At 38.8% G+C, this 115,343-nt stretch carries 116 protein-coding genes, 2 pseudogenes, 1 riboswitch and 1 other annotated feature (1 of these 120 only partly in view); of the genes and pseudogenes, 81 read left to right on the top strand and 37 right to left on the bottom strand.

Annotated features, from left to right (window positions below; translation table 11 throughout):
* Positions 1 to 210 precede the first annotated feature (210 nt).
* The 12 genes from E2K98_RS07645 to E2K98_RS07590 all read left to right on the top strand — a co-directional run bounded on the left by E2K98_RS07645 (position 211) and on the right by E2K98_RS07590 (position 12,875).
* Positions 211 to 1,488, top strand: a complete 1,278-nt coding sequence (locus tag E2K98_RS07645; protein ID WP_133333647.1) for an MFS transporter — start codon at positions 211 to 213, stop codon at positions 1,486 to 1,488.
* A 161-nt stretch (positions 1,489 to 1,649) separates the two neighbouring features.
* Entirely contained in the window at positions 1,650 to 2,186 is a 537-nt protein-coding gene (locus E2K98_RS07640; protein WP_133333646.1) for a cupin domain-containing protein, read from the top strand.
* 160 nt (positions 2,187 to 2,346) lie between these two features.
* On the top strand, positions 2,347 to 3,261 hold the full coding sequence (locus E2K98_RS07635; RefSeq protein WP_133333645.1) for a VOC family protein: 915 nt from the start codon (positions 2,347 to 2,349) through the stop codon (positions 3,259 to 3,261).
* A gap of 25 nt (positions 3,262 to 3,286) precedes the next feature.
* Positions 3,287 to 4,078 carry an SDR family oxidoreductase gene (locus E2K98_RS07630; protein WP_133333644.1) on the top strand — a complete coding sequence of 264 codons (792 nt, stop codon included), beginning with the start codon at positions 3,287 to 3,289 and terminating at the stop codon, positions 4,076 to 4,078.
* 24 nt (positions 4,079 to 4,102) lie between these two features.
* Positions 4,103 to 5,791 (top strand): thiamine pyrophosphate-binding protein, encoded by a 1,689-nt coding sequence (locus tag E2K98_RS07625; protein ID WP_133333643.1) that lies wholly within the window; start codon positions 4,103 to 4,105, stop codon positions 5,789 to 5,791.
* Positions 5,792 to 5,803: 12 nt separating this feature from the next.
* Positions 5,804 to 7,249 carry an aldehyde dehydrogenase family protein gene (locus tag E2K98_RS07620; protein WP_133333642.1) on the top strand — a complete coding sequence of 482 codons (1,446 nt, stop codon included), beginning with the start codon at positions 5,804 to 5,806 and terminating at the stop codon, positions 7,247 to 7,249.
* A gap of 15 nt (positions 7,250 to 7,264) precedes the next feature.
* Positions 7,265 to 8,047, top strand: coding sequence for an aspartate dehydrogenase (gene nadX / locus E2K98_RS07615; protein ID WP_133333641.1), 783 nt, complete (start codon positions 7,265 to 7,267; stop codon positions 8,045 to 8,047).
* Positions 8,048 to 8,145: 98 nt separating this feature from the next.
* Positions 8,146 to 9,450, top strand: coding sequence for an aromatic ring-hydroxylating dioxygenase subunit alpha (locus tag E2K98_RS07610; RefSeq protein WP_133333640.1), 1,305 nt, complete (start codon positions 8,146 to 8,148; stop codon positions 9,448 to 9,450).
* A 67-nt stretch (positions 9,451 to 9,517) separates the two neighbouring features.
* Positions 9,518 to 10,027 carry an aromatic-ring-hydroxylating dioxygenase subunit beta gene (locus E2K98_RS07605; protein ID WP_133333639.1) on the top strand — a complete coding sequence of 170 codons (510 nt, stop codon included), beginning with the start codon at positions 9,518 to 9,520 and terminating at the stop codon, positions 10,025 to 10,027.
* 42 nt (positions 10,028 to 10,069) lie between these two features.
* Positions 10,070 to 10,858, top strand: coding sequence for an SDR family NAD(P)-dependent oxidoreductase (locus E2K98_RS07600; RefSeq protein ID WP_133333638.1), 789 nt, complete (start codon positions 10,070 to 10,072; stop codon positions 10,856 to 10,858).
* Between the two features lie 23 nt (positions 10,859 to 10,881).
* On the top strand, positions 10,882 to 11,847 hold the full coding sequence (locus tag E2K98_RS07595; RefSeq protein WP_133333637.1) for a VOC family protein: 966 nt from the start codon (positions 10,882 to 10,884) through the stop codon (positions 11,845 to 11,847).
* Between the two features lie 149 nt (positions 11,848 to 11,996).
* Positions 11,997 to 12,875 (top strand): YitT family protein, encoded by an 879-nt coding sequence (locus tag E2K98_RS07590; protein WP_133333636.1) that lies wholly within the window; start codon positions 11,997 to 11,999, stop codon positions 12,873 to 12,875.
* 39 nt (positions 12,876 to 12,914) lie between these two features.
* Here the strand turns inward: E2K98_RS07590 and E2K98_RS07585 are convergent, their stop codons facing one another.
* Both E2K98_RS07585 and E2K98_RS07580 read right to left on the bottom strand, forming a co-directional pair.
* Positions 12,915 to 14,159: an MFS transporter gene (locus tag E2K98_RS07585; RefSeq protein ID WP_133333635.1), complete on the bottom strand. Its 1,245-nt coding sequence runs from the start codon at positions 14,157 to 14,159 to the stop codon at positions 12,915 to 12,917.
* Between the two features lie 38 nt (positions 14,160 to 14,197).
* Positions 14,198 to 14,653, bottom strand: coding sequence for a CBS domain-containing protein (locus E2K98_RS07580; protein ID WP_133333634.1), 456 nt, complete (start codon positions 14,651 to 14,653; stop codon positions 14,198 to 14,200).
* 214 nt (positions 14,654 to 14,867) lie between these two features.
* On the opposite strand from E2K98_RS07580, the gene E2K98_RS07575 reads away from it, so the two are divergent.
* Complete coding sequence (locus E2K98_RS07575) at positions 14,868 to 15,287, top strand: MarR family winged helix-turn-helix transcriptional regulator (protein ID WP_133333633.1); 420 nt, start codon at positions 14,868 to 14,870, stop codon at positions 15,285 to 15,287.
* A gap of 153 nt (positions 15,288 to 15,440) precedes the next feature.
* Here E2K98_RS07575 and E2K98_RS07570 read toward each other — a convergent pair whose 3' ends face one another.
* A complete protein-coding gene (locus tag E2K98_RS07570) occupies positions 15,441 to 16,577 on the bottom strand; it encodes a polysaccharide deacetylase family protein (protein ID WP_407921207.1) in 1,137 nt (378 codons plus the stop codon).
* A 132-nt stretch (positions 16,578 to 16,709) separates the two neighbouring features.
* Positions 16,710 to 17,030 (bottom strand): hypothetical protein, encoded by a 321-nt coding sequence (locus E2K98_RS07565; RefSeq protein WP_133333631.1) that lies wholly within the window; start codon positions 17,028 to 17,030, stop codon positions 16,710 to 16,712.
* Between the two features lie 204 nt (positions 17,031 to 17,234).
* On the opposite strand from E2K98_RS07565, the gene E2K98_RS07560 reads away from it, so the two are divergent.
* Positions 17,235 to 18,560, top strand: a complete 1,326-nt coding sequence (locus tag E2K98_RS07560; protein WP_133333630.1) for a GntP family permease — start codon at positions 17,235 to 17,237, stop codon at positions 18,558 to 18,560.
* A gap of 79 nt (positions 18,561 to 18,639) precedes the next feature.
* On the opposite strand, the gene E2K98_RS07555 is transcribed toward E2K98_RS07560, so the two are convergent.
* Positions 18,640 to 18,846 carry a DnaJ-like cysteine-rich domain-containing protein gene (locus E2K98_RS07555; protein WP_026575151.1) on the bottom strand — a complete coding sequence of 69 codons (207 nt, stop codon included), beginning with the start codon at positions 18,844 to 18,846 and terminating at the stop codon, positions 18,640 to 18,642.
* A gap of 230 nt (positions 18,847 to 19,076) precedes the next feature.
* Between E2K98_RS07555 and E2K98_RS31615 the strand changes: the two genes are divergently transcribed.
* Complete coding sequence (locus E2K98_RS31615) at positions 19,077 to 20,252, top strand: class I SAM-dependent methyltransferase (protein WP_235824743.1); 1,176 nt, start codon at positions 19,077 to 19,079, stop codon at positions 20,250 to 20,252.
* Between the two features lie 45 nt (positions 20,253 to 20,297).
* Here the strand turns inward: E2K98_RS31615 and E2K98_RS07545 are convergent, their stop codons facing one another.
* Positions 20,298 to 21,707 (bottom strand): sigma-54 interaction domain-containing protein, encoded by a 1,410-nt coding sequence (locus tag E2K98_RS07545; RefSeq protein ID WP_133333629.1) that lies wholly within the window; start codon positions 21,705 to 21,707, stop codon positions 20,298 to 20,300.
* Positions 21,708 to 21,920: 213 nt separating this feature from the next.
* Here E2K98_RS07545 and E2K98_RS07540 point away from each other — a divergent pair, with 213 nt between their 5' ends.
* From E2K98_RS07540 to E2K98_RS07525, 4 genes are all read left to right on the top strand, one after another.
* Positions 21,921 to 23,129 (top strand): ornithine--oxo-acid transaminase, encoded by a 1,209-nt coding sequence (locus E2K98_RS07540; RefSeq protein ID WP_133333628.1) that lies wholly within the window; start codon positions 21,921 to 21,923, stop codon positions 23,127 to 23,129.
* A 73-nt stretch (positions 23,130 to 23,202) separates the two neighbouring features.
* On the top strand, positions 23,203 to 24,468 hold the full coding sequence (locus tag E2K98_RS07535; RefSeq protein ID WP_235824759.1) for a Glu/Leu/Phe/Val family dehydrogenase: 1,266 nt from the start codon (positions 23,203 to 23,205) through the stop codon (positions 24,466 to 24,468).
* A gap of 357 nt (positions 24,469 to 24,825) precedes the next feature.
* The gene (locus E2K98_RS07530) at positions 24,826 to 26,265 is read left to right on the top strand and encodes an amino acid permease (RefSeq protein ID WP_133333626.1); all 1,440 of its coding nucleotides are present in this window, start codon (positions 24,826 to 24,828) and stop codon (positions 26,263 to 26,265) included.
* Between the two features lie 87 nt (positions 26,266 to 26,352).
* Complete coding sequence (locus E2K98_RS07525; RefSeq protein WP_133333625.1) at positions 26,353 to 26,535, top strand: hypothetical protein; 183 nt, start codon at positions 26,353 to 26,355, stop codon at positions 26,533 to 26,535.
* Positions 26,536 to 26,625: 90 nt separating this feature from the next.
* On the opposite strand, the gene E2K98_RS07520 is transcribed toward E2K98_RS07525, so the two are convergent.
* Entirely contained in the window at positions 26,626 to 27,414 is a 789-nt protein-coding gene (locus E2K98_RS07520) for a TIGR00266 family protein (protein ID WP_133333624.1), read from the bottom strand.
* Between the two features lie 336 nt (positions 27,415 to 27,750).
* Here E2K98_RS07520 and E2K98_RS07515 point away from each other — a divergent pair, with 336 nt between their 5' ends.
* The 6 genes from E2K98_RS07515 (at position 27,751) to E2K98_RS07490 (ending at position 35,585) form a co-directional block, all read left to right on the top strand.
* On the top strand, positions 27,751 to 29,496 hold the full coding sequence (locus tag E2K98_RS07515) for a SulP family inorganic anion transporter (RefSeq protein WP_133333623.1): 1,746 nt from the start codon (positions 27,751 to 27,753) through the stop codon (positions 29,494 to 29,496).
* A 15-nt stretch (positions 29,497 to 29,511) separates the two neighbouring features.
* Positions 29,512 to 29,868, top strand: a complete 357-nt coding sequence (locus tag E2K98_RS07510) for an ArsR/SmtB family transcription factor (protein WP_026575161.1) — start codon at positions 29,512 to 29,514, stop codon at positions 29,866 to 29,868.
* Between the two features lie 355 nt (positions 29,869 to 30,223).
* Positions 30,224 to 30,424 carry a cold-shock protein gene (locus E2K98_RS07505; protein ID WP_026575162.1) on the top strand — a complete coding sequence of 67 codons (201 nt, stop codon included), beginning with the start codon at positions 30,224 to 30,226 and terminating at the stop codon, positions 30,422 to 30,424.
* 295 nt (positions 30,425 to 30,719) lie between these two features.
* Positions 30,720 to 31,865 carry an exonuclease SbcCD subunit D gene (locus tag E2K98_RS07500; protein WP_133333622.1) on the top strand — a complete coding sequence of 382 codons (1,146 nt, stop codon included), beginning with the start codon at positions 30,720 to 30,722 and terminating at the stop codon, positions 31,863 to 31,865.
* Positions 31,862 to 34,999 carry an AAA family ATPase gene (locus E2K98_RS07495; protein WP_133333621.1) on the top strand — a complete coding sequence of 1,046 codons (3,138 nt, stop codon included), beginning with the start codon at positions 31,862 to 31,864 and terminating at the stop codon, positions 34,997 to 34,999. Before E2K98_RS07500 ends, E2K98_RS07495 begins: the two co-directional genes overlap by 4 nt.
* A 214-nt stretch (positions 35,000 to 35,213) precedes the next feature.
* Positions 35,214 to 35,585, top strand: coding sequence for a hypothetical protein (locus E2K98_RS07490; protein ID WP_133333620.1), 372 nt, complete (start codon positions 35,214 to 35,216; stop codon positions 35,583 to 35,585).
* A gap of 45 nt (positions 35,586 to 35,630) precedes the next feature.
* Here E2K98_RS07490 and E2K98_RS07485 read toward each other — a convergent pair whose 3' ends face one another.
* Positions 35,631 to 37,286 (bottom strand): FAD-binding dehydrogenase, encoded by a 1,656-nt coding sequence (locus E2K98_RS07485; RefSeq protein WP_133333619.1) that lies wholly within the window; start codon positions 37,284 to 37,286, stop codon positions 35,631 to 35,633.
* A gap of 103 nt (positions 37,287 to 37,389) precedes the next feature.
* Between E2K98_RS07485 and E2K98_RS07480 the strand changes: the two genes are divergently transcribed.
* On the top strand, positions 37,390 to 37,869 hold the full coding sequence (locus E2K98_RS07480) for a GyrI-like domain-containing protein (RefSeq protein ID WP_133333618.1): 480 nt from the start codon (positions 37,390 to 37,392) through the stop codon (positions 37,867 to 37,869).
* A gap of 233 nt (positions 37,870 to 38,102) precedes the next feature.
* Here the strand turns inward: E2K98_RS07480 and E2K98_RS07475 are convergent.
* Together E2K98_RS07475 and E2K98_RS07470 are read right to left on the bottom strand one after the other, a co-directional pair.
* A pseudogene (locus E2K98_RS07475) lies at positions 38,103 to 38,618 on the bottom strand (GrpB family protein).
* Between the two features lie 28 nt (positions 38,619 to 38,646).
* Positions 38,647 to 39,561 (bottom strand): DNA-3-methyladenine glycosylase family protein, encoded by a 915-nt coding sequence (locus E2K98_RS07470; RefSeq protein ID WP_235824758.1) that lies wholly within the window; start codon positions 39,559 to 39,561, stop codon positions 38,647 to 38,649.
* A gap of 136 nt (positions 39,562 to 39,697) precedes the next feature.
* Here E2K98_RS07470 and E2K98_RS07465 point away from each other — a divergent pair, with 136 nt between their 5' ends.
* The 8 genes and pseudogenes from E2K98_RS07465 (at position 39,698) to clpP (ending at position 44,999) form a co-directional block, all read left to right on the top strand.
* A complete protein-coding gene (locus E2K98_RS07465) occupies positions 39,698 to 40,285 on the top strand; it encodes a bifunctional transcriptional activator/DNA repair enzyme AdaA (protein WP_133333617.1) in 588 nt (195 codons plus the stop codon).
* Positions 40,269 to 40,796, top strand: a complete 528-nt coding sequence (locus E2K98_RS07460; RefSeq protein WP_268884040.1) for a methylated-DNA--[protein]-cysteine S-methyltransferase — start codon at positions 40,269 to 40,271, stop codon at positions 40,794 to 40,796. Before E2K98_RS07465 ends, E2K98_RS07460 begins: the two co-directional genes overlap by 17 nt.
* Position 40,797: 1 nt before the next feature.
* Positions 40,798 to 41,505 carry a 2OG-Fe(II) oxygenase gene (locus E2K98_RS07455; RefSeq protein ID WP_133333616.1) on the top strand — a complete coding sequence of 236 codons (708 nt, stop codon included), beginning with the start codon at positions 40,798 to 40,800 and terminating at the stop codon, positions 41,503 to 41,505.
* Positions 41,492 to 42,317 (top strand): annotated as a pseudogene (locus tag E2K98_RS07450) (radical SAM protein). Before E2K98_RS07455 ends, E2K98_RS07450 begins: the two are co-directional and overlap by 14 nt.
* 43 nt (positions 42,318 to 42,360) lie before the next feature.
* Positions 42,361 to 42,939: a uracil-DNA glycosylase gene (locus tag E2K98_RS07445; RefSeq protein ID WP_133333615.1), complete on the top strand. Its 579-nt coding sequence runs from the start codon at positions 42,361 to 42,363 to the stop codon at positions 42,937 to 42,939.
* Positions 42,940 to 43,030: 91 nt separating this feature from the next.
* Entirely contained in the window at positions 43,031 to 43,591 is a 561-nt protein-coding gene (locus E2K98_RS07440) for a maltose acetyltransferase domain-containing protein (RefSeq protein WP_133333614.1), read from the top strand.
* A gap of 108 nt (positions 43,592 to 43,699) precedes the next feature.
* Positions 43,700 to 44,389 carry a sigma-70 family RNA polymerase sigma factor gene (locus tag E2K98_RS07435; protein ID WP_133333613.1) on the top strand — a complete coding sequence of 230 codons (690 nt, stop codon included), beginning with the start codon at positions 43,700 to 43,702 and terminating at the stop codon, positions 44,387 to 44,389.
* Positions 44,390 to 44,417: 28 nt separating this feature from the next.
* A complete protein-coding gene (clpP, locus tag E2K98_RS07430; protein ID WP_026575174.1) occupies positions 44,418 to 44,999 on the top strand; it encodes an ATP-dependent Clp endopeptidase proteolytic subunit ClpP in 582 nt (193 codons plus the stop codon).
* 60 nt (positions 45,000 to 45,059) lie between these two features.
* Here clpP and E2K98_RS07425 read toward each other — a convergent pair whose 3' ends face one another.
* On the bottom strand, positions 45,060 to 45,842 hold the full coding sequence (locus E2K98_RS07425; protein ID WP_133333612.1) for a GNAT family N-acetyltransferase: 783 nt from the start codon (positions 45,840 to 45,842) through the stop codon (positions 45,060 to 45,062).
* Between the two features lie 171 nt (positions 45,843 to 46,013).
* Positions 46,014 to 46,295, bottom strand: a complete 282-nt coding sequence (locus tag E2K98_RS07420; RefSeq protein WP_133333611.1) for a hypothetical protein — start codon at positions 46,293 to 46,295, stop codon at positions 46,014 to 46,016.
* Positions 46,296 to 46,409: 114 nt separating this feature from the next.
* Here E2K98_RS07420 and E2K98_RS07415 point away from each other — a divergent pair, with 114 nt between their 5' ends.
* Positions 46,410 to 46,874: a GNAT family N-acetyltransferase gene (locus tag E2K98_RS07415; RefSeq protein WP_133333610.1), complete on the top strand. Its 465-nt coding sequence runs from the start codon at positions 46,410 to 46,412 to the stop codon at positions 46,872 to 46,874.
* Between the two features lie 33 nt (positions 46,875 to 46,907).
* Here the strand turns inward: E2K98_RS07415 and E2K98_RS30835 are convergent, their stop codons facing one another.
* The gene (locus E2K98_RS30835; protein ID WP_165976201.1) at positions 46,908 to 47,084 is read right to left on the bottom strand and encodes a hypothetical protein; all 177 of its coding nucleotides are present in this window, start codon (positions 47,082 to 47,084) and stop codon (positions 46,908 to 46,910) included.
* A gap of 289 nt (positions 47,085 to 47,373) precedes the next feature.
* Between E2K98_RS30835 and cysK the strand changes: the two genes are divergently transcribed.
* Both cysK and E2K98_RS07405 read left to right on the top strand, forming a co-directional pair.
* Complete coding sequence (gene cysK / locus E2K98_RS07410; RefSeq protein WP_133333609.1) at positions 47,374 to 48,297, top strand: cysteine synthase A; 924 nt, start codon at positions 47,374 to 47,376, stop codon at positions 48,295 to 48,297.
* Positions 48,298 to 48,497: 200 nt separating this feature from the next.
* Entirely contained in the window at positions 48,498 to 49,481 is a 984-nt protein-coding gene (locus E2K98_RS07405) for a hypothetical protein (RefSeq protein ID WP_133333608.1), read from the top strand.
* A 248-nt stretch (positions 49,482 to 49,729) separates the two neighbouring features.
* Here E2K98_RS07405 and E2K98_RS07395 read toward each other — a convergent pair whose 3' ends face one another.
* Positions 49,730 to 50,404: a potassium channel family protein gene (locus tag E2K98_RS07395; RefSeq protein ID WP_133333606.1), complete on the bottom strand. Its 675-nt coding sequence runs from the start codon at positions 50,402 to 50,404 to the stop codon at positions 49,730 to 49,732.
* Positions 50,405 to 50,560: 156 nt separating this feature from the next.
* Positions 50,561 to 50,741: riboswitch (cyclic di-AMP (ydaO/yuaA leader) on the bottom strand.
* Positions 50,742 to 50,879: 138 nt separating this feature from the next.
* On the opposite strand from E2K98_RS07395, the gene E2K98_RS07390 reads away from it, so the two are divergent.
* Positions 50,880 to 51,947: a sulfite oxidase gene (locus E2K98_RS07390; RefSeq protein ID WP_133333605.1), complete on the top strand. Its 1,068-nt coding sequence runs from the start codon at positions 50,880 to 50,882 to the stop codon at positions 51,945 to 51,947.
* A gap of 467 nt (positions 51,948 to 52,414) precedes the next feature.
* Here the strand turns inward: E2K98_RS07390 and E2K98_RS07385 are convergent, their stop codons facing one another.
* A complete protein-coding gene (locus E2K98_RS07385; RefSeq protein ID WP_133333604.1) occupies positions 52,415 to 53,719 on the bottom strand; it encodes an Nramp family divalent metal transporter in 1,305 nt (434 codons plus the stop codon).
* Between the two features lie 295 nt (positions 53,720 to 54,014).
* On the opposite strand from E2K98_RS07385, the gene coaW reads away from it, so the two are divergent.
* Both coaW and selB read left to right on the top strand, forming a co-directional pair.
* Positions 54,015 to 54,806, top strand: coding sequence for a type II pantothenate kinase (gene coaW, locus E2K98_RS07380; RefSeq protein ID WP_235824757.1), 792 nt, complete (start codon positions 54,015 to 54,017; stop codon positions 54,804 to 54,806).
* A 70-nt stretch (positions 54,807 to 54,876) separates the two neighbouring features.
* On the top strand, positions 54,877 to 56,760 hold the full coding sequence (gene selB / locus E2K98_RS07375) for a selenocysteine-specific translation elongation factor (protein ID WP_133333603.1): 1,884 nt from the start codon (positions 54,877 to 54,879) through the stop codon (positions 56,758 to 56,760).
* Positions 56,761 to 56,799: 39 nt separating this feature from the next.
* Here selB and E2K98_RS07370 read toward each other — a convergent pair whose 3' ends face one another.
* Positions 56,800 to 58,206: a TerD family protein gene (locus tag E2K98_RS07370; protein ID WP_133333602.1), complete on the bottom strand. Its 1,407-nt coding sequence runs from the start codon at positions 58,204 to 58,206 to the stop codon at positions 56,800 to 56,802.
* 371 nt (positions 58,207 to 58,577) lie between these two features.
* Here E2K98_RS07370 and E2K98_RS07365 point away from each other — a divergent pair, with 371 nt between their 5' ends.
* From E2K98_RS07365 to E2K98_RS07330, 8 genes are all read left to right on the top strand, one after another.
* Positions 58,578 to 60,044, top strand: a complete 1,467-nt coding sequence (locus E2K98_RS07365) for an alanine/glycine:cation symporter family protein (protein WP_133333601.1) — start codon at positions 58,578 to 58,580, stop codon at positions 60,042 to 60,044.
* Positions 60,045 to 60,203: 159 nt separating this feature from the next.
* A complete protein-coding gene (hprK, locus tag E2K98_RS07360; protein WP_133333600.1) occupies positions 60,204 to 61,127 on the top strand; it encodes an HPr(Ser) kinase/phosphatase in 924 nt (307 codons plus the stop codon).
* Between the two features lie 189 nt (positions 61,128 to 61,316).
* Positions 61,317 to 62,288, top strand: coding sequence for an efflux RND transporter periplasmic adaptor subunit (locus E2K98_RS07355; protein WP_133333599.1), 972 nt, complete (start codon positions 61,317 to 61,319; stop codon positions 62,286 to 62,288).
* The gene (locus E2K98_RS07350) at positions 62,288 to 62,980 is read left to right on the top strand and encodes an ABC transporter ATP-binding protein (RefSeq protein ID WP_133333598.1); all 693 of its coding nucleotides are present in this window, start codon (positions 62,288 to 62,290) and stop codon (positions 62,978 to 62,980) included. The genes E2K98_RS07355 and E2K98_RS07350 overlap by 1 nt, the downstream gene beginning before the upstream one ends.
* Complete coding sequence (locus E2K98_RS07345; RefSeq protein ID WP_133333597.1) at positions 62,977 to 64,143, top strand: ABC transporter permease; 1,167 nt, start codon at positions 62,977 to 62,979, stop codon at positions 64,141 to 64,143. The genes E2K98_RS07350 and E2K98_RS07345 overlap by 4 nt, the downstream gene beginning before the upstream one ends.
* A gap of 89 nt (positions 64,144 to 64,232) precedes the next feature.
* Positions 64,233 to 64,904, top strand: coding sequence for a response regulator transcription factor (locus E2K98_RS07340; protein WP_133333596.1), 672 nt, complete (start codon positions 64,233 to 64,235; stop codon positions 64,902 to 64,904).
* Positions 64,905 to 64,916: 12 nt separating this feature from the next.
* Complete coding sequence (locus tag E2K98_RS07335; protein WP_133333595.1) at positions 64,917 to 66,173, top strand: sensor histidine kinase; 1,257 nt, start codon at positions 64,917 to 64,919, stop codon at positions 66,171 to 66,173.
* 171 nt (positions 66,174 to 66,344) lie between these two features.
* Positions 66,345 to 66,839 (top strand): PepSY-associated TM helix domain-containing protein, encoded by a 495-nt coding sequence (locus E2K98_RS07330; RefSeq protein ID WP_133333594.1) that lies wholly within the window; start codon positions 66,345 to 66,347, stop codon positions 66,837 to 66,839.
* Positions 66,840 to 66,860: 21 nt separating this feature from the next.
* Here E2K98_RS07330 and E2K98_RS07325 read toward each other — a convergent pair whose 3' ends face one another.
* The 3 genes from E2K98_RS07325 to E2K98_RS32000 form a co-directional block, all read right to left on the bottom strand.
* Positions 66,861 to 67,058, bottom strand: a complete 198-nt coding sequence (locus E2K98_RS07325; protein WP_133333593.1) for a hypothetical protein — start codon at positions 67,056 to 67,058, stop codon at positions 66,861 to 66,863.
* A 77-nt stretch (positions 67,059 to 67,135) separates the two neighbouring features.
* Positions 67,136 to 68,005, bottom strand: coding sequence for a cupredoxin domain-containing protein (locus tag E2K98_RS07320; protein ID WP_133333592.1), 870 nt, complete (start codon positions 68,003 to 68,005; stop codon positions 67,136 to 67,138).
* Between the two features lie 162 nt (positions 68,006 to 68,167).
* Positions 68,168 to 68,299 carry a hypothetical protein gene (locus E2K98_RS32000; RefSeq protein ID WP_268884039.1) on the bottom strand — a complete coding sequence of 44 codons (132 nt, stop codon included), beginning with the start codon at positions 68,297 to 68,299 and terminating at the stop codon, positions 68,168 to 68,170.
* Between the two features lie 127 nt (positions 68,300 to 68,426).
* Positions 68,427 to 68,645: a binding site (T-box leader), on the top strand.
* Positions 68,646 to 68,694: 49 nt separating this feature from the next.
* Between E2K98_RS32000 and proS the strand changes: the two genes are divergently transcribed.
* Together proS and E2K98_RS07310 are read left to right on the top strand one after the other, a co-directional pair.
* A complete protein-coding gene (gene proS / locus E2K98_RS07315) occupies positions 68,695 to 70,125 on the top strand; it encodes a proline--tRNA ligase (protein WP_133333591.1) in 1,431 nt (476 codons plus the stop codon).
* A gap of 580 nt (positions 70,126 to 70,705) precedes the next feature.
* Positions 70,706 to 71,266, top strand: a complete 561-nt coding sequence (locus E2K98_RS07310; protein WP_133333590.1) for a GNAT family N-acetyltransferase — start codon at positions 70,706 to 70,708, stop codon at positions 71,264 to 71,266.
* A gap of 40 nt (positions 71,267 to 71,306) precedes the next feature.
* Here E2K98_RS07310 and E2K98_RS07305 read toward each other — a convergent pair whose 3' ends face one another.
* Complete coding sequence (locus E2K98_RS07305; RefSeq protein ID WP_133333589.1) at positions 71,307 to 71,885, bottom strand: YdcF family protein; 579 nt, start codon at positions 71,883 to 71,885, stop codon at positions 71,307 to 71,309.
* A 224-nt stretch (positions 71,886 to 72,109) separates the two neighbouring features.
* On the opposite strand from E2K98_RS07305, the gene hmpA (E2K98_RS07300) reads away from it, so the two are divergent.
* From hmpA (E2K98_RS07300) to E2K98_RS07265, 8 genes are all read left to right on the top strand, one after another.
* Positions 72,110 to 73,321, top strand: a complete 1,212-nt coding sequence (gene hmpA / locus E2K98_RS07300; protein ID WP_133333588.1) for an NO-inducible flavohemoprotein — start codon at positions 72,110 to 72,112, stop codon at positions 73,319 to 73,321.
* A gap of 125 nt (positions 73,322 to 73,446) precedes the next feature.
* Positions 73,447 to 74,766 carry a VTT domain-containing protein gene (locus tag E2K98_RS07295; RefSeq protein WP_133333587.1) on the top strand — a complete coding sequence of 440 codons (1,320 nt, stop codon included), beginning with the start codon at positions 73,447 to 73,449 and terminating at the stop codon, positions 74,764 to 74,766.
* A gap of 112 nt (positions 74,767 to 74,878) precedes the next feature.
* The gene (locus E2K98_RS07290) at positions 74,879 to 75,652 is read left to right on the top strand and encodes an SGNH/GDSL hydrolase family protein (protein WP_235824742.1); all 774 of its coding nucleotides are present in this window, start codon (positions 74,879 to 74,881) and stop codon (positions 75,650 to 75,652) included.
* An 8-nt stretch (positions 75,653 to 75,660) separates the two neighbouring features.
* Positions 75,661 to 76,575 carry an ABC transporter ATP-binding protein gene (locus E2K98_RS07285; RefSeq protein WP_208025329.1) on the top strand — a complete coding sequence of 305 codons (915 nt, stop codon included), beginning with the start codon at positions 75,661 to 75,663 and terminating at the stop codon, positions 76,573 to 76,575.
* A complete protein-coding gene (locus E2K98_RS07280; RefSeq protein WP_133333585.1) occupies positions 76,568 to 77,548 on the top strand; it encodes an ABC transporter permease in 981 nt (326 codons plus the stop codon). Before E2K98_RS07285 ends, E2K98_RS07280 begins: the two co-directional genes overlap by 8 nt.
* 82 nt (positions 77,549 to 77,630) lie before the next feature.
* Positions 77,631 to 78,665: a CAP domain-containing protein gene (locus E2K98_RS07275; RefSeq protein WP_235824741.1), complete on the top strand. Its 1,035-nt coding sequence runs from the start codon at positions 77,631 to 77,633 to the stop codon at positions 78,663 to 78,665.
* Between the two features lie 123 nt (positions 78,666 to 78,788).
* Positions 78,789 to 79,157 (top strand): VOC family protein, encoded by a 369-nt coding sequence (locus tag E2K98_RS07270; RefSeq protein ID WP_133333584.1) that lies wholly within the window; start codon positions 78,789 to 78,791, stop codon positions 79,155 to 79,157.
* Between the two features lie 154 nt (positions 79,158 to 79,311).
* Positions 79,312 to 79,875, top strand: a complete 564-nt coding sequence (locus tag E2K98_RS07265; protein ID WP_133333583.1) for a type 2 periplasmic-binding domain-containing protein — start codon at positions 79,312 to 79,314, stop codon at positions 79,873 to 79,875.
* Between the two features lie 65 nt (positions 79,876 to 79,940).
* On the opposite strand, the gene E2K98_RS07260 is transcribed toward E2K98_RS07265, so the two are convergent.
* Positions 79,941 to 80,354 carry a hypothetical protein gene (locus E2K98_RS07260; protein WP_133333582.1) on the bottom strand — a complete coding sequence of 138 codons (414 nt, stop codon included), beginning with the start codon at positions 80,352 to 80,354 and terminating at the stop codon, positions 79,941 to 79,943.
* 179 nt (positions 80,355 to 80,533) lie between these two features.
* Here E2K98_RS07260 and E2K98_RS31995 point away from each other — a divergent pair, with 179 nt between their 5' ends.
* Together E2K98_RS31995 and hmpA (E2K98_RS07255) are read left to right on the top strand one after the other, a co-directional pair.
* Positions 80,534 to 80,659: a hypothetical protein gene (locus E2K98_RS31995; protein ID WP_268884038.1), complete on the top strand. Its 126-nt coding sequence runs from the start codon at positions 80,534 to 80,536 to the stop codon at positions 80,657 to 80,659.
* A 247-nt stretch (positions 80,660 to 80,906) separates the two neighbouring features.
* On the top strand, positions 80,907 to 82,151 hold the full coding sequence (hmpA, locus tag E2K98_RS07255; RefSeq protein WP_235824755.1) for an NO-inducible flavohemoprotein: 1,245 nt from the start codon (positions 80,907 to 80,909) through the stop codon (positions 82,149 to 82,151).
* 47 nt (positions 82,152 to 82,198) lie between these two features.
* Here the strand turns inward: hmpA (E2K98_RS07255) and E2K98_RS07250 are convergent, their stop codons facing one another.
* Positions 82,199 to 82,408, bottom strand: coding sequence for a twin-arginine translocase TatA/TatE family subunit (locus tag E2K98_RS07250; protein ID WP_133333580.1), 210 nt, complete (start codon positions 82,406 to 82,408; stop codon positions 82,199 to 82,201).
* Between the two features lie 74 nt (positions 82,409 to 82,482).
* Positions 82,483 to 83,064 (bottom strand): hypothetical protein, encoded by a 582-nt coding sequence (locus tag E2K98_RS07245; RefSeq protein WP_133333579.1) that lies wholly within the window; start codon positions 83,062 to 83,064, stop codon positions 82,483 to 82,485.
* Between the two features lie 175 nt (positions 83,065 to 83,239).
* Here E2K98_RS07245 and E2K98_RS07240 point away from each other — a divergent pair, with 175 nt between their 5' ends.
* From E2K98_RS07240 to E2K98_RS07230, 4 genes are all read left to right on the top strand, one after another.
* Positions 83,240 to 84,160, top strand: a complete 921-nt coding sequence (locus E2K98_RS07240) for an ABC transporter ATP-binding protein (RefSeq protein WP_133333578.1) — start codon at positions 83,240 to 83,242, stop codon at positions 84,158 to 84,160.
* A 22-nt stretch (positions 84,161 to 84,182) separates the two neighbouring features.
* Positions 84,183 to 85,328: an ABC transporter permease gene (locus E2K98_RS07235; protein ID WP_133333577.1), complete on the top strand. Its 1,146-nt coding sequence runs from the start codon at positions 84,183 to 84,185 to the stop codon at positions 85,326 to 85,328.
* A gap of 333 nt (positions 85,329 to 85,661) precedes the next feature.
* Complete coding sequence (locus tag E2K98_RS30830; RefSeq protein WP_165976200.1) at positions 85,662 to 85,811, top strand: hypothetical protein; 150 nt, start codon at positions 85,662 to 85,664, stop codon at positions 85,809 to 85,811.
* Between the two features lie 321 nt (positions 85,812 to 86,132).
* Positions 86,133 to 86,687 (top strand): CBO0543 family protein, encoded by a 555-nt coding sequence (locus E2K98_RS07230; protein ID WP_133333576.1) that lies wholly within the window; start codon positions 86,133 to 86,135, stop codon positions 86,685 to 86,687.
* A gap of 41 nt (positions 86,688 to 86,728) precedes the next feature.
* On the opposite strand, the gene dltD is transcribed toward E2K98_RS07230, so the two are convergent.
* The 6 genes from dltD to E2K98_RS07200 form a co-directional block, all read right to left on the bottom strand.
* Positions 86,729 to 87,925, bottom strand: a complete 1,197-nt coding sequence (gene dltD, locus E2K98_RS07225) for a D-alanyl-lipoteichoic acid biosynthesis protein DltD (RefSeq protein ID WP_133333575.1) — start codon at positions 87,923 to 87,925, stop codon at positions 86,729 to 86,731.
* On the bottom strand, positions 87,922 to 88,158 hold the full coding sequence (gene dltC, locus E2K98_RS07220; RefSeq protein ID WP_133333574.1) for a D-alanine--poly(phosphoribitol) ligase subunit 2: 237 nt from the start codon (positions 88,156 to 88,158) through the stop codon (positions 87,922 to 87,924). Before dltC ends, dltD begins: the two co-directional genes overlap by 4 nt.
* Before the next feature lie 14 nt (positions 88,159 to 88,172).
* Positions 88,173 to 89,330: a D-alanyl-lipoteichoic acid biosynthesis protein DltB gene (dltB, locus tag E2K98_RS07215; protein WP_133333573.1), complete on the bottom strand. Its 1,158-nt coding sequence runs from the start codon at positions 89,328 to 89,330 to the stop codon at positions 88,173 to 88,175.
* Positions 89,327 to 90,835, bottom strand: coding sequence for a D-alanine--poly(phosphoribitol) ligase subunit DltA (dltA, locus tag E2K98_RS07210; protein WP_133333572.1), 1,509 nt, complete (start codon positions 90,833 to 90,835; stop codon positions 89,327 to 89,329). Before dltA ends, dltB begins: the two co-directional genes overlap by 4 nt.
* 14 nt (positions 90,836 to 90,849) lie before the next feature.
* A complete protein-coding gene (gene dltX, locus E2K98_RS07205; RefSeq protein ID WP_081810780.1) occupies positions 90,850 to 90,999 on the bottom strand; it encodes a teichoic acid D-Ala incorporation-associated protein DltX in 150 nt (49 codons plus the stop codon).
* Between the two features lie 419 nt (positions 91,000 to 91,418).
* Complete coding sequence (locus E2K98_RS07200; protein ID WP_165976210.1) at positions 91,419 to 92,438, bottom strand: M42 family metallopeptidase; 1,020 nt, start codon at positions 92,436 to 92,438, stop codon at positions 91,419 to 91,421.
* A gap of 249 nt (positions 92,439 to 92,687) precedes the next feature.
* Between E2K98_RS07200 and E2K98_RS07195 the strand changes: the two genes are divergently transcribed.
* The 5 genes from E2K98_RS07195 to E2K98_RS07175 all read left to right on the top strand — a co-directional run bounded on the left by E2K98_RS07195 (position 92,688) and on the right by E2K98_RS07175 (position 96,296).
* Positions 92,688 to 92,999, top strand: coding sequence for a hypothetical protein (locus E2K98_RS07195; protein ID WP_208025328.1), 312 nt, complete (start codon positions 92,688 to 92,690; stop codon positions 92,997 to 92,999).
* A 150-nt stretch (positions 93,000 to 93,149) separates the two neighbouring features.
* Positions 93,150 to 93,857, top strand: a complete 708-nt coding sequence (locus E2K98_RS07190) for a DUF421 domain-containing protein (protein ID WP_133333570.1) — start codon at positions 93,150 to 93,152, stop codon at positions 93,855 to 93,857.
* 24 nt (positions 93,858 to 93,881) lie between these two features.
* On the top strand, positions 93,882 to 94,637 hold the full coding sequence (locus E2K98_RS07185) for a GTP cyclohydrolase II (RefSeq protein ID WP_133333569.1): 756 nt from the start codon (positions 93,882 to 93,884) through the stop codon (positions 94,635 to 94,637).
* Entirely contained in the window at positions 94,630 to 95,715 is a 1,086-nt protein-coding gene (gene ribD / locus E2K98_RS07180; protein ID WP_133333568.1) for a bifunctional diaminohydroxyphosphoribosylaminopyrimidine deaminase/5-amino-6-(5-phosphoribosylamino)uracil reductase RibD, read from the top strand. The genes E2K98_RS07185 and ribD overlap by 8 nt, the downstream gene beginning before the upstream one ends.
* A gap of 11 nt (positions 95,716 to 95,726) precedes the next feature.
* The gene (locus tag E2K98_RS07175) at positions 95,727 to 96,296 is read left to right on the top strand and encodes a 5' nucleotidase, NT5C type (protein ID WP_133333567.1); all 570 of its coding nucleotides are present in this window, start codon (positions 95,727 to 95,729) and stop codon (positions 96,294 to 96,296) included.
* A 42-nt stretch (positions 96,297 to 96,338) separates the two neighbouring features.
* On the opposite strand, the gene corA is transcribed toward E2K98_RS07175, so the two are convergent.
* Positions 96,339 to 97,289 (bottom strand): magnesium/cobalt transporter CorA, encoded by a 951-nt coding sequence (gene corA, locus E2K98_RS07170; RefSeq protein WP_133333566.1) that lies wholly within the window; start codon positions 97,287 to 97,289, stop codon positions 96,339 to 96,341.
* Between the two features lie 232 nt (positions 97,290 to 97,521).
* Between corA and E2K98_RS07165 the strand changes: the two genes are divergently transcribed.
* From E2K98_RS07165 to E2K98_RS07150, 4 genes are read left to right on the top strand one after another with little or no spacing between them, the layout of a single operon-like run.
* A complete protein-coding gene (locus tag E2K98_RS07165; RefSeq protein ID WP_133333565.1) occupies positions 97,522 to 98,193 on the top strand; it encodes a spore germination protein in 672 nt (223 codons plus the stop codon).
* A 26-nt stretch (positions 98,194 to 98,219) separates the two neighbouring features.
* Positions 98,220 to 98,795 (top strand): hypothetical protein, encoded by a 576-nt coding sequence (locus E2K98_RS07160; RefSeq protein ID WP_208025327.1) that lies wholly within the window; start codon positions 98,220 to 98,222, stop codon positions 98,793 to 98,795.
* Positions 98,792 to 99,484: a Ger(x)C family spore germination protein gene (locus E2K98_RS07155; RefSeq protein WP_208025326.1), complete on the top strand. Its 693-nt coding sequence runs from the start codon at positions 98,792 to 98,794 to the stop codon at positions 99,482 to 99,484. Before E2K98_RS07160 ends, E2K98_RS07155 begins: the two co-directional genes overlap by 4 nt.
* Before the next feature lie 16 nt (positions 99,485 to 99,500).
* Positions 99,501 to 100,106 (top strand): DUF421 domain-containing protein, encoded by a 606-nt coding sequence (locus E2K98_RS07150; protein WP_165976199.1) that lies wholly within the window; start codon positions 99,501 to 99,503, stop codon positions 100,104 to 100,106.
* A gap of 38 nt (positions 100,107 to 100,144) precedes the next feature.
* Here E2K98_RS07150 and E2K98_RS07145 read toward each other — a convergent pair whose 3' ends face one another.
* Positions 100,145 to 101,323: a TIGR04053 family radical SAM/SPASM domain-containing protein gene (locus tag E2K98_RS07145; RefSeq protein WP_133333563.1), complete on the bottom strand. Its 1,179-nt coding sequence runs from the start codon at positions 101,321 to 101,323 to the stop codon at positions 100,145 to 100,147.
* Between the two features lie 370 nt (positions 101,324 to 101,693).
* Between E2K98_RS07145 and E2K98_RS07140 the strand changes: the two genes are divergently transcribed.
* The gene (locus E2K98_RS07140) at positions 101,694 to 102,464 is read left to right on the top strand and encodes a C40 family peptidase (protein ID WP_133333562.1); all 771 of its coding nucleotides are present in this window, start codon (positions 101,694 to 101,696) and stop codon (positions 102,462 to 102,464) included.
* Positions 102,465 to 102,609: 145 nt separating this feature from the next.
* On the top strand, positions 102,610 to 103,236 hold the full coding sequence (locus E2K98_RS07135; protein ID WP_133333561.1) for a TVP38/TMEM64 family protein: 627 nt from the start codon (positions 102,610 to 102,612) through the stop codon (positions 103,234 to 103,236).
* Here the strand turns inward: E2K98_RS07135 and E2K98_RS07130 are convergent.
* Positions 103,229 to 103,582 (bottom strand): hypothetical protein, encoded by a 354-nt coding sequence (locus E2K98_RS07130; RefSeq protein ID WP_133333560.1) that lies wholly within the window; start codon positions 103,580 to 103,582, stop codon positions 103,229 to 103,231. The two genes, E2K98_RS07135 and E2K98_RS07130, sit on opposite strands and share 8 nt — an antisense overlap.
* A gap of 100 nt (positions 103,583 to 103,682) precedes the next feature.
* Between E2K98_RS07130 and E2K98_RS07125 the strand changes: the two genes are divergently transcribed.
* Together E2K98_RS07125 and E2K98_RS30825 are read left to right on the top strand one after the other, a co-directional pair.
* Positions 103,683 to 104,126 carry a GNAT family N-acetyltransferase gene (locus tag E2K98_RS07125; protein WP_133333559.1) on the top strand — a complete coding sequence of 148 codons (444 nt, stop codon included), beginning with the start codon at positions 103,683 to 103,685 and terminating at the stop codon, positions 104,124 to 104,126.
* Positions 104,127 to 104,554: 428 nt separating this feature from the next.
* On the top strand, positions 104,555 to 104,704 hold the full coding sequence (locus E2K98_RS30825; RefSeq protein ID WP_165976198.1) for a hypothetical protein: 150 nt from the start codon (positions 104,555 to 104,557) through the stop codon (positions 104,702 to 104,704).
* Between the two features lie 29 nt (positions 104,705 to 104,733).
* Here E2K98_RS30825 and E2K98_RS07120 read toward each other — a convergent pair whose 3' ends face one another.
* Complete coding sequence (locus E2K98_RS07120; protein WP_133333558.1) at positions 104,734 to 106,107, bottom strand: MFS transporter; 1,374 nt, start codon at positions 106,105 to 106,107, stop codon at positions 104,734 to 104,736.
* A gap of 51 nt (positions 106,108 to 106,158) precedes the next feature.
* Entirely contained in the window at positions 106,159 to 106,662 is a 504-nt protein-coding gene (locus E2K98_RS07115) for a hypothetical protein (RefSeq protein ID WP_133333557.1), read from the bottom strand.
* A gap of 613 nt (positions 106,663 to 107,275) precedes the next feature.
* Here E2K98_RS07115 and E2K98_RS07110 point away from each other — a divergent pair.
* Positions 107,276 to 108,256: an FUSC family protein gene (locus tag E2K98_RS07110; protein ID WP_133333556.1), complete on the top strand. Its 981-nt coding sequence runs from the start codon at positions 107,276 to 107,278 to the stop codon at positions 108,254 to 108,256.
* On the opposite strand, the gene E2K98_RS07105 is transcribed toward E2K98_RS07110, so the two are convergent.
* Positions 108,253 to 109,794, bottom strand: a complete 1,542-nt coding sequence (locus E2K98_RS07105; protein WP_133333555.1) for a multicopper oxidase family protein — start codon at positions 109,792 to 109,794, stop codon at positions 108,253 to 108,255. The two genes, E2K98_RS07110 and E2K98_RS07105, sit on opposite strands and share 4 nt — an antisense overlap.
* Before the next feature lie 133 nt (positions 109,795 to 109,927).
* On the opposite strand from E2K98_RS07105, the gene E2K98_RS07100 reads away from it, so the two are divergent.
* The 3 genes from E2K98_RS07100 to E2K98_RS07090 are packed head-to-tail and all read left to right on the top strand — an operon-like array spanning position 109,928 to position 113,573.
* Positions 109,928 to 112,261 (top strand): xanthine dehydrogenase family protein molybdopterin-binding subunit, encoded by a 2,334-nt coding sequence (locus E2K98_RS07100; protein ID WP_133333554.1) that lies wholly within the window; start codon positions 109,928 to 109,930, stop codon positions 112,259 to 112,261.
* A complete protein-coding gene (locus E2K98_RS07095) occupies positions 112,248 to 113,087 on the top strand; it encodes an FAD binding domain-containing protein (RefSeq protein ID WP_133333553.1) in 840 nt (279 codons plus the stop codon). The genes E2K98_RS07100 and E2K98_RS07095 overlap by 14 nt, the downstream gene beginning before the upstream one ends.
* A gap of 30 nt (positions 113,088 to 113,117) precedes the next feature.
* Positions 113,118 to 113,573 (top strand): (2Fe-2S)-binding protein, encoded by a 456-nt coding sequence (locus E2K98_RS07090; RefSeq protein WP_133333552.1) that lies wholly within the window; start codon positions 113,118 to 113,120, stop codon positions 113,571 to 113,573.
* Positions 113,574 to 113,625: 52 nt separating this feature from the next.
* Here E2K98_RS07090 and E2K98_RS07085 read toward each other — a convergent pair whose 3' ends face one another.
* Together E2K98_RS07085 and E2K98_RS07080 are read right to left on the bottom strand one after the other, a co-directional pair.
* Positions 113,626 to 114,690, bottom strand: coding sequence for a Ger(x)C family spore germination protein (locus E2K98_RS07085; RefSeq protein ID WP_133333551.1), 1,065 nt, complete (start codon positions 114,688 to 114,690; stop codon positions 113,626 to 113,628).
* Positions 114,687 to 115,343, bottom strand: partial view of a GerAB/ArcD/ProY family transporter gene (locus E2K98_RS07080; RefSeq protein ID WP_133333550.1) — the 3' portion only. It continues 432 nt past the right edge of the window; only the last 657 of its 1,089 coding nucleotides appear in the window; its start codon lies beyond the right edge, outside the window; the stop codon is at positions 114,687 to 114,689. The genes E2K98_RS07085 and E2K98_RS07080 overlap by 4 nt, the downstream gene beginning before the upstream one ends.

Genomic DNA, 115,343 nt, shown 5'->3' with positions numbered 1-115,343 from the left:
CACAAATATAGTGTTTTGTGTTGACATAATTTTCGTAAAATTTTAAAATAAGAATATAAGCAAAACAATGTTTTGTATGCGAAACATTAAGTTGCGATATTTAAAAAAAGGAGGAATACTAGTTCATTTTTATACAAATTATTGTAAAATAATAAAATGAGTTTTGGAAGCGTGTACATTCTTCTAAGTAAAACAAAAGGGGTGTTTTTCATGTTAAATGGTAACAAAAGATGGGTTTATATAGCTGTGCCGATATTCTTCTTTTGGTTTTTTGGGCAAATTGATAAATTAGGTATTTCTATCATCCAAACGGATCAGACTTTCCTGAATGATCTAGGCTTAACGGGTGCAGATAAAATGGCAAAAGTCGGGATGATTACTTTTGTTTTTACGATTTCCTATGCTTTATCAAATGTTATTTGGGGGTTTATTATTGACAAACTCGGAGCGAGAAAAACCGGAATCCTTGGTCTAATTCTTTGGGCAATTACCATGGTTGTTGGGGGATTATCGACGTCATATGAAATGTTTATAGTAAGCCGGATCATATTGGGAATTGGCGAGGGGATGATGATCCCAATATGCGGAAAATTTATTTCTAATTGGTTTAATCAGCGTGAATTTGGGAAAGCACAATCTTCCTGGCTTGCCGGAAACTATCTAGGCCCAGCTTGTGGTGCTATCATCATCACAACTGTCATTGCAACTTTCCATTGGCAGGCAGCGTTTTTCTTGCTTGCCGGTTTTAACTTATTAATTGTACTGCCAATGTTTATTTTCCTGACTCGAGATACTCCGGAAGAACATCCAAGACTTGATAAAAGTGAATTAGCCTATATTCGCCAGTCAGATTCATCCGTAAACACGAAAAAACAAAACTTTGCTCAAGACTTCCGTTATTGGATTGTGTGGTTCGGAATGTTAGTAGCATCCTTCTTATTCTTCGGTATTAGTGTTTGGCTTCCAACCTATTTAGTTGGGGCGAAAGGATTTTCGAAAGAAGCCATGACCGGAATTACCTCTTTATCTTGGCTCTTTGCTTTGGGATTTGTCATCCTTTGTGGAATTCTATCTGATAAAACAAAGCGTCCAAGCTTACTTGCAACCATTTTATTTGTTTTAACAGCATTATTTTTAACTATTGCCATTTTGACTCCACAACCTGTTGTAGCCGGTGTCTGTATGGGCTTAGCAATGGGAGCTCAAGGCGGTGTCTTCCATTTAAGTAATTTATTTATTGTTAAATTTTCAACACCTGAGACTGCAGGGCGTGCAGCTGGGCTAATGGGCTTCACAAATATTCTCGGCGGTTTCTCAAGCTATATCATGGGTTGGATGGTGGATCTTTCTCATGGAGATTTTGGACCATCGATTTTGATGTTAATCATAACCGCCTCACTTGGAATCATTGCATACCTATTTACTTTGAAAAAAGAAGCTGAGGAAATTAAAATTGAAAAAATGTCTCAAAATCGAGTTTCGGCATAAATTTTCGAATTTTATGCTATATGTTACCTATATAAAACATATTTTTATATTTAAAAATTTCTCAATATTTATAATTGACAATTATAGTGTTGGGATTTAATATTAGATTACAAAGAAAACAATGTTTCAAATATAAAACATAAATGAGGAGTGTTGTAAAAATGTCTACTGAAAAATTTGATTTAGCTGGGTTCGAAAAAAAATATGTTGCGAGATTAAAAGATCGTACGCTAGATTGGAACGTTTTAAAATTCCAAGAAGAAGTTGACCCATCTTACAAGAGAGCGCAAATGAGATACATCGGCCGTGGTGCTACAGCTAACAATGATGCAAATGTAATCCAGGCTGAACACTTTACTTTGAGCACAATGGTTTTACCTGCAGGGTGCCAAGGCCCGCTTCACTTACATGACGATGTTGAAGAAGTTTTCTTTGTAATTAAAGGAAGCATCACTGCTCTAATTCAAGAAGAAGGCAGCGATGAAGTTCATGAAATCGTTTTAAATGAAAGGGATTGCATCAGCTCACCTCCTGGGGTATACCGCGGACTTCGAAACGACAGCGATGAAGAAGCATTGATGCTTGTTATGCTGGGTGCTGTTAAGCCAAATCTTCCTACGTATCCAAAAGGTAGTGCGTTAGAGGAACTTCGAATTAAGCGTGCAAAGGAAAGAGAAGCAATCATTAACGCAAAATAATGAAAAATGGGCAGTTGTTTCAAAGCTTAAACATACTCCCTGATTGGTAGAAATTTTCGTTCGACAGGGATGGTCCTCTTTATTAACATGCGGGATCATCCTTGTCTACTTTATAAACATATAGAATAGGGAAAAGCAGAGGAATAGTGGAGGTGGCATCATGTTAGGAATCACACATTTAAGGCATATAGGATTAATTACACCGGTACTTCAGGAACAGGCCGATTTTTATGAAAAAATCTGGGGTCTCGATAAAGTAGCACAGGATGAGAATACGGTTTATTTTCGCGGGGCCGGCCCTGAAAATCATATATTAAGTCTTCACGCAGGTGAAAAAAGAGGACTCCATCATATTGCTTTTGGGATGGTTGATAAGAACGCGGTGGACCAAGCGGCAGAGACGCTAGCTTCAAAAGGTGTTAGGATTGTTGCGAAACCGGGATATTTGGATGAAGAAGGTAAAGGTTATGGGCTGCGTTTTCTTGACCCGGAGAATCGTTGTATTGAATTATCCGCGTGGGTAGAAATTCATACCTCGATTTGGAATAAGAAAAATGTTGACCCGGTAAAACTGAACCATGTCGTTATGAACACGAAAGATCTTGATATGATTACAGCATTTTATACAGATGTTTTAGGATTTAAGGTTACGGACTGGAGCGAGCATCAAATGTCCTTCCTTCGCTGTAACAGAAAACATCATTCGATTGCCTTTAACCAAGATCAACATGCCTCTGTAAATCATATCGCCTATGAAGTCGATACTGTGGATGAGGTTATGAGAGGAATTTCAAACGTTAGAAAAGCGGGTTACCAAGAACTTTGGGGTCCTGGCCGTCATGGTCCTGGAGATAATGTTTTTTGCTACTTCCAAGACCCAGGAAAGTTTGTAATGGAATATACCTGTTATTTAGAAACAATTGAAGATGAATCAGAATGGAGAGCGCGTGTCTGGAAACGTGTTCCGCACCTGATGGATCAATGGGGTATTGCCGGCCCTCCAAAACCGGAAGCTCGCAAAGCTATGGCAGGCATTCCTGATCCTGGCTGGGCAGTTGTAGATACGCAAGTTTAAAGGCTTTAGTAAAAGGGGTGTCATGATGGATTTAGGATTAAAGGGCAAGGTAGCGGTGATAATGGGGGGAACATCTGGTGTTGGGTTAAAAACAGCAGAAATGTTTTTACAAGAAGGTGCCAAAGTTGCGGTTTGCGGCAGAAATGCAGAGCGTAAAGAAAAAGCATACGATCACCTGTTAAAGTTTGGGTCGGCAGAATCCATTTATTCCGCTACCTGTGACGTAACAAATAAAGAAGAAGTTAAGCATTTTATCGAAGGTACAGCAACATTTTTTGGCGGTATTGATATACTTGTAAATGCAGCAGGCCAAAGCGTCATGGGACATTTCTTCGATGTCACTGATGAGCAATGGGAGCAGCAAATTCAATTAAAATATTTTGCCATCATTTATGCAGTAAAAGCAGTTCATCCATATTTGGTAAAGCAAGGTGGAGGCAGAATCATTAATATCAATGCCACATTAGCGAAAGAACCGGAAAGACATATGGTTGCGACTGCGGCAACAAGAGCTGGTCTCTTAAACTTAAGTAAAACCTTATCTCAAGAACTGGCTGCAGATAATATCTTAGTCAACTCAGTGAGTCTTGGTTTAATTCGTACGGATCAATGGGAGCGAAGAAGAATGAAAAATGCTCCCGACATGAAAGCAGAAGATTATTATGCGGACTTAGCGAAAAAGAGAAATATCCCGTTAGGAAGAGTAGGGGAAGCTGAAGAAGTTGCAAGTGTAATTTTATTCCTTGCTTCAAACAAGGCAAGTTATGTAGCGGGTTCAACAATTGAAACAGCTGGAGCGTTGGGGAAAGCGCTTTAATATTAGATAAAGGCGGAATAAATGATGAGTGAGCAAAAGCAAATGGAATTTACTACAGCAGATGCGGTCGTAAAAGAACTTGTACGTGCTGGTGTGGAGGTAGCGTTTGGAATTGTCAGCATTCACAATATGCCAATCTACGATGCGATTCTTCGCGAGGGTAGTATTCACTTAGTATGTTCCCGTGGTGAAAGCGGTGCAGCCAATATGGCAGATGGATATGCTAGAGCCACAGGAAAATTGGGAGTGGTAATTACAAGTACCGGAACAGGAGCAGGAAATGCTGCGGGTTCTTTAATTGAAGCATGGGCAGCTGGAGTTCCCGTTCTTCATTTGACAGGTGAGGTAGCATCTTCTTATCTAGGAACAGGAAGAGGCTACATCCATGAATGTAAAGATCAATTGTCAATGATGGAAGGAGCTTCTAAGAAGGCGCTTCGTTTGAGAAGACCTGAGCAGGCAGCAGCGGTTGTTAGACAAGCAATTCAGGAAGCATTCGCTTATCCATCCGGCCCGGTAACACTTGAAATTCCGATTGATTTTCAATCTGCCATTATACCGAATCATTCAATGGAAGAAATTAAAACAATTGCTTCTGCTAATCAAACGATTCCATCCGTTCCCGAAGAGGTCGTAACGAAAATTAAGAATGCTCGACGACCGGTTATTTGGGCAGGCGGAGGTGTAATTACATCAGGTGCATCTAGAGAAGTTCAAGAGTTAGCTGAAAAAATTGGTGCAGCAGTGGTTACAAGTCAATCTGGGAAAGGAAGTATCCCGGAAGATCATCCTCAATGTATCGGCCATTTTGCAGCATATGAGTTGACTAAAAATTTAATAAAAGACGCTGATTTATTAATTAGTGTTGGTGTTCGGTTTAGAGGAAACGAAACCTCGAACTGGAAGGTCGCCGTTCCAGCAGAACATATTTCCATAGATGCGGACTTTCATGCAGTTAATCGAAACTATGAAGCTACTTATAGTTTAGTAGGGGATGCCAAGCATATTCTCCAGGCATTAAATCAGGGAGTAGATAAAACTGCAGTTAATCCAGATCCTTCATATTTAGACGAAGTGCAGTCTGTACGGGAGGAATTACGTTCCCAGTTAAGAGCAACACTTGGTCCGTACGAACAAATTCTTGACGGAATGCGCAAAATAATGCCTCAAAACACTATTTTAGTCCGGGATGTTACCGTTCAGGCAAATGTTTGGGGAAGCCGATTATTTGAAATTTATGAACCAAGAACATCGATTCACGCATCAGGCGGTGGAATAGGGCAGGGGCTGCCTACTGCCATCGGTGCTCAAATGGCCGATAAAAATCGCCCTGTTGTCCTCATGGCTGGAGATGGCGGTTTTATGGTCAATGTTGGGGAAATGGCAACTGCCGCTCAGGAAAAACTGCCAATGATCGTTGTTCTATTTGATGATGCCGGATATGGTGTGCTTAGAAATATTCAAAGTAATGCCTATGGACGTCAGGTTGCGGTGGATCTAATGAGCCCTGACTTTGTGTTATTAGCTCAATCAATGGGATTTGATGCTGCTCGAATCGGTTCCCCGGCAGAATTTGTAACCGAGCTCGAAAAGGCGGTAAACACAAAAAATCCTACGATGATCGTTGTCGATATGGAAGCGGTTGGCCCAATGGCAAAACCATTTGGAGGACCTCCAGGCGCAGCAGAAGCGTTTAAACCGAAAAAGTTATAAGGAGGAATTGACGTGATATCAACACACCCATATGTATCAGGCAAATATCTTATTGGCGGAAAATGGTTTCAAGCTGAAAAAACGGCTAATGTCATCAATCCCGCCGATCATAATGAAGTAGTCGGTGAGGTGGCCATTTGTTCGAAAAATGAAGTCGATTTGGCGGTAGAAACTGCTGCTAAGGCATATGAAAGCTGGTCTCAAAGTGAACTGGAGGATCGGGCACACCGCATGAAAATGGCGGCAGAAGAAATCAAAACAATCGTAGAAGAGAATGTTTCACTACTTGTTCGGGAGAATGGAAAAGCATTAGTGGAAGCGAAAAAAGATTTGCTCCGCTGTTCAGATATTATGATTCAAGGTGCTGAAGAATTAATAGAATGGTGGAAACCTGAAAGCTTACCGGGGAATCAGAAGGTACAGGTTCGCAAGCGTCCACGCGGAGTGGCAGCCATCATTTCGCCTTGGAATTCGCCAATGATTCTTACGTTCAAACGCGTGATTCCAGCTGTTTTAACAGGAAACACAGTGGTTGTGAAGCCAGCGACGAGCTGTCCTTTGACGATCATGACTTTCTTAAAAGTAGTCGCATCCTATTTTCCTGAGGGTGTCATCAATGTCGTAACGGGCTCAGGCGCTGTGATTGGAGATGCGCTTTGCACCGACCCTAGGGTTCGTACCATCGCTTTTGTCGGAAGTACTGAGACGGGTAAAGAAATTATCCGTGCTGCTTCAGGAACGGTTAAGAAACTTTATATGGAACTTGGCGGCAATGATGCGGCGATTGTTCTATCAGATGCTAATTTGGATGAAGCTGCCATTAAGCGCCTTCGTTTTGGAGTTTTACGTGCTGCAGGGCAAGTATGTTCAGCGATTAAAAGAATCTATGTGCATGAATCCAGATATGAGGAAGTTGTTGAAAAATTAAAGAAGGAATTCAGCCATATTCGAGTTGGAAATGGAATTCAACCAGATGTTGAAATGGGTCCATTAAATAATAAATCGCAATATGACTATGTAAAAGGTCTCATTAAACGCGCTGAGGAATCGGGTGCAAATGTAATTACCGGAGGGATTCAATTAGATCCGGAATCCTGGGAGCAAGGCTATTATATTTTACCTACTATTATTACCGGTGTAGACCAGCAAAGTGAAATTGTTCGTGCCGAACAATTTGGCCCAGTGATTCCAATACTATCTTTCTCTAATGCAGATGAAGCAGTCCGGCTAGCGAACGATAGTGAGTTTGGTTTAAGAGCATCTGTTTGGACAGAGGACGAGGCGTTGGCAGCGACATTGGCAGACCGGTTAGAGGCAGGAGCAGTTTTCCATAATAACCATACTATCTTCCAAGATCTTCATTTAGATTTCCCTGGCCTTAAAGAAAGCGGATTATCCCGTGAAGTAAGACATTGCGGCTTGGAATATTTCGCAGACTCATACGGATTTGCGAACTAATAGGGGGAATATTAAATGAGAATTGGGTTAATTGGAGGAGGAAACATTGGAAAGTTCCTCCTCCAGAGCATCAATATTGAAGGGCTTTTGCCAAACTCTAAAATTGTTGGACTTTATACAAGAAATGAAATATCTGCAAAGCAATTGGCTGAACAATACAGTACAGAACGTTTTTCATCGATGCAATCACTTATACAATCAAATGTAGATGTTATCATTGAAGCAGCAACCGTCCAAGTGGCAAAAGACGTTGCTGCATCTGCTCTTGAAAGTGGAAAAGACTTAGTATTAAGTAGTGTGGGAGCCCTAGCTGATGTTGATTTTTATCAGAGCCTTGAAAAAATATGTCATGAAAAAGGAACAAAAATTTACTTACCATCCGGTGCGATAGGAGGGTTGGATGTTCTTAAAGCGGCAAAATCAATCGGGGAACTTGAATCTGTTTCCATTATTACGAGAAAACCTCCACGAGCATTGCCAGGGGCACCAACTGATCGTGAACATGTAATGTTCGAAGGTTCAGCTGCCGACGCAATTGAATTATTCCCGAAAAATATTAATGTTTCTATCATTTTATCTTTAGCAGGTCTGGGACCGAAGCAAACGAGTGTAAAAATTATCTCCGATCCTGGAGTAGAAAAAAATAATCATATAATAGAAGCAACTGGCTCTTTTGGGAAGTTATCCTTACAGGTGGAAAACAATCCGATGCCGAATAATCCAAAAACAAGCTACTTAGCTGCATTAAGTGTCCTATCATCATTGAAAAATAAAGATGCCTCCATATTAGTTGGATAAATGCTAAACTTTTGCAGGAGATGTTCTTTTAATATAATATAGCAAGCCGGGTAACTTGCATTATGAAAGAAAATCTAATACTTAGGGGGAATAAGCAGATGTTAAAAACCAACGTGAATCTAGAAGAAATGTCGCAAAAAGAAGCAATCGACTACTTAAAAGAATCTGTACAACCCGAAATAGGCGCAATTCCAGCTTATCTTTTAGGGGATCCCACTGTTTATGATATTGAACATAAAAAAGTCTTTTTAAAAACTTGGTTGTTCGTTGGTCATGAATCAGAAATTCCGAAAAAGAATGATTTCATCACAAGAGATGTTGCCGGTTATTCCGTTATTATTTCAAGAGGTGCTGACGGAGAAATCCGCGGCCTCTATAATATGTGTACACACCGCGGAATGAAGCTCTGCCGTGCCGATGCCGGAAATAAGACAATGTTTACCTGCCCGTATCATGGTTTTAATTTTAAAAATAACGGTGATTGTGTCGGCGTGCCGCTGCAAAAAGATATTTACGGTGAGGATTTAGATAAATCACGTCTTGGACTTTATAAAATCAGAATTGAATCCTATAAAGGTTTACTTTTTGGAACATGGAATGATGAGGCAGAACCATTAGAGGAGTTTTTAGGCGAGTTTAAATGGTATGTGGATATTTTGGCGGGTCGGGCAGAAATGGAAGTATTGGGGCCGCCGCAAAGATTCATCATTCATTCAAACTGGAAAATTGGAGCAGATAACTTTGTTGGTGATTCCTACCACACAATGGTTACACATGGATCCATTGCAAAACTAGGAATGGTTCCAAGCGCGACTTATTCTAAAAAGGGATACCAAATTTATACTGATCATGGACATGGTTTAAACCTTGGTACTCCGAATCCTGATTTTGCTTTTCCTGAGGAATTGAGAGAAGAGTATAAGTCTAATTTGACGGAAGAGCAGTATGAAGTATTATCTAATCTAAAAAATATGATTGGAAATATTTTTCCAAACCTTTCATTCTTAATTTCGCATACCAAGGTAAAAGGACAGTTAATTTCAAATACATCTGTTCGACTTTGGAGACCAGTTGGTGTTGATAAGATGGAGGTTATTACCTGGTTCTTGGTAGAGAAGAACGCTTCAGAGGATTGGAAAAGACGTTCCCGCGAGTCATTTGTTTTAACCTTCAGTCCATCTGGAATTTTTGAACAGGATGATACAGAGGTATTCACGGATATCACAGCAGCAGCATCAGGAACTATGCCACTCGTAAAACAACTTACTTTTAACTATACCATGGGCTTGCACAGAAAGCCTGTTGAAGATTTTACTGGTCCAGGTGTTGCTTTTGATGATAAGTTTACTGAGGCGAATCAAAGGAACTTCTATCGTTATTGGTTGGATTTGATGACGAAGTAATCCGCCATGTTTAAATTATTTGGCAGGTTTTTAATGTAAGGGATTTCGTTGATTGGGGGAATCGAGAATGAGTATGGAAAAAATGCTGGCGACATATGAATTTGAACAATGGTTATACCGTGAAGCAAAGTTTCTTGATGATATTGATTTTGATGGATGGTTTAATTTACTGCACCCGAATATTGCTTATCAAATGCCGGTGAGGGTCAATAAAGAAGGAGTAGAACGTCCTGATTATTCGTTAAATATGTTTGCTTTTGATGATGACTATGAATTATTGAAAATTCGAGTAGACCGTTTAAAAACCGATTATGCTTGGGCTGAAATCCCGCCATCGCGTACAAGGAGATCTGTTAATAATGTACAGTTACTGGAATTCACTCCAAATGAAAAAGCGGTAGTGAACAGCTATTTAACTATCTACCGAAGCCGAAGTACGGATATTCATCATGATCTGATTTCAGGGGAACGGCACGATGAATTCACCTACGTTGATGGGGAGTGGAAGCTTTCCAAAAGAGAATTCATTATTGATCAAACAACTATAAACACAAGAAATCTTGCAATCTTCGTATAGCAGCTTATTCAAGTACGGTAGATAACCAGGGAGGTATGTTCAATGGCGATGGATTTAAAAGATAAAGTAGTTTTGATTACAGGCGGCGCTTCAGGTATTGGAGAAGCCGTCACAAGGCGGTTTATACAAGAAGGAGCAAAAGTGGGCATAATCGGCCGCTCTAAAGAAAAGTTAGTGAAAATGAAAGAAGAATTTGGTGAAAATATTGTTACTTGTCAGGGCGATGTAAGCAAATACGAAGACAATGAGCAAGCTGTTCAAGCGACTGTTGGAAAATTTGGAAAGTTAGATGTTTTTATTGCTAATGCTGGTGTTTTCGATGGTTTTGCTAAATTTGCTGATGTGACTCCTGAGGCCCTTTCCGATGCATATGATTTTCTGCTCAATATTAACCTAAAAGGCTCATTTTTCGGGGTGAAAGCAGCTCTTGAAGAATTACAAAAAACAAATGGAAATATTATATTTTCTGTTTCAGGTGCAAGTTTCTATCCTGATGGCGGCGGCGTTTGGTACACAGCAAGCAAGCACGCTCAAGTCGGACTAATGCGCCAGCTTGCGTTCGAACTCGCGCCAAATATTCGGGTAAATGCGGTTGCACCAGGAGGCACACTCACAGAACTCACGGTTATTCCACCACTTCATCCATTCGTTAAAATTGTGGATAATGAGACGAAAGCAAAAAGCATTAAAAAGCGAAACCCGCTTCAACTCGCCCAGATGCCTGAAGATCATGTTGGAGCCTATGTATTGCTTGCTTCCGATCAGGCTAAAGCCATTACTGGTGAAGTGATTTCAAGCGACGGGGGTCTTTCTGTACGCGGTCTTGGTTGATTTGTTAATGGGGAGGGGTTTAAATGAATGAGCCGTTGACAGCAAAACAGCCATTGGCTGGAAATAATGTTATCAATCAACTTGCCTTTGTTGTACACGATATTGAACAGGCTTCAGAGGCATTTTCAAAACTTTTGGGGATACCAAAGCAAAAATGGTTTTTAACAGGAGACCGAGAAGTTTCTAAGGTTGTTTTTCGCGGGGAGCCTACCGATTCACGTAGTAAGCTGGTTTTTATGAATACCCCGACTGTCCAATTTGAATTAATCGAACCAAATGAAGAACCAGGGACTATGCGTGAATTTCTGGATACCTTTGGCGAAGGAATTCATCATCTTGCCTTTGATGTAGATTCCATTAAAGATACGCTCTCTATTTTTGAGGAAAATGGTTATCCTCTACTGCAGAGCGGTGAATTTACCTCTAGTGATGGACGATACGTTTATGTGGATACATTGAAGGATCATAAGATTTTAGTTGAATTGCTTGAAAGTGCGGAACCAAGGGATACAACTCCAAGTACGGAGGTATATACTCCTCCGCTCCTTGGCACGAATAAAGTAGAGCAGCTAGCGATTGTTGTGAAGGATTTAGATGCTGCTGCTAAAGCGTATTGTAAGTTGTTAGGTGTGGAAAAACCAGCTGTGATAAAATCTGGTCCATGCGATCTTACCCAGGTTGTTTTTGAAGGGGAGCCAACAGAAGGCAAATCCAAGTATATGTTTATTAATACTCCACTCATTCAACTCGAAATAATTGAACCAGGAGATTCCCCAAGCACGTGGAAAAAACATCTTGATACATATGGGGAAAGTGTCCACCATATTTCATTTGTGGTAGAGGATATGGATGAAAAAATAAAAATGCTTGAGGAAATGGGTTATCCTGTCATCCAAAGGGGAAACTTCTGGAATGGCAAAGGGCGATATGCCTATATGGATACTACTTCGACATTTAAAGTAATCATAGAATTACTTGAAAGATATTGAATATATAAGATAACCAGCCGCGTGCTGGTTTTTTAGTGCTCTAAAAATGAACTGAAGTTCATATTTTTGTAAAAAATATGATATAATAAAGATAGATATATTTATTAATGAATTGGTAACTTAAAAACATAAATAGTAAGGGTGATGATATGACCGAAGGGATCAATACGATTCAACAACGTAAGTATCCATTAAATAAAATCATTCGCAGAGCGATAGCCATTACCATTGGAGCTATAATAATGGCGACCGGACTAGAAATATTTTTAGTACCGAACAATGTTATTGATGGGGGTATTACCGGAATTTCGATTATGCTGTCACATATAACAGGATGGCAGCTTGGAATTTTTCTTTTCCTTTTTAATTTGCCCTTCGTTTATTTAGGATTTAAGCATCTAGGTAAATCATTCGCGATTTCAACGATATATGGAATTTTCGTTTTATCTATTTTTACCTCTCTTTTTCACCCCGTTCCTGCCTTTACAAATGATATTCTTCTTGCAACTGTTTTTGGCGGTATTATCGCTGGTATAGGCGTTGGAATTGTAATTCGAAATGGCGGTGCTTTAGATGGCACTGAAATTCTTGCAATCGTCATCAATAAAAAGGTTCCCTTTTCCGTCGGGGAAATCATCATGTTTTTTAATGTATTTATTTTAGGTGCTTCCGGATTTTTATTTGGTTGGGACCGAGCTATGTACTCCTTATTGGCATATGTTCTCGCCACGAAAGCGATTGATACAGTGGTAGCCGGAATGGAGGGATCGAAATCTGTTTGGATCATAAGCGAAGAAGCACATGTCATTGGACAGGCAGTTACTGAACGTTTAGGTCGAGGAGTTACCTATTTTGAAGGGAAAGGTGCTTTTTCTGGTGACAATAAAAAGGTTATTTTTAGTATTATTACAAGACTTGAGGAATCAAAGTTAAAAAATTTGGTGGAGGATATTGATCCTTCCGCATTTTTGGCGATTGCGGATGTATCAGATGTTCGGGGCCGCTTTAAGAAAAACAAGATCCATTAAAAAGGATCTACCCAAAACGGGGCAGACCCTCTAATCAAATCAATGACCGACTTCAGCGTTATCGACATGTTTGATATGATTATGATTTAATGCAATAAAGATAACTGATAATAAAACAAACGCTGCACCAACATAGAACGGTGTACTAGGGTTATACCATTCAGCCAATTTTCCTGCGAAATAGGGAGCAATTGCTCCACCAATAAAACGTAAGAAACTGTATGCAGCAGATGCAGTAGAGCGCTCAACAGGAGCAGAATTCATCACGGCAGTTGTAATTAAAGTGTTGTTATTTCCCAATAATGCTCCAGCAAAAATAACCGCTGCAATTATCACCCATTGTGTAGAGGTCCAGATTCCCATGATTGCTAACACAATTGCGAATATGGTTAACATGAAACACATGGATTTAACGGTTCCAAATCTTCTTTGAAGAATTGGTGCCATAAAGACGGAAGTAACGGCAAGCAAAATTCCCCAGCCAAGGAAAACAAAACCGATTCCATGTTCATCCAATCCCATAACAAATGGAGCAAAAGCAAGCAGTGTAAAGAAGCCAAAGTTGTATAAAGCAGCTGCAATACCAAAAACCAATAAAGAACGATGCTTTAATGCTTTAAATGGATCCTTTAAAGATGTTTTAGTTTGAGAAACATTTTTCGGTTTAGCATTTGGCATTAAGGCAATAAGACCGATAAAAGCAATAACCATTAAAGAAGCTACACCTAAAAATGGACCTCTCCAAGACATGCCGCCGAGCCAGCCGCCAAGAAGCGGACCAACGGAAATTCCAAGCCCAATAGCTGCTTCGTATAAAATAATCGCCTTTGCAGTACCGCTGTTTGATAGTGAAACAATCGCTGCCAAGGCAGTAGCAACGAATAAGGCATTTCCAAGACCCCAGCCGCCGCGTAATCCAACAAGTGCCCAAATATTATTTGATAACCCGCCAAGAGCTGAAAAAATGGCAATAATAACGATACCGGAGAGGAGTGTCCATTTGATGCCGAGTCGGGAAGAAATCATTCCAGTGACCAACATGGCCACAGCCATAACAGCATTGTAGCTTGTGAATAGAAGAGTGGTTTGACTTGGTGTTGCATGGAGTTTTTCACTTATGGTAACAAGAATTGGGTCAACAAGGCCTAACCCCATGAAGGCAATAATACAGGCAAAAAAAACAGCCCATACTGCTCTTGGTTGACTTAGTAAACCTGCCTTAGCTTCTACATTTGAGGCCGATTTTGTCGGCGAAGAAGCAACAGATTCTGGTGATGATGACATATACATTTCCCCTTTGTTTATATTTAATTTTATGAAGATTAAAGAAGGCCTTTAAATGAATTTCGAATAACATCCCCGCGGCTAATAATCCCAACTAAAACTCCATTTCGTTCAACTGGAACTTTTTTAATTTGTTTTTTTCCTAAAACAGCCGCAATATTCTCCATTTCCTCATCCCAAGAAACCTTATAAACCTTCTTTTGGGCAATTTCCATTACGTTTAACGCCAAGATTCTTCGTTCTCTTTCCTCGAATTCCTCATTATCCCCTTTGATGACGAATGCATAATAGAAAGAGTCAACGATTCGGTCTTCATGTTTTCCAATAAATCTTAGAATATCCCCGTCACTGATATAACCAACAATTTCATTCCTGTCATTTACAATTGGAAGACCGCTGATTCCAAATTCAATAAATTTCTCAATCACAGACCGGACTGTGTCTGTATCCTTTACTTTGTGTACTTGACTAATCATGATATCGTGAGCTTGCATCTAACCCCTCCTTGTACATAGATTCCCATGTTAAACAAGTTGTATAATAAAAGTATATGTTTGTATTATACAACCATTTTTATTCCTGTCAATAGTGTATTCTAATTGATGGAGAATATTTACAGTTTCAGTTCGACTATAGATAATTGATTCCAAAATAATATTCCGTGTGGTACGATGTTGATAAAGAATTGATAAAGCGGGGTGGATATATATGGGAGATCATTCAGTGGTAACCATAGATCTTGAGCTGGCAATCCTAATCCGCCGAGTGACTTCGGCAAATAGAAATATTGGGCATCTTGATCGTTCCGCCTATCTTTTATTACATAGGATTATTTCAAAAGGACCCGCAGGAGCAAAGGTCCTTGCGGATGAATTCCAGTTGGATATTTCTACGGTAAGCAGGCAGACGGCTGCCCTTGAACAAAAAGGATATGTATACCGAATACCGGACCCATTGGATGGCAGGGCTTACACCCTTCAGATAACGGAATTAGGGAAAAAGGAATTTTTTGAGCATCAGGAAGCACGAATTGAAAGAATCAGTGAAGTTTTAGAGGAATGGTCGGCAGAAGAACGAGAATTATTCGGACAGCTTTTAAGAAAATACAATCGTTCCTCAAGAAAATAAACCAAACAGTGCATGGCATTGTTTGGTTTTTTTATTTTCTTTCCTCGTATTTTAATAGCGATTTTTTTAAAAGAGGTTTTATAGACAAAATTTCCAAGACTAAGTGTAAAGTGTCCATTTAACAAATAAAAAAGGAAGCACATCAATAGCTTACTACCATGATTGTACTAACGCAGCAAATTGATTAATGGTCGTTGAGTTAGAAATCCGTACCCGCCTCATGAGCAGCATTTCGTCTGGCTCACCTGTTTCAATAAATTCTCCCGGTTTAGTAGTTGTTGCATATTGATAGTATTTCTTTGCCTCTTCGACAACAGCGCGATCAACATGACCGAAGGGATAGGCAATGGCTATTACAGGTTTCCCGGTAACCTGTTCGATTTTTTCCTTTGAGCTTTTAAGCTCTTCTTCCAAATTTGTCACCATGGGCAGATCAGCATGTGACATCGTGTGAGACTGAATGGAGAAAATACCGGAATCCACCATTTCTCTTATATCAGCAGAAGATAGCCGCGTAGGAGTTTTATCAATCGACCCAGCAATAACATAATCGGTCGCAACCGGATGAAAGGTGTCATCCTGTAATTTTTGCAGGACCCATAAAGCATTTAGATTATTTTTCATTCCGTCATCAAAGGTAACTAGAACTGGCTTATTTACTTTATTGACCTCGCCCCAGCGTTCAAAAGTCAGGAAGGAATAGCCGTGATCCTTTAAATAGCGCATCTGATCTTCAAAATTAGCGGGAGAAACAAATAATTCCCGCAGTCCAATACCATTATAATTATCAATGGCATGATACATCAAAATCGGGACATGCTGTTGGAAGGTTAAAGTAGATTTTGCAATAAGCTTATCTAAACCATCCCCCTGAACGGCATAGACCGCCACTTGGTACTCACCGCGTTTTCCTGAAAATTCATTTGTATTAAACTCGAATGAAAAATCACTGGCGGCGTCAGCAGAAGAAAAGGTTTTCCTGTCTTGCGGGCCGTCAGCTGTACGCCAAATATGGTAACGAATTTCTTGAACATTTTCCTTAAGATCTTCTGTAGTAATGATTGCATTTGTAGATTCAAAAGTAATAGGACTTATAGAAATAGTGGCTCTCGGTTGAAAAATAGGCCGATTGTCCACTTCCGGAAAAGAATCATTTTGGATCCTTAACCGCGCTTTCGAAGAATGGCCTATCTGTTTATTTTCTTTGCCCATTTTAGCGTTGGCCTCTTTTAAGCTGCAGCCGGCAAGAATTATAGTGGAAATCAGTGCGAAGACAACTAATTTGTTCATGTAATTCATCCTTGTAATATAGTAATCTCGGTGATAATCATATCATTTTCGTAGGAGGAGGGATATTTTGAATTCCAGTTTTTAATAGGCAAGGGGATCCAGTTCCATCGTAGAGGGAGCTGGACCCATTTTTTACCCTTTCCCTTCATTAATGGTCCGAAAGATTTGTGTATACATACTTCCTTGAACAACATTTTCTAAAAAGAACTCACTGATTAATTTTAAGTATTCCTCATCGTCAAACATTTTTTTGTTCTGTAATTCCATTTCTGCCAGCCCCTCATAAGTGGAAAAAAAGGAATACGTATGATCTTTTCCCGAAATCGGTGTTAAGATTTCTACTTGATGATTATAATTTTCGTTCCTAAATTTTTTAATTTCTTTTAAATTTTCAATGGCTTCTTTAAATTTGTCTTGTTTTATTTCAAACGTTTGGTAAACAAACACAGACATTGTTTAACCCCCTAGAAAATGTTGAACAGACATAAGCTTAACGTTTCCAAAAACCTTTTTAATATGCGGGAGAAAAAATTTGTATTTTCATTTGTGACATGGTAAACAATACACCTAATCTAATAGAAATTCATAGGAGGATTAATTGTTCACTATCTTCCTGGAGAAATTCAGGAAAACATATTAGTAGGACGGTGAATATATTTGGATACATACTTATTGTTGATGACAGTCATCTCGATTCTCATTGTCGTGGTCGGAGTATCGGTTTTTAAGTGGCATGCATTTATTAGTTTACTTGTAGCCAGTATGTTTTTAGCGCTAGTAGCGGGAGTGCCGCTTGATAAAATTGTTGCAGCCTATGAGACAGGAGTTGGCGGTGTTTTAGGACACTTAATTGGGATCCTTGCCTTAGGAACCATATTGGGTAAAATGATGGCCGACACAGGTGCAGGGACACAAATAGCAGAATTTTTTATTCGAGCATTTGGAGTTAAGAACCTGCCATGGGCGATGTTACTATCTGGTTTTATTATCGGTATTCCCGTATTTTTTGAAGTAGGAATTTTAATTTTATTACCATTGGTCATTTCCATTTGGAAAACATCAAAGCAAAATATTTTACTAATCGCACTGCCGTGTATTACAGGTTTATCTATTGTTCACGGCCTTGTCCCGCCGCACCCAGGGGCATTAGCAGCCATTAGTATTTATAAAGCCAATCTTGGAAAAGTCTTAATCTATTCTCTCGTTGTGGCAATTATACCGGCAATCCTCGCAGGCCCGATATTTGCAAAATGGGTTCATAAACGGGTGATTCCAGAAGGAGAGCCTGAATTAATTAAAATTGAAACCAGGTCCACCTCCTTACCTGGAACGGGGATATCCTTTTTTATTATCCTTCTTCCGGTTATTTTGATGGTTTTATCGGCTGTAGCACCATATTTGGGATTGACTCCAGGGTTAATGAAATTTTTTACTTTTATCGGCAGTCCGATTATTGCGCTTCTCATTTCCGTTTTTGTGGCTTATTATTTTCTCGGGATGCGCAAGGGAATGGACCGAGGCCTGATTAAAAAATTAACCGAAGAATGCCTGCTCCCAATTGGATCGATTGCGCTCATTATTGGTGCAGGTGGGGGATTTAAAGGGATTTTAATTGAGAGTGGGGTAGGGGATACCATTGCTAAAATGGCAAATAATTTATCCTTGTCACCATTGGTGCTTGCTTTCATCATTGCGGGTTTAATCCGAATTGCTACGGGTTCTGCAACCGTCGCACTCACCACTGCAGCCGGAATTGTCTCACCGGTCATTCAGCATATGTCGGGGGTTAACCTTGAATTGCTGGTTATTGTGACAGGTGCAGGTTCCTTAATGTTTTCGCATGTGAACGATGCCGGCTTTTGGATGGTAAAAGAGTATTTAGGATTAAGTGTGGTAGAAACCTTTAAAACGTGGACCGTGTTAGAAACGATTCTTTCATTTGTAGCGTTTGCTGTAGCAATGATACTAGATACATTCCTTTAGGTAGTTTTTTACAAGAAATAGAAAATGATTTCAGCAAAAAACCCTTCGATTTTCCATCGAAGGGTTTGATTTTTAATGATTATCTCGTTTCCTCCCAATCTGTATACGTACCGCTGCCCTGACAGCCTGGGCATTCAAAGGAATTGAAATAAGCAAATTCATTATAGGGATAAACGGTGTAGCCTCTGCCTTGGCAATCAGGACATTTGCCTTGGTCTTTCATGTTGGAGACAAAATTTTGGTATTTATTTTCTCTCCATTGATTATAGGAGTTGAGTAATCCCATTTCCATCACCTCAGTTTTTCATTAGTATGAGTAAAAAATGGAATATTTATGCTTGTATTTTTCCTTTAAAAACAGAATCCGTTATAATAATTAGATTCCATTGCAGAGAATTTTACTTAATTGTTATAATGATTCATATCTTAAAAAGCAATCCTCTTATTAATAGTTTATGTATTAATACTTAAGTTTGTGAAATAAAATTCGACAAAATTCGGGTGGTGCCAGGCACTATGAAAACTATTCTTAGTCTCGCTAAATTATTTGAAGAAAAAAATATCTCTTATCAATTTGTTGGTCCAACTTCCTTGGCTATACAGGGAATTCAGATGGAAAGTTCGAAATCTATTTTTATTGATGTCCAATGGGATGCGCTTGAACAGGTTTATGCTTTGTTTCTAGATGATTTGCCTTCTGAGATTAAAAAAGATGTCAAAAGTGCTTCGTTCACTTTTGGTTACAATGAAAATAGGGTACATATTCATTGCGAATATAATACAACTATCCGAACCAACCCTTACCGAATTGCGGTAGAAATAGAGGAAGTAATGGTTTGGTGCTTATCATTTTATACATACTTGAATAACCCCAAAGTTAATCCGGTGCTAGCTGAAAAAGTTCATTCTTATCTCTTAAATAATCAAAAACAAATGACAAAAGCCAATCAGAGGGCATGGAATCAAAATAATTACGAAGCATTAATCAATCGATATGGAGAGCCTGCCAATGCTGCGATAAAAATAATAGAGAATCCGGAATGGCGTCTGCATCCATTTTTAAAATATATGGGGGATCTAAAAGATAAAAAAATCCTTCATTTAATGGGATCGAACGGGGTTAAGGGGGTAGCCCTTTCCTTATTGGGGGCAAATGTAACGATTGTTGATTTTTCTGTGGAAAATGAACGTTTTGCTAAAGAAGTAGCCCGAGAAGCAGGAGTTACACTAGAGTATGTAGTCTCAGATGTCTTAAACCTTTCAGATCTCATTCAAAACGAAGATTATGACATGGTCTTACTGGAATTAGGGGTATTACATTATTTTATTGACTTACATCCGTTATTTTCAACCATTTATTCCAAGCTTTCTAAAGGTGGAATCTTTATTCTTCATGAATTTCATCCCATCTCAACAAAGCTCATTACTTCAAGCGGGAAGAAACATAAAGTGACGGGGAATTATTTTGATCCGTCATTAGAAGAAGTCAATGTCGCTTTTTCGAAGCATATGGGTTCCGAACACCAGACGGAGCTTTCGAAGTCATTACAGCGGAAATGGATGTTAGGGGAAGTAGTAACTGCTGTAGGGCAAAACGGCCTTCGAATAACGGTATTAGAAGAAGAACCTAATCACAAAATCCATGATATTGGCTTACCGAAAACGTACACCTTAGTAGCGGGCAAATCTTAAAACCAAAAGGTGGTGTGCAATAAAATTTTGCACACCGCCTAATTTTTATTCGATATTCAGTTTCTTCATTCGATACTGCAGACTTTGTCGGCTTAGCCCAAGTAATTTTGCTGTTCTAGAGATATTATCATCATTCTTTTTCAAAACATGTTCGATGTAAGACTTTTCAAATAACTCCATCTGTTCCTTCAATGGAACAGCAACTTCCTCATTGCGGTTAATAAAGGTTTCAACGGAGGAAATTGGAATCATCCGTTCTTTTAACTGCATTTTATTCCGATATTGATAAGGAAGATGAATATAGCGGATTAATTCCTCATCCATCATATTGTTCATTGCCGCTTCAATAACATGTTCAAGCTCACGAACGTTACCAAACCAGTCATATTCAAGAAAGGATTCCTGTACCTCTTCGTGCAATCCTTTTACATTCATATGGAATCGTTTATTATATTTTTGAATAAAATGCTCGACGAGTAATGGAATATCATCTTTCCGTTCCTTTAATGGAGGGATAAAAACAGTTACGACCCCAAGCCTGTAATAAAGGTCCTTACGCATATGATTATTGGCAACCGCATCAATCGGATCTTCGTTAATATTAGCGATGACACGGACATCCACTGGAGTATCCTTTGTATCCCCAATCCTTCTTATTGTTTTTTCCTGAAGAACGCGCAATAATTTTGCTTGCAGATTCATATTTAAGGAATTAATTTCATCCAGCAGCAGAGTTCCGCCATTTGCTTGTTCAAATAGTCCTGGGGTATCCATTGCACCTGTAAACGCCCCGCGTTTTGTCCCAAAAAGCAAACTTTCGATTAAATTATCAGGCAGAGCCGCACAGTTCTGGGAAATGAATGGACCTGATAAGCGGTTACTGCCGTTATGGATGCTTTGCGCAAAAAGCTCTTTCCCAGTTCCGGTTTCACCGACAATTAACACATAGGAAGAGGTACGCGTTGCCCGCTTTGCACTTTCAATGACTTCTCTGATTGCCGGACTTTCCCCAATAATACTATCAAAGGTAAAACTTGGTGCACCCTTACCATTCATATTTCCCTTCATAAGGCGCTCAAGCTTTGTGATATCATTTGCAATTTCTACTGCACCTTGAATATCTCCGTCGGTATAAATTGGAATCGTGTTATTGATGGTTGAAATTTCTCGTCCCTTATTATTAAAGTAGGTTTGTTTTACATTTTTCGTTTCCTTACCTTCTTGTAAAGCTTTTACGAGTGTACTAGATTGATTATCCTTGAACCGGAAAACATCTAATAGATTTTTATGAATAACGTCTTGGATATCCATCGATTCCATTTGCATCATTTTTTTGTTATAGATAATGGTTTTTCCCGAACCGTCCACGGCATGAACACCAACATCCACTTCATCCAAAATCTGTTTGTACATCTGATTTACATATTCTAAGTATTCAATAGATTTTTTCTCCATAGTCATTCCCCTTGCTTCTTTCTCTATGATTCTATATTAACGGAAAAATAGGTGATACGCAAAATATTTTTGCGTTTAAGTGATTGAAAAATCAATATATGCAAAATAATATGGCGCTCAAAAAGCTGAAACCCTTTTCAAACCGCAAAAAATAAAGTTGGCACGAAACTTGCATATTAATTTAATGCAACGAAATGAAAGGGGAAATATAACATGACAGTAGCTACAACACAAAAATCATCTAACATTATTGAGCAAACACAAAAATATGGTGCTAATAACTACCATCCACTGCCAATCGTAATTGCGAAGGCTGAAGGAGTATGGGTAGAAAACCCAGAAGGTATTCGATACATGGATATGCTTAGTGCGTATTCAGCAGTAAACCAAGGACATCGTCATCCAAAAATCATTCAAGCATTAAAAGACCAAGCAGACCGTGTAACACTAACATCACGTGCATTCCACAGTGATCAACTTGGTCCATGGTATGAAAAAGTAAGTAAATTAACTGGTAAAGACATGGTATTGCCTATGAACACTGGTGCAGAAGCAGTGGAAACTGCTTTAAAAGCAGCTCGCCGCTGGGGCTACGATGTAAAAGGAATTGCTGAAAATCAAGCGGAAATTATTGCGTGCATTGGCAACTTCCACGGACGTACAATGGGTGCGGTAAGTATGTCATCTGATGCAGAATATAAGCGCGGATTCGGGCCAATGCTTCCAGGAATTAAATTAGTTCCATATGGTGACCTTGAAGCATTAAAAGCTGCAATTACTCCAAATACAGCTGCATTTATCATCGAGCCTATTCAAGGGGAAGCAGGAATCATTATCCCACCACAAGGTTTCTTAAAAGCAGCATCTGAACTATGTAAAGAAAACAATGTATTATTCATTGCAGATGAAATTCAAGCAGGTCTTGCTCGTACAGGTAAAATGTTTGCAGTTGAATGGGAAGAGGTAACTCCAGACATGTTGATTTTGGGTAAAGCACTTGGAGGCGGGGTATTCCCAATTTCCTGTGTGGTTGCAAACTCAGATGTATTAGGCGTATTTAACCCAGGTTCACACGGATCTACATTCGGTGGAAACCCACTTGCATGTGCTGTATCCATAGCAGCCTTAGAAGTACTTGAAGATGAGAAATTAGCTGAACGTTCTTTAGAATTAGGTAACTATTTCATTGAAAAATTAAAAACCATCAACAATCCAATGATTAAAGATGTTCGAGGAAGAGGATTATTTATTGGGGTTGAATTAACAGAAGAGGCAAGACCATATTGCGAACAATTGAAAGAAGAAGGTCTCCTTTGTAAGGAAACACATGATACAGTAATTCGCTTTGCCCCACCGCTTATTATTTCTAAAGAAGAAATCAATTGGGCATTCGAAAAAATTGAAAAAGTATTATCTAAATAATTTTATTTGTTAAACCAATACCATTACATTTATAGAGGTGTCAATCATGACCGCAAATACTGTGATAGATCAAATGACAAAAGAACAACAACAAGAAGAAGAAGCATTAAATTTGTTCTACTCAACCCAAACAGTGATTCAAAAAGCACTTTCAAAATTAGGATATACAAACGAAATGTTCGAGTTATTAAAAGAGCCAATTCGTTTATTAACTGTGCGCATTCCAGTAAGAATGGATGATGGAACTGTTCAAATTTTTACTGGTTACCGCTCCCAGCACAATGATGCAGTGGGTCCAACCAAAGGCGGCGTGCGTTTCCACCCAGAGGTAAATGAAGAAGAAGTAAAAGCACTGTCAATTTGGATGAGTTTAAAATGTGGAATCACCAACCTTCCATATGGAGGAGGTAAAGGCGGTATTATCTGTGATCCCAAAAAAATGTCATTCAGAGAGCTTGAACGCTTAAGCCGTGGCTATGTACGTGCAATCAGCCAGATCGTAGGACCTACAAAAGATATTCCAGCACCAGATGTTTATACAAACTCACAAATCATGGCTTGGATGATGGATGAATACAGCCGCTTACGCGAGTTTGACTCTCCAGGATTTATCACAGGTAAACCATTAGTGCTTGGTGGTTCACAAGGACGCGAAACTGCAACGGCAGCTGGTGTTACAATGTGTGTTAAAGAAGCAGTTAAGAAAAAAGGTATGGCTCTTGAAGGCGCACGCGTTGTTATTCAGGGGTTCGGAAACGCTGGAAGCTTCCTTGCAAAATTCATGCATGACGCAGGTGCAAAAGTTGTTGGCGTTTCGGATGTGTATGGTGCTATTTATGATGAAAACGGTCTTGATATTAATGATCTGTTAGATCGTAGAGATAGTTTCGGAACATTCTCTCAGCTATTTAAAAATACGATTACAAATGAAGAATTACTTGAATCAGATTGTGATATTCTTATCCCTGCTGCAATTTCAAACCAAATTACTGCTCACAATGCAGATAAAATTAAAGCTTCGATTATTGTAGAAGCAGCGAACGGACCAACTACACTTGAAGCAACAAAAATTTTAACTGAACGTGGCGTTCTTCTTGTTCCAGATATTCTTGCAAGTGCCGGTGGTGTAACTGTTTCTTATTTCGAATGGGTACAAAATAACCAAGGTTATTATTGGTCAGAAGAAGAAGTTGAAGAGAAGCTTGAAAAAGTAATGGTCGAATCGTTTGAAAATATCTACCAAGCTGCTCAAACTCATCAGGTAGATATGAGATTAGCAGCATATATGGTAGGAATTCGAAAAGTTGCAGAAGCATCACGCTTCCGTGGCTGGGTATAAGAGTCGGTTTAACATTGTATGTAAAAATATATAATGCTCTTTCCTTTTGTTTGGAAGGAGCATTTTTTTTGCAGTAATGTGCAAAAATATTTATATAAACGCAAAGAAATTTGGCGCATTTTGTCGAAAAAGTTCATAAATCAAACAATTATAGTTGGCATGAAACTTGCATATTTAAAAGAGAAATAGTGATAAATTAACAAGAATTGGCTCTTGCGCATTTTTTCAAATTAGCTTATTCTACTCATTGCAAGCAGGAACATTGAAAGCGTTCCCTATTGCATAGAATTGTCGCTATTTTCATTTTTTTTATCATATTGAAAGCGAATTCACATCAGGGATGAAAGGAGAAATTCTATGAATTTTCCAGAAAACAACAATCACGAATTAAAACGAACGATGAAGGCAAGGCATATTTTCATGATCTCCCTAGGGGGAGTAATCGGTTCTGGTTTATTCCTTGGATCTGGGTATACCATTAGCCAGGCAGGACCAACTGGTGCCATTCTTTCTTATATCGTAGGCGGATTTATAATGTTCTTAACGATGCTATGCCTTGGAGAACTATCGGTTGCCATGCCAGTTTCCGGTTCGTTTCAAACCTATACCACTAAATTTATTGGTCCCGGAACTGGGTTTGCACTTGGATGGTTGTATTGGTTAGGATGGGCAGTAACAGTTGCTTTGGAATTACTATCTGCCGGTCAGATGATGCAAAGATGGTTTGCTGATACACCAGTTTGGATTTGGAGTGCTGTTTTTGCAATCATCCTATTCGCTCTAAATGCACTTTCCGCACGTGCATTTGCTGAAGCTGAATTTTGGTTTGCAAGCATAAAAATTGCTGCCATTGTTTTATTTATTGTGTTAGGTGGAGCAGCGATGTTTGGATTAGTCCATATGAAGGGCGGAACGCCTGCACCATTCTTATCAAATTTCACTGCACATGGACTTCTACCGCATGGTCTTACTGCTTTACTTATTACCATGATTACGGTTAACTTTTCGTTCCAGGGCACCGAACTGATCGGGATTGCAGCAGGAGAAAGTGAAGAACCCGAGAAAACTATTCCGCAATCAATTAAACAAACAGTTTGGCGTACACTTTTCTTCTTTGTATTAGCGGTTTTTGTTGTAGCAGGACTTATCCCAATGAATAAAGCAGGGGTAGTCGAAAGTCCATTTGTTGTTGTTTTTGATAGCATTGGTATCCCTTATGCAGCAGACATCATGAATTTTGTTATCCTGACTGCATTATTATCAGTTGCAAACTCTGGCCTTTATGCAGCAACTCGGATGTTGTTTGCGATGTCAAAAGAGAAAATGACTAGCCCCGCTCTTACGAAAGTTTCTAAACGCGGTGTTCCAATTAACGCACTTGTCATTACGATGGTTATTGCACTATTATCTTTATTATCAGGATTTTTTGCTGAAGAAACTGTATTTTTATGGCTGCTTTCAGTAGCAGGCTTAGGCGCCCAAGTAGGCTGGATCTCTATCACAGCTTCGCAAATTGCTTTTCGTAGAAAGTTTATCCGTGAGGGTGGTAAAGTGGAGGACCTAAAATTCAGAACCCCGTTTTTCCCGCTTGTACCAATTTTAGGCTTAACATTAAACATTATCGTTCTTGCAAGTTTAGCGTTTGATAAGGATCAACGCTTGGCGCTTTACCTGGGAGTTCCGTTTGTCATTGCCTGCTACTTAATTTATCATTTCAAAATTAAGAAGAATCGTGAGCAGGATGGAACAGAAAGTCAAGAACTGCAGTTAAAAGAAAACAAAAAAATGGTTATATAAAATACAAAAAACGCTCATTTTGAGCGTTTTTTGTATTTTTATCATAAAGGAATGAAAAATATCAATACTAAGCTTGAGGTGATTTTGATGGGAAAATGGAACGAGCAGGCAGCAGCTAATAATAATTTACCACCAAAGACCATTCGTTCTTCTGAGATGCTATTAGGGAACAAAGCAAATCACGAGTTTTCCGAAGAGCTTTCAGATGGCGGGGAGAGGGATCAAAACATTCAAATTCTTGAAAATAGTCCAAAGAATCCAACCAAATAATGTTTTTAAAAGTGACGAACAAGAAAAATTCGTCACTTTTATTTTAAACAGATTAAAAGCAGGGCCAAAAATACGGCCCTGCTTTCTCTATCAATCTCCATTAAACATATCAAAAATGCCTTTGGCAATGCTGCCTTCATCTTTAGCGCCTCCGCGGGAAGGGGCTGCTGCAAACACACGGCTAGCAAGCCGGCTGAACGGCAGTGATTGAATCCAAACAGAACCCGGTCCACGCAAGGTGGCAAAGAATAAACCTTCGCCTCCGAACAAAGCTGTTTTGACTCCTTTTACAAATTCAATATCATATTGAACATTACTCGTTAATGCCACTAAACAACCGGTATCGACACGCAGGCTTTGACCAGGAAGTAGTTCTTTGCGAATTATCGTACCACCGGCGTGAACAAACGCTAGTCCATCGCCTTCAAGTTTTTGCATAATAAAACCTTCACCGCCAAAAAAACCAACCCCAATTTTTCGTTGGAATTCAATCCCTACAGTAACCCCTTTTGCAGCGGCTAAGAAAGCATCCTTTTGACAAATAATTTTACCGCCTAACTCACTTAGGTCCATCGGAATTACTTTTCCGGGATAAGGGGCTGCAAAGGAAACATGTTTTTTACCTACGCCTTGATTCGTAAAGGTAGTCATAAATAGACTTTCACCGGTCAGCATCCGTTTTCCGGCGCTGAATAGTTTGCCCATTAGGCCGCCACCGCCGCCGCTTCCATCACCAAAGATTGTCTCCATATGTATGTCATCTTCCATCATCATAAAGCTTCCGGCTTCAGCAATGACCGTTTCTTGCGGATCCAATTCTACCTCTACAAACTGCATGTCATCCCCATAAATTTTATAATCAATTTCGTGGTTATTCATGTCTATCCCTCCACTTTTCAAATCAAGCTTCCATCTTTATTGTAAAAGATTTAGGAAAGAAGTGCTAATAGAATTTGGAAAAATTGAACAAAAAAAGACGCCTTTCAAAGAAGGCGCCTTCTCGCGTATTGAGGCGAAGAACCACACTCCACATAGTGTGTTCCATGAAGGAATGTTCTTCGGCTTACACAACTCAGCTCATCGCTCTGTTATTATAGCATCTGCGAAAATAGAAAACAAGTGAAATTTTTTTGAAAAAAGTATTGCTAAAACCTTCGTGTTATCCTATATTCAAATAATCAGATATATAAAAATAAGAAGATAAGAAGGGTTCATATGTTGATTGACAAAAGATTCCATCATTATTCCATACGCAGTGTACCAAAAGATCTCATTTCGGGATTAATTGTAGGCGTCATCGCGATTCCTTTAGGAATGGCGTTCGCCATCGCTTCAGGGGTGAAGCCGGAGTATGGAATCTATACGACGATTGTCGCAGGGATCCTTATCTCCTTATTAGGCGGTTCGAAGTATCAAATTGGCGGTCCGACCGGAGCATTTATTCCGATTCTTTTCGGAATTGTCATGACTTATGGCTATGAAAACCTGATAATTGCTGGATTTTTAGCCGGGATTATGCTGACATTGATGGGGATTTTTAAGCTGGGCTCGCTCATCAAATACATTCCGCGTCCAGTCACAATTGGTTTTACCACCGGGATTGCCGTAACGATTTTTACAGGGCAGGTGGCAAGCTTTTTAGGGCTTTCGGGAATCAAAAAACATGAAGAGTTTATTCTCAACCTTAAGGAAATCTTTGTTCATCTTGGTACTGCCAATTTTTACAGTATTTTAACAGCTGGGATTTGCTTGATCACAATTATATTGACTCCAAAGATCGTGCCAAGGGTGCCCGGCCCGCTGATTGGTTTAGTCGTATCCACCCTTGCGGCAACATTTTTTTATCCTGGTCAAGTAGCGACAATTGGAACATCCTATGGGGAAATCCCTAGTACATTGCCACAAATTCAGATTCCACATTTAAGTGTGGAAATGATTGTGAAATTGTTAAAACCGGCCTTTGTCATTGCCATGCTTGGCGGGATTGAATCTCTATTATCTGCTGTTGTTGCGGATGGAATGACAAATAGCCGCCATAACAGCAATAAGGAACTGATTGGGCAGGGAATAGCTAATATGATAACGCCATTATTTGGTGGAATTCCGGCAACCGGGGCTTTGGCCCGAACAGCAACCAATATAAAAAATGGAGCTGTTTCACCGCTTTCCGGGATTATTCATGGGATCGTGGTTTTACTTGTGCTCTTATTTTTTGCCCCCCATGCATCCTATATCCCGCTAGCGAGTATGGCGCCGATTTTAATGGTGGTTGCCTGGAACATGAGTGAAAGAAAAGTGTTTTCCCAAATATTTAAAACAAAATCGATGGATTCTTTAACCTTGCTCGTTACTTTTCTATTAACGGTTTTTGTCAATTTGACAACTGCGGTGGAAGTAGGTCTTGTAATGTCAGCGCTTATCTTTGTGAAGAGGATGAGTGATGTAACGGTTACGGCAAAGGCTTTGCCAAACCGCGAGCATAAGCATGAAAAAGTGGATACAAATATGGTGACGGATACACATGATTGTCCGCAAATTAGTATTTTTAATGTGGAGGGACCATTGTTTTTCGGGGCAGCTCAAACCTTTGAAAAAACAATCATGAGTACGATTAACTACCGTCCAGGAATCCTTTTATTGCGAATGGGACGGGTTCCATTTATGGACACAACGGGTGAGGCGATTTTAGCCAGTATTGTCCGTCATTTTTCAAAAAGTGGTATAGTTATCATATCAGGTCTGAATGCACAGCCGGAAAGAGTTCTACAGAAGACCGGCCTCTATCAAATGATTGGAGAGGATCATTTCTTTGAGCATACAGGTGAAGCGATTCAGTACGCCCTCATACAGATTAACAAAAACAAATGTTTAGGCTGTAAACATTTTGCCTTTAGGGAGTGTAGTAAGTTATCTGCTTCTGGGGCTGCAGAAGGTAGGAAAAAGTTATCGGCTACCTTCTAGAAAGGAGTGGAAAATTTGAATTTAGAAATGCAGCAATTTAAAGCGGAGTTTTTCAAGGCGCTTGCCCACCCATTACGAATCCGCATTTTAGAACTGTTAGCTGAAGGGGATAAAAATGTTAATGAAATTCAAACCTTAGTTGGCAGTGAAGGATCCGCTGTTTCCCAGCAGTTGCAGGTTTTAAGGGCAAAAAATATTGTCTCAGGGACAAAAGAAGGAAATAAAGTGATTTATACCCTAAAAGATCCTATGATTATTGAATTATTAGCTGTAGCTCGTCAAATCTTTAATAACCACCTTGTTGATACCATCTCTATATTAGATAAATTTAAAGATGGAGAAGAAGAGTTGACGCTCACGCCGAAGAATTAAGTTCTTCGGCGTTTTCCTATTTATAGCTCAAATATTATTCGACAATTTCCTTCTCTTTTATTTTCATTACCCTGTCCTTTTAGAAGATTTAATGAGGTAATAAACAATGGAATAGGAACGATTTACTGCGATGGATGTAGGATATTGTAGATTTGTGTCAACTGTTCCTTTCTTGACAATATACCTAATAAATGTTAAATTTTAATCAGCCGTTGCACGAGATTAGATTTATGCAAAAGCTTGTTCAAAGTTTTAACCGAAGTTTGGATAAGAAAGTGAAAGTAAAGCTATCACGTTGTAATTTGGTGAATTTTACACATGGTTTCTATGGAGGCCAATAGGAGGATTTTTTTACATGAAAAACGGTAAAGTAAAATGGTTTAACTCTGAAAAAGGTTTCGGATTCATCGAAGCTGAAGACGGAAACGACGTATTCGTTCACTATTCTGCAATCCAATCTGAAGGTTTCAAAACTTTAGAAGAAGGTCAAGAAGTTTCTTTCGAAGTAGTTGAAGGAGCTCGTGGACCACAAGCTGCTAACGTAACTAAAAAGTAATTTAACGAAACCAATTCCAACAGTCCGGTAGATTTATCGGGCTGTTTTTTATTTTTGGTGAATGTTCTGGGTGTTATTGAAATACCATCCAGTTTGGGTGGGTTACTTTCCAGTTTGGTCAAAATACTTTCTACTTAATACATTTTATTTTCCAGTTTAGTTAAAATACTTTCCATTCCCACTCACCATCAAGCCATCCACAAAACCTTCATTTCCTTCTTAGATTTCCCAAACTATTACATATGGTATTTTGCTATAATAGTAGTATTGAAATCTAGCTAACGGGGTGAAAAGAATGAAGTTTATCCATACTGCCGACTGGCATTTAGGGAAATTGGTGCATGGCGTCTATATGACCGAGAATCAGCGCGAAATTCTTGAACAGTTTGTGCAAGTTGTTGCTGAAGAACAGCCGGATGCCGTTGTAATTGCTGGAGATTTATATGACCGGTCCGTCCCGCCAACAGATGCCGTCGAATTATTAGATCAAATCCTTTTTAAAATCAATGTCGAACTGAAAACGCCGATTGTCTCAATTGCAGGAAATCATGACAGTGCAGAGCGGCTCTCATTTGGAAGTTCATGGTACAAGCATAGTCAATTTTATTTATCAGGGAAACTAACCAATACGTTTACACCAGTCCAAGTGAATGGTGTTAATTTTTATCTTGTACCCTATGCAGAACCTGGTGTCGTCCGTCAGCTTCTGGAGGATGATTCAATCCATTCCCACCATGATGCAATGAAGGCACTCATCGGTAAAATGGAGGAAACGTTAAATCCAAACGAACCGAACGTTTTGGTCGGGCATGCCTTTGTGTTGGGAGGAAAGACATCGGACTCTGAACGAGTATTATCTGTCGGCGGTTCCGGTTGTGTCGGTGCGGAACTATTTGAACCCTTTTCCTATACCGCACTTGGACATCTTCATAGTCCTGATGCGATTAACCACCAAAAGGTGAAATACTCAGGCTCACTTCTAAAATATTCTTTTTCTGAAGCGAAACAAAATAAATCTATTTCCATTATTGAAATGGATGACAAAGGTCAGTTTACACATCGTTACCGTTCGTTAACCCCTACACATGATATGCGGGAGCTTGAAGGACATCTGGACGAATTATTAGACCCTTCATTTTACGAAAAACAACGTGTCCATGATTATTTGAAAATATCGTTATTAGATGAAGGGGCATTAATCGACCCGATTAATAAATTGCGCCAGGTATACCCAAATGTGCTGCATCTTGAACGGAAAATCGATTTAACGGATATGAAGAAAAAACAATCCTACAATGCAATGCAAGGGGATAAAAAATCAGAGATTGAATTATTCGAGCAATTTTATAACGAAATGACTTCAGCCGAATTTACAAACGACAAAAAGTCGGTTATGGCTGAAGTGATTGAAAAAGTTTTAAAAGAGGAGGGAGCGAAATGAAGCCAATAAAACTAACGATGCAGGCCTTTGGGCCATATGCGGGTTCTGAGTCGATTGACTTTAAGGAGCTTGGCAATCGAACGATGTTTGTCATTTCAGGAAAAACCGGTTCGGGTAAAACAACCATTTTTGATGCTATCAGCTATGCGATCTATGGAAAAGCAAGCGGTGAAGACCGCAATGGACCGGAACTTCGCAGTCAGTTTGCATCGGATGAATTATTGACCGAGGTTTCACTTGATTTTTCCCTTCGAAACAAACGGTATTCGATTACACGCATGCCCCAGCAATTAAAAAAGAAAGAAAAAGGCGATGGCTATACGCAAATAGGTGCAAAAGCGGAGTTATTCATGGTAGATGAAACCGGTGAGAAAAAGCTGATTGCATCTAAAGTCAGTGATGTTGAGGAAAAAATTAAAGAAATCATGCTGATTGACAGCAATCAATTTCGCCAGATTTTGATGATTCCTCAAGGAGAATTCCGAAAACTGTTAACTTCTGATAGTAAAGATAAAGAAGTCATTTTGCAGCGGCTTTTCCATACACAGGTCTATAAATTGGTTGAGGAAAAACTTAAGAATGAAGCGGTTGAGCTGAAAAAATCTGTTGAGGAGCAGGTCAAAGCGAGAAATGAAGCAATTCACCGAATACATGCTGTAACCAATGAGGAGCTTCGTGAATACGTGGAAGCGGGAAGTGAGAATGACACGATCATCTTACCGATATTATTGAAGGAAATTGCCGGAATGGCGGAAGAACTTAAAAAATTGGAACAAGTAGTGAAGGAAAAAATACAGGAACAGGATGGGCGGAAGGCACAGCTTTTTGAGGCAGAAGCGATCCTGAAACAGCTTGAGACTAAGGAGAAGCTGCGGATTCGAAAAAACGAGCTGGAAGCAAAAGGAGATACTTTTGCGGGCAAAGAAAAACAAGTTGAAAAAGCGCGGAAGGCTGCACTTTTAGCAAAACAGGAGGAGCTTTGTCATCGTTTAAAGCGACAGATGGATGAAGCGAAAGATTCGGTTACTGCTATTCAAACCGAAATTGAAAAATTATCTACCCTTATCCAACAAAGTGAACGCAAGGTGCAAGCAGAACTCGAGCGGGAAGGGGAGCGTCAGGCTGCCCAGGAAGAAATCAATCATCTTGTTCACATGAAAGAGGATGTTTATTCCTTTGCAACACTCGATAAAGAGAAAAGACATATTGAAAACCAGCTGAAACTAAAGCAGGAAGAGCAGCAAAAAACAGAAAAGAAATTAGCGCACCTAGAAGAACAGTTCAAGTCTCTTTCTCAGCAAAAAGCGGAAATTGAAAAGGGTCAGATTGCCTTTGCAGAAAATAAAGGTCAATTGGATCGGCTTCAGTCAGAGATTGAACGTCTCATGAAATATGAAACAACACTGGTATTACATCAAAAAGCTGAAAATAATTTGAAGGTTGTAAAAGGGCGTTATGAAAACACATCTGCTCGATATTTAGATGCAAAGACTTATCTTGAAACCTTAGAGAATAAATGGATTCATGGGCAAGCTGCACTTTTGGCAGCAAAGCTTCATGAGGGAGAAGCCTGTCCAGTTTGTGGTTCCGAACATCATCCATCCCCTGCACCCTTTCATGAAGATTCTATTCCTAATGAACAAGATTTAAAGGCAGCTAAGGATCAGGTAACTCTATTAGAAAAGGATAAATCGAAGGATGAATCCAGTTACTACGAACGCCTTTCAGAAGAAAAAAGGCAACGGGAAGCATTGGATGAAATTCTCAAGGAAATACACTTTTATCGGGCCGATTTTACAGAGAATGATTTGAATGATGTGAAATCGGAGGTTACATTTGAAAAAGAGCGATTGGATCGGGTTCAGAAAAACCTTGGTGAACAAATCAAACTCCTTGGACAGGTGCAAGAGAATTTGGAGAAAGCGGAAACGGGAAAAACGGCCTTACAGAATGCTCTTCAACAACTTGCCAATGAGGTTATGGATCTAAGGGTTCGTTTTACAGCAAAGAATACTGATTTGACACGAATGATGAAAAGTATTCCAGAAAACCTTCGAACGGAAGCTGAGTATGAAAAGGCACTTACAGGTGCCAAGAAACTTCATGAGTCATTACTTCAACAGTTCGAGGCTGCTAAACAACAATTACAAGTAGTAAAGGAACGTCATTCCGCTGAATCTGCAAGATTAGTAGATGCTGAAAAAATTCTCACTGCAAAAGCGGCTGAACTTGATACAGAACGTGCAGCGTTCCTAAATCAGTTATCAGTGCAAGGTTTTGAAAAATGGGGAGATTATAGCGCAGCGAAACTATCAGATGGAGAAATCCAAGCTATTGAAATGGAAATCCGCGGTTACCGCGAGGATGTAAGATCCGTTACCGACCAATTCGAACAGTTACAGGGGCTATTGAAGGATGTTAAAACACCTGATGTTGCAGCTATAAGAGAGGACCTGGAAAAATTAGTCCAAGTGGTAGACCAATTGAATCATGATCGTACCGATTTTATTATGAAAAAGCGTGATAACGAAGAAATATATCAACGTATTGTCGGTTTGAATGAACAAATGAAGGTACTGGAAGAAAGGCATAAGCTGATTGGTCATCTTGCCGATATCTCTAGCGGAAAAAATACTTTCCGGATTACCTTTGAACGCTTTGTGCTTGCCGCCTTCTTAGATGATATTTTGAGAGAGGCGAATGTTCGTTTACGTAGGATGACATCTGGACGGTTCCATCTTAGTCGGAAAACGGACCGTTCGAAAGGGAATGTTCAAAGTGGCTTAGAGCTTTTAGTCTTTGACCAATATACAGGCCAGGAGCGTCATGTAAAAACATTATCTGGCGGGGAAAGCTTTAAGGCTGCACTTTCATTAGCATTGGGGCTTGCGGATGTCGTTCAAAACTACGCTGGCGGCGTTTCGTTGGAAACGATGTTTATTGATGAAGGGTTCGGAACTCTCGACCCTGAATCGCTCGATCAGGCAATTGAAGCGTTGATCGATATCCAAAGCAGCGGCCGGTTGGTTGGAATCATCTCCCATGTCCCTGAGCTAAAAGAACGGATTGATGCCAGACTCGAAGTAATTGCCGGTCAGACAGGAAGCAGGACGGAATTTGTGTTTATGAATTAATTTATGAATAGGAAACACCGTACTTTAAGCAGTGCGGTGTTTTTTGCGATGGGGTACTGTAGAAAATATATTGCATAAAGTGACAAACAAACTTTAAAACGGGCAAATAAATCTTCCAAAAATAATTAATCTAACCATCAATTAAAAGCCTCAAAAAAGGATAATTTTACCTTATGTTGAATATGTAATATAAACCGTTAGATTGGGGGATCCGATGAAAAAACTGTTTGTTCTTCTTATCATTTTCTGCCTCGCAGCATGTAGCAATCAATCGGTTTTTCTTTCTGGCAGTAGTAAACACTGGGAAGGCCAATATTCCGCTAATATTGAAGGGAATAGAGAAGATGGAACCTTCATTTTTGGTTATAAAAATGCAAATAAAAATACCAATTTTAAGAATCTTCAAGTCATAATTGAAAATAGTTCGGGAAAATCGGAACGAAAGGAAGAGGATCATAAAGGGGCGACTATTAGAATCTCTCATGCTTGTTCAGGATGCGCTGTGATAGATGCAAGTGAACCGATGAAGGTCACCATTAAATGGAATGACAAAAACGAAGAAATCTTTTATTTGAAAAAGAAATAGGTGCAAAAGCAGCGAAGTTCATGGTGTAACCCGCTGCTTTTGCACCTATTTTAATTCTTTTGCTAAGGCACGCCCCGCCTGCCTTCCTGTAAAAAGACATCCGCCGACAAAAGTCCCTTCCAATGAACGATACCCATGAATACCGCCGCCTCCAAAACCGGAAACTTCACCCGCAGCAAAAAGACCTGGGACGGGATTCCCTGATATATTTAGAACACGGCCGGATAAATCCGTTTGCAAGCCGCCAAGCGTTTTACGGCTCAATATATTGAGTCGGACTGCAATTAACGGTCCCATTTTCGGATCAAGGATTTTGTGAGGAGATGCAACTCGTATTAGCTTATCTCCAAGATAGTTACGGGCACCGCGTAAAGCCGTTATTTGCAAATCCTTTGTAAAGGTATTATCCATTTCACGGTCTCTGGCCAAAATCTGTCTTTCAATTTCTTCATATTTAAGCAAATTCGTTCCCGAAAGTTTGTTCATTCCGGCAACCAGTTCAGGCAAAGTATTTGACACTACAAAATCTTCACCCTTATCCATGAACGCTTTAACTGGTGGAGTAGGGCCTGGAAGGACACGGGATAAAACTTTTTTGATACTCTTTTCAGTCAGATCGGGATTTTGTTCAGAGCCAGATAGTGCAAACTCTTTTTCAATTATTTTCTGAGTCAAAATAAACCACGAGTAATCATATCCTGTTTTCATAATTGCTTCCAGTGTTCCTAATGTGTCGAACCCTGGGAAGTTCGGTGCTGGAAAGCGCTTGCCGGTTGCATCAAGCCAAATGGAGGAAGGGCCGGGCAAAATCCGAATTCCATGCATTGGCCAAACTGAATTCCAGTTTTTGATGCCTTCCGTATAGTGCCACATCCGGTCTCGATTGACAATGCGGCCTCCGACCTTCTCTGTGATGGCAAGCATTTTACCATCGACATGTTGAGGAACACCGGAAATCATATTTTTGGGTGCATCCCCAAGCCGTGCAGGCCAATTTTTTCGAATCAGTTCATGATTGCCGCCGATGCCGCCGCTCGTTACCACTACTGCTTGTGAGTGAAACTCAAAATCTCCAACAACCTCTCGTGAGCTTGCTTCACCACGGGCGACCGAGCTTGGAACAAGGATATCACCACGAACTCCAGTTACTGCTTCATTTTCGGTAATTAATTCAGTAACGCGGTGTCGCGGACGGTAGGCGACAATTCCATTCTTCATCGCTTTCCGGACCCTTTCTTCAAAAGGTTTTACTAACCCTGGACCTGTGCCCCAAACGATATGAAACCGCGGTACAGAGTTACCATGCCCATCAGCAAGGTATCCCCCACGTTCCGCCCATCCAACAACTGGGAAAAATCGCACTCCCATTTCGTAAAGCCATTGCCGTTTTTCTCCTGCGGCAAAATCAATATAAGCTTCCGCCCATTTCATCCCCCAATAATCTTCATCCTCCAACCGGTCAAATCCAGCAGCACCTACCCAATCCTGCCAGGCAAGCGCGCGTGAGTCTTTAATTCCCATTCTGCGCTGTTCAGGTGAATCGACAAGAAATAAACCGCCAAATGACCACCAGGCCTGGCCTCCAAGGGAAGCTTCCGGTTCTTGATCTAAAAGTAGTACTTTTTTACCGGCTTCAGCAAGTTCGGCTGTTGTCACTAAACCTGCAAGACCAGCGCCTACAACAATTACGTCATATCTCATAGCTTACCTTCTTCCGATTTAGTTTGACTAAACACTATTCACCAAATATTATGTATAGTTAGAATATACCATTTTATTACTTGTTTAAAAAGGAGCAGAACCGATGAAATACAGAATGATTGAAAAAGACCCATTTACAATCGTAGGGATTAAACGGAAATTTTTACTGGTGAATGGAGAAAATCTCGATGGTATTCCAAAACTCTGGGATGAGGTGAATGCAAATGGAACGAGTGAACGTCTTTACCATTTGAATAATGGAAACATAAAAGGTGTTTTAGGGGTATGTGTGGCTAACTCCAATCAACATTCAGATGAAATGGATTATTGGGTAGCAGCGGAATTTGAAGGTGAGGTTCCACAAGGACTATACCATTTAAAAATTCCTAGCTCTAAATGGGCTGTTTTCGAAGTCCGTGGTGCTATGCCCCATGCTATGCAAAACGCTTGGAAACAAATTTTTACCGAATGGTTTCCAACCAGCGGCTATAGGCATGCAGCCTCACCCGAGATGGAAGTTTATCCAAAAGGAGACCCATCCGGCGACGATTACTATTCGGAAATCTGGATACCAGTTCTTTAAGAAAATTGTAGAAAGGATGGTCCAATATTATTATAGACCATCCTTTTTGTTTTAATTTTTGGGGAGATTCAGCTGCTATGAAACTCCATATTGATCTTCTACCCAGCCAAAAGTTTGACTTACAAGTGTAGGTCCAAGTGGCATAAGAACTTTACCATCTTGTTATAACTTCTCAAAATACATATTGATTTCCTCTATTGAAGTAAAATGGGTGTTGATTCCTTTATTCATATTCATTGGAATTTTTCTGCAAACCACCGGAGTGCTTGCTGTTCCATTTCCTTCACGAATCCTTTTTTGGCCGCGCTATATTCTCTGGTATGCTCGAAACGTTTGGCCAACTCTTCTTTGAAATGACTGTACCTAGCTGCATCCTCAGGATGGGATCGCAGGTAATCGCGATATATTAAATGGCGTTCAATTTGAGGGTTAGCGAATTGTTAAAAGTGGATATGATGTGTCCTGTTCTCCCCGCCTTTTCGGAATAATCTTCTCCCTGAAATTCCCCATTCCCCAGCAACATCATAGCCTAAAGAATTCATTTTATCGTTGAATAAATCAATTTTTTCAATGTCTTTTACAATACACATCATATCAATCACAGGTTTTGCCTTCATGCCTTGCACGGAGGTGCTCCCAAAATGTTCAAATGTAATGATCTGATTCACAAAAATAGTTTTTAGCAATTCAGCCTCCGATTGAAACATTTCTCCCCAGTTTTCGCTAAAGTCTGAAAGTCGAATTTTCATCTGGATTCCCCCTTTTGTGATCTAATATTTAATATAGAACCCTCCACAAATAGAAAGTTGCATAGGCCTCCCAGCCGCCCCAGTTCGCAGCTAAATCTGAAATTTCATCTTTTGTTGGCTTTTTATCCGTTCCTAATATATGTTTAATCGCATTATGCAGTCCGACATCATCAATTGGAAAGGCCTCAGGAAACCGTAAACAGCGCATCAGGACATAACTGGCCGTCCATGGTCCAATCCCGCGAATACTAACTAACTTTTTTTCCGCTCCTTTTAAATTTCCAGCATCCAATAAAATTTCTTTTGTTAATTTTCCCTTTACCATTAAATTGGCTACTTCAATCAAATACTCGCATTTCTTAACGGTCATTCTTAACCCAACTAAATCCTCTACCTGTAAATTGGCAATTTCAGAAGGTTTAGGGAATATCCAATAGGATTCACCTTCAAATTCCACACACTGCCCAAAGTTTTCAACGAGTCGCCTTTTTAAAGTATAAGCAAAGGTCAAATTAATTTGCTGGCCAAGGATGCCCCAGCAAAGCGCCTCAAAAAGATCAGGAATCCCCATAATCCGTAATCCATAAAACGAATTGACTGCCCCTTTTAACAAGGAATCTTTTTTTGCCATCACATAAAACGGTACCAAATCTCTCTCCAAATCAAACCACTCCCACACATAGTAGGCTACAGCCGTTCTGGTCATTTTACTTGGAGGGGCGGAATCTCCTAAAAAACGGATCATTAAATTATCTTCTGCATCCGCATTTATTTCAATAATGGATATCTCCTGCCCGATCGATATAGCCTTATAGATCCGTTCGTCCTTTATCATATACATACATTCAATAGGGGATCTCGTTAAGTAATTTAGATTTTCTTTAAAATTAAATTCCTTTGGAGTAAACAAGGTTAGTTCATGCTCATGGTCTTGCCAATTAATCAAAGTAAAACCTCCAATTTTTAAAAAATCCCTATTCTATTTTTAACATAAAAATGATTTCGATATCTTGCTATTACATATTAAATCTGTAAATTTGTCTCTCAGAGAAGGTATACTATTTTCAGAGGTGATGGAAATGAAAATTGGGCAAGGAACTGAAGAACTGACTGAAGAAAAATGGCAGGCGATTCTACTCAATGATGCCAATTACAATCAGCAATTTTTCTATGCAGTGAAGAGTACGGGTATTTTTTGCAAGCCATCATGCAAATCAAGACCACCAAAAAAGGAAAATGTCCTTATTTTTAAACATGCGGAAGAGGCCCTGACCGCTCATTTCCGTCCATGCAAACGATGTAAACCAACTGGTGACAGGCTTCCTGACCAGGAATGGGTTGTCCAGATAAAAAACTATATTGATCAAAATTACACTGATAAACTTACACTGGAAATATTGGCTGATGTTTGTCATGGCAGTCCCTATCATTTGCATCGAACATTTAAGAGAATAACAGGAGTAACCCCGGTAGAGTACATTCAGCAAATAAGGGTAAATACAGCCAGAAACTATTTAATCCATTCAAAAAAAACAATTGCTGAAATTGCCTTATTGGTTGGATTGCAGAATACACCATATTTTATAACATTGTTTAAAAAGAAAAACGGGCTAACACCCGTTGAATATCGGAACAAGGAGGTGGAAAAAAGTGAGTTCAAAGAGTAAATCGACAATTTACTGGACATTAATGGAACATGAAGGATGGACTCTCAATATAGCAGCAACCCAAAAAGGGCTTTGTTTTATAGGTTCAAAAAATCGACCGTTTGAAGAGCTATCTACTTGGGCGGAGAAACGATATCCCAGCAGCACGTTAATCCGTGATGATGAAAAATTACAGCCATATGTAGTGGAAATAACTGAGTATTTGCATGGATACCGCAAAGAATTTACCATACCAATGGATTATCATGGAACAGAATTTCAGGTCTCTGTCTGGAACGCCCTTTGTGAAATTCCCTTTGGGGAAACCAGGACCTATTCAGATATTGCGAAACATATCCAAAAACCAGCTGCAGTTAGAGCAGTCGGGACCGCAATTGGCGCTAATCCGGTGCTAATTACCGTTCCATGCCATCGGGTCATTGGAAAAAATGGTTCGCTAACCGGGTACCGTGGTGGATTGGAAATGAAAAAACATCTGCTTACTATTGAACGAGAAGGCAGGGGAAAATAAAATGAGGATCAAAGATCGAATTTTGGGGTTAAATTGGGAAAATATTCAAACTGAACTGGAGGAGAATGGTTACGCACACCTGCCTGTGATACTGAAAAAAAAAGAATGTAATGACATAGTGAATACCTATTATCAAGAAAACTGTTTTCGTAGCACAATTAATATGGCCAGATACAGGTTCGGAGTTGGGGAGTATAAATATTATCTGGCCCCATTGCCGGACCAACTCCAACAACTTAGAGAAGGTTTTTACCCTGAACTTGCTAAAACAGCAAACCGCTGGAATGAACAGTTGAGGAGTGATGTTACGTATCCTCGGTCACTGGACGAATTTCTTGAACAGTGTCACCAGCAGAATCAGCTTCGCTCCACGCCATTGATATTAAAATATGAATCCGGTGGTTACAACTGCCTTCATCAGGATTTATACGGTGATGTCTTTTTTCCTTTCCAAGTCGTATTTGCCTTGAATCAAAAAGAGTTAGATTATACTGGTGGAGAGTTCCTGTTAGTGGAGCAGCGCCCGAGAGCGCAAAGCCGAGGACATGTTATTACCTTAGAACAAGGTGCGGGATTAATTTTTCCAACAAACAACCGACCTGTATTGGGAACAAAGGGGTATTATCGAACAACCTTAAAGCACGGAGTCAGTACAATTACATCAGGAACAAGATATACACTGGGAATTATTTTTCATGACGCGAAGTGAGCTTTCTTATAAAAATCCGAAAACGCTTTTAAACAAGGGGAAGGGGTTATCTTGGTGGATATACGCATTCTCTGAATCCATATACTGGCTGTTCCTTTGCCTGTTCCTATTGCTATGTCCGGCAAATGCCGGTTTCGCTTTTTCGAAAAAAAGAGTGGGGTACATGGGTGGATATCAAGCAGGGTGCTGCCAATTTACTTATTAAAGAACTAAGAAGAGAAAAGGCTAAAGGAAGGGTTACGATTTTTATGTCCTCGGCCACTGACCCCTATCAACCGATTGAGTATAAGGAAAAAGTAACGAGATCCTTGCTGGAGGTCATGACCATTGAACCTCCTGATTTTTTACTGGTACAAACAAGGAGTCCGCTTGTTTGCCGAGATATAGACCTTCTACTTCAATTAGAAGACAGGGTACGGGTCAGTATGACGATTGAAACAGATTTAGAAGAGATTCGCACACATTTTACACCTCATGCTCCGCCGATCGGTGCAAGATTAAAAACGCTCGCGCAACTAAAAGATGCAGGGATTCCAACACAGGCAACGATTGCACCGGTTTTACCAAGCAGTGAAGGGTTTCCAGAAAAATTAAGATCATTAGTCAATCGGGTTTGTATCGATGATTTTTTTATGGGAGACGGCAGCGGCGGTAGACGGACAAAGCGGCTGGGGATTGAGCAGATATATGAGAATTTGGGTTTAACAGAATGGTACGGGCCAGCAGCATATCGGTTGGTGTATGAAAGGTTAAAGCCATTTTTTTCTGAAAATCAGGTTTTAATCAGCCAGAAAGGTTTTGAACCAAACTGAAAATGGGACACTAAGATGTACTACATATTATGGAGGGAACCTAATGGCAGATTTCTGTCCATCACTTTGGCCGGAGGAACCAACTCCTGAACTGCTAAAGGATTGTGGAGAATGCGGTCTCATACAGCATGGTACCCGAATGGTCTGGGGAGAAGGGAATCCTGATGCTCCGATTATGGTCATTCTCGATAACCCGGGAGCCCGCGAGGATCGGGAAGGAACACCCTTTGTTTGCGGGACAAGACAAGCATTACAAGCGGCAGTCCATCAGGTTGGCTTGGACAAGGATGACTTGTATATTACGTATATTTTAAAAAGAAAACCAGTACGTGCTTATGATAAAGAACAAACCCGCAAAGTCTGTATGGGCCATTTAAAAGAGCAGCTTGAAGTAAAACATCCTGCTATAATTGTGTGTTTAGGAAATGTTGCGGTTCAATCTTTTTTCCATGATCCTTTAGTAGATGTTAAAAGCTTACGGGGCAAGATGCATCGAGTTCAAGGATTTCAAACAGCCGTAGGGTACCATCCATTAGCAGTAAGACGCCGCCCAAACCTTTGGACCATGTTTGTTGAGGATTGGACTTTTATCGCTGACAAGTATCGAAGAATTGAGTTGTGAAAAATTTCGCAACTCTTTTTTCGTCTTTTCATTGGACTGTCTACTGATGGAATATTACTATAAATTAAGATTCCTTTTAAGGAGAATTTGGATGAAAACAGAAAAAGAAAAGATGCTAGATGGGGAGCTGTATAACCCAGCTGACCCGGTATTAGTAAAGGATCGCGAAAATGCGCGGAGACTAATCCGTTTATTTAATCAATCACTTGAAACGGAGATCAGCAAACGCTCAGAAATATTAAAAGAACTATTTGGGTCCACAGGTGAAAATATATCTGTAGAGCCAAATGTAAGATGTGATTACGGCTTTAATCTCCATGTCGGAGAAAACTTTTATGCAAATTTCGATTGTGTATTTTTAGATGTATGTGAAATTCGAATCGGTGTTAACTGCTTCATTGCTCCGGGTGTTCATATTTACACGGCTACACATCCAATCCATCCGATAGAAAGGAATTCCGGGAAGGAATACGGAAAACCGGTATCGATTGGTGATAATGTTTGGATTGGAGGAAAATCTGTGATTAATCCTGGTGTAATCATCGGCAATAACGTGGTAATCGCATCCGGTTCGGTTGTCACAAAAAATATCCCTAACAATGTTGTTGTTGGCGGCAATCCTGCAAAAATCATTAAACAGATTGAATTATAAAAATTAAATCAATATGTGGATTAAAACATAAAATAAATTATTTACCCCGTATCTTTTTAGCCCCCTTGAAACGTTTAAAGGATAGAGAGTGCTAAAGGAGTGAACACAATGTTAAACCGAGTAAATTCGTGTCCTGTAGATAACGAGGAAGAATCTTTATGGATTGAATATTATCCAAAACTCAAGCGCTATTGTCATTTTCTTGCCCAAAACCAATGGGATGGTGATGATATTGCCCAAGAGACCATTTTGAAGGCATTAAAGAATTACACCATTAATGAAAAAATGTCTTCTGCTTTATTAAATAAAATGGCTTACAATCATTGGGTTGACCAGATTCGTAAAAGGAAAAATGAATCGATTGAGGCGGAGGTCGAGCTTAATTACGAAGAGGCAAGGAGTCAGTTAGACAATATCATGGCTACTGTCGACATCATGCTAAGGCAGTTTACTCCGAAGCAGGCAGTCATTTTTTTGCTAAAGGAAGGTTTTCAATATCAGCTCAAGGAAATTGCTGATCTTTTAAATACCACCGAAATGGCTGTGAAAGCGAATCTTCATCGGTCAAAGCAGCGTTTAGAAAAAGCGAAAGAAGAGGGATCAGCAGAAAAATATTGGGATGAAGAGGAGCGCGAGGTGCTTTCAGAGCTTTTTTACGAAGCTTTGAAGCTTCAAGATCCAACCGTTCTAATTGAAATGGTTCCTCAAATAAAAAGTGTTGTTGATTCGCCTAAACTTGTTACTTTACCTTTAAAACAAACTCACTTTCCTATAAGCGCTCTCTGCATGGCTGCTTAGCCAATTACGCTTTTAAGGAGGAGTTTATTTGAGTACGATTCCATATGTAATAGAACAATCCAACCGTGGGGAACGGTCCTATGATATTTATTCACGCTTGCTAAAGGATCGGATTATTATCATAGGTGATGAGATTAATGATCAAGTTGCTAACAGTGTAGTAGCACAATTATTATTTTTAGCAGCTGATGCTCCTGATAAAGAAATTTCTCTTTATATTAACAGTCCCGGCGGTTCGACTTCAGCTGGATTTGCGATTTTTGATACGATGCAATATATTAAACCGGATATTCGGACGATTTGCACAGGAATGGCGGCGTCGTTTGGAGCGATGCTGTTGCTCGCAGGAACAAAAGGAAAACGATATGCACTCCCAAATAGTGAGATCATGATTCATCAGCCCCTTGGGGGTGCACGCGGGCAAGCAACCGAAATCGAGATTTCCGCACGACGTATCTTGAAATTAAGGGAGCATGTGAATCAAATTATTTCGGATCGTACCGGTCAGCCGGTTGAAAAAGTAGCTAGGGATACCGACCGCGACTTTTTCATGAGCGCCGAGGAAGCAAAAGAATACGGGATTATTGATGAGATTCTTTATCCAAAATGATGATACAAAAATGCCTAGATTCTTTATTCTGGGCATTTTTTACTTTTCTATTTTTTGAAGTCAATCTCGTAATTCCGCGATACTCTTTCCACCCAAAAATGCATGTCCCGTTTTTAATTTCGTAACCGTTCGAAAGCCGTACTTTTGATACACTTTCTCCACCTTTTCATTGATCGGAAACACCCAAAGGTTTTCAAGCCCCTTTTCAGCAACCTCAACCTGAATATAGTGAATAAGTTCACCAATTAAGCCTTTGCCTCGAAATTCTTCTAATGTAGCAACACTTTCCATCCTGGCCTGATTTCCGCTTACAAAAATACAAGCAGTTGAGCAAGCCGACCCGTTATAACGGAGTAAATAATGTTCAAAATTAGGATGATTAAATTCCACCTCAAACGCTTTTTCTCTAACTGCTTTGCCACCCAATTCCTTAGTGCAGCATTCTATATGTAGTGCTTCTGCAAAATTATCATCCGTTACCAATTCAATCGTTACATTCTCATTCACTTCTTTTTCCACAATCTTTTGATCCCACATTTGAACAGGACTACTTAATTCCTCAAAGCCAAAGTGATTTAATTTTAATTGGGATATTAAATTTTGTTGGGACTCTATATTATAAATATAGAACCTTGGAATAATATTTTTAGATTGATAGAAATTGATTACTTCATCGATAATTAATTGAGGCTGCTCGCAAACTTGATCAATATGAGCATGATTTGCATCATAATAAACAGGTTGCTTTTCATTACAAAACAAGGCACCCCAAGTGGTGTCTGTACGAGTCGTAAAGGTTTCCAAATAGGCAAAATCTAACTTGATAATATCTTGTAAATTCATTTAAAAACCTCCATTTTAGAATTCCTGATAGAACTAGTTTAACATTTATATGATTTTGAACATATCCCATGATTTATTATTATTATGCAATAAGTTTGTTCAATAAAAGTTTTCTAATTGGAATAAAAACAGGTAGTTCCCAAGAGACTACCTGTGGTTTGCTGCTCATAATCATTTTTCGCGGTTACCAGGCTTGTAGGTACCATGCCCATGATGGGCCCCATATCCAGGATAGTAACCAGTATGCCCGTGATGATACCCATACCCAGGATAATAACCACCATGCCCGTGATGATATCCATACCCAGGATAATATCCGCCATGGCCATGATGATAACCTTGTCCAGGATAATAACCCCCGTGCCCATGATGATAACCTGTACCAGGATAATAGCCACCATGCCCGTGGTGATACGCAGAGCCGCCAAAATTTCGTGAATTTTGTTTTTCCAAATTTGTTTGCCTCCTTATTTCCTTTCAAATAGTGTATGTTTATAGAAATAATATGAGTGGATGCTTGACCTGCTTTTCCATGTAAAAGGAATTTTCACTTTAGGAGGGTAATGAATGATTGAAAAAATTGATTTTGAAAATAAACGTCTTGTTAAAGAATTATATGAACTCCAAAGAGCCTCCTATCTAATTGAGGCTGAGTTAATTAATTTTTATGAAATACCTCCCCTAAAAGAGTCTTTTGAGGAATTATTAGAATCGAAAGAAACCTTTTTTGGTTATTTTGAAGGAGAGGAGCTAGCAGGAGCATTATCATACGAACTCAAAGGGAATGAACTCACGATTTGTAGAATGATTGTTGATTCCATGTATTTTCGAAAGGGGATTGCTCAAAAATTATTATTATGTCTGGAGGAGGACAAAAAAGAAATTCCGATTTTTAAAGTATCGACTGGCAGAGATAATACGCCTGCTAAAAACCTTTACTTAAAAAATGGTTATCAGTTAATTCAGGACATTGAAGTTGTTCCAGGTTTGTTTATCAGTACTTTTGAAAAAAGAAAGGCAGATTGGAAATGAAAACAACCCTGCAGATTCTGCTGGGTTGTTGAGTTAAGAAACCTTATGACTTTCAATATATGTTTCAAAAGCTGGATGAAATTCTTTTTGATAATGTTGATCCGGACAGGATTTGATGACAATCCCTTTTAAAGTTTTTGATTGATGAGTTTCTAATATTTTATTGCACTTAGGGCAACGATCAATAAATAGATTTTTAAAAAGCCCCATACTTAACCTCCTAATCCATTAATTCCGATGTCTATACTATGAATTATACAATATTAACGCCATTTTACAATAGATATTGCTCTCTTTTATAGTATGGAAGGTAAAAAGTATTTGTGAATAAAAAATGAAGTTGGGAATGAACGAAATAGGTTTATAGTGATTTTTAGTAAAATAATTTAAAATAAGAGGCGAGGTTGCTTCTTCTTTTCTAAAACTTCGATAATTGAATTATAGAGAGCAAAAGCTTATAATTCCAATAGAAATATACTGAATGAAACGGAGTGCTATTATGAAACTACATAATTCTATTTTAGAGCTGATTGGGCATACTCCAATCGTGAAGTTAAATCATTTGGCAGACCCAAGTGGTGCTTCTGTTTACATTAAATTGGAGTCCTTTAATCCCGGAGGCAGTGTAAAAGACCGTGCTGCGTTTAACATGATTAAGGTAGCCGAAGAAGAGGGGAAAATTACTCCCGGAAAAACCGTTATTATTGAGCCAACTTCAGGAAATACCGGAATAGGCTTAGCGATGGTTTGTTCCGCTAGGAAGTACCGTTGTATCATTACGATGCCGAATAATGCAACAGAAGAGAGAATTAAAATCCTAAAAGCTTATGGTGCAGAGGTGCATTTAACTTCATCAGAACACGGCATGCGTGGAGCAATTGAAGAAGCTTACCGTATTGCTGAAGAGATCCCTGATTATTTTATTCCGATGCAATTTGAAAACAGTGCGAATTCAGATGCTCATCGGGATACAACAGCGATTGAAATCTACGAGGCATTTAAGGGGAAATTAGATGCCTTCATTTGTACGGCTGGCACAGGCGGTACCGTTACTGGTACGGGTGAAGTTCTTAAAGAAAAAATACCAAATCTAAAGATTTTTGTGGTTGAACCTGCGGGGTCACCCGTTTTATCCGGAGGACGTCCTGGCCCGCATAAAATCCCTGGGACGGGCCCTGGGTTTATACCAAAAATTTTAAATCAATCTATTTACGATAAAATTTTATTAATTGAGGATCAGGATGCCCAGAACATTGCACGTCGTCTGGCTGCTGAAGAAGGAATTTTAGTTGGTGCCTCAGGAGCAGCTTCTATCTATTATGCTTTAGAAATTGCCAAGAAACTTCCATCCGATGCAAATGTCTTAGGATTGGCACCGGATACCGGTGAACGTTACTTATCATCTGATTTATTTCCAATTTAAATAATAGGATTTAAAAAAGCTGCTTAGGTAGCTTTTTGTTTTTTTACTTAGGCTTTGTTAAAAGCTGAGGTAAAATCCGATTTTTGGAGATTAACTTTTCACTAAATAAATACTTAGAGGAAAAACTTATTTTTTCTTATATGTAAAAAAGTTTGGTACAATCAAAGTTATGATGCAAAACAGGAGAGGGTAGCCTTAGGATGGATGAGTCAAAATTGTATGCCTATTGTTTACAAGGAGATGTAATCGCAGCATATAAATATCTCCGTTCAGTTCCAGATAAAAATGCTAAATTTCTAGAACTGGAATCGAAATATTATCAACGTTTTTTTAGTGAAAATCCGAATGATCGTTTTAAATCCGAGGATCCGTGGATCCAAAAGGTTCTTTCTTTCTATTTCGAATATTTCAGGTCGGTGTTGACGCATAAAAGTGTGATTTATTCAGAAAATCGACTAAGGCTTTCACTTTCAGAATTAATTTATGGTCATCAACAAGATGAGGAATTGGATAGATTGGAGGAGCAATTATCGATCCAATTTAAAGAAAAAGGTTATGAGTTTGTCGGTGGGGTAACACCGCCATATAGGGGCCCATATATTTGGAAAACAACCGATAAAGAGAACTTTACAGTTGAACTGCCACACCATACCCAAAAAGTAACGGTTTATTTTTTGTCTGATTTTATTTTACAAAGCTGGGCCCATTATGCTACATTTGGTGAAAAATTTGCCGGCGGCTGGGCAAAACCAGATGGACTTTATTATGTAGCGGACCGTCCGGAGCATAAAAAGGAGAATCAGGATTGCAGGGAATTTCAAATCAGTTATTTGAAGCACGAGGCCCAGCATTTCAGTGATTTTTCTCGTTTCCCCCATCTTCAGGCTAAGGATTTAGAATACCGTGCAAAGCTGGTTGAATTAATTTACGAACCAAATTCATTTAAACTTATAAATAAATTTTATTATGAAAAGAAAAATGATCCGTTTCTACCGCATTCCTATTCTTCTTTGGTCATTTTGAAGAGATTATCGGAACTTGCATTTGGAGTAGAGGAGATTCCTAGTTTAGAAAAATGGGAGAAATTAAGTTCAGACCGAATTCGGGAATGGGCACTGGGTTTGTACGAGGAGAATACAGCTAAGCTTATGGAAAATGGTAATCAAATCAGGGGGATTATTTAGTAAAAGGCTGTGTTAAAGGACAATGTTGATTTTAAACAACGTTGATTGGAGCGGAAGGCACGAAGACTCCTGTGGGATTACGGGACAGGGGAGACACCCCGCAGGAGCGAAGCGACGAGGAGGCTCCCCGAACCGCCCACGAACCGCTTGTGCCTGGAGCGGAAATAAACAACCAGGTTTAACAGAGCCTAGTAAAAAAAGAGCTTGTGGATCAATTGTTTTCAGCGATCCTAGCTCTTTTTCCTTTTTTATATGATAAATAGTGCCTTTTCAGTTTTTGTTTCGAATTTCTTTAATAGTTTCTTTTCACCCAGGACAACAAGAGTATCACCAGGATTAATCGTGTCATCTGGAAATGGTGAGATGTTCATCTTTCCGTTACTTTTAATGGCGATAACACTTAATTGGTATTTTGCCCGAATATCCAATTCACGAAGGCTTTTACCTATCATAAATGAAGAGGCAACAATTTCTTCTATTTTATATTCATCGGATAGTTCAATAAAATCAAGGACATTAGGTGACAAAAGATTCTTAGCAATTCGGATGCCAGTTTCTCGTTCAGGTAAAACGACCCGATCAGCCCCGACCTGAGTAAGAACTTTTGCATGCTGATTTGTTACTGCCTTTGCTATAACTTGTTTGGCCCCTAATTCTTTTAAAATCATAACAGTTAAAATACTTGCTTGAATATCGTCTCCTATGGCTACCACAACTACATCCATGTTTCGAAGACCTAGCTCTTTTATTACCCTCTCATCTGTTGTATCTGCAACTACTGCATGTGTTGAGAAATCTGAATTTTCTTGAATCCTTTTTTCATTTTTATCAATCACTAAAACTTCAGCACCGTCTTTAAATAACTCAGCTGAAAGACTCGAACCAAAGCGGCCCATACCGATTACTGCAAACTGTTTAGTCATATGTAAGACATCTCCCGAAAAACATTATTTAAGAGTATGATAGTGTGGGTTTTTCACAAACCACCTAAAAAAATAAAAAAGCCACGGAAGAGAGAAATCTCCTCGTGGCGGTTTTTTTGCATCATGAAATAAACATGCTGCTTGCACGATTAAAATGATATCTCTTTAACACGCTTACGAGGTTAGCTGACGGATTCGGATGTAAGAGTCACCCTACTTAAAAAGACAAGCATTAGAATAGAAATATCTTTTTAAGATTCACCCCATAGAAAAGTTTTTGTAAGACTCTTCAATGATGGTTCCCCCGTTCCCAATTGGAACTCAGCGATTCAAAAAATTAAATTACGAATCATATCTTACTCCCTCTATTAGAATTTGTAAATACTCTAAAGTAAACTCATTCGTTAGGTCTTCTTTTTTGTGGATTTTTTCATATGAATGAAGTAAAAAAATATAAGTTTTAGAGAGGAGATTTATGCAAAGTTCACAAAAAACGGGTGCGAAATCATATTTGATCACCAAAACGTTAGATCCTGAGAATCAGGAAACACCGATTCAATTTATCCATAAAGATTTTGTAACTGAAAAACTGTTTTATCGGAGGAACCATTTTTCATATCCGAATTTTGTATCTTCCTTTTACTGGCTGTCTATAGGTGGACTCGTGAATTTTTCGAGAACCTTTTCGCTAGAGGAAATTCAAGCATTACCGTCCAAGACGTTAAAGTCAGTTCTTGAATGTGCAGGGAATAAAAGAGGTTTCTTTAAACCAATGGTATTTGGTGAGCAGTGGCAAAAAGGGGCGATTAGCCAAGGAATTTGGAAGGGTGTCTCATTAAGGACGATGCTTAGGTACACGGGTGTCTTAGAAGCAGCGAAGGAAGTAGTTTTTGAGGGATATGACTTTGGCGTACGAACAGACTCAAACGATCTTACTTATTTTAGTAGGAGTTTGCCGATTGAAAAAGCACTTCATCCCGATACCTTAATTGCCTATGAGTATAATGGAAAGCCGCTTCCTTTTAAGCACGGTTTTCCTCTGAGGTTAATTGTCCCGGAATGGTATGCGATGGCCTCGGTAAAATGGATTAAAAAAATCACCGTGATTGACCATGAATTTAAAGGCCCTTTTCAGGCGGTTGATTATGTTTATTACCCCAAAAAGGATTCAGATGAGGGAAAATTACCTGTGACAACAATGAAAATAAACTCAACGATTCAACAGCCAATTGATCGGCAAATTCTTAATACCGGATTTCATACTATTGCAGGGATTGCCTGGACTGGGAGAGGGGTGATCACGAAAATTGAAGTGAGTGTGGACGGGGGGATGACTTGGAGCTTCGCTAATTTGGTGCAATCGCCGGAAAAATATGCTTGGGTTCGTTGGGAATATAAATGGGAGGTGTTTGAAAAAGGGGAGTACACCATCCTTTCGAGGGCTATGGAATCAGAAGGCGGGAAGCAGCCAAAGGAAGCGGTTTGGAACCGTAAGGGGTATGGTTATAATGCAATCGATACGATTAAGGTGAAGGTGGAATAAATAACGAATTCGATGAACAGGTCCCTGATAACGTTACTTTGGATGGCAACGAAGTCCAAAAGAGCAGTGAAGCTTTCGTGAAATGTTCTTCATAAGGACGATGAAGGCCAAAAGAGCAGTGAGGCTTTCGTGAAATGTTCTTCATAAGGACGATGAAGGCCAAAAGAGCAGTGAGGCTTTCGTGAAATGTTCTTCATAAGGACAATGAAGGCCAAAAGAGCAGTGAAGCTTTCGTGAAATGTTCTTCATAAGGACGATGAAGGCCAAAAGAGCAGTGAAGCTTTCGTGAAATGTTCTTCATAAAGACGATGAAGGCCAAAAGAGCAGTGAAGCTTTCGTGGAATGTTGTTCATAAGGACGATGAAGACCAAAACGTTTTAAAAAGGAATGGAAATGTCCTTCAAAGGTCGGTAAACACATTGAACAATCAAAAAGCACACGATATCTAACTCGTGTGCTTTTTACTTTTATCCAAAAAATGTCTGAACAATTAACCAGCAGTTTAACCCTAAAATCACGATAGCAAAGATTGTTGATAAAATCGTAGTTATTCGTTTATTCGTTAGCACACCCATTAATTCCTTCTTCTGGGTGAAGTAGATGAGCGCAATAATCGGACAAGGTAGAACAATACTTAGAACCACCTGACTGATAACTAGTGTCCGGGTTGGATCAACCCCCATAGCAACGATAATAAAGGTTGGAAGCATTGTAACCAATCGTCGAATCCATAATGGAATCGTAAATCCAACAAATCCTTGCATAATGACCTGACCAGCCATCGTTCCCACCACAGAGCTTGAAACACCGGAAGCAAGTAATGAAATCAAGAATACACTTGCTGCGGCTGAACCAAGCAGCGGTGTTAAGGTATGGTAGGCCGTAGTAAGATCCGCAATATGACTGTTTCCAGTGGTGTTAAAGACGGATGCAGCCATATACATCATGGCTAAGTTGACAAACCCGGCAAGCGTCATGGCAATCATGATTTCTTTTGTACTAAACTTTTGAATTTTGATTTTTTCCATATCATTTCGTGGTACAATTCGATTTTGCGTCAGGCTGGAGTGCAAATAGATTGCATGTGGCATGACTGTTGCACCGATTACACCAACTGCCAGTATAATACTTTCTTTGTTGCCGAGCCACGGTGTGACACTATGGTAGGCAATTAGACTGAGATTCGGTTTGGAAATGACGGTTTCAACTAAATAACATAAGCCGATAAGAACAGCAAATGCGGCAATGAATTTTTCTAACGGGCGGAATCCGAATTTTTCTAACATTAGAATAAGATAGGTGACAATACCGACGATAATCGTTGCATATAGCATTGGGATACCGGCTAGTAAATTTAGTGCGAGCGTTGCACCTAAGAATTCAGCAAGGTCGGTAGCCATTGCGGCCAGTTCTGAAACCACCCACATGCCGTAGGTCATCCATTTTGGCATATGGTCCCGGCAAACCTCTGGAAGACTTCTGCCAGTAGCAATTCCTAATTTTGCTGACATATTTTGTAGCAACATAGCCATCAAGTTAGCTAAAACGATTACCCAAAGCATTTTATAACCAAAGCTCGCACCACTTTGAATATTGGTTGCGAAATTTCCTGGATCTACATAGGCGATGGAGGCAATAAATGCAGGTCCGAGAAACGGAAGCAATGCACGGATGCCTTTAACCTTTCCATTAATGGCATCTCTTGCTGCTGAGACCGTTCTGCTTTCTGCAGCCTGAGCCCTCTGAACAGTAACTGAATCTGTTTGGCTCATAAGACACCATCCTTTCTTTAAGTTTATTTTTCGTTGTACCAAGGTTTGTTCGTTCGTCAATAAAAGTTTCCCTAGTGCAAACTTTCTATATCCCTATTATATAAAATTTTGAAAAATTTGTGTACGCTTTTGCTTGAAAAAATATTCGAATTCTAAAAAAGGGCATTTAACTATTAGGATAAAGAGGAAACGAGGCATTATATACCCTAAGGTTTATGAGAGGTGGGAAGGGAAACCTAAGTAAATTGTCAAATACTTAATGAAAAGCAACAATAAAGGAGTGTTTAGTTTGAAAGTGGGAATAGATGCGGGCGGCACGTTGATTAAGATTGTGTATCAAGAAAAAAATAGAATGCATTATAAAAAGTTTCCAATTTTTGAGATGGAAACTGCTATAGCTTGGTTAAAAATTGTTGCACCGAATGTAAAAGCTGCTTTGACAGGTGGAAAAGCACATATAATTCAACAAGATTTTTTTCCAGATGAAATCATCATTCCGGAATTTCAAGCGACATGTGAGGGAGCAAAGTTACTTTTACAAGAGGAAGGGGGAAATTTGGAGGATCCCTTTCTATTAGTCAATATTGGAACTGGAACATCGTGGCATGTTGTGAAAGGGGGTGAGTATGAACGGATTCTTGGAAGCGGAATGGGGGGAGGAACCTTTACAGGGCTCGGTTCTTTGTTAACGAAAGTGGAGGATTTTCAAGAGCTGACAATGCTAGCAAATGAAGGTGACAAAGGCAAAGTGGATTTACTGGTGAGGGATATTTATGAATCGGCCGAACCACCGATTGATGGGAACCTAACCGCTGCCAATTTTGCAAAAGGGAATAAGGTGAAGCACACAGATGCAGATCAAATGGCGGCCCTTTCAAATATGATCACGGAAACAATTGTGTTATTAACGCTCCAGGCAGCGGCCATTCATCAAGTAAAGCAAGTGGTCTTTATCGGAAGCACATTGGTCGGGAACCAGTCGTTACGAAAAGGACTTGAATTTTACATGAACAGGCTAGGACTTACGGGAGTGTTTTTAAAAAAGGGTGAATACTGCGGGGCAGTCGGGGCTTACTTTTCTGTCTAAAAATGTTCGCTTGAACAAATTAACCATTAAAGCTACAGTAAAGGTGAGAACAAAAAAGTAGGTGGCTGGCTTGGAAAAAAGGTATTTTACAATTGGGATGGCGGGGCATATTGATCATGGGAAAACATCCTTGACAAAAGCCCTCACGAATGTCGATACCGACCGCTTAAAGGAAGAAAAAGAACGTCAAATCTCAATCGAACTCGGATTTGCTCCATTATATGAAGATGATGAAATACAAATATCAGTGATTGATGTTCCAGGACATGAGCGGTTTATTCGGCAAATGATTGCCGGGGTTGCAGGAATTGACCTGGTGTTACTAGTCGTGGCGGCTGATGAAGGCGTCATGCCGCAAACAAGTGAACACCTGGAAATTCTTCGTTTCCTAGGAATCCAAAACGGGATTATTGCCATTACTAAAATTGACCGTGTAGAAGAGGAATTCATTGAACTGGTCAAGGATGATATTTTAGGTGAACTTTCAGGAACTGTATTTGAAGATGCACCATTTGTTCTAGTGGACAGTCTTTCTAAAAAAGGAATTGAAGAAATAAAGGAATTAATCATTAAAACCTTAAAGGAAAAAGAAATGCGCGATGCCAAGGGGGCTTTTCGCCTGCCGATTGACCAGGTTTTTTCGGTCAAAGGCCAAGGAACGGTGGTAAGAGGTACTGTATATGAAGGGACGGTTGAAGAGGGACAGACATTAAAAATTATGCCCACAGGGCTTGATGTCAAGGCTAGGCAAATTCAGGTTCACCACCAACCGGCACAAAAAGCCTTCGCTGGACAAAGGGCCGCCATTAATATATCAGGGGTTGCAAAGGAAGAATTGGAACGAGGACATGTTCTTGTATCATCCGAACATTTTATCGTGTCAAAAACATTGGATGTTGCGATACGGGTTGTAGAAGAACTTGAGCATATTGTCAAACAGCGGATGCCTATTAAGCTTCACATTGGAACTTCAGAGGTAATGGGGAGAATTGTCTTTTTTGACCGAAATGTGCTTGATGAGAAGACGGATGAAATTCTTTGCCAGCTTAGGTTAGAAGAAGAAATTCTCACGAAACGCGGAGACCGCTTTATTCTTCGCAGGCCAAGCCCAGCGGAGACGATCGGCGGGGGCTGGGTTATTGATCCTCGAGGAGATAAATATAAATTTGGAAATCAGACGATTGAAGAGTTGGAGAAGAAAAAGGCAGGTTCCCCGAAAGAGCGAATCTTTACAGCTTTAATGGAAGCAAAAAGTCTTTCCATTACAGAATTAATTAAGCGAACTGCACTTGACGAAGTGAAGTTAACGGAGCAATTAAAGGATGAAGAATTTCTTTTATATAATGGTAAAGAGTTTACAATGATGACGCTCATCCATTCAATCGAAGAGGATATTTATGACCGCTTGCAGGACTATCAACAGCTGCACCCAATGAAATCCGGAATGAATAAAGCTGAGTTGGTCCAAACCATGCAAAAACGGATACCGAAAGCTTTATTGGAGTTCGTACTGGATAACGGTATCAATAATGGAGTTTTTAAAAGAAAAGATCAATTTGTTTCTATTTCTAGTTTTATTTCGCATGTGCCAAAGAACTGGAAAAAACGTTCGGAAAATATGCTTGAAGCATTGAAAAAAGATGGCTTAAAGGTTCGTAATCTAAAAGATTATTTTTCGGCTGCAGGTATTCCTGAATCGTTGGAATTGGATTTAGAGCGTTTCTTAGAAGATAAGAAATTGATTGTTTTATTAGATGAACAACTTGCTTATGCTGGGGAGGTATTCAATGCAGCAGTGGAAAAACTTCGCAGTGGTACCGGTGGAGAGTTTGAAGTTGGAAATGCAAAGGAAATTTTAGATCTTTCTCGAAAATACATGATTCCTTTTTTAGAAAAATTAGACTCAATGGGGTTTACAAACAGGGTTGAAAATAAACGTATTTGGGTGAAATGAAAAAAGCCGTAATCCACTAGGATTGCGGCTTTTACCCTGTTAGGAAAGAAATTCTCCAGGATTTAATCCAAGCTCACGGCAAATATCCGATACCATTTGCTTTTCAAACTGATCAAAATTTCCATCTGCATACCCAATGGCGATACAATAACGGGCAATCAATCTTGCAATTTCCGGTTTAGTTCTTACTTTACCTAATGCACGAAATGCCTCTGCACGGCCCATCATATGATCTTGTTCAATTTTAGATACAAATAAATTAAATTTCTGAATGACTTTTTGTGAGTCAAAAACACGTAGTTCCTCGCTTTGGTGAACAAACTCGAGCATTTTTTGTCGTTCTGATGCATCAAGATGACCATCTGCCATCGAAACTAATGCACACGCAGCAACAACTGCCTCTAAAACATCTTGACTTTTATAACGGTTGAATACCTCTTGTGCCCTTCTTTTTTGCGTATTGGCCCATTCTACATAGTCCGTCTGAGAAGGGGACCAGGAGTTTCCACAGCTGTTACAAGTAAATTTCAGCTGATTTTTCCCAATAAAGCCACCTAATAATCCGATTGGCCCAAGAATAAGCCCTCCAATTGCCGCTTTTCCCAGCCCAAAACCCTTTTGTCCTGTACGGACATTAGATGAATGGCAGCGAGGGCAAATAATATCATCGCCACCATAGGTTGAATGAGCACTTGGAGCCTGAGGATAGGTTTGCGCAGCTGGGTATCCATAGGCAGGCTGTTGATAAGATTGATTTGATTGCTGATAAGGTGTAACAGATGACTGAATTGGCTGAAAAGATTGATTTTGTTGTTGGCCAGGAGGGCTTTGTTGATAATTCGGCTGTTGGTTAGAAGGCGGTGCCGGAGTATCATCAACAGTTACACCGAAATTTTTACAAAGTGCTGCCAATCCGCCCTGAAAGCCGCTAGCGATTGCATTGAACTTCCATTCGCCATTATGTCGATATAATTCTGCCGCCACAATCGCCGTTTCCACTGTGAAATCACGGCCAAGATTAAAGCGTAACAATTCTTCATTGGTTAGTTCATTAAAAATTCGTACATAGGAATCGGAAATTTGTCCAAAATTTTGACGTTTCACTTGAGCATCATGAATTGTAATCGTAAAAGCAATCCGGTGAATATGAAAGGGAACGTTTTTTAAATTGATCTTAATTTGCTCATCATCCTTAACCCCAGAACCAACTCGGTTATCGCCACTGTATAGAATCGATCCGTTTCCTCCAGAAGGGTTATTATAGAAAACAAAATCCAAATCATTTTGCACCATTCCGTTCTGCCCGAGCAGGAACGCGGAAGCATCTAGGTCAAAATTGGAACCCATATTACTAATATTCCAGCCTAATCCTACAACAACATTTTCAAGACCCGGGTGAGACTTGGTTAAATCTACTTTTTGACCTTTACTAAGCGAAACACCCACAACCTTCACTCCTATCCACTTGCATAATAATTTTATTATAAAACGAGATATGTAATTCTAGAAATTTCCCTGTTAATTAATACGGAAAAATAGATGATAGGTTTCATATTTTTATTAAAGATATTCCGAATAGGAAATAATAATATTGTGAATTTTCGATAAATATACTCGGAAACTAATTGTTACTGCAAAAAGGTTAAATAATATGAGAAATGGCGGAAAATTAGGATAGTAAAGATATTTTAGTAAAGTCAGATTTTTTATGAAGGATACACGGATATTTTATTGAAATATCAACTGCTGTCATTTATACTTTTAATAGCAACTAGAGAATTACGAAAATTCAGATATAGATAAAAAGGGGGATTTTTATGGTAGAAAAATTGGTAACAATTATTAATGGTTTTTTGTGGAGCCCAGTGTTAGTCATCTTTATTGTAGCGGTAGGATTATACTTTAGTTTCCGAACAAGATTCCTGCAGATTCGCCATGTTAAAGAAATGATTCGTCTATTATTATCAGGCAAAAGCTCAAATGAGGGTGTTTCTTCTTTTCAGGCATTAGCCATGTCATTATCTGGTCGTATCGGTGTAGGGAATATCGCTGGAACGGCAACAGGAATTGCGTTTGGTGGACCAGGTTCCGTTTTTTGGATGTGGGTTATTACATTTATCGGTGCAGCCTCAGCCTTTGTAGAGTCCACACTTGCTCAAATCTATAAAGAAAAGCAAGATGGAGAGTATCGAGGCGGTCCTGCGTTCTATATTGAAAAGGGACTTGGAATTAAATGGTTTGCTGTAATTTTTGCAGTTGCAACACTGCTTGCTATGGCAGTATTAATGCCAGGTATTCAGGCAAATTCAATCGCAGAAGGCGTTAAGAATGCTTTTGGTATTAACAATGCCGTTACTGGAATTGTGGTTATTGCACTTATGGGTCTGATTATTTTTGGTGGAGTCAAGCGGATTGCAAGAGTAGCAGAATTGGTTGTTCCGTTTATGGCTATTGGATATTTACTAATTGCGATTGCCATTATTGTGGTGAATTTTGATAAAATCCCAGAAGTGTTTACACTTATTTTTAAGAGTGCCTTTGGAACGGAAGAAGTGTTCGGCGGTATTCTTGGTTCTACGATCATGTGGGGCGTAAAACGCGGACTATATGCAAACGAAGCAGGTCAAGGTACTGGTGCACACCCAGCAGCTGCAGCAGAGGTATCTCACCCTGCAAAACAAGGTCTTGTACAAGCATTTTCGATTTATCTTGATGTATTCTTAGTCGTTACTTCAACAGCTTTTATGATTTTGTTTACAAATTCTTACAATACTGTAGACGGAGCAGGAAAATTCTTAGTTCAACATCTAAAAGGCGTCGAACCAGGTCCAGGATATACTCAAGCAGCGGTTGATACGATTTTACCAGGTTTCGGTTCAGGATTTATTTCCATTGCACTATTCTTCTTTGCCTTCACAACGATTTTTGCTTACTACTATATTGCAGAAACAAATCTTGCTTATCTAGTAAAAGGCAAAAACAGAAAATTAGCTATGACATTATTAAAAATAGTTCTATTGGGTTCTACGTTCTATGGAGCAGTAAAAACTGCATCTACAGCTTGGGCTATGGGGGATATTGGTCTTGGTATTATGGTATGGTTAAACCTAATTGCCATTCTTATCCTATTTAAGCCGGCTTTGCTTGCATTAAAGGATTATGAAGAGCAGCTGAAGCAAGGGAAGGATCCGGAATTTAATTCTGCTAAACTAGGAATTAAGAATGCAGATTTCTGGGCCAATGGCTATGAAAAGGCTGAAAAGAATAAAAAGCATGTAGTTTAAATTTTAAAAAATGGAAGCATCAGCCGCAATAGGCTGGTGCTTTTTCAATGTTTAGTGTACAATTTTTTGAAAATATACAAAAAGTGACCTTGTATTCGTTCTTTTTATAAGTAAAATCAAGTATAAGAGGGTTGAAGAGATGGAGAGTGCTATATAGATGTGAAAATATTAACGGTAGAAAATTTAGTGCAAAAATTTTCATTGAAGGTATTAACTGGTGAAAACCAATTACAACAAAAAATCAAGCAATCACGGTCGCATCGTCCGGGTTTGGAATTCGTTGGACATTTTGATTTTTTTCCGACTGAACGTGTTCAAATACTGGGAAGAAAAGAAGTAAATTATTTGCATAAGTTAAGCATTGAGGAACGTCAGATGCGCATTGGAAATATCGTCAAATATCATCCTCCTTGCTTTATTGTTACTGCTGGGGATGAAGGGCTGACCTATTTAAGAAAGTCTTGTATAGAAGAGGGTATCCCGTTATTATGTACAAACACACCTCGAACGACTTCTGAATTTATTACCGAACTTGACGCTTATATGGTGAAAGAATTAGCTCCGGAAATCGCCGTACACGGTGTCTGTATCAATGTGTTTGGAATGGGTATTTTACTTCGGGGAAAATCTGGTGTCGGCAAAAGTGAAATTGCTCACACATTGATCGGCAGAGGACACAAGCTGGTCGCTGATGATCTAGTTGTGTTGAAAAAGCTCAGCCCACGTACGATTCTCGGTACGCATGATGGGAAAACAAAGGAATTTCTCGCCTTACGTAGTGTCGGGCTGTTAAATGTGGTCCGCGTATACGGAATTAAAGCTTTTCAGGAGGAAACGAGGATAGCGCTTGATATTGAACTGACAAAATGGCAGAAAAATTCTCTTAATAATGAATTGGATTACGAACCTGAATTTACAGAATATATGGGAGTTCCAATTCCTCATATTGAGATACAGCTCCAACCTGGCCGTGATGTGGCGGGTTTAATTGAAGCTGCGGCAAATAACTGGCTTTTGAAGCAGCAAGGATACAATGCTGCAGAAGAGTTTATGAAGCGGCTAGAAACTGATTCTAATTGGTAAAAATTCTATTTAAGGTATACTGCCATTTTTGAGTGGCAGTATTTTTTTTAGATAGATAAGTACATATTTTTAATTACTTCTGCCCTTATGTGGGTTTTTTTTAAGGAAAAGTTAAGAATTAATTTGAATAATAGGCTTATTCCAAACTATCAGTGTCCTATTGGACAATAAGAAAAGGAGTAAGTATGTATGAAAAAAGGAATTATTATCGTTCTTTGTATTCTAGTAGTAGGTTTCGTAGGATTTCAGTGGTATAACTCAAGAACAAGTGCGCAGGAAGTAACTACTCAAGTTCGGACAGCTGTTGTTCAAAAAGGTAAAATGGAAGTGAAAATCAGCGGTTCAGGTACAGTCCAGCCGGTAACATCTGAGGATATTAACTCTCCGATTAACAACAATGAAATCGATGAAGTGTTGGTATCAACTGGTGAATCGGTCAAAAAAGGGGAAGAATTGATTACTTTCACAGACGGAAGTGATCCCATTACATCACCTGCATCCGGTGAAATCACATCCCTTTCCGTCCAGGCAGGTCAGCGGGTGACGGACGGACAAGTTGTCGCTCATCTAACAAACTATAAAAATTTACAAACCGTTGTGCAAATTGACGAACTTGATATTCCGAAAGTGAAGAAAGGTCAAGAAGTCAGCATCAAAGTTAATGCATATCCGGATCAAACCTACACTGGAAAAGTAAGCTCCATTGCGGATGAAGGAACTTCGACAAATGGTGTTTCTGCGTTTGATGTAACCATTCATATTACGAAGCCAAGTAATTTAAAAGTAGGTATGAGTACGGAAGCAAGTATCCTAACTGCAAGCAAGAAAGATGCCATTTATGTTCCGATTGATGCTGTCCATACAATGAATAATCAAAAATATGTATTAGTACAGAATGGAAACACTGATACAGCTGTTTCTCAGCAAAAAGTAGTAAAAACGGGATTAGCCAATGAAGATTATGTGGAAATTACCAAAGGTATAACAGCAGGAGAAATTGTTAAATTACCGCAGCTTGTGCAAAATTCTTCTTCCACTACCGGAATGAATCGCCGTATGATGCAAGGCAGCTTTGGCGGCGGTATAGGCGGTTTTGGAAACGGAGGCGGTTTTAACCGAAATGGCGGAGGACAAGGATTTAGCGGAAGGACTGGTAATTAATGCAAAAAACGATTATCCAAATCAGTCATCTCATGAAAACTTATAAGCTTGGCGGAGAAACTGTTCATGCCCTGAATGATGTTTCCCTTGAAATTAATAAGGGAGAATTTTTAGCCATCATTGGTCCGTCTGGATCAGGAAAATCGACGTTAATGAATATGGTTGGCTGTCTCGACAGACCTGAATCTGGAACCTATCTACTGGATGGAAAAGACATTGGCAAAATGAATGATAACCAGCTTGCTATCATTCGTAATGAAAAAATAGGATTTATTTTTCAAAATTTTAACCTCTTAACGAAATTAACGGCAATTGAAAATGTTGAATTGCCTCTGCTTTATCGCGGAGTATCGGCAAAAGAGCGCAAGGATAAAGCATTGGATAGTCTTAAGAAGGTAGGATTGCTGGAAAGGTCAGGACATTTACCATCACAGCTATCAGGCGGCCAGCAGCAAAGGGTGGCGATTGCCCGGGCCCTTGCCGGAGCTCCCTCCATCCTTCTGGCAGATGAGCCGACAGGAGCATTGGATAGTAAAACAAGTAAAGAAATTATTACAGTGATGAAGGAATTAAATGAAGTTGGTCACACGATAATATTAATTACCCACGACCTTGCAGTCGCCAAACAGGCAAAAAGAATGGTCAGCATCCAGGACGGGCAGCTTTTTGAGAATGGAGGGGAGCCCCTTTGAGCATTTACCAATCTATTAAAATGGCGCTTCGCAGCATAAAAAGCAATAAACTCCGTTCTATTCTAACAATGCTGGGGATTATCATCGGTGTTTCATCCGTGATCATATTAGTCTCGATTGCACAGGGTTCTGCGAAAAATGTAACAAGCAGTATCAATCAGCTGGGGACCAATTTGTTGACCATCAATACATTTGGAACAGATTTATCGTTAACAGAGGATAAAATTGATCAATTAACCAAATTAAATGGAGTTAAAGCCATTTCCCCGGTTGTTTCGGGACGTGTTAATGTGAAAAAGGACCGGATCAATTCACAAGTTAGCTTAACTGCCACTAATGCTACCTATTCCTCTGTTCGGGATGCAAAGGTGACTCAAGGCCGCTTCATCAATGATTTGGATATTGAATATCGACAGAAAATTGCTGTCATAGGTTCAGAAACAGCTTCAACCTTTTTTGGGGTAGACAACCCAATCGGCCAATATATCCAAGTGGATGGCACTTCTTTTAAAGTGGTAGGAGTTTTAGCATCAAAAGGAAGTTCCTTAGGTCAAAGTGGAGATAATGTCATTATTGTTCCGTTAAGTACCGGTCAGCGCTTAGTGAAAAGTACGAGTATAAACCAAGTATATTTACAAGGAAAAAGCCAAGACCAGATGGATTTTGTCATGAATGAAGTGGAGCGAAAGATGGCAAGCTTGTACCCGAATAAAAGTGATTCTTACAGCGTTACCAATCAGCAAGATGTCATGGACACATTAAGCTCAGTCTCTAATACGATGACAATGATGCTTGGCGGAATTGCAAGCATTTCCTTGTTAGTAGGCGGTATTGGAATCATGAATATCATGCTTGTTTCTGTTTCAGAACGGACAAAGGAAATCGGTATCCGGAAAGCAATCGGTGCCAAACGGCGCGATGTCCTACTGCAATTTTTAATTGAAGCGGTTGTCTTAAGTTCAATGGGGGGAATCATCGGCATTCTTGCTGGAATTGGATTCGGAAAGATCATTGCCTCATTGATGAACTTAACGATTGCCTATTCGACATCGGTGATTGTTTTGTCCTTTATATTCTCGCTTTTGGTCGGTGTTGTGTTTGGTGTATTCCCAGCCAATAAGGCATCAAAATTAAGCCCGATACAGGCTCTTCGTTATGAATAAATGATGGAAAAAGAGCGATCGTATATTGCGGTCGCTTTGTTTCCTTTATAATAGGAGCTAGACTATTTTTTTTAAAAGGAGCGCAAATCATGCGTTTATTAGTTGTTGAAGATAATCTGCCATTGTTAGAGTCCATTGTTGAATTATTGTCAGATGAATTTGAAGTTGATCAGGCATCAAATGGAGACGATGCCTTGTTTTTAGCAAGGCAAAATATACATGATGCCATTGTTCTGGATGTAATGATTCCCGAAATCGATGGATTCGAAGTCCTCCAGTTGATTCGCAAGGAAGGTTTGAAGACTCCGGTTCTTTTTTTAACTGCAAGGGACTCGTTAGAGGATCGCGTAAAGGGGTTGGACAGCGGCGGTGATGATTATTTAGTAAAACCCTTCCAGGCAGCTGAGTTAAAAGCGCGAATTCGTGCTTTATTAAGGCGAAGCGGCAGTCTCACTACCGATCAAACCATCAAATATCGCGGTATTGAATTGTTGGGAAAAGAAAGAGATATTCTGGTTGAAAGGGAACCAGTTAAATTAACAACAAAGCAATATGAATTATTAGAATACCTCATTCAGAATAAAGGGGCGATTTTAACAAAAGAACAAATTTATGACCGGGTGTGGGGCTTTGATTCAGACACAACGATTGCAATTGTTGAAGTGTTTATGCACCATCTCCGCAAAAAACTGGAGCCATTCGGCTATCATTCAGATATCAAAACTATCCGCGGTGTCGGCTATATGCTGAATGAGGAGTAAAGGGGACAGCGAATGTTTCGGCAAACACATATACGGCTTACTCTGTTAAATTCTTTAGTCTTTATCATTTTAATTAGCATTCTTGGAAGTATCATTTATTTTTATACTGAGAAAAAATTATATCAGGATGTGAATCGATCCCTGTTGGAATCTGTGAATCATTTTCAGAATGAACAGTATCATCAAGATCAAGGGCTTGATGATGACAATGGGCCGAAATTTATGCACCGAGACCCGCGGATTATGACATTAATATGGGATGAAAACAATCATCTCATAACTGACCAAAACCGGGAATCCGTGTTATTTAAAGATAATGAAAAACGCATCCGACCGAAGAAATTGGATTCTTTGCAAGATGTGAATGTTGAAAATTTTTCTTATCGCTATATTTCCACAAAAATTGATGTTCCGCTTTTAGGAAAAGTAACCGTTCAAGTGATTCGAAATACCAATTCCGAAAAGGAATTATTAAACCGCCTGTTATTAATTATGATGATTGGTTGTGGAATTGGGGTTATATGTGCCGTGGGTATAGGTTATTTCTTAGCGGGAAAAGCATTGGTACCGATAAAAAATGCCTGGCAAAAACAACAGGAATTTGTCTCAGACGCTTCACATGAATTAAGAACGCCTCTTGCGGTTATCCAGGCAAAAACAGAATTGCTTTTTCGCTCTCCTCAAGCAACGATTCAGGAGAAAGTTCTCGACATTTCCACGATTTCAACGGAGTCTAGGAGACTTTCAAAGCTTGTTGGCAATTTATTAATGTTGGCTAGATCGGATTCAGATCAAATTGAGATGAAGAAGCAGAGTTTTCGGTTAGACGAGTTGTTGAAGGAAATTTATCAGCACTATGAAGAGTTTGTTTCGTATCAAGGGAAGACCATCCATTTAGATGTTCAGGAACCGGTTCAATTTCTTGCGGATAAAGAAAGGATTCATCAGTTGATTGTAATTTTGGTGGATAACGCAACGAAATATACGAACGAAGGCGGCAAAATTCGGTTATCCTGCCGGCAAAGCTATTCTTCGATTATATTGAAGGTAGAGGATAATGGAATTGGAATTCCGGAGGCAGATATCCCGAAAATCTTTGATCGTTTTTACCAAAGTGATAAGGCGCGAACATCCGTGGAAGGTACGGGATTGGGCTTGTCGATTGCAAAATGGATTATTGAAAAGCACCATGGTAAAACAAAAATACAAAGCAGTGATGGAAAAGGAACAACGATCGAAATTATTTTTCCAAGAACCCAGAAGAGTTGATTTGGGTTCTTTTTTCTTGGCTGTGTTATAGTACATTGTTGATTTTTAAAAGGACATTGCTTAGAGCGGAAATCAAAAACAAGTTAAACACAGCCTTTTCTTAAGAAAAAGTTAAGGAAGTCCCTTCATAATATTTTTATCCAACTGAACCGGGAAGGGAGATTTTTTGCGATGAAAAAAACTAGAAGAGCACATTTATGGATTGGTTTGATTGCATCCATCTTTATTTTTATGGAATCACTTACTGGTTTGTTGATGAACGAGCCATGGTTAATTGGACAAACTCAAGGTGAAGGAATTCGCGGAAATTTCCAGCCTGGAGAATTTAATCAACAATTTAGTCAAGGGTCAAATTCACAAGGATCAAGTCAGGCTTCTGGACAACCAGGGATGAATAATAATGGCCAATTCCAAGGCAGGAGAGGATTCGGAGGGAATAGGAATTTTACTCCCGGCATGTTCAAAAGAGAATCTCAAGGAATGATGGGAATAATTCGTGGACTTCATGAAGGGAGAATTGGTACAACAAACATCAAATGGCTGATTGACTTAGTAGCAATAGCATTGATGGCCCTGACAGGAACTGGAATCTATTTATCCATTAAAGTTCTTAGTGCTGAAAGAAAACGGAAAAATCGCAGCGAAGACCCTTCCGAAGTACTGTAAGATTGGTAAAAAAGCTGCCATTCAGCCGGCAGCTTTTTGTTCTTTTTTCTTCATTCTGTTCCTTTTTCCAATTCTTCTAATCACAAAAATTCCAGTAATTAATGCTAATAAATTCAATGAATCTCCAAAGTTAATCGTTAAGCTGAACTGATTATTCACTTTCACATCATTTTTGTTTTTGTGTGTGCCAGGGGAAATCTCCTTTTCATTTTTTACCACAAATCCACCTCCAAAGGAAAACAACATATACTAGAATAAATATGAAAAAAGGCTTGGTTTCATGACCAAGCCCAAAATCATTTTACAATCACGGTCCCTTTAAACATCCCCATTCCACAGCTAAAGGTGTATTCACCCGTTTTGTTCGGTGTAAAAGAGAGATTGGTTGTTCCAACTTTTAAATTGACATTGTTTATATTAAACTCAGGCATTGTGAAAGTGGATAAGCAGCTATTTTCTAACGGATTATCAACGATGAGCTCGACGGGAACTCCTTTTTTCACAGTGATGACGTTTGGAGAGTAGCCCTGTTCAGTGACCTTCATTTGAATCTTTGGTGTTTGTTCATTGGATACATCGATTTCCTCTTGCGTAATTGAGGCGCTATTTTGAGCATATGCATCATCACCTGGTAATTTTACATAGTCACTTCCATACATAAATAAAAATAATGAAACAGTAACCACGCCGGCAGAAACAATCGCAAAAGGAGAAATTGCCTGGGTATCGAGCGAAAACTTTTTGTTTGTTTCTACCAATACAAATAAAATAACAAGACCCATGATGATGATATATAATCCTAGCAAAATAGCAAGCATGATAAATGGATTTTCAAACTGAAGCATCACTCCGAGCATTGCCCCCATTAGGCCGCTCATTAATCCGGCAAGGGCTCCATCAAGAATTGCCATTAACCCTATCGGCTGTCCAGCTAGGAATCCAATAAAGAAACCAATAATCATACTAGCGCCACTTGAAAGAAACATATCACCCGAATAGAGGCCAATTAAATATCCGGATAGGAGTCCGGCCATCATCGCCACGACCATTGCAATCATCATGCCGGACATGCAGGTAATTTTCTTTTTCTCACGGTGAACCAGATAAAGACAATATACAGTCATGATGCTTAAAACAGCAGTGGTGATTATGGATAAAATATTCATATGTAATTCTCCTCATATTGAGATGGGATGAAAAATTAAACAAGATAAGTATATTATAAAGGGAATAATTGAAATGGAATTTCTTTTTTATAGGGATTTTTTGAACGTTTGATGAAAACTGAAGGACAATAAAAAAGACGCATAGGCACGTCTGGAGGCTGATCATTTATCTTTTTCTTTATCGAATGTATTTTTAAAAATCCGCTTTAATGCCTCATTTTGCATTTTTATATAGTCAAGAAGGAATTTTTTTTCTTCCTCTTCCTTATCTAAATCCTCTTGCTCCTGTTTCATGGAAATCCACTCCTTTTATTGACATTTTAACCGATTTTATCAGGCTGGGAAATCCCTTCAGAAATATATTCCAAAATAGGATTTGACAATTTGTGTCGAGAAATATATAATTTTTTCAAAAATACTAATTGAAACATTGACGGGGACTAGTAAAATGAAGTTGTCTTATCTAGAGAGGAAACCATTTGGTGGAAGGTTTCTTAAGATGGTCATTTGAACCTGCCTCTGAGTTCTGTATCGGATCCTTTTTGAAGATACACGCGGATTAATTCCGTTATCATGATGAGTGTATAAAGCATGTGCTTTATGAATTTAGGGTGGTACCGCCAAGGCCTTGGTCCCTTTTTTGGGGATTCTAGGCCTTTTTATATTTAAAAATTTAATGAGGTGTCAAAATGGCAAAAGAATTTGTAAAAGACATTACAGCCATGGACGAGGATTTCGCCCAATGGTATACCGATGTTGTCACAAAAGCGGACTTAATTGATTATTCCAGCGTACGCGGGTCGATGATTATTCGTCCGTATGGATATGCTTTATGGGATAATATTAAAAATGAGCTTGATCACAGAATCAAAGAAACAGGACATGAAAATGTGTATATGCCGCTGTTTATTCCTGAAAGTCTGCTACAAAGGGAGAAGGACCATGTGGAAGGATTTGCTCCGGAAGTGGCTGTTGTCACACATGGCGGTTCTGAAGAATTAACAGAGCGATTAGTTGTTCGTCCAACTTCAGAAGTTCTTTTTTGCGAACATTATAAAAATATTATCCATTCTTATCGTGATTTGCCAAAACTATATAACCAATGGGCAAACGTTGTACGTTGGGAAAAAACTACCCGCCCATTCTTGCGTACATTAGAGTTTTTATGGCAGGAAGGCCACACATGTCATGCGACTGATGAGGATGCACATGAAGAAACAACTAGAATGCTAAATGTGTATGCCGATATTTGTGAAAATATTTTGGCGATTCCGGTTGTAAAAGGTCAAAAGACGGAAAAAGAAAAGTTTGCCGGTGCGAAATTTACCTATACCATTGAAAGCTTAATGCATGACGGTAAAGCCTTACAATCAGGTACTTCCCACCACTTAGGAACAGGATTCGCGGAAGCTTTCGGTATTCAATATACCGACCAAGAAGGTAAGCTTCAGCATGTTCACCAAACTTCATGGGGATTCACGACTCGTATTATTGGTGCTTTAATCATGGTTCACGGTGATGACCGCGGTCTAGTGATTCCGCCAAAAGCAGCACCGACTCAAGTGATGATTGTGCCAATTGCTCAGCATAAGGAAGGCGTCCTTGATTTTGCCTATGATTTGAAGGAGTCGCTGTCTAAAGTTGCCCGCGTTGGAATTGATGCCAGTGACAAGAAGCCAGGCTGGAAGTTTAATGAATACGAAATGAAGGGTATACCAGTACGATTAGAAGTTGGACCAAAAGATATCGAAAACAAGCAAGTGGTATTGGTTAGACGCGATACTTTAGAAAAAGTTGTTGTCCCAATGGACCAATTAGAAACCAAGCTTGTTGAATTGCTCGATGATATTCAAACGAATTTATATAACAAAGCATTGACCCACCGTGAAGAAAGGACGTCTGTTGCGTTGAATTTCGATGAATTCAAGACGACGCTAGAAACAAAAGGCGGATTTATTAAGTCCATGTGGTGTGGTGATGTAGCGTGTGAGGAAAAAATTAAAGAAGAAACAAGTGCAACATCTAGATGTATGCCTTTCGAACAAGAGCAATTATCCGATACATGCGTATGCTGCGGCGGTAAAGCAGAAAAGATGGTGTATTGGGCAAAAGCTTATTAATTTTTAAGACTCTTCCATTATATTTGGGAGGGTCTTTTTTTGTGTAATAGGGGAGGGATGGAGTGAAGTGGAGTGGCAAACAAAAAAGCCGATGTGGAAAATATACTCTCGCAGGTGGCAAATAACTCAGGAAAGTGGAAAATATAAAAGGATAACTGGGAAATACACGCCTATTACTAGCTAATCATATACCAGAAGATCGCGATATTCTTGCATACTTTGATCTTTCTATAGAAGATATTCAAACTAGTGCACATTGTCCCATTACAGACTGTAATTTTATCGGTATGGAATATCGCTACGGAACCTGGTACTGTCCAAAATGTGGAACTCGGTCAAAAGATGCTCATATCCAAGCTCTCTAAGACTATTTTCTTCTCATTATACCTTCCACCACGAACTCAGAACTTCGAAACTTTTTACATATCGATTCCATAAGTATTGCAAACCATATTCTAAAGTCAATGAATTTATCTTATACCGGGAAAAACAAGGGAAGAGTCTATTATAAACCAAGTAATTAAAAAGGATTTCCCCCTCCCTTCACCGAATTAATTACCATTGAAAGGGGACATCAAAAATGAAACCAATCCTACTAGATTTTCCAGAACAAATTTACACAGAAAGATTACGAATCAGAATGCCGCTCCCTGGAGATGGAAAACTCGTTTACGCAGCAACACAGGCATCAATTAATGAACTAAAGCCATGGATGCCATGGGCACACAAAAATCAAACCGAAGAAGATGTTGAAGTCAATATCCGTGATGCACATGCCAAATTCTTAACCCGCGAGGATTTAAGGCTTCATCTTTTCGATAAAGAAACAGGTGAATTTATCGGGTCATCCGGATTACATAGAATCAATTGGACCGTACCCAAATTTGAAATTGGTTATTGGATTGATACCCGATACAGTCGAAGGGGTTATATAACGGAAGCAGTGCAAGGAATTACCGAATTTGGATTTTCTAAGCTAAAGGCAAAACGGATAGAAATCCGCTGTGACACCAAGAACACAAAAAGCCGGGCAATCCCTGAAAAATTAGGTTTTACTTTAGAAGGTATTTTAAAAAATGACGCCTTATCCGGTGATGGGAAAGAACTAAGAGACACTTGCGTTTTCTCAAAAATAAGATAAAGAAAAAGAAGCATCTGCAAACAGCAGGTGCTCTTTTCCATCAAAAAATATACTTCTCCAAATAATATTTCGTAATTGCTAAATACTCTCTCGTATAAGATTTCAAAACAGCAGATGCAGGTGTTTTGGCTGCCAGACCATAAACATTTAGCTTCTGATCACGGGCCATACCAAGTGAACGGTAAACATGGAAAGTATTGGTCACGAGAATACCGGTATTGGCACTTGAAGGAATTAGCCTTTTCGAAAACTGAATTTTTTCATATGTGGTTGTCGAATGATTTTCTAAAATTATTCGTGTTTCCTTAATTCCCCTTTGCATTAATCCTTTTTTTATCGCTTTGGCTTCAGATATTTTTTCCCCTGGACCTAATCCACCAGAGGCAATAACGATCGTGTCTTTGTTTTTTATTAAATAGTTGGCTGCAGCCTCAATTCGATATTTTAACGCGAGGGAAGGAACAGTTCCTTTCACTCTTGCCCCTAGAACAATCACATAATCTGCATTCTTAGGAACGATCGTATGACTGGATTGAGTTATCTTAAGTTGTAAAATTGCTAAATAAATAACACCAGTGACAAAAATAAATACTAAAAAAATTAAAAGTTTTTTATTCATGTTTTTTATTCCATTTCAACTATTATTTGGTAAATGCACAAGACCTTTTTCCTTAAATATTACATAAAAATACCAACTTTGGGAACATAAAAGTATTAATTTTAATTTTCGGACCTCGATTTATTTTTTTATGTGTGATTTAAATCACATTATTCAAATGAATTATTTCATATAATCACATTGGGATTAGAGATAACCGTTAAAAACGTGAGGAGTGTATGAAAATGTTAGACCAAAAAACAATTGACCTTGTGAAATCCACTGTACCCGTTTTAGAAAAACATGGAGAGCAAATTACGACTCGTTTTTACCAATTAATGTTTGGAAATCATCCTGAACTCTTAAATATTTTCAATCATGCAAACCAAAAACAAGGCAGACAGCAAAGAGCACTTGCCGGTGCAGTCTATGCTGCAGCGATGTATATTGATAACCTAGAAGCGATTTTACCGGTTGTACAACAAATCGCACATAAGCACCGCAGCCTTGGTATCAAACCAGAGCATTATCCGATTGTAGGAAAACATTTATTATTAGCGATTAAAGATGTATTAGGCGATGCAGCGACGGACGAAATTATTGATGCGTGGGCAAAAGCATATGGTATCATCGCTGATGCTTTTATCAGTGTTGAAGCAGAAATGTATGATGAAGCAACTAACCAAAAAGGCGGCTGGGATGGCTTCCGTAATTTCATTATTGACCGCAAAGTAGAAGAAAGTGATGTCATTACCTCTTTCTATCTAGTACCGGAGGATCAAAAAGAAATTGCCCACTTTATCCCAGGTCAATATATTAGCATTAAACTTGAAATTGAAGGAGAAAAGTTTACCCATATTCGTCAATACAGCCTTTCAGATGCACCTGGAAAAGAATATTACCGGATCAGCGTTAAACGCGAAGCTGGTACTGCTAATCCAGATGGGAGGGTTTCTAATTATCTTCATGACGAAGTCAAAGAGGGAGATGTACTTAAAGTGAGTGCACCTGCAGGCGACTTTGTTTTAGACACGACGAAAAATACACCAATTGCCTTATTAAGCGGCGGTGTGGGAATCACGCCAATGTTAAGTATGTTAAAAACGGTTGTAGAAATGCAGCCAGAACGTAAGGTTACCTTTATTCATGCAGCTGCCAACGGAAATGTCCATGCTTTAAGAAACGAAGTTGAAGCACTTACAGCGCTTGAGCAAGTGAATTCCTTCTTCTTCTATGATTCACCAACAGAAGAGGACCGCCAAAATAATAGTTTTGATGTGGAAGGCTATGTAACCCGTGATTGGATTGAAGAAAATGTCACCTACAAGGATGCCGAATTCTATTTCTGTGGACCAGTTCCGTTTATGCAGTCCGTCTACCGCTCCCTAAAAGATCTTGGAGTAGCCGAAGAAAATATCCATTTTGAATTCTTTGGACCAAAAGGAAGCTTAGTATAATCAAAAAGGCAAACCGATTTCCTAACACGGAAGTCGGTTTTTTCTATTAAATTTCTGGGTAACGATTACTATATTGTAGATGTATGGATAAAATACCACTATAACATAAGAGAGGAGGGCACAAATTGCAGTATTTAACCAGTTTTATGAACGATTACGGCTACTTGGTTCTCTTTCTTTCTTTAGTTTTGGGAATCATGGCACTGCCCATACCAATTGAGGCCCTTATGGGATACGCAGGATTTTTGGCCTATCAAGGCCAGTTGAACTGGTTAGCAAGTGTGCTCTGTGCCTCTGTTGGATGTTTATTAGGGATGATGATTGCTTATTGGATTGGGGCGAAATTAGGAATGCCGTTTTTTGAAAAATACGGCTCAAAAATTCACTTAGGACCGGAGCGGTTGAATTCAACCTCGAATTGGTTTAAAAAGTACGGTAATAAGCTGCTGATTGTAGCCTTATTTATTCCGGGGATCAGACATATTACCGGTTACTTTTCGGGAATTACCCGGCTGCCCTTCATCATTTTTTCAACCTTTTCAGCGATTGGTTCCCTCATTTGGGTTTCTACCTTTATTTTGTTAGGAAAAATGCTAGGACCTAAATGGGAAATTTTTCATGAAATTATCAAAAAATATTTAATTATTGGAAGTATTATTATTGCGGGTCTATTAGTCCTCTTCTATCTTTTTAAAAAATTTCAGAAGGAAATTATCCTTACCCTGGTATTCATCGGAAAGAGAGCGCTTGAAATCTTTCATACACGGAGGAGGACTGAGCTATTCCTTGCCGGAATTTCCTTTGTAACCTTAGGTTTCATTATTTTAATGATTAACCTGATTCAAAACTATCTTGAGAACGACATCAATGAATTAGATACTGTCATCAATATGTTAATTTCATACATTTTTAAAAATCACTTTGATCTATTAATGCATTTCTTTTTGAAGCTTGGAACGGCAACGATGTTAGTTAGCATCATCTTTTATACACTTCTCTGGATTATTTGGAAAGGGAAGAATAAGCTGATTGAACTTTATTTTCTGTTCATTGCCGTTGCCGGCGGGGAAATATACGAAGAAATCCTTCGGAATGTTTTCCACCGGTTGTCACCGGACGAACCCTCCTTGCTGGAACGGTTTCCGTATAGTTTTCCGAGTGAACAATCTCTAATGGCCTTTGTGATTTACGGCTTTTTCTTTTTTATCATGCTGCGGCATAGTAAATACCTTCTGGTCCATACAATACTTGTTGTTCTATGGATTGTATTACTATTGTTCATGGGGATTAGCCGGATTTACTTTCATGTCCAAGACCCAAGTCAGATTGCTGCAGGCTATGTATTTGGCGGGGTCTGGCTTGGTTTGACAACCATGCTATTAGAAATTTTCCGATTGCTCACAACCATCGATTCTTCGAAAAAGAGGTCCCGGATTCGGGTTTAAAAAGGATTGACTCACTGTAATGTGATTCAGTCTTTTAACAGAATCAAAAAGTTTGATTCTCTAACAATTTATGATTAAATGAAGGTAGAAATTGCCAGAAGGGATGATAGGTTTGAATAAAAATATAATCCGTTCGATTACCCTTATTTCGATCTTGTTTTGCCTTCTCTGGCTGGTCGGTCTTGGCTGGTCTGTTGGGGAGTATTATGCCGGTAAACCGGAAAAAGTTCCGATTGCAACGGTTGCGAAAAAAGCTAAAAATTCAAAAGGTTTAACCATAGTTGCGCTTGGTGACTCGCTCACAAGAGGAACCGGGGATGAAACGGGAAAAGGCTATGTTGGTGATTTGCTAGATGAAATAAAGGGGAAAACCAAGCGGCCTGTACAGCTTACCAACCTCGGAATAAATGGACAGCAATCCGACGGGCTAAGAAAACAAGTAAAGCAAACAGAGGTGCAGCGGCAAATTCAAAAAGCAGACATCATCTTGTTGACAATAGGCGGCAACGATTTATTCCGCGGCGGACAAGGAATAATGGACTTTCAAGCCGGCAGTCTTGCAACCATAGAGAAAAAGTACCTCAATAATTTAAAATACATCTTTGGGCAGATCCGCAAAGTGAACAGTACTGCTAATGTATTTTTCATTGGTTTATATAATCCCTTCATCGAATTTGATCAAGGAAAAGAAATGTCAAAAGTGATTCGTCACTGGAATTATGACAGTGCAGAAATCAGTGCTGCCTATCCAAAAATTATTTTTGTGCCAACGTTTGATTTATTTGAATTAAAAGTGAATGATTATCTGTATTCAGATAAGTTTCATCCAAATACGAAGGGGTACCGTTTAATTGCTGAACGCGTTGCGGCCTTGCTCACCTGGTAAGGAGTGTCATGATGGGGAATATCACATTATCTGTACAGAATCTAAAAAAAGTAATCGGTAAGAGAGAAATTATCAAAGGCTTGTCCTTCGAGTTAAAAGAAGGTGAAGTATTTGGATTCTTAGGTCCAAATGGTGCAGGAAAAACAACCACAATACGCATGCTGGTGGGTTTAATTAAGCCAACTTCAGGTTCTATAAAAATTTGCGGTTATAATATAGAAAATTCCTTTCAAGAAGCGATGGGTAACCTTGGCTGTATCGTGGAAAATCCTGAATTATATCCCTATTTATCAGGATATGATAATCTGCTTCATTTTTCGAGAATGCTTGAAGGGATTGGTGAGGAAAGGATTAAAGAGGTGAGCAAGCTTGTTGGCTTAACCGATCGAATTTATGATAAGGTGAAGACCTATTCGCTTGGAATGAGGCAGCGTCTCGGAATTGCTCAAGCCCTTTTAGGAAAGCCGAAAGTGCTAATCCTGGATGAACCAACAAATGGCTTAGATCCTGCGGGAATTCGGGAAATGCGTGAATTTATACGATTTTTAGCAGTTGATGAAGGCCTTACAGTCCTTGTATCAAGCCATTTGTTAAGTGAAATTCAGCAATTATGCGACCGTGTAGCAATCATTTCAAAAGGTTCCATTATTAAGATTGATACAGTTCAGGATTTGTTAGCGAATCGTGAAAGAATGGAATGGCGTATTTATCCATTTGAAAAAGGAAAAGAGATCTTAAGTTCACTAACAACCATTGAAGAAACAGAGGACGGTGCTATTTTAACGGAATTCGATGATCAGTTGACACCGGTGTGGAACCGAAAATTGGTGGAAGCAGGGGTGTTTATTACAGAAATGAGCCGAAGAATGCCTGTACTTGAAGACTTATTCCTCGAATTAACCGGAGGTGATTCGATTGAATAAATTGATTCAAAATGAAATGATGAAATTAATCGCTAAAAAGCGGATTGTGGTCATTGCTTTAATAATAGGTGTCCTCGTTATTTTATTTACATACGCGCAGTTTAAACAAGTCCAAACTCAAAGAGAAAAATTGGGCACAAGTGATTGGCGGACTATTTTGCAGCAGCAAATTGTCGATACGACGAATCGATTAAGCAGCAGTCGAATTTCAGAAGAGTGGAAAAAACAACTGCAAATAACCCTGCAGCAGGAACAATATTATTTGGATCATGATATTAATCCATCTGCACCGGGTGCTCCAACCTTTATTAGAATGTTTTTAGAAAACTCAATTGACTTATTTATACCGCTCATGGTGATGGTGATTGCCAGTGATTTAGTTTCATCTGAGCATAGTCTCGGGTCGATAAAGCTCCTTCTGACTAGACCTGTGAAACGATGGAAAATTCTAATGAGTAAATATATTACCCTTTGCCTCGCCGTTTCATTAATTATTGCCATCACCGGAATTTTTTCCTATTTAATATCCGGTCTTGTTTTTGGCTACAAAGGATGGGGGACTCCTATCTTAACAGGATTTAATGTAAGTGAGTCGGGGCTTAACACTTCCTCCGTTAAAATACTAAAGCTTTGGCAATTTTTATTAATGGATTTTGGCTTGGTTTGGTTTGTAGCCATTGTCGTTGGAACGTTATCTTTTATGTTGTCCGTTTTAATCCGCAGTACGGCAGCGGGGATGGGAATTATGCTTGCAGCTCTTATTTCAGGTGCAATTTTAAACAACATGGTCTCATCCTGGCAGTCAGCAAAATATTTTTTTATGGTCAATTTACGGTTAACTGACTATTTAAGGGGAATGGCTCCACCGATTGAAGGGATGACATTATCCTTTTCATTGGCTGTCCTCCTCATTTGGTGGGTTGCAGCCATTTTTGTATCTTTTTTTGTTTTTATGAAAAAAGATGTGTATTAGTATAGCAATTCCCATCGATACTTTTATCCTTAGTGGAAAAGATAATAAACGTATCTTCTAAAATCTAAGGGGGTATGTGACGATGGGCTTTAAAAAGACGAAAATAGTTGTTGCTTCATTAGCCATTGCTTCATTAGCAGCTTGTTCCACTAATAAGGCAGATGTTGATAATACAGGTGTTAACAATCGAAATGTCTCAACAAATGATGTAAATAATCGCAGTGCTTTGAACAAAGATTTAACAAGAGTAAATAACCCTTTAAACGACAATCGTACATGGAATGACCGAAATGACGAAATGAACCATCCGGGGGTATTAAACCCGCGTAATGTTTCAACTGGGGATTTAACCAATCCAAATGTGTCAACCAGGGACTACGATTGGAATGATCGGAATAATGGTAATGGCTGGGACAATCGGGTTACCGAATTTGGGAAAATGATGTCAACAACTGAGATTCATGCCAATAAAAATGGGTTTATTACCATCGACCCGAATTCCTTTAGTACGGATACGCCAAGTCATCAGTTTCCACATAGTAAGCGGGTCCAACAAGGAAACTTTTGGTACTATAGTTTTGATCCCAATGCAGTAAATCCAAAAACGAATTTACCTAGTACAGGTAAAAATGGTGTAGTTACGAATCCAAATACAGGGAATCAGGGCACTGTAAATAAGACTACACCAAAAACTACAACACCTCCAGCCCAGCAGCCAACCACTCAGGCACCAGCTGGGATAAGCAATATGGCGCAACAGGTCATTGATTTAACCAATGCGGAAAGAAAGAAAAATGGGCTTCCAGCACTTTCAGCAGATTCTTTATTAAGTAAAGTTGCCCAGACTAAATCAGATGATATGGAAGCAAAACATTATTTTTCACATACAAGTCCAACCTACGGTTCACCGTTCGATATGATGCGGGACTTTGGTGTAACCTATAAATCAGCTGGTGAAAATATTGCCATGGGACAACCTACTGCAAAAGAAGTTGTCACTGCTTGGATGAATAGTGAAGGCCACCGGAAAAATATTTTAAGCCCTAACTATACGAATATTGGGGTTGGTTTTAACTCTAAGGGTAATTATTGGACACAGGAGTTTATAGGTAAATAACAAAAAGAGAGCTATTTTCTTTAAAAAGAGATAGCTCTCTTTTTTATGAATAAAATTTGATGGAATTTTAAAAATTTTGTAAAATAAGGCTATGCACCCATAATATGTTTCGGAGGGATAAAAATGGCCTTTTCATTTAAAAAAATTGATCATGTCCAGCTTGCAGCACCAAAAGGGTGTGAGGATCATGCCCGAGAATTTTTTAATGGGATTCTTGGTTTAAACGAAGTAGAAAAACCGGAAGAATTAAAGAAACGCGGCGGAGTTTGGTTTGAATTTGGCACTTTCCAGCTTCATATTGGGGTAGAAGACCCCTTTATACCAGCGAAAAAAGCCCACCCTGCATTTGTGATTGAAAATATCGAGGATTTAAAAGCACATTTAAAAAATAAAAATGTACCGTTTACGGAAGATGATAATTTGCCAGGTGCAAACAGAATCCATGTTCATGATCCGTTTGGCAACCGCCTTGAATTTATGGAATGGATGTAAACTGAGATTTGATGAACTTGCAGGAATTCTAATTTCATTCTAAAATCCCTTCTTTATGGAGGGATTTTTTTATTGAATATTATTAAAGCGAAAGGGCATCATAAATTCGTGCCATTTAAAAAATGGATGATTTTACTAATGGAGGGAGATTTATATGAAGAACAAACTTTTTGTATTGATTCTTGGGTTGTTTTTGGCCGTACCAGGTCTAGCATCAGCACACAAACATATTCCTGTTGATCATGAAGGTCATGATATTCATAAGGAAGATTGCTGTGATAAAGATAATCATCGTCACCATTTTATGCATGGAGATTGGAAGGCAAAAATGGCTGCGCGAGAAGGGAAAATTTTAGGCTGGGTGAACCAATATACCCCTGAGAAAAAAGAGGCATGGACGAAAATGTTCTCAGAGAAAAAGGTTCTGATGATGAAATGGTTAAGCCCGCAAAATGCAGCAAAGCGCGAGCAGTGGAAAAAAGAGCGCATGGAAAAAATGGAGAAGTTCCGCAAGCAGTATGATGAAGGAAAGATAACCAAAGAGGAATTCCTTAAAAAAGTTCATGGCGGCAAGGACATGAGTCATTGGCAAACTTACCATGAAATAGAGGAAGCCGTTGCAGAAAAAAACAACGAAGAGGCTAAAAAGTACCTAAATCAACTATTGGAGCAATACAAAGCACATAACCAAATGTTAAAAGATTTAATGGCAAAATAGTTTTTTGCGAAACGCTCATTCTTTGTGAATGAGCGTTTTTGGTTCAAAAAAGCAGGATTGTTTTTTCAATCATCCAATTCTTCCACATTCACTAAGACATTGTCCTTATAGTAGACAATTATTTCGCTGGTTGCCTGTGCGGCCTTTTGAATGATCATAAGATTCCTGCAAAACAAAGGGATTTCAACAGATCCGCTTTGAAAAATAATATAGGTAAATTCATCCGAAAACGGTGATTCCTCATCGCGGATCATCAAAAATCTTCCTTGAAAACTAGAAAGAGTATGAATGTCTGAATTCTCTGCTTCTTCCACTTGAACAAGAAAATTTTCATTAACCTGCCTTAGAAGTTCTCTCAAAAAGAAAAGAAGAGCAATAAAACCTAAGACCATTAAGGCAACTATATACCTATCTGACAGTGTAGGAATCGAAATAGCCAACACCCAGCAAAGCACAGCAACCACAATGTGAAAATACATAATTTCCACCTTCTATTAAAAACTGAAAATTTAATTATTTATATTTTTAGAATACATTAATTTTTCAAAAACGTAAATGTATAGTTTTACGAAACAGTTAAATTTTGATTACCACTTTTAAAAACAGAAAGTAGAGGGAAGATATATAATTGAAGGCTAGATCACGAGGAGGAATAAGAATGAATCGAAAAAATTTAATGATGACTACTGTTGCACTTGGTGCTGCATATTTACTTAGAAATAAAAAATCCCGGCAAAAGCTTATGGGTCAATTCCAAACCTTTGCAGATAAATCAAGAAGATGATCCCTCAAAACATTCCCTATATTACTTAGGGGATGTTTTATTATTTAGCTACGTTAAATGTGAATGTTGATCATTAGAAAACATTGATTGGATGGGAATCAACAACCTAGTATAACAAAGCCTTTAATTAAACATGCAAAACCTACCTTAATGCCATTCTTTTAGTCCGGACATACTTTCTATGAAGGGGGAACTTATCTTGAGTTTAAACACTACATTGGAAGCAAAACAATCATGGAAAGAAGTTATCAATACAGTAAAATCACTAGATCCTAAAAAATTAGAAATTATTAAAGCGACCTTACCGGTTGTAAAAGAACATGGTGAGGCGATTACAAAGCAATTTTACAAGCGAATGTTTAAACAGCACCCTGAGCTGAAAAATATCTTTAACATGGCACATCAGATCACAGGTCATCAGCCAAAAGCATTGGCGGATGCTGTTTATGGTGCCGCCGCAAACATCGAAGATTTCAGTCAAATCATGCCGGTCCTGGAGCGAATTGGCGAAAAGCATAGAAGCTTACAAATTAAGCCAGAGCATTATCCGATTGTTGGTGAAAATTTATTGGGAGCCATCAAAGAAGTCCTTGGCGATGCAGCTACAGATGATATCATGAATGCATGGGCGGATGCCTATGGGGTTATTGCGGATGTGTTCATTCGAATGGAAGATAAGATGTATAGAACAACCGAATCGCAGCCGGGGGGCTGGGCAGGTTTCCGTGATTTCGTCGTCGACAAAAAGGTGAAAGAAAGTGAGGTAATTACTTCGTTCTATCTGAAACCGAAAGATGGCGAACAAATCGCTAAATTTATTCCCGGTCAATACCTTACTGTGAAAATGGATAAAATGAGCGGAGAACAATACACAAATTTAAGACAATATAGTTTATCGGACAGACCTGGTTTGGATTATTACCGAATAAGTGTAAAGCGTGAGGACTCAAGAAAAGAAGGAATTCCTGATGGAGTTGTCTCCAACTATTTACACAATCATGTCAACGAAGGCGATATTATCCCGATTTCCGCACCTGCTGGTGATTTTTACTTAAATATGGATTCCAGCCTGCCATTAGTCTTAATCGGCGGCGGAGTTGGTTTAACACCAATGATGTGTATGTTGAATACAACCGTGAACGAAAATCCGAATCGAACAGTTTATTATATTCATGCGGCGATTAACAGCAATATGCATGCTTTTAAGGATCATGTCAACGGCCTTGCCGCGGAACATAAAAACGTGAAATCCTTCGTCATATATGAAAAACCAACGGAAACCGATCATGAAATGAAGAATTACGATAAGGAAGGCTTTTTTACACTTGAATGGCTGCAAAGTATTTTACCTTCCAATGACGCAGATTTTTACTTTTGCGGCCCTTCGCCATTTATGAAAGTTGTCAATCAATCGTTAAAACAATGGAATGTCCCTGAAGAACAGATCCACTACGAGTTCTTCGGCTCCTTTGGAAATCTGGACGAGTATTAAAACCAACAAAAAAATGCAAGATGATCAATCATCTTGCATTTTGCCTTTTATTTTTTCAAATCAATTTGTTTGGCTTCTTTAATATCCTCTTTAAATTCTTCCTTTAAATCGTCGGCAATTCCTTCGGTTGCTCTCTTAAATTCGCGAATCGACTTCCCAAAAGCACGTCCAATTTCAGGGAGCTTATTTGGTCCAAAAATGACTAATGCAACAACTAAGATTAAGATTAATCCTGGTACTCCAATATTTGAAAACATGGTAACACTCCTTGCGAAGATGGTTAATTACTTCTATCCTCATTATAACTTTTTATCTTAGATTGTACAGTATATTAAGCAAAGGTAGCGTGAATCATAAATAATATAAAAAATCCTATACCCAGCTTCAAATGCCACTGCTTGTCGATTCGTTTATACCGTTTTAATCCCATAACCATCAGGAAAAACAAAATAATGGTCGTAACTATTCCGCTAATATAGGTAAAATCCAGTTTAAACCCTCTGATGATGGCCAAGTACCCGTGCAGGAGGACTATTGCTGTAGAGATCAAGGCAACCGGTACATGCCACTTCCGTACCCATTTAGCAAGAAACTGTAAGACCGTTTTTAATTGAATATCTCCAAGGCGAATTCCCTTTATTTTTTTCCATTTTAATAATAAAAAGACAGGATAAATGGCAATCACTGCAAAGAAACCAATTCGTGAAATCGAGCCTAATTGTTTAAAACTCTCCTTATATTGACGTGTTTCCTCCATCATTAAGGTTTGATAAGAAAGGGCAACATACAAAACTCCAATAATGATGAATATCGCTGATAGTATGAAGGAAATTAAAACAATTCTTCGTTCTTTTGGATTAGAAATATAACGTGCCAATAGCCCCGTTTTATTGATCTGTTTAATGGTTAACACCACCTCAAAATTTTGTTCTTGCTAATTATAAATGATAAGTATTAATTATTTCTTAAGATTCCCTAAATTATTAGAAAATGATTAAATTTTTTCTTTTACCAAATTAGGTATTTCAATTTTCATAGAAAAGTATAATATAAGGGTTGTAAAAAATGGATTTTTTTGGAGGATAGAAATGGAGAGATCTCTCACAGTAAATAACCTGGCAAAAAGATATGGAGCAAAAACAGCCCTTGATAATGTTTCTTTTCAAGTAAAGGAAGGCAGCTGTTTTGGGTTGCTTGGTCCAAATGGGGCAGGAAAATCAACAACGATGAAAATTATTACCGGAATTATTGATGCGGATTCAGGAGAGGTAGATGTTTTTGGACAGGATATCCGCAAATCCGCTGATCAAATTCGTCGGCTTATCGGCTATGTTCCCCAAGAAATTACCTTATACGATAAAATTTCGGCTTATAACAATCTTATCTTTTTTGGAGAAATGTATGGGGTAAAGGGAAGGCTGCTTAAGGAAAGAATTAAGGAAGTGTTAAAGCAGGTGGGGTTAAGTGAAAGGGTAAATGACCCTATTCATACGTATTCAGGAGGGATGAAACGAAGGATTAATATTGCCGCCGCAATGCTCCACAAACCAAAATTGATTATTCTTGATGAACCAACGGTCGGGATTGACCCGCAATCGCGCAATCATATTTTTGAAATTATAAAGAATCTTCGTTCCGAGGGTGTTACGATTATTTATTCCACTCACTATATGGAAGAAGTGGAGTCACTTTGCGATGATATTGCCATTATTGATCATGGTAAGGTCATTGTCCAAGGGAATCTGGATGACTTACTACGCTTATATGCAACAAAAGCGATTTACCTTGAGTTAGAAAATCAGTCACATCCGCCTGTAATCCCAGGTATCAATAAGGTTAGCGAACATAAGAAGGGCTGGCTGCTTGAAACGGATGAGGTTTTACCTTCAATGGAACATACCATTCAAGCTGTTACGGAGACAGGAACCAAGGTAAAGGCATTAGAAATGATGAAACCTTCACTCGAAAGTGTTTTCTTATCCTTAACAGGAACGACCCTCCGAGATTAACGAAGAAAAGGAGAACTTGCCAATGATCAAAAGCATTATTCGTAAAGAAATTCAAGTAGTCCTAAAGGAAAAAGGGACCTTTTTTTGGCTGTTTTTACTTCCCATCTTTTTTATAGTCATTTTTGCATCGATTTTTGGAAACACCTCAGATAAAATCACCATTTCCTTTTATGACCAAGACCACTCCGAGATGTCTCAAATGTTTTTAAAGCAATTAAGGCAAATTCCCGGTTTTGAATTAAAAAAGGATTCTTCTCTCTCATTAAAAGAACAAATTAAAGAAATAAAAGAGGGGCGGTCCACATCACTTTTGGTTATTCCAGAAGGTTACGAGAGAAATTTAAAGGCAAATAGACCTGCAGAAATCCAGTTATTCCGAGATGCAACAGCAGATTCAGCCGTTGCACCGATTAAAGCGGTACTCGAGAATATGACAACATCGTTTAGAGAAGCGAAACTCTCACAAACGCTTCAAACCTTAGGGCAAAACACTGATCAGGCAAAAATCACTTTGACACCGCCAGTCAAAGTGAAAGAAATCAAAGAAAATGCCGCTAAATTAAATATGATTACGCAAGTTGTCCCAGGATATACGGTCATGTTTGTATTTTTTATCATGATCACAATTGTTCGAAATTTCATTAAAGACAAAGAATCAGGGATGCTTTCGCGTCTAAGGAGTACACCGATGAAATCCTACCATTATTTAATAGGAATGTGGGTGCCTAATATATTGGTCGTTTTAACTCAATCCACTGTATTATTAGTGTTTGGAAAAGTGGTATATGGCTTGCATATTGGAGACCTGCTTTCAATTATCTTAATTGTTATAAGTTTGGCGATATGCGCAACCGGCTTAGGTTTACTATTGTCTGTATTTGTTCGCAGTGAAAATCAAGGCGTTGCGTTCGTGCAAATCATTACGATGGGCGGTGCTGTTGTTGGAGGTTTATGGTTTCCCTATGATTTCCTGCCAAGATTTGCACAGATTGTCGGCAAATTCACTCCTCAGTATTGGGCACAGCAGGGCATGCAAAACGTCATGATTCGCGGTGCACATTTGGGGGATATTTGGATAACCGTCCTGATCCTTTTAGCATTTGGATTAATAGGTTTAGTGATTGCTAGTTTACGGTTTAAAAAATTCTTTACAACTGCGATTAATTAAAAATGGCTATTAAAAACACGCTGAGTTTCTTTTTTCAGCGTGTTTTGTTGTTTTTATTGATCTGAAACCATTATAAGAATTACTTAATTTCAATGAACCGGAGGTTTGTCAAATAATCTCCTACTATCTAAATTTAATCCAAAGAAGGCAATATTTTCTTCTGCCAAATTATTATGCGCTAAATGAACTTTTTATCTATATAAACGCAAAAAAAATTGGCAAATCATTGTTTTTATACTTTATAAATTTAGAATTTTATAAAAAGTAAAGATTGGCATAGAACTTGCATTGTTTAGTTATTAGAAATTAAAAATTAATTGGAGGAAATTTTTTATGTGGGTTATTACTGTCCATTCACAGAATAACATTAAAATGTTTGAGTTTAATACTGAAAAAGAAGCAAGAGAAGTTTTAGCTGGGATTCAAGGTTATAAAATTCTGACTGAAGTGATTTATTTTAATGACGATTGTTTCATTGATTAGAGTTGTCTATTGAAAAGCAAAGGAAAGTACTTCTAGATGTATTACCTAAAGGCAGGAACAAAGATAGGGTAGTAAAACCCAAACCGGATAGAAGGGATAACAGATAGATGTGTTTTAAGGGGATGTGTTCATGGAAAAGTGCTGGAGTGATTGGCTTCTGGTATTTGCCGTTTATTTGGTTTGCAAAAAGTAAATAAAAATGCCAATATGACAAAATTTCAAAAGACAAAATAAGAGTCCTCAAATAGAGGGCTTTTTTATTTATGTATAATTATTGTTAAAAAGTAAAAAATAGACTTTATTTTACATTTAGGTGATTTTATGAAAAATAAAGTTTATGACGAAATGAATAAGGGTATGGAGCTAATCCATCAAGGTTTTAAAATCAGAAATGATATATGGATGGAGGAAATTCTTTTTTCATGGCGTTGGTGGCTTGGTTTAGGACTTGTTATCCTATGTTGGGGGAGCTGGTGGATTTTTCGAAAAAAGAACAGTTCTAATCGATTATTATTTGCAGGCTTTTTCATCATGGTCATTTCACTTTCATTGGATGCTATTGGAATGCAGCTTAAAGCATGGAATTACCTATATCCGATAATCCCATTAATTCCAGCCTATTTACCTTATGACTTAGCGTTGATGCCTGTGTCTGTCATGTTCTTAATCCAAGTGAAACCGCTGATGAGACCAGTCTATAAAGCCTTTTTGTTTGCCGTACTAACTTCCTTCGTTGGAGAACCCTTTTTTAAATGGATTGGTATTTATGAACCATTAACATGGAGATATCTTTATTCTGTTCCGTTTTATTTTATTATCTATTTGATAGCCCATTGGTTGAGTAATAGGTGTAATTTTGAAAAGGTTATGGAATAGAAAAAACGCTTGGACTACAATTAAAGCCCAAGCGTTTTAGTTTAATTCAATGAAACAACCTTTTTATCATTGCTATCATAAAATTGTTTAATAGCCTTGTTGGTGTAAACCCAGCCTTTCCAACCGATGTGAATGGTATCCTTCATGAAATAGGGATCGTATTCATGTCCGGAGAAATCGGCAACCTGGAAACCTGCAGCCTCAATTTGTTTCTTAATTCTATGATAATAGGCGAGGCGTCCTTGTTTTGGGAAACCGGTATAATCATAATACTGCCCGTTGACGGGAACCGAGATGAATAATGGTTTTGCACCAGCTTGCTTTAATACGTCTAACACAAGCTGGAAGTCGCCATATTCCCTGGACTTTCCATAGGAAGCATGGATGTTTTTATTTTTTAAAGAAGGCATAAAACCTTTAATTTTATTATACTGTGAATTTACGATATAAAAATGATTATTCGTTGCTCGTTTTGCTCCGAATTGGTCTGCTGTATGCTCAAGCTGCTGCCATGATTTATTTTGCAGCTTATGACTGATATCCCGCTTACGGTTTATACCGCCTGCTAATGTGTAGTATAAATCCTTTTTTTCTAGTAAACTTCTATAAACAAGTGCAAACGGACGAATGAAAATAGCTTCGTTTTTTGTCCAAGGATTTTGGGAAATCTCCGCTTTGTAAAGGGTGGATAGCATTGGATCATCCTTTACGGAGGAATATGTCAATAAACGCTTGATTGCTTTTTTCTTCACTTCAGGATTAATTGTATGATTAAAAGCAAAGTCATATCCTTGCAGTGAAGAATAGTTTGGTACGAAATGTGATTCATCCGCTCCTTTAGGATTAAACCATTGAGGAGACAAGACGAACACGATTTTCTTTCCCTGGAGCTGATGTATATGCTCGGAAAAATTTAAAAAATGAATCAATGATTCAGAGCCCCCCCGTCCAACAAGAAACGGGGTAAACCCATCATTGGCTACTTTAAAGTAATTGGAAGGGTGGAAGCGATCCAGCCTTGCCAGCTCTGATGAACCATAAATTGGCAGATACTTGGGATCCTCTAGCATTTTCGATTGCACATACTTCCCTTGAAACATGAAGGGATTTAATTGCGTTGCCGCCTCGCTGACACTATTCTTCGGAATCAGTTTCTCGATCCATTTATTTGGAATGATAACTAGCCCAATTAAAACAAAAAAGGCTAGGAAAAGCGGCATAAAAATGGGTTGTTTCATCTCATATCCGCCAACTGTATGGCGATATTATTAGGAGTATCCCAAGTATCACGGTCAAATTCGGTAATTGGTACGGTAATACCAAAGCGCTCTTCGACTTGAACGAGCAATTCTACTGTTCCAAATGAATCAAGTAGAGCAGAGTCAAATAAGTTGATATCCGGATTTTCTTTTACAGCATCATCCTGACAAATTTCTGCTAGTAACTCAATTACTTGTTCTCTAAATTCCATCTTAATCAAACTCCTTAATGAATATAATGTCCTGAGAAAATATAAAATCCAAAGCAAACAACATGGAAGGTTAGCAGGACACTAACAACCTGTGTAAATTTATTTTGCGGCCACCATTTATGTTTTTTATTCCATTGCTCAAACATATTGTAGCAGACCATTAACAGCGCATGATAAATTCCATACACAATGTATTGTATCTCAAGCCCATGCCAAAAACCCATGAGCAGGAATAGTAAAACATAGCCAAGATTGGAAGTAATATTTCGATTTTTAATCCATTTCTTTTTCGTCATCCAAAAAACAAACCGCATATAGACATAATCCCTAAACCAGAAAGAAAGACTCATATGCCAGCGATTCCAGAAATCCTTCATATTCCGGCTGATAAACGGCAAATTGAAGTTTTCCGGTGATTTAACACCCATAATATAGCTGACGCCAATGGCGAACGCGCTATAGCCGGCAAAATCGAAAAATAAATAAAAGCTATAGCCATACATATAATATAGCTGGCTCTCGAAATGATTGGCTGCGATAAATCTTAGATTGGCAAGAAAAAAGTGATTGATCGAATAACCAATAATGTATTTATATAAAAAACCCTGGAAGATTTTATTAATCCCGTTATACAAAAGCAGCTTATAATCTTCGCCTGTTAATTCCTGTTTTAGGTCTTTATCAAACCTGCGATAGCGATCAATCGGACCAGATGAAATCGTCGGGAAAAATAAAATAAAATAAAGCAGGCGATGGAGCGGGATATTTTGTTTAATCAGCCCGTCCCTTGTTTCCATAATCATTTGAGTTGCTTTAAAGGTTAAATAAGAAATTCCTAAAAAGGAGGCCCAATTTATCGGTGAAAAATAGGGCATGAACTTGGAAAACATTAACGGCAGGATCGAAGCGATTACTGCCAAAGTGAAAACCAAACCGCTATTCGCCTTTTTCCGATAGCGGATATAGCCTTGAATTAACAGAACTTGCCATATAGTAAAAATAATTAAAGCGATGAATCCGGTAAGCTTTGATGAAAAAATAATGGCTAAGACAAGAACGGAGACAATCATATTATAGGTATGAAATCTCTTTCCTTGCAGTCCAAGAATGACCGTTGGTGCTAAAAGAATCGCTAGGATGAAAAAGAATGAAAATGAACCATATGGTGTCATAATAATACCTTTTCACGAATTTGTTTTCGATCGACTTTTCCATTTGGTGTGATCGGTAGTTCCGCGTGATAGGAGAACTTTCTTGGTATCATATATGCAGGAAGTTCTTCAGCCAATTCTTTTTTTATTGCACCGGTCAGTTGGTATTCTTTTTCAAAGTTGTGCTCTGCTGGAATTATCAAAACGGATAAATAATCAATCTTGTCATTTTGGTAGACAGGAACAACAACTGCTGATTTCACATATTTCGATTTTGCTATATGGTATTCGATTTCCTCTAGCTCCATACGATAGCCATGCAATTTGATTTGAAAATCCATTCGCCCTTTATAAAAAAGCTGACCCTGTTTCATATAACCAGCATCACCGGTACGGTATGCTTGCACACCGTTATGCATGAAAAAGGCCTTTTCTGTTTGTTCCTTTTGCCCAAGGTATCCTTTGCTGACACTTGGACCAACAATAATAATTTCACCTTTTTCATCATCTAGAATCTGCTTTTGGTTTTCATCCAATAACACAATTTGCGTATCGCCTTTTGCCTTACCGACAGGAAGGGTTTGATATTCCTGTAAAATTTCTTCGGTCACCTCAACAGAAGTTACCGCAACCGTTGCCTCTGTTGGACCATATGTGTTAAATACTTTCGCCTTCGGAAATCGCTCCTTCAGTTGCTTACAGACCGAAACAGGAAGGATCTCCCCACAGAAAAGAAATACGGATAATTCCGGTAGCAGTTCTTGATTATAGGAAGGATCCATTAGACACATTTGGGCAAATGAAGGTGTTGACGTCCACACCTGTGTGTTCGATTTTTTTAATTCCTCAAATAAAATTTTCGGTTTTGCAATCATTTCTTTTGTAATTGCCCAAATGGTCCCACCGCTTGCGAGTGCAGGGTAAAGGTCCATGACGGAAAGATCAAATGAAAAAGGTGCTTGATTTAAAAAGCGCAGCCCGCCACTGATAGGGAAGTCTTCCACCATCCAATCTACAAAGCTTTGCAGGTTATCGGCGGAAATTTGCACACCCTTCGGATTTCCCGTACTTCCTGACGTATAAATAATATAAAAAGTTTCATCTTCTCTTACCCAAGTATCCATTGTAACGGGTAAAAAAGAATGATTTTTGATTTCACTTACGTTTACAACCTGAACAGATGTATCCTCAACCAGTAGGGTATCTTTAGACACATTAATTACTAGTTTCGTTTTCGAGCTCTCGATGATTTTTGCAATCCGTTCCAACGGAATCGAAGTATCCACCGGAATATACGGATGACCGGCCCTGACACTGCCTAAAAAAGCAACAAGCATTTCTGGTTCCATATGCCCATAAATTAGAATGGGCGATAGCGGCTTAAGTTCTGTGTTTAAAATAAACGAGGCAGTTTGTTCCGCTCTCTTCCAAAGCTCACCGTAGTTGATTGTTTGGTCCTGCGAAACGAACGCTAGTGTTTCCGGCTTTGTATCCGCCATTTTTTTAATATTTGATAATAGTTTCATAGGTAGTACCCCCATTAAAAATCATTGTAAATATAGGATCCAGCACTTGCATCATTGAATCCGTACATGAAAAACAATAAGAGGAGGATGATCAGGTAGTAAATAAATCTGTTGACCCACCTCACTTTTTCACGATAGAAAAAATCTTTTAGTTTATCAATCATACTAATTACCCCGCGTTTGAATTTGTCAAATATGTGTACGTTTTATATGTGAAATGAACTTTTTTTTGAAAAAATATTAGTTTGTTTGAGATTTTTAGTGTGAATGTTTGCCCTTTCAAGGAAACAGGTGAATGCTTCCTTTGACGTTTTAATCATAATCCCCATCGTATTTTCTTGCATTAAAAATAAATGAGAGCACTATTAATTTTTTCTGACTGTATATATAAAAAACATTGAAAAACCCGGTGCAAAATTATTGCATCGGCAATTTATTTTAATTCTTTAGTACACTTTTTGCAACCACATACCGATTCTAAAAAATACTAGAAAAACGGTCATTTTGTTTCCGGTCAATTTGAAAACTTTATCACAAAAATACAAAAGCTTCGACATTTATTTGTCGAAGCCTCCGTTTCTTATTAAACCATTTCTGATTGCACATAATGGAATAACAGTTTTGCTGTTGATTCAATAGATGATTGATGTGTCCGTTCAAACGCATGGGACGAATCAATTCCAGGACCTACCAATCCATGAACAATATCATGTCCGGCGCGAATCGCAGCTGAAGCATCCGAGCCATAAAATGGGTAAATATCAAGTTTATAGGGAATTTTATTTTCTTCTGCAAGACGGACTAATTTTTTTCTTAATTCATAATGATATGGACCACTGGCATCCTTGACGCAGATGGATACCGTGTATTCATCCGTAGATTGCCCGTCACCCATTGCCCCCATATCAACAGCCAAATATTCAACTGTTTCTGGTGATATATTGGAATTGCCGCCATAGCCGATTTCTTCATTGTTAGAAATTAAGAAATGAGTTGTATGGGGCAGGGGAATGTTTTCATATTTGATTTGCTTAATTAATTGTAAAAGTATTCCGACGCTTGCTTTATCATCTAAATGCCGCGATTTAATAAAGCCGCTTGGAGTGATTTCGACCCGTGGATCAAATGAAACGAAATCCCCGACTTCAATTCCAAGGGCACGGATATCTTTTGCATTATGTACTTTTTCATCAATCCGGATTTCCATGTTTTCCTGGTTGCGCTCGAGTTTACCAGCATCTTTATAAACATGGACCGAGGTTTGATGCATCAAGATGGTCCCTGTATATTTTTTTCCACTGCTGGTTTCAATTTGACAGTATTCACCCTCAATTGAATTGTATTTAAATCCGCCAATGAGATCAATTCGCAGACGCCCGTTTCCTTTAATTTCCTTCACCATTGCCCCAAGTGTATCAACGTGGGCGGTTAACATCCGATGCCGGCTCGTATCATTCCCAGGGATGGTTGCAATCAATCCGCCTTTACGATTTCTTTTTGTTTCAACCTGTAACTCTGTGAGGAAATTTTCGACGAATGTAATAACATCATTTGTATTTCCGGACGGACTTGGGATTGATACAAGGTCCGCAATTAATTTCATGGTTTCTGCTGTATTTGCGTTTGACAAGGCGATTCTCCTTTCAAAATCATTCTTTTTTATTATACAACTAATTGAAATCTAGATGACAAAAATCGTTTTTTCGGCAATTTTTTTCAGGTTTGCGCATAGGTTAGCAGTGATTAATTCTTTTTATGGATAAAACAAAAGAAAATTGGACATAAATGGACCAATTTAATAGGTAAGGGGAAATTAAAAATTAGTGATTTACAGACTGGCGGAGGGAGAAAAATGACCAGATTAGAACTATACCATGATAAGCCGAAGCAATACTCACGAAAAGGTCCACTCTTTTTCGTTCTTGCTTGTATTATTTTAACAGTAGGTTTCTTTGTCTTTCGATATTTTTATTTTAGCACGATTCGAATTGAAGCACCGTCGGAGGATTTAGGGAGGAAGGTTGTCATCCATCTTCCAAACGGTCAAAAGGTGTATACCTATGAAAATTTAATTATTGAGAAAGATGGCAAAAAATATTATAAAGGTGAGCGCAATACCATCGATTTAACAGGTGGCAAGGTGGATTATAAGAATTGGAAGTAAGTTAGTTTGAATTGATTATACGTGTGCACATGAGATTTTACCTCGGTAAAAATCTGATGTGCATTTTATATTTATTGCAGTTTTTAACACAGATTAGGGAATAATTCAAATAGATGATTGCAAAAAGTGGTGTTTTTAGGGGAGATTAAGTTGGAAATCGTATACCGTACATTAATTGTTTTATTGGCAGGATATTTGTTTTTAAGGGTGACAGGAAAAAAGGCAGTTTCCCAAATGCACACTTTCGATTTATTGTATATTTTTGTCCTAACGAATATAATTAGTACGCCCGTTGAGGATAGTAATCTAGGAAAAGCCATCATTTATGGTGTAATCACAGTCATTTTATATAAGATCTTTATCCGATTATCCATACATAATAAATTAAGATGGATTTTATATGAAAGTCCAACAGTCTTGATTCGAAACGGTGATATTGATCGAAAAGGACTTAAAAAGGTGCGTATGCCGATAAATGAATTATTGTCACACTTAAGAGTAAAAGGCTACACCGACACAAGGAATATTGCTCTTGCTGTGATGGAAGAAACAGGAAGTATTAGCGTGATTCCCAAGTCCAAATATCGACCAGTTCAACCTAATGATTTAAAGCTAACAATAAAGAAAGAATATATTCCCATTCCACTGATCATGGACGGGCAAATTATTTATCATAATTTAAAATATCTAAAACTTGAACAAGGTTGGCTAATGAACGAGGTTAAAAAATTGGGTGAAAAGGTAGAAAACATTATGCTAGCCACTTTTTTAGACAATGGAAAATTATTTATTGATAATAATGAAATTAAAAGTAATAAAAATAATCCTTATTACTACAATCCTGGGGAAGATAATTAAAAACGTAAGGGGGATTCATTTATAATGAAACAAGCCAAATTAGACACTAAAGTTCTTTCGGTTTTAGGAGATAAAATTCAATTAATTAAAACAGAAAAAGGGGCAATATATTTAGTCGGACCGATACGCCTCCCTGTTAACTTATATGGCGAAACGGTAATTTTCAAGTGGTATTGCTGGTTAAATTGTGACGAAGTAACAGAGGATTTTGAACGGATCATTGAAAAATTATCTTCAGTTAATTTAGCAGAATTTCAGCAATCAAGTGTTTTGGCTTATGGAGATTTCGAATATGCAGATGATGCGATTATTCGAATGCATTCGATTTGTCATACAGGTGATATTTTTGGAAGTAAAAGATGTGATTGTGGGTTTCAATTAAAACAATCCATGAAAATGATTGTGGAACATGGTAATGGAGCCTTATTTTATTTAGCTAACCATGAAGGACGTGGAATTGGATTATTCAGCAAGGCAATGGCCTATATCCTTCAAGAAAATGACTACGATACAGTTGAAGCTAATCAAGCTTTAGGTTTTGTGGATGATTCCAGAAATTATAGCGATTCAATACAAGTATTAAAAGCATTAAGGTCCAAGCCAGTAACGTTAATTACAAACAATCCAAAAAAACTTCAAGCATTAAAAAACGCTGGCTTAGTGGTTTCAGGCAGAGAACCTTTATGGGGGGATATTTCTGAATATAACGAGAAGTATTTGAAGACTAAAATTAATAAGTCAGGTCATTTGGAAGATGAAGGGACTTGTTGTAATGACTAGTCATGAATTTTTTATGGATTTGGCTTTGAATAATGCTCGTGCAATGAAAGGTCAGACAGATCCGAACCCTCTAGTTGGGGCTGTAATTGTAAATGAGAACAGAGTGGTAGGGATCGGTGCTCATTTAAAAGCGGGAGAGCCGCATGCTGAGATTCATGCTCTTCGTATGGCTGGTGATAAGGCTAAAGGGGGCACCATTTATGTAACACTTGAACCTTGTTCTCATTATGGAAGAACAGGGCCATGTGCAGTTGCAATTGTTGAAGCGGGCATTAATAAAGTTGTGATAGCAACTCTTGACCCGAATCCGGTTGTTTCAGGTAATGGTGTCAAAATACTAAAGGATGCCGGAATTGAAGTAATTATAGGGGTTTGTCAAGAAGAATCCCAACAAATGAATGAGGTATTTAACAAATTTATTGTGGAGAAAAAACCTTTTGTTACATTAAAGTCTGGGACTTCGCTTGACGGTAAAATTGCCACTCGTACATCCGACAGCAAATGGATTACATCTGAAGAAGCCAGAGTAGATGTCCATCAACTTAGAAATGAAAATATGGCTATTTTAGTGGGAGTTAACACAGTCATTAAAGATAATCCAGAGTTGACAACACGCATTCCGAATGGAAGGAATCCTATTAGAGTGATTATGGATTCCACATTAAAAATCCCTTTAGAATCGAAGGTAGTGAAGGATAAAAAAGCGGAAACATGGATATTCACGAGCATGAACTACGATAAGGAAAAGTGGAAATCACTGAAGTCATTAGGAATAAAGATTTTTCCAATTGCAGACTTTGTAGACCCTAAGGAAGTAGTAAAAATATTGGGCGAAAACCTTGTCTCTTCTTTATTAATTGAAGGGGGAGGTTCGATTAATGCATCATTCCTAGAAAATAAATTAATTGATAAGGTAATTTTATATTTTGCTCCCAAATTAGTTGGCGGAGGGCAGGCACCTACCTTTCTAGAAGGAGAGGGGATAGATAAAATGAGAGATGCTGTCGAGCTAAAGGACACCTCTTTTATAAAAATTGGCAAAGATTTTAAATTCGTAGGATACCCGATTTACAAATGAGGGATTTTTAAATGAAAATTGGTTTTGATATTGACGATACATTAATCGATCTAAGGGGCCATGCCTTTCATCTTTATAATAAAAAGTTGAATCAAAATGTTCCACTCAATGTGTTCCATGGATTAAATAGAGTGGAAATTCATGAACCGTTTGGATTAACGGATGAACAAGGGAAAAAACTATGGAACGATTCATTAGAGGAAATTTATTACACCGAATGTCCTCCATTCCCACAGGCGGTGGAAACATTACAAGAGTTAGAAAAGCAAGGACATGAAATATACTATATTACTTCAAGACCAAAAGAACATGGAGAACGTACAAGGGAATGGTTAAAGGGAAGAGGATTTCCTGTTCAAAATGATCGGTTTTTCTACGGGATGCAAGACAATGAAAAAGTTGAAATCATTAAAGGATTAAAACTTGATTATTATTTTGATGATAAACCAGAGGTTTTAAATACACTTTTGAACGAAACATTAAGGGTTTATATAAAAGATCAATCCTATAATCGACATTTGAAGCTTCCAAGAATCGTTAATTGGACAGAACTTCAGGAGATTGTTTTCAAGTCAATTTAACGGTCAAAAGGGAACTGGACACCGTTCCCTTTTGACCGTTCCTTATTTAAACCAGCCCTTTTTCTTAAACCAGAGATACATCCCCAAACTAATTAACGCCATAAGAAAAAGTGCGGCAAAGTACCCGTATTTCCAGGTTAATTCCGGCATATAATGAAAATTCATTCCATAGAGTCCAGCAATGAAGGTTATCGGCATAAAAATCGTAGTGATAACTGTTAAAACTTTCATCACATGGTTCGTTTGGTGTGAGTTGATCGAAATATAGCTATCACGAATATCGGTCGTCAGCTCACGGTTTGCTTCAATCATCTCCGACAGTTTTAGTAAATGATCATAAATATCAGAAAAATAAGCAATCCTGCCTTGAATACTTGTCAACCGCTGTGAATTAATAATTCGATACAGCAAATCACGCATCGGGGTAATCGTATGCCGTAGTGAGAGAAGGTCATGTCTGGCATCAAATAGATCCTCCAGCAAAGCCTCCATTGAACGTCCCTTTGAATTTTCATCTATTTCGTTTAATGTATCTTCGATTTGATAGACCAAGGGAAAATAATTATCAACCATTTTATCGAGTACATTATAAAGCACATGGGAAGGATCCCATTTTTTTACGGCCTTTCCTAAGCTGAATCGATTCCAAACCTCATCTATTTCTGAGCAGGATCTATGATGAAATGTAATAATATAATGTTTACTGAGAAAAAAATCCACTTCTTCTCTAGTAATCGTCTGGGGATTCAGTGACTGTGTGACAAAAAAGGCATAGTCATCATAATAGTCGAGCTTTGGTCGCTGTAATGTATGAATACAATCCTCAATCGCCAATGGGTGAAAGTCCAGGGGTTCCCGCAGCATATCCGTTTCCTCCTCGCTTGGCTCTTGAAAATCAATCCAATACCAGCGAAACTCTCCCTTCACCAGCTTTGAAACCTCTACGTTCTTGACTAATTCATAATTCTGGTTTATTGCAAGCGTTCTAATCATAGTAACTCCTTATCACATTCAAATTCCTAAAACTAACTATAAACGAATTTGAAGAAAAAAACAGGAAATCATTCTTTTATCGTAACAAACTACTCTAGGTCCATTTTTATATCTTGGCAAAGTAATGGAAACTCATCCCAATTATTCATACTGGTCGATAAATGGGATTTCGGAATAAAATCCCATTTTCAAGGAAAGTTAAAAGGAAAGAAGTGGAACGCGGGGGAATAAAATGACGTTTAATCGAATCGAAACGATTAAAGAATCATTAAGAAGCAAAATTCAGCAGGCAGAAGATGTGGTTTTTAAAGAACTTCATACTAAGGATAAATACATTGAAACTTTTTATATTAAATCGATTAGTGATAAAAATATCCTTCAGAACAATTTGATAAAACCATTTTTTGAAATACTTACTCCTGATAGTTTTTTAGCGTATCTTCAATCACAGCCAAAGATAAAGGCGTTTGAAAATGAGCAAAAAACACTTGATGAGTTAATCAGGGGAGTGACAGTTCTTTTCTATCAGGATGCCATTTTCATGCTCGATAGCAAGGTGGATCGGAATAGTTCTGTATTAGATACAACCGTTGAGACCACTATTCAAGGACCACAATCAGGTTTTAGTGAAAGCTTGCCAACAAACTTGGGACTAATTCGTCAGCGATATCCCGAAACTACTTTAACAATTGAGACAACTGAAGTGGGGAAAATCTCCAAAACTAAGGTAATGATTCTGCATGATAAAAAATTCGCTGACCCAGATGTATTAAATCGTATTAAGCAATTTCTCACATCTGTAGACATTAACATGTTTCAAACGGGCGAACAGCTTTTGGATGCGATCAAAAAAAGTAATCGTTCACTTATACCTGTTATGCTCGTTACGGTTTTAAAGCCCTAACAAGTGACCAATTAAGCTGGGACTCTATGTTCGAGGTTGGAACTCATCTGTTTGAATTTCCAAATTTAAAAGCACTTGCGGCAGCAACGTATGTTTTTTCCGGGTATACAAATCTGATGATTTTTAATCGTGTGATTAAAGGGAAATTGAAAATCTGGAATTTTATTGCCGTCTTTTTTCTAGGCCTTTTTAACCTTTTTACTACATTCTTAATTCCCATCGGGTTTCAAGGGTCTGATGGGGCGAATGAATTTCTATATCCGTGGATTTCAACTGCGGATTGCCTGCGGTTGGTATACAGCCCAATTGAACGGGTAATCTTTCTGTTTTTAATGTTTTATATGAGTATTACCCTTGTAAGCATATCGGTTCACTGGCATGCGTCCTTTGAATTATTAAAGGGAACTTTCAAGAATAAAGGAAGCAAGAAAAAGGAATGGATTGTGCTTTCGATATTTATTGTTTGTGCCGTTGCTGGGGTGCAGTATTTAAATACGGTTCTATTAAATAAGTTTACTGTTTACTGGCTGCAAATTCGCTTTTGTTTTGAAGTTGTAACAATCGTCATTTTCTTCTTATGGGCAAGGAGGAAAACAGCTTGAAGAGTTCTTTAAAAAAGATCCAAATAGTGATTATTTTCATCGTCGTCTTGCTTCTTTGCGGAGGTGGTTTTAAAGATATTGATAAACGATTTTTTGTTGTCAGCATTGGTGTTGATCTTGCGAAAAACAGTTCAAAAAAATACCTTGTCAGCCTTAAATTTGCGATTCCTGCTATAAGTAAAGATTCACCAAGTGAATATGTGATTGTTACTGAAGAAGCAAATTCTATGGGGGAGGCTGTACGAATTATTAAAACAAAGGTGGATCGAGAGATTGATTTCAGCCATGCAAAGCTGGTTGTATATGGAGAAAAGGTACTAAAACAAAGAGGGAATAAAGGTATTCATTATTGGCTTACCAGAAGAAGGGATATTCAGGAAATTGCATGGGCTGCAATCGGGAAACCAACTGCGGAGGCCGTTTTAAAGGTAAGACCTAAATCAGAAACGATTCCTTCTAATTCTTTATTTTTGTCTCTTGGAAAAGACGGATCGGAAACTCCCTACATAATCTCACAATTTATTTTTGAAATGAAAAGAAAATTAATTGAAAAAGGAGTGGACCCATTTCTTCCCATCATTGAGGCTAAAAAAGAAATTTTTGAAATCAATAAAGTTGGGCTCATGGATAAATCTCATATTAAACTAATGTTAACTCCCGAAGATTCTATTAACACGTTTGATGGGTAGAAAACAGATTTCACAAATGACCTTTTTTAATTACATTACAGGTATCTCGATTGGTGCGGTGGCCGGTTCTATGACCATTGATTCAAGTATTAAAGTTTCAACAGGAATTGTCAGCCTTTTAACTTGGACCGGGTTAACGGTATTGGTAGGTATTGTTGATCTAAAGTTTAGAAAGTTTCGAAAGATAGTTGAAGGGGAACCGATCATTCTCATAAAACAAGGGAAGGTATTAGAAAAGGCTTTAAAAAAATCGAGCTTGGATATAAAACAGTTACAGATGCTTCTTCGTAAAAAAGATGTATTTTCTTTTCAAGATGTTGATTATGCCATTTTCGAAACAAGTGGGGAATTATCGGTAATGCTTAAGGAAGCGAAACAGCCATTGAAGCAGGAACAACTGCCATTTCAGGTCAAACAACAACAACAAGCACCGATACCAATGCAGATAATTACAGATGGCAAGGTAATTGAAGAGAATTTACAGCAATTAAATATAGACAGAAATTGGGTAGATGAGCAATTAACACGAGCCGGAACAATTCTTTCTGAAGTCTTTTATGCGGAATTACAAAAGGACGGTTCCTTATATATTGATAAACGAAATGATCAATTCCTTCATTAAAAAAGGCATCCTTGCTCAGAGGATGCCCCGATTTCCCTTTAAACGGTTATTGGTGCTTGATTTCTAAGTGCCTGTGGAATGTAAACACAGTAAGGCTCACTCTCCATATAGTCCCCTGTTACGGCATAGGTTCTCGAGCGGGAACCGCCGCAAACCTTGTTATATTCACATACACCACATTTCCCTTGATAGTTGTCCGGCTGCCTTAGTTCTTTAAATATTTTTGAATCACGGTAAATATCCGCAAGAGGCGTCTTGCGAACATTCCCACCGACAATTGGCAGCAATCCGCTCGGCATGACATCCCCAATATGGGAAACGAAAAGAAAGCCATTACCATCATTCACCCCTTTAGGAGCTCGTTTCAGGCCGTCGTGCATCGAAGCAAAGTCGGTGGTTATCGAATTTTCGTAACAAATTTCGCCGTTTGTAATGAGGTGCTCACGTGCTTTTTGCTGAAGTACGACACGTCGGTAGTGCTGGGCAGCAGTTGTTTTAATATCATACGGTGCCGTTTTGCTTAACTCATATAGCCAACGGAAAACTTTTTCGTGCTCTGCGGGAGTAATGCAAGCATCTAACTGGCCCCTGCCGGTTGGAACGAGTAAGAAAATATACCACATCACTGCTTTTAATTCTCCGACAAGCTTGGCCATTTTTTCTAATGAATCATAATTGTAACGGGAAATGACCGTATTAATTTGAAGCGGCATGTTAAGTTCATTTAAGTAGTTTATTTTTTCAAACGTTAATTGAAAGGATCCTGGTGTTCCGCGGAAATGATCATGAATTTCGGGTGTCGGGCCATCCAAACTAAAGCCCCAGCGGGAAAGACCGACCGCTTTTGCTCGCTCCATGCGTTCCTTTGTAACGTTTGCAGTGGCGCTGGGAGTCATTGAGACACGCATCCCTTTTTTAACTGCATAATCAGCAAACTCAAAAAGATCCTCACGCATCATACAATCCCCGCCAGTAAATACAAGCATTGGGTTATCCAGTTCAAAGATTTGATCAATCAGGTTAAGGCCTTCCTCATGGGTCAGCTCCCTGGTGTCTGGTGTCAGTTGGGCATCTGCCCGGCAATGGACACATTTAAGTTGGCATGCCCGTGTTACCTCCCAAATCACAATAAACGGATTTTGATTGTAATCAATGATTTTACCTAAACCATAAGGATGGCCATTACTTGATGGATGTCCTTTCTCAAAACCATGCATCTTTATCACCAAAATTCTATGTATTTTGTAAGAATTATCTCTCAAGTTTTATTATAAATTTGTCTTTCAGTTGTGAATGGATGGTTTGTTACAATATTTCTAAATCCTTTTTACAGATATTTGTCTATTCTCCCTTTTAAACTATTAAAAATATATTACAAGAATGTTACAATCCATTGGGGTTCTATGAAGAAAACAGCCCTGAATCCAATTATGATAAAGGTTGGAATTGGTTCTAATGATTGTTACATTAAGTGCTTTCTCTACCAATATAGGAATAGATAGCCAATCCCTCCAAATTTTACGGCTATTTCCAACATTACATCTTCTATTATGATGGTAGTAACAATAAATAAAGAGGAGTGCCACCATGAAAAAACAACTTTTAACAGCTTTTGCTGCTGCCGGATTATTATTTACAGCATTTGGAGGTTCGGCTAGTGCAGAAGAAAATGTATACACTGTTAAATCTGGCGACACACTTTGGAAGATTTCGCAAGCTAACAATGTAACGGTTAGTAATCTAATAACCTTGAACCACCTTTCTACTAATACTATCTATGTAAATCAGAAGCTATTACTTTCAGCTCAAATAGAGACTACTGCTGTCACTAATTCTACCTATACGGTAAAATCTGGAGATACGCTTTGGAAAATTGCTACCGCTTTCAATACAACGGTTGCAGCATTGAAAAGTTTGAATGGGTTAACTTCTGATACCATTTATGTGGGACAAACTTTAAAGGTAAAGGGAACGACTGCTATGGCTCCTTCGGTAGAAACGAGGGCACAGTCCGTAATGACTGAGGCAAAAAAATATATTGGAACTCCATATTTATGGGGGGGAAGTACTCCAACCGGTTTTGATTGCAGCGGATTTAGTAGCTATGTATTTAATAAAGTTGGGATAACGATCCCAAGAACTGCTGCGACACAATGGTCTGGATTAAAAACAATCAGCGCCCCGCAGCCAGGTGATTTAGTATTTTTTGAAACGTATGCACCAGGCCCTACTCATGTTGGAATCTATTTGGGCAACAACCAATTTATCAGTGCAACCTCATCATCTGGGGTTACGGTTAGTGATATGAATAATACCTATTGGAAGCCTAGATATTTAGGTGCAAAAACAGCATTTTGATAGAAAACGAGGAAGGTCTTTTATCGAACGATAAAAGGCCGTTTTATGCATTTGAAAAGTCTTAATGTTAGAAGAAGGATTCTTCTATTAAAATAATGAATATGTAGTATAGCTAAGAATAAAAATTTTAACCGAGGAGAAATAGATGCTAAAAAGACTAGTCAGTATTAGTGTATTAATTTTGATTATTGTACTCGGCTACTTGCAGAAAGATGACCTTGTCCACTTGATAAAGCAAGGCGGGACAGTTTCGATTTTTATCAGTATGCTTTTAGTAGCAATTTGTGTCTTTTTCCCGCTGATTCCATTTCCTGTGTTAGCCGGAATGATTGGGGCAATATTTGGGACAGCCCAAGGTATGTTTATCTCTTTAATAGGAGCCATGGCTGGAACAATAGTTTTCTTTTTTATCACCAGATATGGATTTAGGGATTATGCCCAGGAAAAGCTCTTGAAATATCCTAAGTTTCAGGAATATGAGAAATTTCTCAATCGCAATTCCTTTCTTGCCATTTTAGCCTGCCGATTAGTTCCAATTATTCCAGCACCGGTTGTAAATATTATTTGTGGTCTTAGTAAAGTAAATTGGCTCATATTCTTTACCGCTTCAACCATCGGTAAGATCCCGAATATATTGTTGTTATCGTTTGTTGGTGCAACGCTAAGCAGCAATAAGCTCTTATCCTTTGGTTTATATGGCTTTTATATATTAGTTATCTTTCTGATTAACTTTGTTATTGTCTACCGCAAGAAAGCTAAGACACTTAAATAACGCTTTTAATCGATATCTCGTTATTTTTTCCTTCTAAGGTGACGATTTTTTTGAAGTAGCTTTTTAAAATAAGCCACCTGGCCGGGTAAGAGTAAATAAAATCCTCCATCACTTCTGGGGAATAGAAGACCAAACAATCCAATTGGGCTTTGTTCTTTTTCAAATCATAAAGCAGTGCATGAGGAATCGAATAATGTTGATAGATTTGGTTAGGATTTAATTTTACAATTTGAATGCTTTTGCTTTGAATATGATTTAAAATGCTTTGTTCTTGGAGGGTAAAGCTTTCTTCCTTCGATAAATTATTTATTTTTATTTGTTCATTTATAAAATAAATGCCTTTCATTTATGACCACCCCATTTTATTACTTGATTGGTATTGTTATTGACAGGGAACGGGGTTCGTATACCCATAAATGAAATGGTTTTTCTGAAAGGTGATAAACATGTCAATTTGGAAAAAAGATGGTTTTTTTATTTGTACGGAAAAACAATACCTTGATGTCTCAGTGGTTCATCATTTTTTAAGTGAGGAATCCTATTGGGTACCAGGAATTAAACTTGAAGTTGTAAAAAAATCAATCGAGAATTCATCGATTTGTTTTGGGGTATACGAGGGAAATCCAGCCCAAGGAAATGCTAAACAGATCGGCTTTGCCCGTGCAGTCAGTGATTTTTGTAGGTTTGGCTGGATCATGGATGTTTTCATTCTTGATGAATTTCGCGGTAGAGAGTTATCCAAATGGCTGATGGAAATCATTACGGAACAGTCTGATTTAAAGGACGCTGCGAAATTAATGTTGGCTACTAATGATGCCCACGGACTGTATGCACAATATGGGTTTAAGACGATTGAAAATCGGGATCTTTATATGGAACGAAAGTTATAGTTTGTTGGGCAAAAAAATGACCCGGCAAATGCCTGCCGGGCTTGACAATACAAATCTATATTAAAAGGGGAGCGGTGTAGGTTCGTCCTGAACCTGTTTTTATCTTAACGAAAATTTATGAACAAACTATGAAGGAAACTTTAATAGTTTTGGAAATGTAAGTTTTAAATTAAAGGTGGAGAATATTATGAAAGATTACCATTGCTGTGCCACATGCCAGCATTTTAAGGCAGAGAAAAAAGAAAAAAACATGCACTATTACTGCAGCCGGCTACGCTACGAAACCAAAACCCACTACAAATTCAACTGCTGGACCCCAAAAGAACATATCAAAAAACTATTGCGGTGACATAATGCGGTGACAGGCACCGTTCGTGGACAAAACGGGTTTATTGTCCGTTTGAGGCGGACAATAAGCAAGGTAATAATTGATAGTGCTTTTTGGGTCTGAAAAATTGGCAGCACGGGAACTAACAATGGGTCTCAGTGCCCGTAAAGACAAAAAAATCGGCAGCACGGGAACTAACACGGGTCTCGATGCCCACCAAATGGCAGAAAATCACCTGCATGGGAACTGACAAAAACACTAAACGAACAAGCCTGCACCCTACCCAAGCCCTACATTAACTCTCTTCTTCTTAACACCGGTAAACCACAAACTCATCATGAAACTAACCACACCAATTCCAATCAACACGCCCCCAAGTATTTCCATGTTCTCCGACGAAACCTCGGACCCAAAAATTAATCCCAGAACTATTGAAGATAAAATCGAGCCCAAATATCGGCAGGTTTGAAATAAACCTGAAGTGGTCCCAAGCATTTCTTTCGGACTTTCTTTCAACATCGCCACTTGCAAAACAACATTTCCAATCCCATAACTCAAACCCATTATTGCCAAAATCAACCCAATTTGCCACCAATTGGCTGCCTTGATAAAGAAAAGAGACAAAATAATAGCACCTAAAACAGATAGCAGCGCACCAAATATAATCGGCTGCTTAACCCCCGACTTATCAATCCATTTACCGGTGATGGGTGAAATAATAATACTCATCCCAGACATAAACAGCATAAACAAACCGCTTTTTTCCACACCAAAATGCATGGCATCCTGGAAATAAAGGGGGAGACCGAAAAATAAACAATAAAAAAAGATATTTAACACGATAAACTGCAGATAAACCCATGAAAGCTGGCGATGTGTTTTAAAAATCCGTACATCAATAAATGGCACCTTCACATGTAACTCCCGCCAAACAAATAATAAGAAAAATATTAACCCTGCGACTCCGGATAGATAATGAATTTTTGATTCAAATGATAACAAAAACCATAAAAGGAAGACCATTCCGCCCGCAAAAAAAGCGATCCCTAATAAATCAAGATGAGAAAGAAACTCTTTCATACTTTCTCTCTCTCGTGGAGGATCCTTTGGGAACATATACCATCCTAGTAGCAAACTAATAAGGAGGAAGGGGACATTTACCCAAAAAATCGCCGGCCAGTCTCCCCATACAATCAAAAATCCTCCAAGCGTTGGACCTAGTGCTGTCATAGCGGAAGCAAAAATAGAAAGAACCGATAATGCTGAAGCTTGTCTATCTTTAATATTGTCCCGAATCAACGATACCCCAGAAGGATAAATAGCACTGCTGCCAATCGATTGAATCAGACGCATGAACAATAACATTAGAAAGGTTGTGGAAAACGGTGCTGTAAAAGCTGATATGGCAACAAGAAACAATCCCGTGATAAAGGTCTTCTTACGGCCAATTAAATCACCAATTTTTCCAGTAACAGGTTGAGCAACAGCACTAGCAAGGTAAAAGGATGAAATTAACCAGGAAACAGTTGTAAATGAAAGGTGGAAATCCTTTTGGATGCTCGTTAAGGCAAGTGAAATCATTGATGAATTTAACGGGTTCAGCATGGTACCAGAAGCGACCGCCGTTAAAAATAAGGCGCGATTTTTCTTCATGTGTTCATTCCCTTTGCAAACGAATTTCTAGGTGTTTCGATAAACATAATCTTAGCGATAAACTCTTTTTCTAAAAAAATAATGATAGACGATAACTAATAGGCTTTCAACAAATACGTAAACACAAATGGAATAACGTAACCCGTAGCCATTTTTATAATGAAAAATTCCGATTTTTACACACAGCCATTCAAGCGCTATGGCACCAACGGTCCACGCCAAAATATATACCATACACAGTAGTCCGCTAACTTTAAATTTTTCAAAGAAATAAATAAAGAGGTATCCAAAAGGACAATACATCATATAGGACAAAATATCAAAAAATTCATAGTCTGATACATCGCCAACATCATAAAAATCAAGTGGTGGAACAGCAATGGAATGGTCAAAGAACATTCCAAAAAATGGTCCGAATAGAAGACAGAATAGCATTGCAGACATCGGCATTATTTTTGGCATGAAATATACCAAACTAAAGCCCCCAAGTATCATGAACAGAATAAAATATTCGTTAATATTAAAGTGACGATCATAAATTTGATAGATGATCATTCAAATTTTTCTCCTTTGAAAATATTTTCCTAAACAGGTACGCAAATAGGAGGCAGATAAGTATTAAACTAATATTAAATAAAGCTTCTCGGAAATGGGACCAATGACGATAATGAAAATATCCCAGCTGCAAAAATAAATTTTCGGCAGCTTGGATTGTTAAAAAGATTGCAGCAGTAATGCCTACTTTAGCCCATTTCATTTTAAATGAGAAAAACAGATTTACGTAGATGAGGAGAAAAATCGGAAGAGATAGATCACGAAAAAGAAGAATAGTGGTAAAAGCCATTGGGTTTGTATTTGGAATTAAATGGTTTAAAGTAAAAGTAAAAATTGTAAAGAAATTAATATGAACAATCTGAAAAGACAGAAAGGTGAGGATATTAATAGTATTTGAAAGACTTTTTTTCATTAACAAGAAAAAACTTAATGCAAACCAAGTTATTAATAAAAAATATACTAACCCCATTTAATTCACCATACCCATAAAGTTTCTAACCCTAGCATTTCCTAACGAACCAGTGTCTAGACAAGATTATCACTGGATACCTTGAAATCATTGCGGGAAGGATAATGATTAAATGTAATTAACAAAAGGTGAGGTAGAGAAGATATGGGGAGCCCGTCATTTGAACATAAACAAAATAAACCCCTTCTCATTTGGAAAATGGCCGTAGCAAGCACAATTTCTTGGCAAATTGCGCAAATTGCTGGGTCGCATCATCCCTATTTTGCCCCGATTTCGGTGATTCTTTGTATGCAGGCAACCATTAATCGTTCGATTCGATTCTCCTATCACCGAATGGCAGGAACCATTATCGGGATTTCCGTTACCGTTTTGGCAGCACCCTATATCAATGTAACAAGTTGGACGATAGGGATTCTAATCCTTATCGGATGCTTCATTGCCAAATGGTTGAAAAGTGATGAAACGGCGATCCATCAGGTCGCTTTAACGATATTGCTAGTTTTTGTCGTCGGGCAGAGAGCGGGGGATTATCCAATCGATCGTTTTCGAGATACATTAATTGGTGCAATGATAGCTGTGATAATCCATATGCTTGTCTATCCTCCGAATTTTACAAAGCAATCAAAAAAAAATCTTATACAGCTTACAGAACATTTAACAGCCACCTTTACCAAGGTTTCCGATTGGATTCATCATGGGCTTGATCAGAATGCGGGGGGACAACTCCAAATAGAAATAAATCAACTTCTCGAAGAACTTCATCAATCAAAGCAAATGATTCAGAATGCCCAAGAAAGTCTTAAATACAATCCATATGCAAGTAAAAGTATCAAAGAGCTGGCTCTCGACCAGCAAAGGATTTACTCCTTAACAAAGGGTTATTCATATTTAGCTCAGAGTGTGGAAATCTTGATGGCATGGGCTAGATCCGGAAGTATGACAGCTGAGAATCAAAAAGTCTGGGGTGACCAAGTGAAAGCCTTGGCTCCTTTATTTCAGAAAACTTCGGCAGACCGTAGTCCGCCGAGTGAGTACCTGCATGTTTCAATTGCAAAGGAACTGGAAAACCAGCAATACTTCATCGCGTTATTCAATCAAACTGCGGCCTTATTAAAAGAAAACTAATATGGCGGGAGAATCCAATATGGCCTCATCATTTCATAGTCTTCATGCTCAAGCATATGGCAGTGCCATACATATCGGCCTGTAAAAGGGAAAAATGGAATAATAATTCTTGTTATGTGACCAGGTGGGCATTTCACGGTATCCTTCCAGCCCCTTTCTCCCGAATCAGGGGCTACGGGTAAACCAGTGTATCTAATTCTCCTCGTGTTTTTATAATGTTTCACATCAAAAGGCAGTCGGTCTAAAATTTGAAATTGAACAAGATGGACGTGAATAGGATGATCATCCCCATTTGTATTCACAAAGCACCAAATCTCATTTGTCCCAACCTGAGGATTTTCGGAAATCGGATCATCCCATTTTTTTTGATCTAATAAAAATAGCGACCTGCCAAACTGATCTTTTTCTTCGCTCAATTGTAAAAACCTTTGCTTATGGGCAGTAGACTCCGGTAGACGATGAATTGTTTCCATAAAGGGTGGAATCACACTTGTATCCATGCTTGAAAGTGGTTTTGTTACACGGAACTGCATCACCGTCCCAGTGGTGCCAGGGTCCACGGGATCTCCAATTGGGAAATGTGTACGTGCATCATTTTTCATAAGGATGGACTTTCCATTCAACTTGGAAAAATCAACGATCACATCAGCCCGCTCAGCCGGGGCGAGCAGAAGTGACTGAACTCTATTGGGCCGCTCCAAAAGACCGCTGTCTGTGCCAATCTGAAAGAACGGTTGTCCCGAGTTGAGAAACAAATGAAAAAACCTCGCATTTGCTCCATTTAATAAGCGAAGTCGATATTTTCTTGGCTCCACTTCAAGAAAGGGCCAGACCTTCCCATTAACAACAATGGTATCCCCAAAAAAGGAAGAAATTATGGAGGGCGTAAATTCAGTCGGATGTTCTGATGATTGTTCAGGATAAAATAAGGAACCATCTTCATAAAAGGAACGGTCCTGAAGCAGTAAGGGAATTTCAAACTTTCCGCTAGGGAGATTTAGTGATCGTTCACGCGGATCGCGGATGAGATAAAATCCTGCTAACCCGGCATAAATATTTAATCGGGTAATCCCAATTGCATGGTCGTGATACCAAAGTGCCCTTGCACTTTGCAGGTTCCCATATTCATAAATTTTTTTCGTGAAAAAGGGACCTTTTTTTTCAAATCCCTTTGTAAACCATGCATCTGGATAGCCATCACTCTCCGGTTCTGTCCTGCCCCCATGTAGATGAACAACAGTGCGAACATCTGGTTTAACCTTTTCTGCGCCGTGAACCGTATGGTCGATTGGAAAGAGATGCTTTTCAGGAAGATTGTTCATCCATTTCACAAAGACCCTTTCACCAGTTTCCACTTCAAAGGTGGGACCAGGGTATAATCCTTCATATCCCCATATGGGTGTATGAGGAATTTGGCTATGCAGACTTTGTTTTACCTCCTCCATTTTTACCTCATAATACGTGTAATCTGCTGATTTCCATTTTGGCTTTAGTACGGGTGGAATTGGCAAAGGGTCTATAAATTTGGTTAATTTCACACCAACCGCTCCTAACAAAGGATGTTTTTAAAAGATTATGCGTTCACAAAGTTAAAAATTAACCTTCTAGGATGATATAAAGCATGAATATAAATAGGGTAGGAATTTTTGTGCTGTTAGGAGGGAAACAGTATTGGAGATTATTGGGAAAAGTGTCATACGTAAGGAAGCACAGGAAAAAGTGACAGGAAGGGCTCGCTACACGCATGACCACCAATCAGTCAAAATGCTTTCCTGTAAAATGGTCATCAGTCCATATGGGCATGCGCGAATCGTGTCCATTGATACAACAGAAGCAGAAAAAATGCCAGGGGTTAGGGCCATTGTAAAAGGAAGTGCAAATCTTCCTCTAATCGGAGAAAGCGTACGTGACCGCCCGCCAATCGCTAATGAAAGGGTGCGTTACCATGGAGAGCCCGTGGTCCTTGTAGTTGCGGATACCGCACCACAGGCAAAAAAAGCAGCAGGTCGGGTAAAGGTTCAATATGAATTACTTCCGGTAGTCAATTCGCCGACACAGGCTTTTCAAAAAAATGCTCCCCTTCTACACCCACTGTTAGGTGAATATAAAAAGGATGAGGTATCCTTCCCGGTTCCGGGCACCAATATTGCTACTCATTATAAAATCCGCAAGGGCAGCATGGAGAAGGGCTGGGAAGAAAGTGAAACAACAGTCGAGGCTAGTTTTTCCTTTTCACCATCGGATCATGTAGCAATGGAAACAAGATGTGCGATTTGCGAGATTCTGCCCGATGGCATCATTAACATTACCACTTCATCGCAGGCCCCTTTCATGGTCAAAAGACTTATTTCTGACTACTTTGGTGAGGATATGGGGAAAATTGTTGTTCATACTCCTTTTGTTGGTGGAGCTTATGGCGGCAAGGCACCAGTCCAGCTTGAAGTGTTTGCATATTTAGCCTCAAAGGCAGTGGGCGGAAGACCGGTCAAGGTATTGAATGACAGAGAAGAGGATATCCTCACGTCTCCCTGTCATATTGGATTAGATGCAAAGGTTAAAATTGGTGCTGACCGAAGCGGGAATATAAAAGTAATGGAAATAGGCTATTGGTGGGATGGCGGGGCCTATTCCGATAAAGCCATCGATGTTTCAAGATCAGGGGCCGTGGATTGTACGGGACCATACCATGTCGAAAATGTTTGGTGTGACTCCTACTGTATGTATACGAATCATCCATATGCTTCACCATTTAGAGGTTTCAGCCATTCTGAGATTTCGTTTGCGATTGAAAGAACAATGGATTTACTTTCCCAAAAATTAAGGATGGACCCGCTAGAGCTTCGCTATAAGAATGCAATCAAGCCGGGAAACACAACTCCTTCTAGGGTTCTATTAAATAAAAGTAATGTAGGAAACTTACAGAAATGTATTGAGAGATTAAGAGGAATTTTCAACTGGGAGGAGGGAGCTATTAAAGAGATTGATGACCGCTATGTACGTGTAAAGGGAGTAAGTTGCAGTTGGAAGACATCTACTGTCGATTCGGATGCTCCTTCTGGTGCAATTATAACCTTTAATAAAGATGGAAGCGTTAATTTAATGTCCGGTGTCGTTGAAATTGGAACAGGGACAAAGACGATTCTGGCGCAAATTCTTGCAGAGCGATTGAATATGGACGTAAACAAAGTTCACGTACGAATGGAAGTCGATACCCAAACAACACCCGAGCATTGGAAAACCGTTGCAAGCAGGGGAACGTTTATGGGAGGGAGGGCTGTCTTAGAAGCAGCAGATGATGTCATTCGCCAGTTAAAGGAAGTGGCAGCCTGTGTTTTAAGAGCACCAATTGAGGACCTTGAAGTGGCAAACAGCCGGGTTTTTCTCCGGGATGATCCTTCCATTGGACTTGAATTTAAAGACGTTGGCTATGGTTATAAATATCCGAATGGAAATGCGATTGGCGGACAAATCATCGGTAAGGGGAATTATATTTTACGGCATCTCACAACGATTGATCCGGAAACTGGCGCAGGAAAGCCAGGGCCGGAATGGACCGTGGCAGCCTATGGAGTGGAAGTAGAGTTTGACCGAAGGAACTTTACTTACCGTCTTGTAAAAGCTGCAACTGTAGTTGATATCGGAAAGGTCATGAATGAAAAAGCGGCAGAAGGCCAGGTGATGGGGGCGATGAGCATGGGTCTCGCTTTTGCCGGCAGGGAGACATTTTATTTTGATGAACTTGGCAGGGTATTGAATCCACAGCTTAGAACGTACCGACCGTTGCACTATGGAGAAAACCCCGAATTCTTAGTCGGTTTTGTTGAAACCCCGCAGCTTGATGGACCATATGGGGCTCGCGGTGTTGGGGAGCATGGTTTAATGGGAATGCCTGGTGCACTTGGGAATGCCCTCTCCATCGCAGCCGGAGTATCTCTTCATCATTTACCTCTGATTCCGGAGCTAATCTGGAAGACAAAGGGGGGACACAGTGATGATTCCATTTGACTTTGATTACTATAGACCAACATCGGTAAGGGAAGCAGTGGATTTATACCAATATTTGGACCAGCAGGGAAAACAACCGATGTTTATCTCCGGCGGGACTGAATTAATAACCCTTGGAAGAATTGATCTTGTTTATACGGAAGCCGTTATTGATCTAAAGGGATTGGCAGAATCTCATGTTATGGAGATGGATGGGGATTATCTTGTTCTGGGAAGTTCCCTAACCCTTACGCAAATTGAGGAAGCAGATCCATTTCCCTTATTAACGAAAACAGCCAGCGAAGTGGCAGACCATACGGCGCGGGGGAAAATTACGCTTGGCGGCAATATTTGCGCACAAATTTTTTACCGAGAGACAGTACTGCCATTTTTATTAGCGGATAGTCAAGCGGTCAGCGTTGGTCCTGAAGGAGTAAAAGTAGCTTCCCTGAATGATATTTTTCAAAAACAGCTGCAATTAAACAGGGGTGAATTTCTAATTCAATTAGCGACAGAGAAAAGGTATATTGAAGCCCCGTTTATCAGCATCAAGCGGAGACAGCAATGGGATACCGGGTATCCTTTAATTACAATTAATGCATTAAAAATTGATGGCCAAATCCGTGTGGCAGTGAGTGGTCTCTGTCCATTTCCATTTCGCTCGGAAAAAATAGAAAGCTCGTTAAATAACCGTTCATTGCCCGTTTCTGAGCGTATTACTCGTGCTTTATCGGGCTTACCCGAACCCATTTTAAGTGATATCGAAGGGTCAAGTGAATACCGTTTATTTGTTTTACGACATTTATTTGAAGATGTAATATTCGAACTTGATGGGGCGACGGTTTGACGGGAGAACTAGAAGAGAGGAGTGGCTTGATTGGGATCCCATTCGATTGTTATTCATATTAATGGGGAAGATCACCCTGTAATAGTACGGTCTGCTGACACCTTATTATTTGTTATCAGAAGCAGACTTGGGCTGACAGGAGCTAAACCGGGCTGTTTAAATGGGGATTGTGGTGCATGCACCGTAAATGTTGATGGCTGGCCGATGAAATCATGCTTAATGTTGGCTGTGGAGGCTGTTGGAAAAAAGATTACCAGTATTGAAGGATTAAAGAATGCATCGATCCAGAAGGCCTTTGTTGATAATTTTGCGTTTCAGTGCGGCTATTGTACACCTGGGTTCATCATGAATTGTCATTCCTTAATTAAGCAGCACCCGGATGCATGTGATCAAACAATTAAAGAGTGGTTGAGGTCCAATATTTGCCGCTGTACAGGATACGCGGAGATTGAAAAAGCGATTAAATCAGTATTAAAGGAAAAATGAAAAAAATGAAGGACACAGTCTCTGTTAGCAGCAGGTAGGTGTCCTTCATGATCTACTCAATAACCCCAGATTCCATAATCTTTACATCTGCATGAACATTTACTTTGAGATTTGGATAGTCGGTTTTCCATTTAGAAAAATTAAAATTTCTTGTTTTGCTTTTTATAAAATGGCCAAAACCTACAGGGTCAATATTTTTTTCTTTAAATTCTTTTATTAAATTCTTACATTCTGATTCAATTTTTTCTTCTACCTTTTTTTCTACTTCCTTAGTTTCCTTAGGGGTAACTTTTGTTCCCGAGTATTCTTTCAACACTGCATTTAGCTTAATCCGTACATTGACGGTTAAAGGATCCCTGGAGGTAATCTTCATTTTGAATTTTGATCGGATACTCTCGATGGCTGCCATTTCCTTGCCTAATGTTACTTTTAAAGTTCCTTTACTGTAATCGTCAACAAGCAGCTTAAAGAAGAACATTTTTTCGTCAGGAATAGAGTAAACAACATGACCATATCGAAAAAAACTGATACCGGTTATTTGTATTTGGTTCTTTCCGATTTTTTTTAGCCTTGGAAGATAAGGCGTTTTACCTAATTGATTAAAATCAAATAAAAAACGCTGCAGGTTTGTTTTAGGAACATCCATTGTTTCCATATTATGCTTGATGAGATTGGTTAAATAAACTGCATTTCCTCTTTCTCCATAATTACCTTCAATGAAATCCTTTGCTTCCCCTTCGGTTACAGCCAAGTAAAGGCCGGCGCCAATGCTCGGATCCCGCTGAAATGAGTCCATCAAATCTAAAATTCCCTTTTTTTCCGCAAGCTCTTCCCCAAAAAGAACCACCTTAATGCTCCCCGTCACGAGTGGATCTGAGGATTGGCGCTGGATATCTCTTAAGAGGTCTCTGCTTAAGGCAGAGGAGGCCGTGAAGGATTTGTTTTTCACAGCTTGATCTGGTAAATAGATCGGAACTAAGGCCGTTCCGAGAATTTTACCATCCACATAATCATAGGCACTTCCCGTTTCAAGATTGACATCATCCAAGATTCTCTTTTGTACACAACCACCAAGCACAAGGGATACGATTAGAACGGGTATGATGATGTTCTTCATTTTTTCTTCACCCTTTTCATAATCAATATCAGAAAAAAAAGTAATGGAACATATCCATAATTAATGTAAAAGAATATTTTTCCAGAATAGTCGGTAATGGTGTTAATTTGCTGCCTTGTCTTAATAAAAACGTTCACTATTAATACAATTAATGATAAGAGGATGACACCATTTTTTTGCTTCAGGTTTGTTATCCTTTTTAAAATGCGTGCGGCACACCAAAGCGCAATACAAAAATTGGGAAGAATGATGATAATCCAATTGGCAATGCCGATATATTCAAATCTCTCAACAAAAGGCATTTCGACTATTTTCCACATGGTCAATGTCGGCCAGATATACTTTTGCAACTGTCCCTCTGAAAAAAAGGAAAAGGTCGCAATAGAAATAAGTGTATAGATAATAGTGGTAGTAAGGGCGCCCAGATGGGCCCATTTCTTAGATTTTTCTGGTTCTTTAATAAAGGGATAAAAAAACAATAGTATTGCAAACCCAGAATAAGTAAAGGACATTTGATAGGAGGCAAAAGCCAAATCCTTTATCGAATGATCAAAGATTGGAAGTAAATTCCTGATATCCGCATATGGAAGGGTAAACAGGAAGGTGAATAGTAAATATGCTGGAAGCACTACTCCAAAAAATGCTACACCTGC

The organism is Bacillus salipaludis (assembly GCF_004358205.1).
Note: the sequence above shows the minus strand (reverse complement) of the source record. Positions and strands in the feature narration are given on the sequence as shown.

Coding starts and splice junctions, on each gene's coding strand:
- E2K98_RS07645 (WP_133333647.1), top strand. CDS start 211: ATGTTAAATGGTAACAAAAGATGGGTTTATATAGCTGTGCCGATATTC.
- E2K98_RS07640 (WP_133333646.1), top strand. CDS start 1,650: ATGTCTACTGAAAAATTTGATTTAGCTGGGTTCGAAAAAAAATATGTT.
- E2K98_RS07635 (WP_133333645.1), top strand. CDS start 2,347: ATGTTAGGAATCACACATTTAAGGCATATAGGATTAATTACACCGGTA.
- E2K98_RS07630 (WP_133333644.1), top strand. CDS start 3,287: ATGGATTTAGGATTAAAGGGCAAGGTAGCGGTGATAATGGGGGGAACA.
- E2K98_RS07625 (WP_133333643.1), top strand. CDS start 4,103: ATGAGTGAGCAAAAGCAAATGGAATTTACTACAGCAGATGCGGTCGTA.
- nadX (WP_133333641.1), top strand. CDS start 7,265: ATGAGAATTGGGTTAATTGGAGGAGGAAACATTGGAAAGTTCCTCCTC.
- E2K98_RS07610 (WP_133333640.1), top strand. CDS start 8,146: ATGTTAAAAACCAACGTGAATCTAGAAGAAATGTCGCAAAAAGAAGCA.
- E2K98_RS07605 (WP_133333639.1), top strand. CDS start 9,518: ATGAGTATGGAAAAAATGCTGGCGACATATGAATTTGAACAATGGTTA.
- E2K98_RS07600 (WP_133333638.1), top strand. CDS start 10,070: ATGGCGATGGATTTAAAAGATAAAGTAGTTTTGATTACAGGCGGCGCT.
- E2K98_RS07595 (WP_133333637.1), top strand. CDS start 10,882: ATGAATGAGCCGTTGACAGCAAAACAGCCATTGGCTGGAAATAATGTT.
- E2K98_RS07590 (WP_133333636.1), top strand. CDS start 11,997: ATGACCGAAGGGATCAATACGATTCAACAACGTAAGTATCCATTAAAT.
- E2K98_RS07585 (WP_133333635.1), bottom strand. CDS start 14,159: ATGTCATCATCACCAGAATCTGTTGCTTCTTCGCCGACAAAATCGGCC.
- E2K98_RS07580 (WP_133333634.1), bottom strand. CDS start 14,653: ATGCAAGCTCACGATATCATGATTAGTCAAGTACACAAAGTAAAGGAT.
- E2K98_RS07575 (WP_133333633.1), top strand. CDS start 14,868: ATGGGAGATCATTCAGTGGTAACCATAGATCTTGAGCTGGCAATCCTA.
- E2K98_RS07570 (WP_407921207.1), bottom strand. CDS start 16,577: ATGAACAAATTAGTTGTCTTCGCACTGATTTCCACTATAATTCTTGCC.
- E2K98_RS07565 (WP_133333631.1), bottom strand. CDS start 17,030: ATGTCTGTGTTTGTTTACCAAACGTTTGAAATAAAACAAGACAAATTT.
- E2K98_RS07555 (WP_026575151.1), bottom strand. CDS start 18,846: ATGGGATTACTCAACTCCTATAATCAATGGAGAGAAAATAAATACCAA.
- E2K98_RS31615 (WP_235824743.1), top strand. CDS start 19,077: ATGAAAACTATTCTTAGTCTCGCTAAATTATTTGAAGAAAAAAATATC.
- E2K98_RS07545 (WP_133333629.1), bottom strand. CDS start 21,707: ATGGAGAAAAAATCTATTGAATACTTAGAATATGTAAATCAGATGTAC.
- E2K98_RS07540 (WP_133333628.1), top strand. CDS start 21,921: ATGACAGTAGCTACAACACAAAAATCATCTAACATTATTGAGCAAACA.
- E2K98_RS07535 (WP_235824759.1), top strand. CDS start 23,203: ATGACAAAAGAACAACAACAAGAAGAAGAAGCATTAAATTTGTTCTAC.
- E2K98_RS07530 (WP_133333626.1), top strand. CDS start 24,826: ATGAATTTTCCAGAAAACAACAATCACGAATTAAAACGAACGATGAAG.
- E2K98_RS07525 (WP_133333625.1), top strand. CDS start 26,353: ATGGGAAAATGGAACGAGCAGGCAGCAGCTAATAATAATTTACCACCA.
- E2K98_RS07520 (WP_133333624.1), bottom strand. CDS start 27,414: ATGAATAACCACGAAATTGATTATAAAATTTATGGGGATGACATGCAG.
- E2K98_RS07515 (WP_133333623.1), top strand. CDS start 27,751: ATGTTGATTGACAAAAGATTCCATCATTATTCCATACGCAGTGTACCA.
- E2K98_RS07505 (WP_026575162.1), top strand. CDS start 30,224: ATGAAAAACGGTAAAGTAAAATGGTTTAACTCTGAAAAAGGTTTCGGA.
- E2K98_RS07500 (WP_133333622.1), top strand. CDS start 30,720: ATGAAGTTTATCCATACTGCCGACTGGCATTTAGGGAAATTGGTGCAT.
- E2K98_RS07495 (WP_133333621.1), top strand. CDS start 31,862: ATGAAGCCAATAAAACTAACGATGCAGGCCTTTGGGCCATATGCGGGT.
- E2K98_RS07490 (WP_133333620.1), top strand. CDS start 35,214: ATGAAAAAACTGTTTGTTCTTCTTATCATTTTCTGCCTCGCAGCATGT.
- E2K98_RS07485 (WP_133333619.1), bottom strand. CDS start 37,286: ATGAGATATGACGTAATTGTTGTAGGCGCTGGTCTTGCAGGTTTAGTG.
- E2K98_RS07480 (WP_133333618.1), top strand. CDS start 37,390: ATGAAATACAGAATGATTGAAAAAGACCCATTTACAATCGTAGGGATT.
- E2K98_RS07465 (WP_133333617.1), top strand. CDS start 39,698: ATGAAAATTGGGCAAGGAACTGAAGAACTGACTGAAGAAAAATGGCAG.
- E2K98_RS07455 (WP_133333616.1), top strand. CDS start 40,798: ATGAGGATCAAAGATCGAATTTTGGGGTTAAATTGGGAAAATATTCAA.
- E2K98_RS07445 (WP_133333615.1), top strand. CDS start 42,361: ATGGCAGATTTCTGTCCATCACTTTGGCCGGAGGAACCAACTCCTGAA.
- E2K98_RS07440 (WP_133333614.1), top strand. CDS start 43,031: ATGAAAACAGAAAAAGAAAAGATGCTAGATGGGGAGCTGTATAACCCA.
- E2K98_RS07435 (WP_133333613.1), top strand. CDS start 43,700: ATGTTAAACCGAGTAAATTCGTGTCCTGTAGATAACGAGGAAGAATCT.
- E2K98_RS07425 (WP_133333612.1), bottom strand. CDS start 45,842: ATGAATTTACAAGATATTATCAAGTTAGATTTTGCCTATTTGGAAACC.
- E2K98_RS07415 (WP_133333610.1), top strand. CDS start 46,410: ATGATTGAAAAAATTGATTTTGAAAATAAACGTCTTGTTAAAGAATTA.
- E2K98_RS30835 (WP_165976201.1), bottom strand. CDS start 47,084: ATGGGGCTTTTTAAAAATCTATTTATTGATCGTTGCCCTAAGTGCAAT.
- cysK (WP_133333609.1), top strand. CDS start 47,374: ATGAAACTACATAATTCTATTTTAGAGCTGATTGGGCATACTCCAATC.
- E2K98_RS07405 (WP_133333608.1), top strand. CDS start 48,498: ATGGATGAGTCAAAATTGTATGCCTATTGTTTACAAGGAGATGTAATC.
- E2K98_RS07395 (WP_133333606.1), bottom strand. CDS start 50,404: ATGACTAAACAGTTTGCAGTAATCGGTATGGGCCGCTTTGGTTCGAGT.
- E2K98_RS07390 (WP_133333605.1), top strand. CDS start 50,880: ATGCAAAGTTCACAAAAAACGGGTGCGAAATCATATTTGATCACCAAA.
- E2K98_RS07385 (WP_133333604.1), bottom strand. CDS start 53,719: ATGAGCCAAACAGATTCAGTTACTGTTCAGAGGGCTCAGGCTGCAGAA.
- E2K98_RS07365 (WP_133333601.1), top strand. CDS start 58,578: ATGGTAGAAAAATTGGTAACAATTATTAATGGTTTTTTGTGGAGCCCA.
- E2K98_RS07355 (WP_133333599.1), top strand. CDS start 61,317: ATGAAAAAAGGAATTATTATCGTTCTTTGTATTCTAGTAGTAGGTTTC.
- E2K98_RS07350 (WP_133333598.1), top strand. CDS start 62,288: ATGCAAAAAACGATTATCCAAATCAGTCATCTCATGAAAACTTATAAG.
- E2K98_RS07340 (WP_133333596.1), top strand. CDS start 64,233: ATGCGTTTATTAGTTGTTGAAGATAATCTGCCATTGTTAGAGTCCATT.
- E2K98_RS07335 (WP_133333595.1), top strand. CDS start 64,917: ATGTTTCGGCAAACACATATACGGCTTACTCTGTTAAATTCTTTAGTC.
- E2K98_RS07330 (WP_133333594.1), top strand. CDS start 66,345: ATGAAAAAAACTAGAAGAGCACATTTATGGATTGGTTTGATTGCATCC.
- E2K98_RS07320 (WP_133333592.1), bottom strand. CDS start 68,005: ATGAATATTTTATCCATAATCACCACTGCTGTTTTAAGCATCATGACT.
- E2K98_RS32000 (WP_268884039.1), bottom strand. CDS start 68,299: ATGAAACAGGAGCAAGAGGATTTAGATAAGGAAGAGGAAGAAAAAAAA.
- proS (WP_133333591.1), top strand. CDS start 68,695: ATGGCAAAAGAATTTGTAAAAGACATTACAGCCATGGACGAGGATTTC.
- E2K98_RS07310 (WP_133333590.1), top strand. CDS start 70,706: ATGAAACCAATCCTACTAGATTTTCCAGAACAAATTTACACAGAAAGA.
- E2K98_RS07305 (WP_133333589.1), bottom strand. CDS start 71,885: ATGAATAAAAAACTTTTAATTTTTTTAGTATTTATTTTTGTCACTGGT.
- hmpA (WP_133333588.1), top strand. CDS start 72,110: ATGTTAGACCAAAAAACAATTGACCTTGTGAAATCCACTGTACCCGTT.
- E2K98_RS07285 (WP_208025329.1), top strand. CDS start 75,661: ATGATGGGGAATATCACATTATCTGTACAGAATCTAAAAAAAGTAATC.
- E2K98_RS07275 (WP_235824741.1), top strand. CDS start 77,631: ATGGGCTTTAAAAAGACGAAAATAGTTGTTGCTTCATTAGCCATTGCT.
- E2K98_RS07270 (WP_133333584.1), top strand. CDS start 78,789: ATGGCCTTTTCATTTAAAAAAATTGATCATGTCCAGCTTGCAGCACCA.
- E2K98_RS07265 (WP_133333583.1), top strand. CDS start 79,312: ATGAAGAACAAACTTTTTGTATTGATTCTTGGGTTGTTTTTGGCCGTA.
- E2K98_RS07260 (WP_133333582.1), bottom strand. CDS start 80,354: ATGTATTTTCACATTGTGGTTGCTGTGCTTTGCTGGGTGTTGGCTATT.
- E2K98_RS31995 (WP_268884038.1), top strand. CDS start 80,534: ATGAATCGAAAAAATTTAATGATGACTACTGTTGCACTTGGTGCTGCA.
- E2K98_RS07250 (WP_133333580.1), bottom strand. CDS start 82,408: ATGTTTTCAAATATTGGAGTACCAGGATTAATCTTAATCTTAGTTGTT.
- E2K98_RS07240 (WP_133333578.1), top strand. CDS start 83,240: ATGGAGAGATCTCTCACAGTAAATAACCTGGCAAAAAGATATGGAGCA.
- E2K98_RS07235 (WP_133333577.1), top strand. CDS start 84,183: ATGATCAAAAGCATTATTCGTAAAGAAATTCAAGTAGTCCTAAAGGAA.
- E2K98_RS30830 (WP_165976200.1), top strand. CDS start 85,662: ATGTGGGTTATTACTGTCCATTCACAGAATAACATTAAAATGTTTGAG.
- E2K98_RS07230 (WP_133333576.1), top strand. CDS start 86,133: ATGAAAAATAAAGTTTATGACGAAATGAATAAGGGTATGGAGCTAATC.
- dltD (WP_133333575.1), bottom strand. CDS start 87,925: ATGAAACAACCCATTTTTATGCCGCTTTTCCTAGCCTTTTTTGTTTTA.
- dltC (WP_133333574.1), bottom strand. CDS start 88,158: ATGGAATTTAGAGAACAAGTAATTGAGTTACTAGCAGAAATTTGTCAG.
- dltB (WP_133333573.1), bottom strand. CDS start 89,330: ATGACACCATATGGTTCATTTTCATTCTTTTTCATCCTAGCGATTCTT.
- dltA (WP_133333572.1), bottom strand. CDS start 90,835: ATGAAACTATTATCAAATATTAAAAAAATGGCGGATACAAAGCCGGAA.
- dltX (WP_081810780.1), bottom strand. CDS start 90,999: ATGATTGATAAACTAAAAGATTTTTTCTATCGTGAAAAAGTGAGGTGG.
- E2K98_RS07200 (WP_165976210.1), bottom strand. CDS start 92,438: ATGAAATTAATTGCGGACCTTGTATCAATCCCAAGTCCGTCCGGAAAT.
- E2K98_RS07195 (WP_208025328.1), top strand. CDS start 92,688: ATGACCAGATTAGAACTATACCATGATAAGCCGAAGCAATACTCACGA.
- E2K98_RS07185 (WP_133333569.1), top strand. CDS start 93,882: ATGAAACAAGCCAAATTAGACACTAAAGTTCTTTCGGTTTTAGGAGAT.
- ribD (WP_133333568.1), top strand. CDS start 94,630: ATGACTAGTCATGAATTTTTTATGGATTTGGCTTTGAATAATGCTCGT.
- E2K98_RS07175 (WP_133333567.1), top strand. CDS start 95,727: ATGAAAATTGGTTTTGATATTGACGATACATTAATCGATCTAAGGGGC.
- corA (WP_133333566.1), bottom strand. CDS start 97,289: ATGATTAGAACGCTTGCAATAAACCAGAATTATGAATTAGTCAAGAAC.
- E2K98_RS07165 (WP_133333565.1), top strand. CDS start 97,522: ATGACGTTTAATCGAATCGAAACGATTAAAGAATCATTAAGAAGCAAA.
- E2K98_RS07160 (WP_208025327.1), top strand. CDS start 98,220: ATGTTCGAGGTTGGAACTCATCTGTTTGAATTTCCAAATTTAAAAGCA.
- E2K98_RS07150 (WP_165976199.1), top strand. CDS start 99,501: ATGACCTTTTTTAATTACATTACAGGTATCTCGATTGGTGCGGTGGCC.
- E2K98_RS07145 (WP_133333563.1), bottom strand. CDS start 101,323: ATGCATGGTTTTGAGAAAGGACATCCATCAAGTAATGGCCATCCTTAT.
- E2K98_RS07140 (WP_133333562.1), top strand. CDS start 101,694: ATGAAAAAACAACTTTTAACAGCTTTTGCTGCTGCCGGATTATTATTT.
- E2K98_RS07135 (WP_133333561.1), top strand. CDS start 102,610: ATGCTAAAAAGACTAGTCAGTATTAGTGTATTAATTTTGATTATTGTA.
- E2K98_RS07130 (WP_133333560.1), bottom strand. CDS start 103,582: ATGAAAGGCATTTATTTTATAAATGAACAAATAAAAATAAATAATTTA.
- E2K98_RS07125 (WP_133333559.1), top strand. CDS start 103,683: ATGTCAATTTGGAAAAAAGATGGTTTTTTTATTTGTACGGAAAAACAA.
- E2K98_RS07120 (WP_133333558.1), bottom strand. CDS start 106,107: ATGAAGAAAAATCGCGCCTTATTTTTAACGGCGGTCGCTTCTGGTACC.
- E2K98_RS07115 (WP_133333557.1), bottom strand. CDS start 106,662: ATGATCATCTATCAAATTTATGATCGTCACTTTAATATTAACGAATAT.
- E2K98_RS07110 (WP_133333556.1), top strand. CDS start 107,276: ATGGGGAGCCCGTCATTTGAACATAAACAAAATAAACCCCTTCTCATT.
- E2K98_RS07095 (WP_133333553.1), top strand. CDS start 112,248: ATGATTCCATTTGACTTTGATTACTATAGACCAACATCGGTAAGGGAA.
- E2K98_RS07085 (WP_133333551.1), bottom strand. CDS start 114,690: ATGAAGAACATCATCATACCCGTTCTAATCGTATCCCTTGTGCTTGGT.